The organism is Bradyrhizobium sp. S3.3.6 (assembly GCF_040546905.1).
Taxonomy (GTDB): domain Bacteria; phylum Pseudomonadota; class Alphaproteobacteria; order Rhizobiales; family Xanthobacteraceae; genus Bradyrhizobium; species Bradyrhizobium cytisi.
Genome location: NZ_JBEPOT010000011.1, coordinates 56,179 through 171,521 on the forward strand (window position 1 = coordinate 56,179; position 115,343 = coordinate 171,521).

Sequence of the window (115,343 nt, forward strand, 5' to 3'; positions counted from 1 at the left end):
CCGATATTGTCGTAGGTCACCATTGACGTCTTCGACGTATAGTTGGTCGGACTCGCCGGGGCGGTCAGGTTGGTGGCGCTCGGAGCCAGATTGGCGGCGACGGTTGCCTTCGTCGAAGCCGACGCCTGCAGCGCCATCTGATTGACGTTGATCACCTGAAGGCCGCCGAAGCCGTTGGCGGAAACGTTGGGCGCAGCACCGTTCTGGATGTTGTAGCCCATCAGCTGGAAGCCGGCCGTGTTGACGAGGTTACCTGTGCTGTCGGGCACGAAGGCTCCGGCGCGTGTCAGAAAATTGTTGCCGTTGGTATCCTGCACGACGAAGAAGCCGTTGCCCTGGACCGCGAGGTCCGTCGTCGAGGTCGTGAACTGGAGGTTGCCGGGATCGGTGATGGCGTAGCGGACCGTGGTCTCGACCGCGCCGGAATCGTAATTGCCGGAGCCGCTCTTGAGGATCAGCGAGGAAAATTCCGTCGAAGCCCGCTTGTAGCCGACCGTGTTGACGTTCGCGATGTTGTCCGAGACCGTCGACAGCTTGTTGGATTGCGCGTTCATCCCGGAAACGCCGGTGCGCATAACACCATACAGGCTCATGAAATTGGTCTCCTTTGGCAGATTGTCGTTACAATGGGGGGTCTTGCTTGCGCGGGGCTGATGGTCCGTCACGATGCACAACTTGGTGCGATGCATCGTCATTTCACGTCGTTTCTTCATGTTGTTTTGGGTTGGCATAACGAGCGCGCCTTGTCGGTCCACGCGCCGAAGCCGCTGGAAACGAGATGCGCGACGATGTGGCAGACATAGCGCTTCTGCGCCGGCTGATTGTTGGGGCCGGCATTGTAGCGGGCGACCGCCATGGTCCAGCTTCCCTCGCGTTGCTTCAGCTCCTTGAGGAAGCGTGCGGCGTAGTCGACGTTCCTGGCCGGATCGAACATCGCCCGCACCGACGTGAACTTGTCGCCGTGAAAATAGTGATTGATCTGCATGCAGCCGAGATCGATCAGCTTGATGCCCTTGGCTCGCATCGCTTCGAAATTCGCCATCGCATCATCCATGTCCTTGGCGAACACGGTCTGCCCTTCCGCACCGAGCGCGTAGGGATAGAGTGCACCGCGCCGGCCGGTCTCGGTGAGGCCGACGGCATAGAGAATGCCGAGCGGAATCCCGTGCTGCTGCGAGGCGCGCGCCATCTCGCGCTCGCAGGGGCGCGCAGTGCCGGTCGCGGCCGCCTCGGCGGCGCCGGCGCTACAGATAAACAGGGCCGCGACGAGTATGCGGCGCCACGTCCTGGTCATGGCGTGCCTCCTGGTTGGGCTGCTGATCCTGCCGGGCTTGCCTGGCTCCGCCGTCCGACTGGCCGGACGACGTGCCCGCGCCGCTGAACGCGCCTTGCGACTGGGATGATTGCTGTTGCTGACCCGGGAGCTGTGGCTGCGACTGGCCGGATCCGGCCCTGAATCCGTCGAGTGAGCCGTGCTGTACGGGCGCGACGTCTGCCACGTAGCCCGCCGACTGCATCAGGTCGCGAATCTGGTCACGCTGCTGATCCAGCATCGCGCTGGTGTCCTTGCGTTGCGCGGCAAGCTGAACCGACACCTCGGTGCCGACAAGACGAAGGCGCACGGTGACGTTGCCGAGATCGGGCGGCTCGAGATTGACGGTGAGGATCTTGACCGGCTGATCCGGCGAATTGCTCTGGGCGCCCACGAGATCGGCCGCGGCGGAGGCGGCCGGCGCTGGCGATCCCTTCAGCTCCGACACCACTGCGTTGGCGACCTGCTGGGTCGCGCTGAACTGCGGCACGGGAGGCAGATGCGTCTCCTGCTGAACCACCGTAACCTTGGTCGTTTCCGGCAGGGCGTCGCGGCCCGCGGACTTTGCGGCGCGCTCGACATTCGCCGTGACGGCTTCGAACCCGGATGTGGCAGCGGGCATGGCTTTCGGTTGAACGTCGCTTTCCTCCGGCATCGCCTGTTGGCTCGCCGCGGCCGGATGCGGGTGCGGCCCGAAGGCATCGGCCGTGGAACGCGCGACAGTCGATGGCGCGACGGTCGGTGACGCTGCGGCGGAACGCGCGACATCTGCCGTCCCCGCCCTTGCGTCTGTGATGCTCTGAATCTCGCGCTTCGCTGCGGAAGGCCGTTCGTCGCGGGTCGAATTGTCCTTCTTGTCGTTCGACGGCTGCGGCGTCTGCATCGTCACGGCCTGCGCGGCGGCGAGTTCCTGCCCCGCGATCGTCGGAACGCTCAATCTGCTCGCGACGTCCTCCTTCGCCGTTTGATCGACCGGGTCTTTCTTGGTCGACGATTTGGGCTCCTCGGGGCGCTCGTGCACCGGCTCGTCCTTTGGCGTGTCGGGCTCGGTCAGCTGAGCCAGGCGCGGGCGTACTGAAGCAGCTTTTGCAGTCGCCTCGCTGCCCTGATCGTCCAGCGCCCGCTTGGCCATGTTCGAGACGGTGTGGAGCAGATCGTGAAACGATGAATCGTCTGCCGTTTTCGCGCCCGTCGTCGTCGTCCCCTTCGCCGAACGGGATACCCCACGCGTAAGACTTTCGGCGAGGCCTGCGAAAAGCTGTCCGGAAGTTCCGCTAAGCTTGGTCATGGACGGCGATCCTTAGTGAGACGCTCCAGTTCGCCGAGCTGCGTCTGGGCGCGCGCGAGCATTGCGTTCGACGACGCGAGATCGATCCGCGCCGGCGTGAGCGGCGGCTTGTCGGCCGACATGGCAGCAGTCGGACCTGCAATCGGCTTGCGGACATCGAGCGCGAGCTGGAGGGTTGCATTGAGGAGCAGGACGTCGCGCTCCGCCAGCTTCGTCCTGTCGAGCGCCTTCAGCTCGGCAAAGCCGCCGTCATATTCGTCAGTAAGCGCGCGGGATGCGCCGCGGTAGAAATGGGCGCGCTCGCGATCGGGCGTGGCATCGGCGCTGAGCGTCAGCGCCCGCTCGCCTGCGAGCCGGGTAACGGTGAGTTTGCCGCGAACCAGCGCGCCACGCGCGATCACTAGATAGAGCTTCAGGCGGCTGGCGCGGTCGACCTGTTCCAGCAGCGCCGCGATCCGCGCAAAGCGGCGATCATCCAGCGCAAGGGTCGATTGCGTCAGGCCCGTGGAGAAGCGCTGCCAGAAATCGCTGGCATAGACCGAGTTGCGGTAGTGGCGGATATAGGCGAGCGTCAGGAACTCGAACTTGTCGAAATCCTCCGCCTGCCCGACCAGCAGGATCTCGCGCCGCAGCGCCGCCTCCTCGACCAGCGTGCCGGGCAGTAGCAGGCGCGCGTCGTCGAGACGCTCGATCGCAAGCGAAGCCTCGGAGCGAGCGAACAGCGCGCCCTGGACCAGCGCCACCTGCCCGCCCATGCCGGACGAGATCGTGCGCGGCTTGATGTCCTTGAGCAAGTCCCTCGCCTCGTCCTGCCGGCCTTCGACATAAGCGAGCGCGCCGTCGAACAGCCGCGCATCCACATTGATCTTGTCGCGCGGCAGCTTGCGGACAATCTGCGGAGCGCCGCCGCTGAGCAGATAGATCACGACCGCCTGGCCGTTCTGCGGATTGCTCCACACGCTCGCGTCGGCGGCGAGAAATTTTTCGCCGATCTGCCGGATCAGCGCGATATGGCTGGCATGCGCCGCGGTGTCGCCATTGGCGATACCGTCCTGCACCGCCTGCAGCGCGCGGACGAGCTCAAACGGCTCCCCGGACGGCGCCGTCGGTTCGGCAGATGCGCGTGTCGCCACGAGCGACAGCACCATCAGCATCGCGGCGCGGAGCAGCGGCTTGGTCAAGAGCGCTTCTCCCGGATCAGGATCTCGATCCGTCGATTCTGGGCGGCAGCCGGATCGTTCTGAAGCTTTGGCCGGCGGTCGGCGTAGCCTTCGACATGCTCGATCCGCTGCGCATCGACGCCGGAGCGGACCAGCATGTAGTAAGCCATCTGCGCGCGTGCCGTGGACAGCCGCCAATTGTCGTAATTATCCGACTTGTAGGGCCGATTGTCGGTATGGCCGCGAACGATGATCATGCCGCGGCGCTTCGCGATCAGTGGGCCGATCTTGTCGATGGCGCGAACGAGCTCTGGCCGCGGCTCGGCCGAGCCGACCGCGAACATGCCGAAGCTCGCATCGTCGGTCAGGCTGATCAGCAAGCCCTCGTCGACCTGACGGACCTCGGCCACCGGCCCGGCGCCTGCCTTGATATCCGACAGGGCATCGGCGATCGCAGACTGAAGCTGCTTGACGGTCAGCTGCTGGGCCTGCACCGCGTCACGCTGCTCGGATTCCTTCGGAGCGTCGGTCGGACGTGCCTGCGGCACGACGCTGGCCTGCGTGTTCGGCTGAACGCTGCCGTCGCGCGCCGACGATGATGGCGCCGGTCCTGGCGGCAGCAACGGCGACTGGCTCGTGGACGACGCCTGCGCGTCGAGGGCCACGCTGCCGCCGGCATCATCGGTCCTGCCGCGGCGCGGCTCACCCTGATTTGTGCCGGCCGGAGTGTCGCGCACGGAAGCATTCGGCTTCGGCTCGCCCTCCATGATTCTGTCGGCCTCCTTCGAAGCCTCGGGCGCAAGCTTCCAATAGCCGGGATCGAACGGATCGCGATAGGCATCACCGCCCTTGAGGCCATCCTCTTCGGCCGAGGTCAGCGCACCGGCGCGGCGCTGGCCCGAGGCCTGGTTCGAGCTCGCCGCGATCTCGGCAAGCGTTGCGTAGGGATCGCGGAACAGAACCTTCTCTTCGTAGAAGGGCGGCTTCTCGGCCGTCGGCGAGTCGCCGCGGCGCTCCTCGTTCGGGCCGGACGGCTGGCGCTTGCCATCCTGCCCCTCGAACGTCGTCGGCTCCTTCTTGGTGAGATCCTTCAGTCCCTTCGGCGCGGGCGCGTTCTCCGCGAGCTTGATCGGGTTGAAGTAGCTCGCGACCACCTGTTTCTGGTCCTGGTTGAGGGCATTGAGCAGCCACATCACCAGGAAGAACGCCATCATCGCGGTCATGAAGTCCGCATAGGCGATCTTCCAAACGCCACCGTGCGCCTTCTCGTCTTCGAAAGCGCTCCGCCGACGGATAATGACGAGCTCGTGCTTGACCTCCTCCATGGTGAAACTACCGGTGCGCCTCTTTCAGCCGATCCATCCAGGTCGAGATCTGCGTCTCGATCGTGGTCTGATCGGCGAGGACGCGGACCTCGACGGTGTCAGCGGACTGGTATTCGACGCCAGAGCGGCCGGCCAGATTGAGTTGCGTCCTGACGAGGTCGATGAGCTCGCTGGGTCCGGTTACGCGGAACGCCGGCACCGGGGAATTCGAGGTCAGCGTCGAGATCTGCTCGACCAGGGACCCGATCGCCTTGTCGCGGACCGCCTCGGCGAGGAACGGCAGCAATATCCGCGCGACCGAGCTTGCAATGTTGCTCTCGATCTCGCGGCAGGCCGTGTCAAAACCGTTGACGATCGCGACCGCCTGCTGGTCGGACCATTTGGCCCGCTCCTCGCCGAGCCGGATCGCGCTGCGGACGCGCTCTTCGGCGAGCTTGGATTCGCCTTCCGAAAGGCCTGCGATATGGCCGCGTCGATAGGCGTCTTCGAGCAAATTGACCGGCGCGGCTTCCGGCGCGGGTGCCGGAGGCGGCTGAAGTTGCGGATGCGCCTGCGCCTGACGCTGCGGTTGAGGCTGCGGCTGCGATTGAGGCTCGCGCCGGACGTCCTTTCTCGTCAGGACGTCCTGGATCTTCGGAAGCGGAGGCGGCGGCGACTTGGCCCGGCCGTTCGCGTCGAATTGCGTCAGGAGTTTTCCGATTGCCGCGTTCATGCCGCCTCCTCGCGTCGCATCCAGTCTTTAAGGATTGCTGCCGCCTGCATCTGATCGAGGCGGACGATCTGCTCCAGCCGCTTCTGCGGCGTACGCTGCATCTTGCCTTCGAGGTCCTCGACGAGGTTGAGCTCGGGGTCCTGGCTGTCGGCCAATGCGAGGGCCGAGGCAGCTTCGAGCTCGGCGGCCTCGGCGGCCTCGGTCTGCTCCTGCGCGGCGCGATGAGTCAGAATGCCGTTGACCGCGGGTCGAAGCCCGAACCAGACCAGCATCGAGGCGACAGCCAGGATCGTCACCGCGTTGATGACGCTACCGAGCTGCTTGTTCATCATCTCGACGAAGCTGATCGGCGGCACCGGCGCGAGCTCGCGCGAGCCCTCCACGAAGTCGACCGCAGTCACCTGGATCTGGTCGCCCCGCGCCTTGTCTAGTCCGCCTGCGGTCGCTGCGAGCTGGCTGATTTCGGCGAGCTTGCTGTCGACAATGGCCTGGTTGGTCTTGTCGCCGAGGTCGGCGACGAGCCGCGTGCGGTTGACCAGCACGGCGATGAAGAGTTTCTTGACCGAGTAACCGTCGCTGACGGTCGTCGTGGTCTTGGACGACACCTCGAAATTGGTAACGTCTTCGCGGCGCGTCTTGTCCTCGCTAGAGTTCTTGGTGCCGCCGGCGTTGACCTGCTGGTCCGGAAGGTTCTGCTGGACGGTCGTCGGCGTCGAGCGGTCGGCGTTCGACGACTTTTCGTTTTCGCGAACATTGCGGACCGAACGCTCGGCGCGGGTCTCCGGATCGTAGACCGTCTCGTTGATCTGGCGCTTGTCGGTGGAGAGCTGCGGCGCGACGCTGACCTCGAAATTGTCCAGGCCGAGATAGGGCGTCAGCGCCTTGCGGATGTTTTCCTGCACCATTCCGCCGACCGTCTTCTGGAGGCTCGCCATCTTGGTCGGCGCGGCGCTGACCTCGTCCTCTTCGGCCAGCAGCATCGAGCCGTCGGCATCGAGCACGGTGACCTTGTCGCGTGTCATGCCGGGAATGGCCGCCGCGACGAGATGGCGGATCGACTGCGCGGTGCGCGCCTCGAGCGCACCGTCTGTGCGCAGCACGACCGATGCGGAGGGTGGCTGCTGCGTCGCGCGGAACGAGCCGCGCACCGGCATCACGATGTGCACCCGCGCCGCCTTGACGCCCTTCATCAGCTGGACAGTGCGCGCGATCTCACCTTCAAGCGCGCGAAGCTTCGTGACCTCCTGCATGAAGGAGGTCAGCCCAAGCGATCCGATCTTGTCGAACAGCTCGTAGCCGGAATTGGCGCTGGTCGGCAGCCCCTTTTCGGCCAGCAGCATCCGCGCCTGCGCGGTCTGGCTCGGCCGTACCGAGACGGCATCGCCGGCTGCGCTGATATCGAAGGCAATGTTCTGCTCGCGCAGTGCGGCGCCGATACGCGTCACGTCTTCCCGGTTCAGGCCGGTATAGAGGGACTCGAATTCCGGTCGGCTCAGGTAATAAGCGCCCCCGACCACGGTGACGAGGACGGCGAAGCCGATCAATCCCAAGGCCATCAGACGTCGCGGCCCAAGTTCCAGCAGATTGTTGAGCAGCTGCTGTAGCTGCGCGCGACTGAACATATGACCTCGTACCAATGCGAATGGTGAGGACACTCCGCTGTCAACCTTGCCTGAAGGTTGCGCGAAAACGCGAGTGCGTCGCTTCGCAGGCGAGGCGATGCAATTTTACAAGAACTTCGGACGACGCAGGCAGTCCGACGGCAATGGACTGGCGATCGAACGCGTCACCGCGCGATCGGCTGCAGCCTGCTGCATCAGGTCTGGCGTCAGGAGGTCGATTACGGGCACATCATGTGCCGTCACTTCCGCCGGTGACGGCGGGGGACCGTGCTCCCTTGGGAGCACGGCCGTCTTCGAAGCGGGAGCTTACTTGAACAGCGAGAGGATGCTCTGGCTGTTCTGGTTGGCGATCGAGAGCGCCTGAACACCGAGCTGCTGCTGGGTCTGGAGCGCCTGGAGGCGGGTGGATTCTGCATTCATGTCGGCGTCGACGAGCTGACCGACACCGCGATTCACCGAGTCCATCAAGCTCTTGACGAAGTCCGTGTTGGTCGAGATGCGGTTCTTGACGGCACCGAGGTCGGCGGCCGCCGAAGCCACCGAGTTGATCGCAGCGGTGACCTGCGTGATGTAGCCGCTGAGCGTGGTCTGGTCAGCCGCTGAATCGGTCAGCGTGCTGATGTCGATCGTGTTGACCGACGCGCCACCGCTCACGGTGTCCAGGATACCGGTGGTGGACGAGGTATAGAGCGAGTAGTTGGAGATCGTCAGGGTGATGGAGCCGATGGTCGGCGTGCCACCGACGCGGGAGAACGACGACACCAGGTCGAAGGTCGCCGGCGTAGCCGTCGTCGTGCTCAGCCAGTTCACGCCGTTGAAGGTTGCCGCCGCGGCGGTGCCCTGCATCTGCTGCTGGATCTGAGTGACGTCGGCCTGGATCTTGGTGCGATCAATGCCGGCGGTCTTGGCTTCGACCAGCAGCGCCTGCAGCTTGGTCAGGCCGCCGGTGTTGTCGCCCACAACCGCGGTCAGAGCGGTATATTCGGTGTCGACGGTCGCAGCCGACAGACCGAGCGAGTCGGAGACGGCGGAGAGCGCGGCGTTGTCCGCACGCATCGAGGTCGCGATCGACCAGTAGGCAGCGTTGTCCGAAGCGGTCGCGACGCGCTGGCCGGTCGAGATCCGGTTTTCGGTGGTCTGGAGGCTGGAGCTGACATTGCGCAGCGTCTGCAGCGCGGTCATTGCGGCGGAGTTGGTGAGAAGGCTGGAGCTCATGTTTGACGTCCCCTTGAAAACGAATTGAAATTTTTGGGACATACCGGGCTTGCACCGGTACGACAGGGCGGCATCATGCCTTTGGGCTGCGGAAAAGCGCGCTCAACCTGTCGTAACGGCGGCGATAGCATGCGGAGTTTGTGCGAAGCTTGTGGCTCCGTGACCGGACCGCAATTCGAGGCGCGAAATCGCGCCTTTGACGTTCGAACAACGCAGGCCAAAATGATAAGGGCCGCGCTTCGCGAGAAGCGCGGCCCCCTCAGATGGTTTTCAGGCTTAGCGGAACAGCGAGAGGATGCTCTGGCTGTTCTGGTTGGCGATCGAGAGCGCCTGAACACCGAGCTGCTGCTGGGTCTGGAGCGCCTGGAGGCGGGTGGATTCTGCATTCATGTCGGCGTCGACGAGCTGACCGACACCGCGATTCACCGAGTCCATCAAGCTCTTGACGAAGTCCGTGTTGGTCGAGATGCGGTTCTTGACGGCACCGAGGTCGGCGGCCGCCGAAGCCACCGAGTTGATCGCAGCGGTGACCTGCGTGATGTAGCCGCTGAGCGTGGTCTGGTCAGCCGCTGAATCGGTCAGCGTGCTGATGTCGATCGTGTTGACCGACGCGCCACCGCTCACGGTGTCCAGGATACCGGTGGTGGACGAGGTATAGAGCGAGTAGTTGGAGATCGTCAGGGTGATGGAGCCGATGGTCGGCGTGCCACCGACGCGGGAGAACGACGACACCAGGTCGAAGGTCGCCGGCGTAGCCGTCGTCGTGCTCAGCCAGTTCACGCCGTTGAAGGTTGCCGCCGCGGCGGTGCCCTGCATCTGCTGCTGGATCTGAGTGACGTCGGCCTGGATCTTGGTGCGATCAATGCCGGCGGTCTTGGCTTCGACCAGCAGCGCCTGCAGCTTGGTCAGGCCACCGGTGCTGTCGCCGACAACCGCGGTGAGAGCGGTATATTCGGTGTCGACGGTCGCGGCCGACAGACCGAGCGAGTCGGAGACGGCGGAAAGCGCGGCGTTGTCCGCACGCATCGAGGTTGCGATCGACCAATAGGCGGCGTTGTCCGAAGCGGTGGCCACGCGCTGGCCGGTCGAGATCCGGTTTTCAGTGGTCTGGAGGCTGGAGCTGACGTTGCGCAGCGTCTGCAGCGCGGTCATTGCGGCGGAGTTGGTGAGAAGGCTAGAACCCATTTTGATGTCCCTTTGAAGATAGAGTTGATTTGGGGACATACCGGACTTGCACCGGTACGACAGGGCGGCCTCATGCCTTTGGGCTGCGGAAAAGAAGGCCCAACCTGTCGTAGCAGCGACCGTAGCGCGCGAAGCTTGTGCGGGGCTTGTGGCCCTGTGTCCTGGCCGCAACAGCGCAGCCGAAATTGCGGCGTGCGCGGAACGTCACATCAAACGAGAAGGGCCGCGCTTCGCGAGAAGCGCGGCCCTCCCCCAGATGGTTTTCAGGCTTAGCGGAACAGCGAGAGGATGCTCTGGCTGCTGCTGTTGGCGATCGAAAGCGCCTGAACGCCGAGCTGCTGCTGGACCTGGAGAGCCGACAACCGGGTGGACTCCTGGTTCATATCGGCGTCGACGAGCTGGCCGATACCGCGCGTCACCGAGTCCATCAGCGACTTCACGAAGTCCGTGTTGGTCGAGATACGGTTCTTCACGGCGCCGAGGTTCGCGGCAGCGGAAGCCACCGAGTTGATCGCAGAAGTCACCTTCGCGATGTAGCCATCGAGCGTGGTCTGGTCGGCCGCTGAATCGGTCAGCGTGGAGATGTCGATCGTGTTGACCGATGCACCACCGCTCACCGTGTCCAGGATACCGGTGGTGGACGAGCTATAGAGCGCATAGTTGGCAGTGGTCAGCGTGATCGAGCCGGTGGTCGGCGTGCTGCCGACGCGGGAGTACGACGACACCAGGTCGACCGTCGCCGGCGTGGCCGTCGTCGTGCTCAGCCAGTTCACGCCGTTGAAGGTTGCCGCCGCGGCGGTGCCCTGCATCTGCTGCTGAATCTGGGTGACGTCGGCCTGGATCTTGGTCCGGTCGATACCCGCGGTCTTGGCTTCAACCAGCAGCGACTGCAGCTTGGTCAGGCCGCCGGTGCTGTCGCCGACAACCGAGGTGAGAGCGGTATATTCGGTGTCGACGGTCGCGGCCGACAGACCGAGCGAGTCGGAGACCGCGGAGAGCGCGGCGTTGTCCGCACGCATCGACGTCGCGATGGACCAGTAGGCGGCGTTGTCCGAAGCGGTCGAGACGCGCTGGCCGGTCGAGATGCGGGTCTGCGTGGTGGCGAGTTGGGAGCTCACAGACCGCAGGGTCTGGAGGGCGGTCATGGCAGTCGAGTTCGTAAGCAGGCTTGACATTGCGAATGTCCCTTTGATGTACGCGTTACATTTTCACGAGGGGGACATACCGGGCTTTCACCGGTACGGAGGGGCGGCATCATGCCTTTGGACTGATATGGGTGGGGTCCAACCCGCCGTGCCGCATTGCTAGCACGCCGAATCTTGCTTCCGGATTAAGGCTGGCTTGAATTCCGCAGCAAAATCATATGGTTAATATTACTCTTCGCTAACCATAACCGGCCGCCTGGCGATCACCGTTGTTATGAGAACGACCGCACCAGTCCGGAGGCGAGCAGGTTCCAGCCGTCGATCAGCACGAAGAACAGCACCTTGAACGGCAGCGCGAGGATCGACGGCGGCATCATCATCATGCCCATCGACATAGTCAGCGTCGCCACGATCATGTCGATGACGAGGAACGGCAGGATGATGAGGAAGCCAATCTCGAACGAACGCCGGAGCTCGGAGATCATGAACGCCGGGATGATAACGCGCATGTCGATGCGCTTGTCGTCGAACTTCCTGCGAAAGCTTTCCGCGGCGAGCGATTCGAACGTCTGCAGGTCCTTGTCGCGCACATGCGCCAGCATGAACTCGCGGAACGGATCGCTGATCTTCAGATAAGCCTCTTCCTCCGAGATCTCGTTCTTCATCAGCGGCTGCACGCCGGTTTCCCAGGCGCGATCGAAGGTCGGCGCCATGACGTAGAAGGTCATGAACATGGCGAGGCTGATCAGCACGAGATTCGGAGGCGTCGTCTGAAGGCCGAGGCCGGCGCGTAGGAAGGAGAGCGCGACGGCGAAGCGCGTGAAGCTCGTCACCATGATGAGCAGCCCCGGTGCGACGGACAGCACCGTCAGCAGCGCCATGAGCTGGATGATGCGGCCGCTGGTCGAGCCGTTGCCCGGCGGCAGCAGCGAATTGAGGTCCGGAATCTGGGCGAACGCTACCTCGGGCAGCACGACCAGCAGCGATGCAAGCAGCAGGACTCTCAATTTCACTGGATCACCAACGTCTCAATGATCAATTCGCGGACTTTGCCGGACGAGCGGATGCTGGCGCGTTCGGACAGGTCGTCGCGCAGATGCTGGAGCCCGCGCGTGCCTTCGAACTGCGTGACCGAGGCGGACCGCAAGTAAGTGACGATGTCCTCGCTGATGTGAGCGGCCAGGATGCCGGCATCCTCGTCGCTCATGCTGTCGGTCACCATGGAGGCCTCGACCCGGGCCCAATTGTTGGCCGGCGACGCGAGATTGGTCACGATCGGAGACAACTTCCGGAGCCGCGCGCTGCCGGCGTAGCTCGACGCGACCGGCGGCGGGGTGGCCCCCTTCTTTGCGTCGGCAACGCGCTCGGCAGCGGCAAACAGGTGCAGGCCCGCAAGCGCGCCCGCGCCGATCGCGACCAGGGTCAGCACGACGATGGCGGCAATCAGGCGCATGACGCCCCCTGCTCCCACGACGCGCGAGTCTCAGAACGGTGCCACGGCATCATAGATCCGGTGACCCCATCCAGGTTGCTGCACGTCAGACAGATTTCCGCGACCGCCATAGGCCACGCGTGCCTCGGCGATCTTCTCGTAGGAGATCGTGTTGGTTCGCGAAATATCGCGTGGACGCACGATACCGCCGACGTTGAGCACGCGCATCTCCGTGTTGATACCAAATTCCTGCGACCCGCTGATCATCATATTTCCGTTCGGCAACACGTCGGTGACGACCGCCGCAATGGAAAGCTTGATGTCCTCGGAGCGGTCGATCTGGCCGTTGCCCTTGATCTGGGAATTGGTGTTGAGGTTGGCGTTGGCCTGGCCCTTGTCCTGCCATCCTGCGACGTCCATCAGCCAGTTCAGCCCGAACTGGATCTGCGAATCGCGCGCGCGGTTGGTCTTGTTGTCGAGCTTGGCCTTGTCTTGCATCGAGATGATCACCGTGACCACGTCGCCGACGCGCCGGGCGCGGGGATCGCGGTAGAGGTCGGTGCCGTCATCCCAGGTCGAGCGATAGCTGACGGGCGTGCGCATGCGGGGCGTCACCGGGATCGGTTCGGCCGGCGTCCTCAGGCCGCTGCCCACGGGCGACAGTTTCGGGCCGGTCAGGATTTCTGCCGGATCATGGGAGCATCCGCCAAGAAGCACGAGCGACAGGAGGAGGATCGGCTTCTTCATTACTTGGTCTTCCCGTCATCCGCGCGACGCATTCCACCGAGCAGGTCCGCGAGATGTGCAGCGCGCCCGGTCTCCATCTCGTTGAAGATTGCGCTCGAGCTCCTCGGGCTGAGCTTTGCGAGCACCGCGGCGGCCGTCTCGTCCGCCATGCCGGCGATCTGCGTGGCGGCAGCGTCCGGCTTCATGCGCGAATAGATCTCGACGACGCTCGCTTCCGCTTTCTTCAGGAAGTCGTCGCGCAGCGCCATCCACTTCTCGTATTCGGCGCGCTTGGCCTCGACTTCGACGATCCGCTCCCGCAGCAGGCTCTCAGCCTTCTCCAGCTCTTTCAGCTGCCATGCGAGCCTGGCGTCGACGGCGGGATCGGCCACGTTGCTGCAGAACAGCGCAACTTCGTTGTCCCCAGGCGCGGCAGCTTGAGCCGGCGCCGGCTTCGGCGGCGCCGCGACGCTGCCGGACTTCGCCGGACGCGTCGGCACAGGTGCGGGGGCCGGTGCCGGCGGAGGAGCCTCTGTCGGGACCGCTCCCGTGATGGCGGGACCCGAATCTTCGGCCGCCCAGGCTGTTGCCCTCCAATTATCGCTCTGGACCGGCGTCGCCGGAGCGTGCGACTTCTGCGGGCCGGGCGCGCGAGCACGGGCGAAGGAAAGTAAATTGAGCGGCTTCGACGACTTCGGCTCGTCCAGCGCCAGCGCGGGCGAAGCGCCCGCGAGCGCGAACATCGCGGCCAGGAGAAGAAGTTGCGCTATGTGGTCCAGCTTCAGCATCGGATCGCGTGCGATTCTCGGTCGAGACCAGAGCATTGAGCGACCAAGCTTGCACGACGCTTGTGCATCATTGCACGATGACTTCAGCCTGCAGCGCGCCCGCCGTCTTGATCGCCTGGAGGATTGCGATGATGCCGGACGGCTTCAGTCCGATCTGGTTCAGCCCGCGCACGAGGCGCTGGAGGTCGACACCGCTCAGGATCGCCACCTGCGACCCGGCCTCGTTGGCCTCGACGATGGTCTGGGGCACCACGACCGTCTGGCCTTGCGAGAACGGCGCCGGCTGCGACACCACGGGCAGCTCGGTGACACGGACGGTCAGATTGCCGTGGGTGACGGCGACAGTGGAGATTCGCACGTCGCGACCGATCACCACCGTTCCGGTGCGTTCGTTGATCACTACCCGCGCCGGCGTGTCTGGCTCGACGGTGAGTTCGCCGATCTCGGCGAGGAAGCGGACCGGTCCGACATAGCGTGGCTTGGACAGCACGATGGTCCGGTAGTCGCGCTCGAAGGCGATCTGGGCGCGATAGCGGCCGCCGGCATAGCGATTGACGGCGTCCAGGATTCGCGTCGCAGTGACGAAATCGGGGTTCTTCAGCTCGAGCACCAGGTATTCCATCTCGTGCAGGCTGCCCTGCACCTCGCGCTCGACCAGCGCGCCGTTCGGAATGCGGCCCGCCGTCGGCGTGCCCTGGCTGACGTTCTGGGCCTGGCCTCCGACGCTGTAACCGGCGACCGTGACCGCACCTTGTGCCACTGCGTAGACCGCACCGTCCGCCGCGCGCAGCGAGGTCATCACCAGCGTGCCGCCGAGCAGAGACGTCGCATCTCCCAGCGACGATACCGTCACGTCCATCCGCTCGCCCGGTCCGATCGACGGCTGCAGGTCGGCGGTCACCATCACGGCGGCGACGTTGCGCGTGCGCAGCGTCGTCGGCCGCGACGGATTGTTCGTGCTCGTCGTCTCGTTCCGGACATTGATGCCCATGTTTTCGAGCATCGACTGCAGCGACTGTTCCGTGAACGGCGCGTTGCGCAGGGTGTCGCCGGTGCCGTTAAGGCCGATGACGAGGCCGTAGCCGACGATCTGGTTTTCGCGCAATCCCTTGATGTCCGCGATGTCCTTGATGCGGACGGCAGCCTGGGCGCTGGCGGCGGAAACGATGAGGAGAAGCGCGATCAGGACTCTGGTCATGACCCGTCCGCGACCTTGACCGTGCCGTCCGGCTGGACGATGGCCCTGATCATCACGCCCGTGTCGGTGTTTCGCACGGTAATGAGCGAGCCAGGCGCACCGGATTGCATGGCCGCGCCGTAGGCCACGATCGACAGCCCAGAGTCTTCAACCACGACCTTGACCATGGCACCGCGGGCGATGGTGAAGGGATCCTCCACCGAATTGGTTGGAATCGGCTGGCCCGGCAGCAACGACCGCCGCGCCATGCGGCCGACCAGGACCTGACGCCCTTCGATGAACATGGCGACGCCGAGCACGTTCGGCGCAAAGATGCGCTCAGTGATCATGTCGTCCCTGATCAGCTCACCGGCGCGGATCGCTATCGCCGGCACGGGAAGCCGCCGCTCGTCTGCGGCGGCGGGCCGCGCGGAGACGAGAACCAGCAGCGCGGCGGCCAACCCGCGCGCGATCAGGCCCACCCTGTTCAACATCGACACACCGGAACTAGCGACTGAGATTCTTCGATACCGTCTGCGCCATCTCATCCGACGCCTGGATGACCTTGGCATTCATCTCATAGGCGCGCTGCGCCGAGATCAACTCGGTGATTTCCTTGACGGGATCGACGTTCGAGGCCTCGAGATACTGCTGGTTGATCTTGCCGTAGCCGGCATCGCCGGGGAGACCGACGACCGGCGCACCTGATGCCGTGGTCTCGCGATAGAGATTGCTGCCCAGCGGCTCGAGGCCCGCCTCGTTGGCGAAATTGGCAAGGTTGAGCTGGCCGATCTGCCGCGGATTGACTTCCGCGTCCAGCTTGGCGAACACCTGCCCGGTCTGGTTGACGGTGACCTGCACCGTTCCCTGCGGCACCGTGATGTTGGGATCCAGCAAATAGCCGTCCATCGTCACCAGCTGGCCGGTGGCGTTGGTGTTGAACGAGCCCGCGCGAGTGTACTGCACCTCGTTGTTCGGGCCGAGCACCTGAAACCAGCCGCGACCGTTGATCGCGAGGTCATATGGGTTGCCGGTCTGCGTAAGCGCGCCCTGGATGTGCAGCTTGCGGATCGCGGCCGACTTGACGCCGAGACCGAGATTGGCGCCTTCCGGGATCGGCGAGGCGCCGTTGACGTTCGCAACACCCTGCATGCGGTCCATCTGGTAGAACAGATCGGTGAATTCGGCACGTGCACGCTTGAACGACGTGGTGTTGATGTTGGCGATGTTGTTCGCGATGACCTCGATATTGGTCTGCTGGGCATTCATGCCCGTAGCCGCGATGGCGAGCGATTTCACAGCGTGATTCCTTCAGATCAAATCGACATACGAACGACTTCTTGGTAGGCCTGCACGACCTTGTCGCGGACCGCGACCGCGGTCTGCAAAGCCTGCTCGGCCGACATCAGCGCCTCGACGACTTTCCGCGTCGACTCCTTGCCCTGTATCGCCGAGATCGACGCGCTCTCGCCGGCCTTCAGCGTGCCGATCGCGTCCGTGGTCACCTGCTTCATCACGGAGTCGAAGCCAACGTCGTCGCCGGCCTGAACCGGGGACGTCGCACTGGGCGCAATGGTCTGCGTCTCGGTGATGCGGGATGCCGCCTGCCCCGCGGTGATCGCAGTGGATGAAATCGCCTCTAGCATTGTCAGCTCCTCAGAAGATCGATGGTCATGCCGAGCATCGATCTCACCTGCTTCACGACCTGGAGATTGGCTTCATAGGACCGGTTGACTTCCCGCATGTCCGCCATCTCGATCATCATGTTGACGTTCGGCATCTTGACATAGCCGGCCTTGTCGGCCGCGGGATGTCCCGGATCGTACTCGACACGGTAGGGCGTGGTGTCGACCCCGATCTCCTTGACCTTCGCCAGCTGCGTGCCCGAGGCACGATCCATTGCGGCATCGAAAGTGATCGTCTTGCGCTGATACGGATCTGCACCGGCGGTGCGCCCGGTCGAGCTCGCATTCGCGAGATTTTCCGAGACAACCCGCATGCGCGACGACTGCGCTTCGAGGCCGGAGCTTGCGACCGTCAATGAAGCCTGTAGAGCGTCCAGCATGTCAATTCACCTCAGGTCTTCGCGCTGGTCAGGATCATGCGATTGAACGATCGCACTATCGCCGAGTTCATCGAATAATCGCGATTGACGTCGCTACCCTTGATCATCTCCTGCTCGAGACTGACCGAGTTACCGGAGTGGACGACATCCCAGCTATCCTTCTTCGCGGTTGCTCGCGTGTCGGTTTCGGCCGGGGAAAGCTGCATATGCGTGGGCGACGTCGTCGCGAGCCTGACCGGCATTCCGTCAAGCACCTTGTTGAACGGCTCGACGTCGCGCGCCTTGAAACCCGGCGTATTGGCGTTGGCGACGTTGGTGGCGATGGTCGACTGACGAAGCTCGAGCCAGCGTGCCTGCGACGATGCGAGCTCGAAGAGAAAAAGCGGTCCCACGACAGCCCCATTTATGATTCATTGGAGAGAACCCTAGGGCGTTAAGCTTTCGTCAAGCTGTTGCGCGAAGCACCATCTTCGTCAGTCTACTGAACCTTCTCGGGCCGCGGCGTTTGCTTCGACTGCAGGAAGTAGATGATCTCGGCAACCGGGCGGAAGAACTCGGCCGGGATGACCTGATCGACCTGCACCGCTTCGTAGAGCGCGCGCGCGAGAGCCTTGTTCTCGATCACCGGGATCCCGTTCTGCTCGGCGGCCTCGCGGATCTTCAGCGCGATCACGTCCATGCCCTTGGCCACCACGAGAGGGGCCGGGTTTTCGTCGCGGTTGTAGCGCAATGCGATTGCAAAGTGCGTCGGGTTCGCGATCACCAGCGTCGCGCGCGGCACGGAGGCGATCATGCGTTGGCGCGAGCGGTCGCGCGCGAGCGAGCGCAGGCGCGCCTTGATCAGCGGATCGCCCTCGGCCTGCTTGTGCTCGTCCTTGATCTCCTGCTTGGTCATGCGCAGCTCACGCCGCCAGCGGAAGCGCGCCCAGGCGAGATCGATTGCGACCAGCACGATCGTCGCGATGCAGATCGCCGATACGATCCGCATCGCGATGGTGAGGATCATCTCCGGCAGCGCGACGGGATCGGTATACATCGCCTCGAACGCCCTTGCCTCCGACGATCGCAGCACGAAGCAGACGACGGCGGTCACCGAGGCGAGCTTGAACACCGACTTGGCGAACTCCACGAGGCCCTGCGTTCCGAAAATGCGGCTCCAGCCGCTGGCGGGCGAGATTCGGGAGACGTCGGGCAGGATGCGCTGCAGCACCAGCTGCGGCGCGTTTTGCAGCAGCGACGCGGCGAGCCCGAACACCGCGATGATCACGACCAGCGGCAACAGGAATCGCAGCGCCTCGAGGCCTACCACGGTGAGAAGATTCAGTGCGTCCGCCGCGGTGCTGAGCGGGAAGCCGTCGGGTTCGTCGATAAAGCTCTTCAAGGTCGGCGTCAGTCGCTGCACGCCCTGGCCGATCAGGAACGCCTGAATCACCATCAGCGCCGCCATGGTCGCGAGAATAGACGCCTCCCGAGAGACCGGAATATTGCCCTGTTCGAGCGCATCGCGGACTTTCTTCTCGGTCGGCTCTTCTGTTTTGCTCTCCTGGTCGGATGTCTCTGCCATGCCAGTTCAGCGGTCAGCGGAAGACCAGCTCATCGTCCTGGTCGGGATTGAGCTCGATTTCACCCTTCTCGGCGAGGTCGAGGGCGAGGTCGGTGATGACGCGGCGCGCCTCCAGCACGTCGCGCTGGTTCGACGGCTCGCCGATCGCGAGCTCGTGCTCGACGACGCGACGGACGCGCGAGGCGACCGCGGACAGGATCAGTTCGCGGAAGTGCTTGTCGGTGCCCTTCAGCGCGACGACGATACGATCGGTCGGCACCTGGTCGAAGATCATGGTGCGCGCCTTCGGCGCCAGGTTGACGACGTCGTCGAAGGTGAATAGCAGCTCCTTCAGCACTTCGGCCGACTTCGGCCGCTTCTCCGACAGGCTCTTCAGCATGTCCTCGATATGACCACGCTCCATCTTGTTGATGATGTCGGCGACACGGGCGTAGGTGTCGGCGCCGAGGTTGCGGGCGAAATTGAGCGTCAGGTCTTCGTGCAGCGTCTTCTCGAGGACCTTCATCGCATCGTCGACGATCGGCTTGAGGCTGAGCACGCGCCGCATCAGCTCGTTGCGAAGGCTCGACGGCAACTGGCTCATGACCTTGGCGGCGCAGGACGGCTTGACCTTGGACAGGATCAGCGCCGCGGTCTGCGGATGCTCCTTGGAGAGGTAGGTCGCCAGCGAGTTTTCCGAGACCGACGAGACGCGGTCCCACACCGACCGGCTCGAATTGCCGAGCAGGTCCGACATGATCGCCGAGACCTGGTCGGCGGGAAGCACGTCGCCGAGCACGGCTTCGAGGCCACCGAGGGTGCCGAGAATGTTGGCGCCCATCGAGAACTGCTGGGCGAACTCCTCGACGATCGACTCGAGTTCCTGCGCCGTAATCGGCCGCAGCTCAGCCGCGGCCTTGGTGACGATCCGGATATCCTGCGGCTCGAATTGCGCGAGCACGCTCGCGGCCGCCTGCCGGCCCATGGCCAACAGGAGCGCCGCGACCTTTTCCGTTCCGCCCAGCGTGGCAACGCCTCGCTGCTTGATGGGAGCGATGCCGACCTGTGCCGCCATGGTCAGGAATCACCCTGCCCCAGAGGTCCGACGATCTCGGTCAGCGAGACACCGAAGCGCGAATTGTCCTCTTCGACGACGACCACCTCGCCGCGGGCCACGACGCGGCCGTTGACCACGACGTCGACGGGCTCGCCGACGCGGTGATCCAGCGGAACCACGGCGCCGCGGCCGAGCTTCATCAGATTCGCCACAGGGATGGTCGCCGATCCCAGCACCACCTGCATGGTGACGGGAATGCGCAGGATGGCATCGACATTGGCGAACTTGCCGGCCTCCTCCGCGGTGCGCGCGGCGATCTCCGCCAGCCGCTCCAGCGGAGACGTCTCGGCATCATCGGATGCGGGTGCTGACTCGTAGTCGAAGGATTGCGCCATTTGTTATCGCCTCTTGGTATTTCCGCTCCCGGAGCGCCGCGACGTTCCGATCTGTCCGTTCGGCCCGTCCCGGCCCTAATGCTTGTTGACCTCGGAGCCGTTCGCCGTCGCAGCAGGCTGGAGCCCGGTCCGCGCGTCGAGCGCCGCAATCGCTTCGTGAGCCTGGTCGATCTTCGTGCTCAGCACGCTGGCGAGCCGGCCGAGATTTGCCGTGGAATCATGCGCCGCGGTGATCACAGTATCGAAAGCGCCCGCGGTCTCGTGGACGATGGTCGAGAACTCGCCCTGATAGTTGCGCAGCCGCGCCAGCTCACGGTGCATCCGGGTCACCCGCATGCTGGTGAACGCCAGCGCAATCAGCAGCACGGCATCAACGAGATAGGATATCATCGACGAACTCCCGCTTCTGATCGACGGGATCTGCCACCTGCATGGCGTAGTAGCCGTCAAGCTGGCCGATCTGGCACCAGAACAGCACCTGGTTGTTGCTCTCGAGCCGCGCCAGCGTGCGCGGCGTGGCTTCGAGCTCGAGCACCTGTCCGACCTTGAACTTCACGACGTCCTCGAGGGAGATCATCTTCTCGTCGAGCACCGCGCTCAGCGTCACTTCGGTGCGGTGAACCTCGCTTTCCATCTGCTCGCGCCAGCGAGGGTCGGCCGCGCGACCGTCGCTGACGACGACGTGGGCGAGCTTCTGCCGCAGCGGGTTGAGCGCGGAGTGCGGGACGATCAGGAACATCTGACCGCCGCGGTAGAGCGCCTGCAGCATGATGTTCGCGCAGATCGACATGTTGCCGCTCCGCCCGATCGCCAGCGACGCCATGGCGGTCTCGACCCGCTCGACACGGAAGGTGACGTTGGAGGTGCCGGCGAAGGCGGTTTGCAGCGCCTTGGCGAACCGCTCGAACAGCGCCTGGACCAGGCGAATCTCGATGTTCGAGAACGAACGCTCGACGTCGAGCGGCGGCTCGGCGCCATCGGAGCCGAACATCGCCTCCACCATGGTGAACACGAAATCGCGGTCGAGCACGATGATGACGCGGGAGTCCCACTGCTCGGCGTAGAGCACGGCGGCGACCGCGTTGCCCTCGTAGTCCTTGATGATGTCGCCGACGCGATCGTTGACGATGCCGTTGACCGAGAAATAGCACGGTGTTCCTGCCATCGGCTGCAGGCTGTCCGTGCACGATGCTGCCATGCGATCGAAGATCACATTGAGCATCGGCATGCGTTCGATCGAAATGCCGGCTGCATCCAGCAGGTAGTTCGGCAGCTGCTTCCGCTGATCGATCTCGACGTCCTCCATCGTCATGCGCGTGCAGCCTTGGGTTCAGCTTCGGTCACGACGGCCTTGGGACCTGCGATCGTCTCGTTCTCGACGACGTCGATCGACGGCCGCTCGCTGCTCGCGATCATCTTGCGGCCGTGCTCGACGGCGATCTGCGGCATGGCGCCGTTCATGAACGCCAGCAGCGTCTGCTTGACGATGATGTAGGGCCGGCACTTCTTCTCGCGCGTCATCTTGATCTTCAGCGCGAAGGGCGAAATGATGCCGTAAGACAGGAAGATGCCGGCGAAGGTGCCGACCAGCGCCGCGCCGATGAAGCCGCCAAGCAGCTTCGGCGACTGGTCGAGCGCGCCCATCGCCTTGATGACGCCGAGCACGGCGGCGACGATGCCGAGCGCCGGCAGCGCCTCGGACACCACCACCAGCGCGTGATAGGGCGTCAACTTGCTCTTCACGATGGTGTGGATCTCCTCGTCCATCAGCGCCTCGATCTCATGCGTGCGCGCGTTGCCCATGATGATGAGGCGAACATAGTCGCAGATGAACTGGAGCAGGGACGCGTCGCCGAGCACGCTCGGGAACGCCTTGAAGATCTCCGAGGCCGAAGGATCGTCGATATGCGCCTCAACCTCGTTACGGCCCTTGCCGCGCAGCTCGCGCATCAGCGCATGGAGCGCCCCGAGCAGATCGAGATAATAGCGTTCGCCCGGCACCGCTCCGGTGATGGCCTGCACGCAGGCCACCCCGGTGTCCACGACCGTCTTCCACGGATTGGCCACGATGAAGGTGCCGACCGCGGTGCCCAAGATGATCACGAATTCCCATGGCTGCATCAGCACGGCCAGATGGCCGCCCATGGCGGCAAATCCGCCGAGCAGTGCTGCCACCGTGATGAAAATTCCCACGAAACTGAGCAACGCGCCACTCCATCGCCGATCCCATCGGGAATATCTAGTCGGCGACGCTTGCGCGAAGCTGGCTTCAGCATGGCCAGCCCCACGCAAGCAATTCGCGGCAGCTTGAGGCGATGTCGCAATAGCGGCCAAAGGGGCGCGTGCCATGCTATCCACGATCGCGGATTACACCAGACTGACCAAGGACATGAGCATGTCGCTCACGCAGGTCGCGGATGAACCGGACGTGAGCCGCGACACCGACTACTTTCTGAGCCATATCGGCAATGTGAAGACGATCGACGACTTCCTGGGCGACTATCGGCTCTACTCCTACGCGATGAAGGCCTATGGCCTCAGCGACATGACCTATGCCAAGGCCTTCATGCGCAAGGTGCTGACCGAGGGCGTCTCGGCCAAGGACGCCTTCGCCAACCAGCTCAGCGACAGCCGCTACAAGGAATTCGCCACGGCCTTCAATTTCGCCGCCAATGGCGCCAACGCGACCTCGACGACCGCGGCCACGACCGGCACGGCGACCCAATACGTCACGCAGACGATGGAGCAGAACGCCGGCGACCAGAACGAGGGCCTGCGGCTTGCGCTCTACTTCACGCGCAAGGCCTCCTCGATCACGAGCCCCTACCAGATCCTCGCCGACAAGGCGCTGACCCAGGTGGTGCAGACCGCAATGGGATGGTCGCCGACGATCTCTTCGTCCGATATCGACATGCAGGCCAAGATGATCACGGACAAGATCAATCTCACCGATTTCCAGGACTCGACCAAGGTCACCAAATTCGTGCAGCGCTTCGCCGCGATGTGGGACGCGACCCAGGCCCAGAGCGACACCTCGACCAACCCCGCACTCGTCCTGATCACCGGCGCGTCGACGTCGTCGGCCAGCATGGACGCCGGCTTGCTCACGACACTTCAGAACATCAAGTTCAACAGGTAAACCATGCAATCGGCTCTTTATGTGGGATTGTCGGCGCAGGTCGCGCTCGAGAAGCGCCTCCAGACGATCGCCAACAACGTCGCCAACGTCAACACGTCCGGCTTTCGCACCGACGTGGTGAAATTCGAGACGGTGTTGTCCAAGGCCGCCGCGAATCCGGTCGCGTTCTCCTCGCCCGGCGAGAATATCATCTCGCGCGAGCAAGGCAGCATTACCGAGACCGGCAACCCGCTCGACGTCGCCGTGGTCGGACAGGGCTGGATCGCCTTCGCCGGCCCCAACGGCACGGTCTATACCCGCGACGGCCGACTCCAGATCGCCGCCAACGGCGACCTTCAGACGGTGTCGGGCTTCCCCGTCATCGATTCCGGCGGTGCGCAGATCTCGCTCGACCCGAACGGCGGGCCGGTCTCGATCTCGCGCAGCGGCGCGATCACCCAGGACAACAATGAGATCGGCACCATCGGCCTGTTCAGCATTCCAGCCGATGCCGATCTCGACCGGTACGGCAATTCCGGCGTCACGCCAGACCGTCCCGCGACCGCCATCGGCGATTTCAGCCGGGACGGCTTCAAGCAGGGCTATGTCGAGGGCTCCAGCGCCAACCCCATGATGGAATTGACAAAGCTGATGTCGGCCTCGCGCGCCTTCGACAGCACCAACTCGCTGATCGAGGGCACGGAGAGCACGCTCCGGAACGCAATTCAGACGCTGGGCGATCCCAGCAAGTAGGCTGCGCGTCGCGCGTAATTTGGGTGGACGGTTTCCTTGAACGCTCTTCGTCAACTTGAGTGGGCGCTGCTCGAGCTCCAGCAGAGTACGCCGCTGGCAAGCGTCAGCGGCGCGGTCTCCGAGATCGCGCCGACGCATTTCCGCGTCTCCGGCCTGTCGCGCGCCGTCAAGCTCGGCGAGCTGATCGGTGTCAATTCCGGGGGCAAGCCCCAGATCGGCGAGGTGGTGCGGATCGACAGCGACGGCATCGTCGCAAAGCCGTTCGACCGGCAATTCGCCGGAGGGCTCGGCTCGGTCGCCTACCGCATGCCGGCATTGTCGTTCGCGCCGGATCCGAGCTGGAAGGGCCGCGTTATCAATGCGCTCGGCGCTCCGCTGGACGGAATGGGCCCGCTCACCCCGGGATCGCGGGCGGTCTCGGCGGAGAGGGAAGCGCCGCCGGCGATGAATCGGGCGCGCGTCCACAAGCCGCTGCGCACCGGCGTTCGTGTCATCGACCTGTTTGCGCCGATCTGCGCCGGCCAGCGCGTCGGCATCTTTGCCGGCTCCGGCGTCGGCAAATCGACACTGCTCGCGATGCTCGCCCGCAGCCAGGGTTTTGATACGGTCGTGCTGGCGCTGGTCGGCGAGCGCGGCCGCGAGGTGCGCGAATTCATCGAGGACGTGCTCGGCAACGACCGTAACCGCTCCGTCACCATTGTGTCGACCGGTGATGAAAGCCCGATGATGCGGCGGCTGGCGCCGAAGACGGCGATGGCCGTGGCCGAATACTTCCGCGACCGCGGCGAATCGGTGCTGCTCGTGGTCGATTCGATTACCCGTTTCGCCCACGCCGCCCGCGAGGTCGCGCTTGCGGCCGGCGAGCCCGCGGTGGCCCGCGGCTATGCCCCGACGGTCTTCACCGACCTGCCGCGCCTGCTGGAGCGCGCCGGGCCCGGCGAGGAGGGCTCCGGGACCATCACCGGCATCTTCTCCGTGCTGGTCGACGGCGACGACCATAACGAGCCGATCGCCGACACCATCCGCAGCACACTGGACGGGCACATCGTGCTTTCCAGGCACATTGCGGACCAGGCGCGCTATCCCGCCGTGGATGTGCTGGCCTCGGTCTCTCGTCTCGCCCACAACGTCTGGGACCCCGAGGAGCGCGAATTGGTGAGCAAATTGCGCACCCTGATCGCCAAATACGAGGACACCCGCGACCTTCGCCTGATGGGCGGATACCAATCGGGACGTGATTCGGGGCTAGACCAAGCCGTCGACATGGTTCCGAGGATCTACAACGCGATGCGGCAGGACGCCTCGGCGTCCCCAAGCGGCGATCCGTTCCGCGAGCTCAGGGACATGCTCAAGGGCGATTAATCAGGGGGCGCGCTTCGCGCCCGCGCTCTCGCCCTACTCGTGGTTCTCGGCAGTCGATCGCGCATGGCGCCCCGCTTCCGGCGCATGCGCATGCATCGCCGCCACCGGCCTGGGCATCAACCATCCGGATGAGCAGCGGGCAGCGGCGAAAGCGACCGAACGCATGATTCTGCGATCGCGGCCGAGACAACCGGCGCGTGCATTCCTTCCGAGTTCCCCTGGTGATTCTCCCGGCCCATCGCACAAGCCTGTGGATGAACATGCCGATGCACATCGTCGTCATGCACAAGCTTCGATCAACTTGCATCAACGACGAACAACAACATGCCGTGCAATTAAACCGTCGTATAGTTGCGTGCATGCTGCCTGCGGAGCAACGTATTGTGTTCACTATCATGTGTCCCGAACAGCGAGATTGTCTTGAACGTTACATTCGCCTGCAGCGACATCCGGTCTTCACGAGTGTCTCTACTTGATTTTGTTGATAAGCTCATTCATCGTTTCGGTGGAACATAAGAAACGTCTGCGTGTGACTTGAACTCAGGGGCTTCGGTTGTACAACTCCGATCCATCGTCCGGCAGTGACGGCAGCTCGGGCCTGCGTTCGACGACTCTGCAGTTGGCATGCCGTCGGCAGCAGCGTTTCTCGCGCAGTATCCTGCCGTGCTCATCAGTCCAGGTCATGTGGGACTCTCGCGAGACATTCGTGCGCCATGGTGGAAAGCGGCTTCGGGGCGCCGCACACGCGATTCCCGGGGCGAGGTAGGAATTTATGCCGTTGGCACGCGAGGCCGTCGAGCTGCTGGTTCAGGCGGCCAGAGCCTGGTACTTCGAAGGAAATCAACACGGGTTGCGCGATCGGGAATGGATGGCGCTGCGCTTCCTCGGCCGCGCCAATCGCTTCTCGCGCACGCCATCCGCGCTCGCCGGCTTCATCGGCGCGACCAGGGCGACCGCATCGCAGATCGTGAAGACGCTGGAAAGCAAATCCCTCCTGGTGCGGAAACCGTCGCAGGAAGACAAGCGTTCTGTCGTGCTCCACGTCACCGCGCAGGGCGAGAAATGCCTGAGCCAGCACGATCCGATCAATCACGTCGTCAATGCGGTCAGGGCACTCGAGACCGACGATCGCCTTCACCTGCGCGACTCGCTGCGCGAGGTTCTCAATCATCTCGACGCAGCCCATCAGCGGCTCGATGCCAGCATCTGCCGCGATTGCATGTTCCTGGCCGAGCGCAGCCCCGGCACAGGCAAGGGACGCGCCACCGCCGAGTTCATGTGCCGGCTCTATCGCGCGCCCGTCTCACTCGAGGAGACGGAGCTGCTCTGCACCAGCTTCGAGCGCACCCGTGACCGCCCCAAGATCGAGGAGCATCTCGATCGCGCGCGGGTGGCAAGCCGGAGTTGAGGCAGCCGCGCGCGGCTACACATCGTCATTGCGAGCGCAGCGAAGCGATCCGGAATTCCTCCGCGGAAAGACTCTGGATTGCTTCGCTGCGCTCGCAATGACGGAGTATGAGGCAACGGCTTCGCTCTTCCGGTTCGCATTTTGAATCGTAGATACGCCTTCGCGTCCTCGCGGCTGATTTCGCCCGAGCTTTGCTTCGTCGCGCCCCCTCTTGTCCGAGAGGGCGCAGGGAAGGCCGGGTGCTGACCTCGCACCCGCGGTCTGCTGCGCGAATGTGTAGCGCAGGAAAACCGCACAGCAGCATACAGGTGGCGCCAATCACTCGGCCTTCCCTGCGCAGTGGTTTGACGGCTTATGCCGTGCTCTCCCGGGAGCCGAGTTCGTTCTGGCCTCCCTCGCCTCGCAGATTAGCGATGCGGTTGACCCGGTTGGGCGCTCCACATCTCCGCGAAAGCTTGGCCGTAGCGACGACGGCCAGGACCACACGGTTTTGCCGTACGCACGGCTCGCCATTTCGCCCCAGTTTTCCCGGCCCTGTCGACGGAGCCGGAAACTTACAGACGAGACGAACCTGACAGCGCCGCTCGTCGGCACGCGGTTTCGGGCTCACAGGGACTACCCGCCCTGCCCGCACCTCTCACGCCCAACGCTGCCCGCGTCCACCGCAAGCCCGGCTCGCAACCAAGACGACACGAGATCGCCCCTCAAGGATGAGCCGGGATGCCCAACACATACGCCATTTCCGAATTTCGGTAAAGTGGAATATTTTCGCCAGCGCGGATTGACAGCTCCTGCAGGTGTTTTGCCCGTCGGGCGCCGTTACTGCGCGCCCGATCCGCCCTGCACGATCTTTTCGTTCAGCTTCTGATCGACGGTATCGACCGTGCGGTCGATCTCGGCATTGGGCGCGCCGATCTGATGCGAGATCAGCTTCACCAGAAGGTCGACGCGCTCGATAAATGGCGCACCGCCGGCCACGGCCCGCGCTGCTGACGACGGCTTGAGCAGGCTTTCGGCGGCCTTGGCGTATTTCGCGAACGGCACCTGGTCCTGCGGATCGGCGCCGAGGCGGCGCGCGATGGCGTCGACATGGTCGTAGATCGTCTGCGAGCGCGCGAGGTCGCCGTGCACGGCGTCGCGGATCGACTGCGGCTCGTGCGCGGTGATGCAGCGGTAATTGCCGGTGAGCAGCATCGACCATTTCGCCAGCGGCACGAACAGGGACTCGAACACTTTCAGCTTCACCGGCACGTCATGACCGTCGAGCCTCACCGCGTCGATATCGGCCTCGAGCTCGCGCAGCACCTTGTTGTGCGCCTCGTCGGCGAAGGCCGAGGCCTTGAAATTCGTGGGCAGGCCGACATGCAGCACGTTCGCCGCCTCTTCCGGCGGACGGAAGGCCTGCGGATCGGGCGAGCACAGCGTCACGAGCCCCGGCTCGAACCGCTCCCACACCAGCGCATTGGTGTAGGCCTCCTCGAGATCCATGTCGGCGAGCGCCGGAATGCGCTTGAGATAAGGCAGCGGCGGCATGTTCATGATCGAGAGGCACGGCAGCTTCGCCGCGGCGATCTTGATCATGAGCATGCGGACCGTGTGGTTGGTGTATTGCGGCTCCTGCATCGCCAGGCCGACGAGATCGTAGCGGGAGACGTCGACATTCTGCGGCGTTACCGCGTCGAGCTTGCCGGGCAGGTCGCGCGAGAAGATCGCGCGGTGCATCGCCTCGTCGCGCAGCTTGATACGCACCTCGGTACCGTCGCGGTTGATCAGCTCGGCGGTCTTGGTGCGGCAGACCAGGGTCACGTTGTGCCCGGCCATCAGCAGCTTGGTGCCCAGCAGGGAGCCGTAAGAAGCTCCCAGAATCAGAACGTTACGCGCCATGTTCACCCCTCGAGAACTTGTGCGATTTTTGCGCCCCATTCGCGGGCGAGTTGGCGGCATGTAAGGCAAACCGGCCGGGGATGGCAACTGGGATATTGCATACAAGGACGCGCCGATTATTCCGTCTCCCGGACGAGGCGGCGGCGCGGTTCCTCTGAAGCGACTTTCCGTTTTACCGGAATCAGGAGTCCTCGACGATTCGGCTCCCGCCCCGGACCGCACTTCCACGGCTTTCGAATCCCGACTGAAATCCGACGTGGGCAACGCGGGATGATTCGTCCTGTTTCGCTCGACGCATCCCGATCCGATTGATAAGCCCCTGTCCGCGAATGGAAGGGCCTGAGTCGGGATATGACGGTTGCGATCGAGATGGGGCTGACCACGGCGGGCGCTGTGGCGGCCATGGACCTCGAGGAACTCCTGGCGACCCGTCTCCTGGTGCAGGGCAATTCGGGCTCCGGCAAGTCGCATCTGTTGCGGCGCCTGCTCGAGCAGAGCGCGCCCTGGGTGCAGCAGGCCATCATCGACCCCGAAGGCGATTTCGTCACGCTGGCCGAGCGCTTCGGCCATCTGGTGATCGAGGCCGAGGATCACACCGAGCGCGGCCTTCAGGTCGCGGGCGAACGCGCCCGGCTGCATAGGGTCTCCACCGTGCTCAATCTCGAAGGGCTGGATGCCGAGAACCAGATGCGGCGCGCGGCTGCCTTCCTCGGTGGCCTGTTCGACGTCGAGCGCGACCATTGGTACCCGATGCTGGTAGTGGTCGACGAGGCGCAGCTGTTTGCGCCGGCCGTCGCGGGCGAAGTGTCGGACGAGGCGCGAAAACTCTCGCTTGGCGCCATGACCAATCTGATGTGCCGCGGCCGCAAGCGCGGGCTCGCCGGCATCATCGCCACGCAACGGCTGGCAAAGCTCGCCAAGAATGTCGCGGCCGAAGCCTCGAACTTCCTGATGGGCCGGACCTTCCTCGACATCGACATGGCGCGCGCCGCCGATCTGCTCGGCATGGAGCGGCGGCAGGCTGAAGCCTTCCGCGATCTCGAACGCGGACAATTCATGGCGCTCGGACCTGCGCTGTCGCGCCGTCCGCTACGGCTGAACATCGGCCCGACCGCGACCTCCCCGCGCAATTCGACGCCGCGGCTGCTGCCGATGCCCGAAGCGGCGCTGGAGGATGCCCGCGCCGTGATCCTGGCCGCGCCGCCGCCCGATGCCAGCCGCCCGCAGCGTCGCCCTGCGCCTGATCTGCTCGAGCAGCTCCGCGCGGCGAAGGCCGCAGCGCCCGAAGTCCGCCCCGAGGTGGTTGAGGTCCTGATCAGTGCCGAAGAGCTCGCGGACCGGCGCGAGCGGGTGGATCGGACGCTGCGCGCCGTGCTGGCTGTGCCCGATGCCGGCTTCCGCGCCATCGGCGTGCTCTATCAGGAATTCGTGGTCCGCTGCCGCATCGAGGGCCTCGGCGCATCAGTCCCCGACCTCGGCGAATTCCGCCGCATGCTGACGCATGCGCGCGCAGGCCTCGGCACAGACATTGCCGAGGACGATGCCTGGCAGGAGGTGACGCTGCGCGCCTCGATCCTGCCCGACGACATGCAGGGCGTGTTCATGATGATTGCCCGCGCCGCCAAGGAAGGCTGGCCCTGCCCCGGCGATGCCGCGATCGCGCGGGCTTATGGCTCGCATTCGCTGCGCCGGGCCCAGCGCCTGCTCGGCTACATGGAGGAGCAGGGCCTGATCGTCGTCCAGCTCGACGGCGGCGGACGCAGGTTCGTGACGCTGGTGGAATTGGCCTGGGCGACCGCTCCGGGCGATCCCAATGGCGATGATTTGCCGGTGGAGCCGATGCCGAGCGCGGCTTCGCTCTAAGCCGGCGAATTCAGGGACACCTCGTCACTTACGCCGGCTCGGTCGCATCGGGCAAACGGCGCGCCTGATCCGCGAACATGCGGCGGTAGAGCACGCTTGAGACGAGCCAGGCGAGCGCGAACAGCGCGATCACCGCGAAGCCCACATTCGCGAGCGAGTCGTTGAGGGCATCGACCAGTGCCCACACGCCGCCGTTAAGTCCAAGTCGATCGGCGATCAAACCAAGCGCCTCGATACCGCCGATGAACAGCGCGACCGCGACGGACGCGCCGGTGATGGTGAGGTTGTACCAGAGCTTTCGCATGGGATCGACGAAGGCCCAGCGATAGGCGCTCACCATCAGCGCGGAGTCGGCGGTGTCGACCAGCGCCATGCCCGACGCGAACAGCGCGGGGAAGACCAGGATATCGGCGAGCGACGCGCCGCGCGCGGCTTCGGTGGCGGAGATGCTGAGCAGGCCGATCTCGGTCGCGGTGTCGAAGCCGAGCCCGAACAGCAATCCGAGCGGGAACATGTGCCAGGGTCTTGTCACCAGGCGGAACATCGGGCCGAGCAGGCGCGCGAGAAAGCCGCGGTTCGCCAACAGCGCGTCGAGCTGGCCTGCGTCATGGACGCCATACGCGCGAGCGATCCGAAATGTCCGCCACAGGCCGGCAAAGATGACAAAATTGATGGCTGCGATGACGAGCAGGAACAGCGCCGACACCGAGGTGCCGATCAGGCTGCCGAGATCCCTAAGCAGGCTATCGCCACCGAGGCTGACCACGCCGAGCGCGAGCAGCACGGTCGCGATCACAACAACAGTGGAATGGCCGAGCGCGAAATAGAGGCCAGCGCTGCGCGGCGTATCGCCTGTCTGCATCAGCTTGCGGACGACGTTGTCGATGGCGGCGATGTGGTCGGCGTCAACGGCGTGGCGCAGGCCGAACACCCATGCCAGCAGCGCGGTCGCCATCACCGCGGGCCGGTCCGCGAACAAGGCGAAAGCCCAGGCCCATGCGGCAACGTTGGCGGCGACGAGCCCGCCGAACAGCAGCACGGTGGCGGGCTCGACCGCTCGCAAAGACCATCTCGTCACCGAACTCATCCCGCCGCGCGCCTCATTGCGTCAACGGTATGATCTTTTCATAGAATGATCATACGGACCAATGCAATCCCGTGCGATCGGGCCGATTTTCGTGCATGGCCGCCTTACGCCGCCTCCGACCCGCCGAGATAGGCGTCGCGCACACGGGGGTCGTCCTTGAGTGTCCGCGCTGACCCCGACAGCACGATCTTGCCGGTCTGGAGCACATAGGCCTCGTGGGCAATCTCGAGCGCAAGGCTGGCGTTCTGCTCGACCATGAACACCGAGACGCCTTCCTGGTTGATGGTGCGGATCAGCTCCAGCACGCGGTCGACATAGAGCGGCGACAGGCCCATGGTCGGCTCGTCCATCACGATCATCCTGGGACGGCTCATCAGCGCGCGCGCCATCGCGACCATCTGCTGCTCGCCGCCGGAAAGTGAGCCGGCACGCTGCGACAGCCGCTGCCCAAGCTTCGGGAACAGCGTCAGCATCTTGTCGAGATCCTGCGCGATCGCCTCGCGGTCGTTGCGCACGAAAGCGCCCATCAAGATGTTCTCGCGGACGCTCATATCCGCGAACAACCGCCGCGCCTCCGGCACCGAGGCGATGCCGCGGCGGACGATCTGCGGCGTCGTCAGCCCGATCAGCGAGGCGCCGTCAAACGTCACCTCGCCCGAGCGCGGCTTCACCAGGCCCAGAATGATCTTCATCGTCGTCGATTTGCCGCTGGCATTGCCGCCGAGCAGGCAGACGATGTGGCCGCGGCCAACGGTGATGGACAGGTCGAAATGCACCTGCGCCTGGCCGTAAAACGTGTTGACGTTTGTCAGGGCCAGCAGCGGTTCGGGTGCGCTCATGGTCATGCCGCGCTCTCCTGTTCCGCCGCTCCCGACAGGCCGTGGCCGAGATAGGCCTCGATCACCTTGGGATCCTTGCGCACCTCTTCGCCGGGCCCTTCCGCGATCTTCTTGCCCTCGTCCATGACGATGACGCGGTCGGAGAGACGCATCACCATCTCCAGCTTGTGCTCGATCAGGAGAATGGTCAGGCCTTCAGCCTTCAATTCGGCGACGAGGCCCTGCATCTCCGTGGTCTCGCTCGGGTTCATGCCGGCGGTCGGCTCGTCGAGCAGCAACAGGCGCGGCTTCAGCGCCAGCGCGCGAGCGATCTCGACACGGCGGCGATTGGCGTAGGACAGGCTGTAGGCGGGCTGGTCGATCCGCGGCAGCAGCCGCTCGCCGAAGCGGGCGAGAATGGTTTTGACCTCCTCGCGCAGCCGCTCTTCCTCAGCCTTGACGCTGGAAGGGCGCAACAGCGCCAGCCCCAATTCCAGGAGCGGGCCGATCACCGGCACCGCCGGCTTCACGGCGCGCAAGCGCGTGTGGGCGCCGATCAGGACGTTGTCCATCACGCTGAGATTGCCGAAGACGCGGCCGAGCTGGAAGGTGCGCGCGATGCCGCCGCCAGCCAGCCGTTCCGGCGAGAGGCCGGTGATGTCCTGCCCCTCGAACCGAACCTCGCCCGCATCCGGCCGGTCGAGCCCGGTCACGAGATTGAACAGCGTGGTCTTGCCGGCGCCGTTCGGGCCGATGATGCTAACGAGCCCACCCTTGGCGAGATCGAGATCGATGCCATCGACGGCGGTCAGTCCGCCGAAGCGGCGGGTCAAGCCGCGCAGGGACAACAGCGGTGCATGCGCCTCCGCCATCAGATCGTCCCCAACAGGCCCTGCGGCCTGAACCGCACCAGCAGCAGCAGCACGATGCCGTAGATCAGGATGCGATACTCCGCCGCGATCCGGAATATCTCCGGCAGGCCGACCAACGCCACCGCCCCAACTACGGCGCCCACGACGTTGCCGAGGCCGCCGAGGATGACGACCGTCAGCGCCAGAATGGATTGCTGCGTGTTGAAGGTTTCGTGGTTGATGTAGGAATAGAGATGCGCGGCGATACCGCCGCTGACGCCGGCGGCGAACCCGCCGAAGATGAAGGCGAGCGACTTGTAGCGGTTCAGGCTCAGCCCATAGGCGCGCGCGGCGATGTCGTCGTCGCGGATGGCGCGAAAGCTGCGGCCGAGATGCGACGAGAGCAGGCGCGCCTGGAGCAGCGCCAGCGCGACCATCACGGCAAAGCTGAACCAGTATATGGACGTTGGGCTGATCAGATCGTAGCCGAACAGCGACAGCGGCGGGATGCCGGAGATGCCGATCGGGCCGCGCGTCACGCTCTCCCAGTTCAAGATCACCAGCGACACGATCTCGCCTATGGCGAGCGTTGCGATCGAGACGTAATGCCCGCGCAGGCGGAACGACGGCGAGATCAGGATCGTGCCGAGCGCGGCACTCATCAAGCCGCCGGCGATGATGGCGAGACCGACCGGAACGGAGAGCGTCAGCGACAGCAGCGCGGACGTATAGGCGCCGATCGCGAGCAGCGCCGCGTGCCCCAGCGAGACCTGCCCGATCGTGCCGGCAACCAGCGTAAGACTCAGCGCAAGCATGCCAAGCAGCCAGGCGTTGATCAGGGTCTGGAGCATGTAAAAGGACACCGGAAGCAGCGGCAGGACTGCGAACGCCGCGACCGCGACAGCCAAGGCCCAGCGCGGAATGCGCACCGGCCGGCTCGGCGCGATGAACGTGCCGGTGAGCGGCTCGGGCGGCGCCTGCCGGGCGCTGGCGAACAGGCCGTTCGGCCGCAGCACCAGCACGACGACCAGCAACAGGAAAGCAAACAGATTGCGGTAGCTGGTGCCGAACACGGCAACGCCGTAGCTCTCGACCAGTCCGAGCAGCAGACTGCCGACAACAGCACCCGGCACGTTGCCGGCGCCGCCGACGACTTCCGCGACAACGCCCTTCAGCGTTGCCTGCAGGCTCATCGCGGTGTCGATCTGGTTGTAGTACATGCCGACCAGCAGACCGGAGACGCCGCCGAGCGCAGCCGCAATGCCAAACACCGCCTGATTGACGCGGTTGACATCGACGCCCATCTGCATCGCGGCGTCGCGGTCCTGCGAGGCTGCGCGCACCGCCCAGCCGAGCTTGCTGTAGCGCAGGAACACGAACAGCGAGAGTGCGCTGGAGATGCCGACACCGGCGATGAGGAGATCAAGCGGCCCGATCGTGCCGCCGCCGAGCTGGAAGCGCACGTCCGGCAACTGGCTCGGCAGCGCACGCGGATTGGGCGAGAAGGTCAGCATCACCAGCTGATCGAGCACGAAGCTGATGCCGATCGTCGCCAGCAGCGGCGCGATCCGCACCGAGTTCTGCAGCGGCCGCAGGCCGAACCGCTCGATGATCAGCCCGACCAGCGCCGCCACCACCGCGACGAAGATGATGGTGATCGGCAGCGGCGTGTGCAGCTGCACCACCGCGACCCAGCCGATATAGGCGCCGACGAGATAGATCGACCCTTGCGCAAAGTTGATCAGCCGGCTGACGCCGAAGATCAGCGCGAGCCCGACCGCAACGAGGGCGTAGACATTGCCGACGATCAGCCCGTTGATCGTGTAGTCGAGCCAGGAAGCCACGCGATGGTCCCAATCAGAGAAAAGCGGCCGAAGCTAGCGCCCCGGCCATCGGGTCAGGTCGGTTTGCCGTCCCAAAGCGCGAACTGGCCCTTGCGCACGACGAGCTCGGCATTCATAGCACCCTTGACGCGGCGGCTGGCAACGTCGAACGTCGCAGCGCCAAAGATGACGCTCGGGACGTCCTTCACTTTGGTAAAGGCGTCGCGGATCGCCTTGCGATCGGTGCCGCCGATCTTCACCACGGCGGCGGCCATGTTCATCGCGTCATAGGCGTACGCATTGAACGCGTCGGGCTCGAGCCCATTGTACTTCTTCTTGAAGCCGGCGATGAATTTCTGCACCTCCGGACGCGGATCCTCCGGGAAGTAGCGCGTGCCGACATGGACGTCCTCGACGGCGTCGCCGCCGAGCTCGAGGAATTTGGGCGAGTAGACCGAGCTCGCGGCGCAGATCACCTGCTTCAGCCCGACCTGCCGGGCCTGCCGCGCGATCAGCGCACCGTCGGAATAATAGGAGATCAGGACCAGCCCGTCCGGATTGGCGTCGCGCACCCGGACCAGCGTGGAGCGGAAGTCGCGCTCCTCGGCGATATAGCCTTCGGTGACCACGATCTCCGCGCCATATTCCTTGGCGGCGTTGTTGAAGTAGTCGCGGCTGGTGCGACCCCAATCGGTGTTGAGGTGCAGCACGGCAAGCTTCTTCAAACCAAGCTTCTTCACGGCATAGGCCGCCAGCAGCGGCTGCTCGTCGGCCTGGCTGACCGACGTGCTCCACATGAAGTCACCGCCCTTGGTGAAGTCAGGGTGCGAATTGGTGAAGCCGAACTGCACGAGACCGCCACGCTGATAGATCGGCGAGGCCGCCATCGATGCGGGGCTCGAGAAATCGCCGAGCTCGAGGACGATGCGGGGATCGGAGATGAATTTCTGAGCGATCGCCACCGACTGGCGCGGGTCGCTCTGGCTGTCCTCGAAGCTGTAGGCCAGCTTGCGGCCGTTGATGCCGCCGCCGGCCAAAATCTCGTCGAGCGCGAGATCAAAGCCCTGCTTCCACTGCGTGCCATATTGCGCGTTCGGTCCCGTGAGGGGACCGCTGACGCCGAGCAGGATCGGCTCGGCGCTGTCGGCAAAGGCTGCGCGCGAAAGCGCCGTTCCCGCGATTGCGGCGGCGAGCGAGCCCTTGACCAGGGTTCGGCGATTGATGTTGCTCATGCACGGCTCCATCCAGTCAGGTGTTACAGACAAGCAGCAATTCTTGTGCCGGTGAAATTGCCTATTTCGAGGGCTCGCCGAGCGACAGCATCAGCCGGTTCGCCCAGTTGAAGAACGAGGCGCCGTTGATGACGTCGACGATCTCGGCGTCGTCAAGGCCGGCAATGCGCAGCTCCGCGATATTATCGGGACCGAACGCGATCGGCGTCGCGGCCAGCGCCACGGACGCCCTGACCACGGCGTTCCAGCGCTCGCCGAGATCGGCGTTGACGCCTTCGTCGAGCAGCTTCTGCACGTCCTCGCGGCGCTTGGAATAGGTGCTGGCGAAGCGCGCATGCACCGAGGCGCAATAGATGCAGCCATTGTAGCGCGAGGTCGCGGCCGCCGCGAGCTCACGCTCGGCGCGCGGCAGGCCGTCGGCTGTGTTGTAGAAGATGTCCTTGTCGGTCTTGGTGCGGGCTTCCAGCACCTCGGGATCGCGCACCAGCAAGCGGAAATATTCCGACTTGGCGCGGGCGCGATCGACGAGACCGGCGAAATGCCGCTCGGTGAGCGCGGCCTCGGGCAACGGCTCGATCCACGAGACCCAGCCAAGCTCATCCTGGGTGAAGACCACGGGCGGATTGACAGTGGCGCTCATGATGCGGCCTCCTCTTAGGCGTTCGCTGCGGCGAGCGAGCGCAAGCCGCTGACGACGCGCACCTGAAACGACAGGAATGCGACGAGTTGGGAGAAGGTGACGATGCCGGTGTTGGACCAGCCGCCGGCCAGCAGCGCCTTCATGTCGGTGGATGCCGCATCGCGCGGCCGGAACACCAGGAGGTGCGCATGCTCGAGTGCCGCGACGAGCCTGGTGCCGAGAACGGACTTGCTCGCCGCACTCACGCGATAAATCAGACCGGCCGTGTTCTCGACCGACAGCGGACCTGAAGGAAATGAGCCATACGGTCCCGAGGTCTTGCCCCGCGCGATCTCGGCATCGATCGCTTCAAGCAGGGCCGCCCCACCCGCGGTTGCCGCAAGCTTCTCGCGATAGAAGGTCGCAACGGGGGACTCGCCATGGAGCCCGGTCACGAAGGCTGCGACCGCGGCGCGTTCGAGCAGCGAGACATCGCCGGCGTCGATCGGCTCGAACAGCGAGAGATAGCTCTTCTGCGCGTTGTCGCGCGCCTGCAGGCGCCGTGCGCGAATGGCATCGAGCGCCGATCCCGGCTTGATCCCGGCGAGCGTGTCGATGATGTCAGGCGTACTCATCATAATGCCTCGTGCAATCCAAAAAATCCCAACTAGCCTGCCAGCGCCACGTCGGCAGCCGTCCGGCTCCAGCCCAACGCCGGTGCGACCTTGTCGGCCACGAGCTCGATAGAGCGCAGCACATAAGGGTGCGGCGCATCGACCGAATGAACCTGAAAGACCAGATCAGTCACCCGCTCCAGCGTCGCGTCTGATCGCAGCGAGGCAATGACCTCGTCGGCGCCGCCGACATGGGTGTCGAACGCCGTGATCATCTCCTCCAGCGTCTCGCCGGGGGGAAGGTGACCGCCCTTCATGAACTGCGGCAGCGCGCGGCGCAGCCCGATATCGGCGAGCCGCAGGGCCTCGCGATGATCGTCGGCGACGAACACGCTGCGCGACGCCATGATCCGCGGCTCCGCGCCCGGCGGCAGCGCTGCGAGATAGGCATCGATGATCGGATTCTGGATCTCGGCGAGCGTGGCCTTTGGCGCGTCCTTGGCCCGGGGCTGGGTGCGCGAGAGCAGCAGGCCGTCTCCAGCCTTGCCGGCGCGGGCGCCGCCTGCCACCGAGAATGTCGCCTGCCAGATGCACTTGTCCAGTTGCGGCCGCTGCGGATAAAGCGTGTCGCCGCCGTCGAGCGGCTTGCCGGTCAGCGCCTTGCGGACGATCTCCAGATTGCGCGCAAAGATCTCGTTACGCTCTGTGCCGTCGAGGCCAAAGGCGGCAAAGGCGGACGGATTACCACCGGTGCCGACGCCGAGCTCGAACCGGCCGTTGCAGAGGAGATCAAGCACCGCGGCGTCCTCCGCCACCCGCACCGCGCTCTCCAGCGGCAGCGTGACGATGCCGGTGCCGAGGCGAATGCGCGAGGTCTGGGCTGCGACATAGCCGAGGAAGGTGAAGGGCGACGGCAGGCCGCCCTCGCGCTCGTGAAAATGGTGCTGCGCGATCCATGCGGAATCGAGACCGGCCTTCTCGGCGCACACGATCTGCTCGGCGGCGAAGCGATACCGCTCCGCAGGCGGCGCCTCGTCGAGCAGCCGCGTGAAGAATCCCAGGCGTTTGAGGTTTGCAAAGCGTTTCATACGACCCCTGTCGGGCGAGGATGGCCACGGCCCCCCGATGATGTCGGTTGCCGGAGCCCGAGACAAGCAGGCAATGCGCAAGGCCGCCCGCCGGGATCAGCGTCCTGCGCTGGACCTAGGCAGATTGCCTACCAGCTCGGCAACACGGCGCCCCTAAACTTGGTGAGGATGAACTCCTTCACCTCGGGCGTGTGATAGCTGTCGACCAGGATCTTGACCCAGGGCTTGTCCTTGTCGGCGCTGCGCACCGCGATCAGGTTGACATAGGGGCCCTTGGGGTCCTCGCGCAGGATCGGATCCTTGACGGGATCGAGGCCCGCCTGGGTTGCATAATTGGTGTTGATCGCGGCCGCGTCGACGTCGTCGAGTGCGCGCGGCGCCTGGGCCGCATCGACCTCGATGAACTTCAGCTTCTTGGGATTCTCGGTGACATCGAGCACGGTCGGCTTGAAGCCTGTGCCGTCCTTCAGCTTGATCACGCCTTTGTCGCGCAGCAGCAGTAGCACGCGGCCGCCGTTGGTCGGATCGTTGGGGATCGAGATCTTGCCGCCGTCGGGAATGTCGGCGAAAGCTTTGTGCTTCTTCGAATAGACGCCGATCGGGAAATTCACGGTAAGGCCGACCGACTCGATTCTGTAGCCGCGGTCGGCCTTCTGGTTGTCCAGATAAGGCTGGTTCTGGAACGAATTGGCCTGGATGTCGCCGGCATCGAGCGCCGCGTTCGGCACCACATAGTCGGAGAACTCGATGAGCTGGATGTCGAGCCCCTGCCTGGCGGCAACGGGCTTCACCGCTTCGAAGATCTGCGCGTGCGGGCCCGGCGTCACGCCGATCTTGATGGTCTCGGCTCCAGCTGCAGCCGACCATGCGGCGAGCGCGGTTGCGAGGATCAGGGCGGGACGAAACGACATTGATGATCTCCATAATTCAACGGCAATGATTGGAACCGTATTCGCTTCTCCGCCAGGCGAAATCAATAAAATGGAAATCCATATTTTCTGCCTGCGGCGGACAACGCTTCTCCATTTCGGCGGCAAATGAGAAACGAACGGCCGCGGCGACAAGCGTGAGGCGTATCACGGCGAACGCACGTCGAGAACGCGAGATTGGCAGCACGAACCCGCCTTGCAGCTTCTACCCGCGCGGCTCGGCGCGCCAGGTCGAGGGCGACAGCATGATCAGCACGCAGATCACCGCATAGACGGCGAGCGACACCGTGACCATGGCGGCGAGCCCGGTCATTCCCGCACCGAAATACGCAACCGCTATCCAGCCGCCGCCGGCCGCGATCAGGATGCGCGCGACCGCGGACAGCAGGGGGCCCATCGCCCGGCCCGTGCCTTGCGCGGCGAACGACGTGACGAAGCCAAAACCCAGCGCCGCATAGGCCGGCGCCACGATACGCAGGTACGCTATGCCCTCGTTCACGACGTCCGCGTCGTGGCTGAAAAGATGCAGCCAGGCCGTCGGAAAGATCGCGACCAGCAGGCCGATCGCGCCGGTCATGATCAAGCCCGCGGCGCCACTGACCCAGCCGATCCTTTGCGCCCGCGCGGTTTGGCCTGCGCCCATGTTGACGCCGACCATGGTCAGCGTCGCCGTGCTGATGCCGAACAGCAGCGGGATCATGATGTAGTCGAGCCGCGAGGCGATGCCGTAGCCGGCGAGCGCCGATGTGCCGAACAGGCCGACCGCGCCGGTGACGAGGATCACGGTGAGGTTGGTCAGCACGGCGTTGAACGCGGTGGGGATGCCGACCTTCAACATGTCGCCGAAAATCTTGGCGCGCAGCGGCACGATGTGCAGCCTCAGGCCGGATGCGCCGGAGGACATGTAGCGCAGCAGGAACAGCATGGCCGCGCCGTAATAGAGGCCGAAGGCAATCCCGGCGCCACCGATGCCGAGGCTTGGGACCGGGCCGAAGCCGAAGATCAGCAGCGGCGACACCGGAATCGTCACGATCGCGCCGATCAGCGTCACCAGCGCCGGCACCTTGACGTTGCCGGAGCCGCGCAGCGCGGCAGCCTGGAGGTTGACGATCCATGCGGGAATCGCGCCTGCAAACAGAGAGTTCGAATAAGTGATGGCCGCGTCGAGCGCGCCGTCGCGGCCGCCGAGCGCGCGGAACAGCGCGGGGCCGCCAAGGCGCACGCCCAGCGTAAACAGCGCGCCCGCGATGATCGCAAGCACGATGGCATGGAACAGTGCCGCATCCGCATCGTCGCCGCGACCGGCGCCGACCGCACGCGCCACCGACGAGGCGACGCCGGAGCCGAACCCGCCATTCGACATCATGGTCATCAGCATGAAGATCGGAAACACCAGCGCAGCACCGGCCAGCGCATCGGTGCCGAGATAGCCGACATAATAGGCCTCCGCGATGTTGACTGCGGTCTGTGCCACCAGGACGGTCACGGTCGGCAGCGCGAGCTTGAGCAGCGTCGGCAGGATCGGTGCCGTCAGAAGCACGGCGCGCCGCCGATCGGCGGGTGTCAACACGGTGCGAGGCGCGAGCCCACTGCGGACCGGCGACTCGATCGCGGACAAGGGCGGTGCGGCGACGTCCTCGACTGACATTGGGCACGATCCTGTGGTTTTCCGGGGGGCTACCAGCGGTCCGGCAACCATTGAATTATTATCATAATGCTTTATTATGGTCGTAATGCAATAGACAAATCGCTCACGATCCTGTGGCCGGCACCTTCCGGGCCGGCCACAGGAGGGAGTCAGGCTCCATGCGCTACGAAAAGGGACACAAGGACGAAACCCGCCGGCACATCCTCGATGTCGCCTCGGCGCAGTTCCGCGAGAGTGGAATAGCCGCGGTCGGCCTCGCCGGCATCATGTCGGAGGCGGGCCTCACCAATGGCGCCTTCTACTCGCACTTCGCCTCCAAGGAGGATCTGGTGCGGGAGGTGCTGACCGATGCGCTCACCCGGCGCGAAGAGCGGCACACGGCCAATCTGGAGAACGGCGTCGCGCTCGAGACCACGATCCGCGACTATCTTTCGACGCGGCATCGCGACCACGCCGGGACCGGCTGCCCGATCGCCGCGCTGGTCGCCGAGATCGCGCGGCATCCGAAGGCGACACGCGATGCCTTCACCGGCAAGGTCGCCGACATCGTCGTGCTGATGGCGGAGCAGATCAGACTGGGCACAGCGGAGGAGCGTCGGCGCAAGGCGATCACGATCTACGCGACCATGGTCGGCGCACTTCAGTTGGCGCGCGCGGTCAACGACAAGCCATTGTCCGACGAGATTCTGGAGAATGCGGTGGAAGCGGCGGTTGCCGTTGCCAACGAACGCTGACGCGTTCGAACGTCCGGCCGCCATCTGTGGTGCTTTGGAGGCGGCTGAAATGATTCTCTGGCCGTTGCAATACAGCGAAACTTGATGTCCCGGCAGCGGCCGGTTAGCGTCTGTGCGCGGCCTTACAACTTCCCCAAGTTCGCTGAGTTCGCACTGGACCGTCGCCTGAACCCGCTGTCAAGCGACGGTCCAGTTTCCTGCGCGGCAAAGCTGACCGGTTCGGCTTTCGTGATCGCTACACCGGATCGAACGCCCGGATCGGCGGCAGATTGCCGGTGAACTTTTCCACCTCGACCGTCGTGAGCTGGCCGGTGCAGCCTTGCGCGAAGGACGAGGTGCCGATGTCGCGGGTCAGCACGTTGGGATTGCCGTGGACGCAGAGCGGCGCATCGTCCTCAGGGTCCATCGGGTCGTACCAGGCGCCGGTCGGCAGCTGCACCACGCCGGGTGCGATGCCGTCAGTGACGTTCACCGCGGCCAGGCAGGCGCCGCGTTGGTTGAACAGGCGGATGACGTCGCCGTCGGCAATGCCGCGCGCGTTCGCATCGCGCGGATTCATCCGCGCGACCTCGCGGCCACGATGTTTGGCGGCGAGCGAATGCCCGCCGAAGTCGAGCTGGCTGTGCAGCCGCGTCACCGGCTGGTTGGCGACGAGGAAGCACGGCGCACCGGGTTTCGGCATGTCGCTTTTGTCGAGCCAGACCGGATGTCCCGGACAATCCGCATCGCCATGGCCGGCGATCTTCGCAGAGTAAATCTCGATGCGTCCGCTCGGCGTCGGCAGCGCATGCGCGACCGGGTCCTCGCGAAAACTGCGCAGCCGGCCGCCGTCGTCGGGCTGTTGCGGCACAACCAGGCTGCCGCGCCGCCAGAATTCGTCGAAGCTCGGCGCCTCCAAGCCGCGCTTGGCGAGTGAGGCGCGGGTCGGCTCGTAGAGATGCTCCAGCCACTCTCGCGACGTGCGCCCCTCGGTGAAGGGTTCACGCGCGCCGAGGCGATCGGCGAGGTCGGCAAAGATCTCGTAATCGTCGCGTGCCAAGCCATACGGCTCGGCGATGCGATGCATCGCGACCATCAAGGGATCGTTGGTGGAATAGCCGATGTCCTCGCGCTCCAGCGTCATGGTCGAGGGCAGCACGATGTCGGCGTGCCGCGCCGTCGCGGTCCAGGCGAGCTCGTGCACAACCAGCGTGTCGACCTTCGCAAACGCCTTGCGCAGGCGGTTGATGTCCTGGTGATGATGGAACGGATTGCCGCCGGCCCAATAGACCAGGCGGATATCCGGATAGGTGCGCGTCTCGCCATTGTAGCGATAGGTGCTGCCGGGATTGAGCAGCATATCGGCGATGCGCGCCACCGGAATGAAATCTCGGACGCCGTTGCGGCCCTGCCCGAGCGTCGGCCCCGGCACGTCGTTGACGCGGCGGCCGTAATAGCCAATCGCGCCCAGCGAATAGGCGTAGCCGCCGCCGGGAAGACCGATCTGGCCAAGGGCTGCCGCCAGCACCATGCCCATCCAAACCGGCTGCTCGCCATGCTCGGCGCGCTGCAGCGAATGCGAGACGGTGATGAGCGCGCGCTTGCCGGCAAGGCGCCGTGCCAGCGTGTGTATGGTGTTCGCGTCGACGCCGCAGATCGCGGCCGCCCATGCGGCGTCCTTGGCCTGCCCGTCGCTCTCCCCGGTGAGATAGCGCAAGAACACCGGCCATCCCTCGGTGTAGCGATCGAGGAAGGCCTGGTCATGCAGAGCTTCGCTGACCAGCGTGTGGACGATGCCGAGCATCAGGGCGGTGTCGGTGCCGGGGATGCATGTCATCCATTCCGCGCCGGCCTGGACAGGCAGGTCATCCCGCAGCGGGCTCATCAGGATGAACTCGCAGCCGCGCTTCTGCGCCGCTTCCATCGCACCGCGCTCGACGTGCTTGCTGATCGAGCCGCCGGCGACCATCGAGTTCTTCAGCGCCATGCCGCCGAACGCGAGCACGATCTCGGTCTCGGCCGCGATCTGCTCCCAGGTGACGTTGCGCTTGGTGATGTCCTCGTAGCCCGCCATGATCTGCGGCAGCAGCACCGAGGAAGCGCCCGAGGAATATGAGTTCACCGAGCGGACATAGCCGCCCATCGCGATGTTGAGAAAGCGATGCACCTGGCTCTGCGCGTGATGCAGCCGGCCCGCGCTCGACCAGCCATAGGAACCGCCGAACACGGCGCCGGGGCCGCGCGTGTCGCGGATGCGCATAAGCTCATCGCCGAGCAAATCGAGCGCCTTCTCCCAGCTGACGGAGACGAATTCGTCACGGCCGCGCCTGTTATCGGGACCGGGCCCGCGCTCGAGCCAGCCGCGGCGGATCGCAGGCTGTGCGATGCGCGCCTGGTGGCGCAACGCGCCGGGGAAATTGTCGATGATGCCGTTCGGATCGGGATCGCCCGCATAGGCCCTCACCTCCAACCCGGCTGCGCCATTGCGTGCGGAAAACACGCCCCAATGCGAGGTGTGCGGCTTGAAGCCGTCCGACAAATCGAGGCCGGGGTCGGGGAAGCCAATCGTATCGTCCATCGCGTGGCCCTCGTCGCGGAGCGCCGCGCAGGCGGCTCCGGTCGCAATCATGGACGCAATATAATGAGGCGCGCGCGTGGAGGGCAACGAATTACGGACCCCTGGAACCGCGCGCATGGCCGCATCCCGCAGATCGCACGGCGGCCTGCGGCGCGTTCCCCCTCAACCGCGCATCTCGAGCTGCGCCCCGCTCAGCTCTGGGCGTCAACCTGGCTCGTACGATCGGATGACGCGGCCTGCCGCGCGGCATAGGCGGACGCAGCTGACGATGTCGGTGAATATTGCGCGAGGGATTCGGTGAGCTCCTCGGCAGCCTCGGCGAGCTCCTTCATCACCGCGGCGCTGTCCGTGACCTGATTGCCGGAAGAATGAATGACCTCGAACGACAATCCGTTCGGAAGACCGACGTGGATCTTGTCGATTCCGACGGTGTCAGGGGAGTCGTCATTCTGCGATTGGCCAGTCGCGGAGGACGAATTTCCCGATACCTGCTGACTCGCAAACCGCTGCACGAAATCTTCGATGGATTTGAGCGCGCTGGCGTCCAGGCCGCCGCCACCGAAATGAACGATGCCGACCGACATGCCGTTCGGCAAATTGACCTTGACCTCGTCGTAAGGCGTGCCGTCATGCATGAGCGAGGCGAAGGTCGAGACGTCTCCCTGCGAACCATCGGTCAATTTCGAGGGGCCGGTGGATGACGACGAACCCGTCGCGCTTCCACCACTGATGCTGCTCATGCTGCCGATGCTCATACGCGAACTCCACTGTCATTGCGAACGCACGTTCCGCGTGCAATGGGCATGCCAGACGGGAGATTCATTGCCATCAAGGACTTATCGCGAACGCGAGTCGGCAGATCCATCGCGACGGCAAATCTGTCCCGGCAGAAGCTGCCGACCTGCCGCCACATCGTCTTGCCGAACGCGCGCTCGTCATTTCGCCGCAGGCCTTTCCGACGTTGTCGGCATTGCCGCCTCGTCCCTGATGCAACATGATGGGGTCGGTGACGACTGTTCCTGTGGCAGCTGGAGGTCATCTGATGGACGAAAACGACATCCGCGGCTTCATCGCGGAGGTGAAGCAGGGCACGCTCTCGCGACGCGCGTTCATCCAGACCATGGCTGCGGTCGGGATCGCAGCTCCAGTCGCGAGCCAGATCCTGCTCTGGAACGGCGTGGCGATGGCGGACGCCACGCTGGCCTACAAGCCGACCAAGGCCGGCGGCGGCGGTCCGCTCAAGCTCCTGCTCTGGCAGGCTCCGACGCTGCTCAATCCGCATTTCGCACTCGGCACCAAGGACCAGGTCGCCTCGCGGGTCTTTTTCGAGCCGCTCGCCGGTTGGGACAAGGAAGGCAATCTCATCCCCTGCCTCGCCGCCGAGGTTCCGACCAAGGCGAATGGCGGCCTCTCCGCCGACGGCACCACCGTGATCTGGAAGCTGAAGCAGGGCGTGCGATGGCACGATGGCAAGCCCTTCACCGCCGACGATGTCGTCTTCACCTGGCAATACGCCGCGGATCTCGCCACCGCCGCCTACACCACGGGGTCCTATCAGAACATCACGGTCGAGAAGATCGACGACCACACCGTCAAGCTGACCTTCAAGGCCCCAACCCCGTTCTGGGCCGACCCCTTCGTCGGCTCGGTCGGTCAGATCCTGCCGAAACATCATTTTGTCGACTACGTCGGCGCGAAATCGCGCGACGCGCCGGGCAATCTGAAGCCGGTCGGCACCGGTCCCTACAAGTTCGTCGAGTTCAAGCCGGGCGATCTGCTCCGGGCCGAACGCAATCCCGACTACCACGTCAAGAACCAGCCTTATTTCGACACGTTCGAGATCAAGGGCGGCGGCGACGCGGTCTCCGCGGCGCGCGCCGTGCTGCAGACCGGCGAATATGACTATGCCTGGAATCTGCTGGTCGAGGACGAGATCCTCAAGCGCATGGAGGCCGGTGGCAAAGGCAAGGTGGAGTTCACGATCTCCGGCGGCGTCGAGTTCATCATCCTCAACACGACCGACCCGTGGACCGAGGTCGACAGCGAACGCTCCAGCGCCAAGACGAGACACCCGACGCTGTCCGACCCGGCCGTGCGCCGCGCGCTCAACCTGCTGATCGACCGCGACGGGATTCAGAAATTCATCTACGGCCGCGGCGCCGTCGCAACCGCCAGCTTCGTCAACCAGCCCCGCCAGTTCAAGTCGAGCAAGCTGGTTTACGAGTTCAATGTCGACAAGGCCAACAAGATTCTCGATGATGCCGGCTGGAAGATGGGTGCCGACGGCATCCGCGAGAAGGACGGCAAGAAGCTCAAATACGTATTCCAGACCTCGATCAACGCCCCGCGCCAGAAGACGCAGGCCATCATCAAGCAGGCCTGCCAGAAGGCCGGAATCGAGATCGAGCTCAAATCGGTCACCGCATCGGTGTTCTTCTCCTCCGACGTCGGCAACCCCGACACCTACTCCAAATTCTATTGCGACATGGAGATGTACAACACGACGATGCCGCAGCCCGATCCAGAGCGGTTCCTGAACCAGTGCGTGTCCTGGGAGATCGCCAACAAGGACAACAAATGGCTCGGCCGCAACGTCTCGCGCTGGTCCGATCCGGAGGCCGACAAGGCCTACAAGGCCGCACAACAGGAGCTCGACCCGGTCAAGCGCGCCGCGCTGCTGATCAAGGTCAATGAGATCTTCTGCGCGGCCAACATCTTCCTGCCGTTGCTGTCGCGCTACATCACCGGCGGCGCCGTCAACAACCTCATGACCGACATCTCGGGGTGGGACGTCACGACGTGGAATGTGGCGAGCTGGTATCGGAGCTGAGGGCGGACACATTCCGTAGGATGGGTACAGCACTTGAGAAACCCATCATCCTTCGTCATTCGCCTGGCCTTGATGGGTTTCGCTTCTCCGCTCTACCCACATCGTCATTGCGAGCGCAGCGAGGCAATCCAGAATCCCTCCGCGGAAAGACTCTGGATTGCTTCCACCTTCGCCAAGGCTTCGGCGGACAAGTCGCTGCGCTCGCAATGACGGAGTATGAGGCAACGGCTTCGCTCCGCATTTCGCCCGAGCTTTGCATGATCACTCCAAGCCGAGAGGGCGCAGGGAAGGCCGGGTGCTGATCTCGCACCCGCGGTCTGCTGCGCGAAATGGTAGCGCAGGAAAACCGCACAGCAGCATACCAGGTGGCGCCGATCACTCGGCCTTCCCTGCGCAGTGGTTTGACGGCTTATGCTGTGCTCTCCCGGGAGCCGAGTTCGTTCTGGCCTCCCTCACTTCCAGCGAATTGACGGTGCGGTTGACCCGGTTGGGCGCTCCACACCTCCGCGAAAGCTTGGCCGTAGCGACGACGGCCAGGACCACACGGTTTTACGCACGGCTCGCTGGTTCGCCGCATTATCTTCCAGCGTTGTCGACGTTGCCGGAAGAATGCAGGCGAGACGAACCCTAGATAGTGCCGCTCGTCGGCACGCGGTTTCGGGCTCACAGGGACTACCCGCCCTGCCCGCTCCTCTCGCACCCAACGCTGCCCGCGTCCACCGCAAGCCCGGCTCGCGAACAAGACGACACGAGATCGCCCCTCAAGGATGAGCCGGTATGCCGCAACACATACGCCATTTCCGAATTTCGGCAAAGTGGATATTTTTGTGGGAAGGGGTTGACGGAATGCGAAACAGGACGGGGCTTGAAGACATGCTGAAAAGGAAGACATGCTAGGACCGTCGCCGCAATTCACGGCTCATCCGATGAGCCATCGCCCTTTGTGGATATCGAACTTCACCGAGCCTTCGTCTCGCATTTTCAACAGGAGGGACTGACAAGCTTCCTCGTTCGCGACATTGGCGCGTTTCATGACTTCGTAGACTTTGAGCGGCTTCTCTCGAAGCGCGATCAGGATATTTTCTCGATCATTCAGCACGACGAAACTCCTCCGACCAACAAGCGCGCCAAATCACTGAAAGTACGACAGCTGATCTTCAGTCACGACTCGCTCGACATTCCCCGACTTGCTCTTGATACGGTATCGAAGACGTCCATCTGCCTCGATGGGCATGCATTGTACGATGGTGTAAACCATTGCCGGATCAATGGCTGCACGTCCTTGCGGACCTTGGGGCTGGTGGCGAACGTCTTCATTCAGCTTATAGGCATATGACATGTGCTTACCTCTAAAGTGATCTACGATTGCTCTACTGTAGAGCATGCTGTGACGCAATGTAACCATTGCCCTCCCGCTCAGACCAGCAAAAACAGCGCCGCGCAGTCCGACCGTGTCCAACGATGTCCTCAGGTTTGGGGCCGGTCTGCGTTCGTGTGGCAGCTTCGCCGGTGCGCTAGAACCGTTGGGTGAACGCCCTGCACTTTTGAGGTCGCCGACTGCGCGACAAGCGTCTATTGTTCCCACGACTCATTTGAACAGCTCTGGACAAGTCGCAGGTGCAAGGATCGAGCAATGACCAAACGGACGCGCTCCGCCGAGCAACAGCTCGCGGATGAAGCAGACCGAAAGGCGCAAAATCCAATCGGGGCGCGCCAAACGATCGCGGACAGCCACGCCGATCCGGAGTTCCAGGAAAACCATAAGCGCCTCAGGGCGGAGCGCCTGGCGCGAGATGCCGGGCTGACAAGCAAGAATTGACCCGACTATCGAGCAGCGTCTGGATCGAGAAAAGATGACAAAGACATTTGGTGAGCACCAACCGCCGAAGCCAATCAGCAAAGCGGAGCGTGAAGCACGCAAGGCCTTCCGCCAAGTCGATGCAGTGAAGGCAATGTCCGAGCACGCGCTCGCCGAGCAGGCCTTCGCTCAGAATCGAGAGCGGCTGAAGGCAGAGCGGCTGGCGCGGGAAGCCGCAGCGGGCCCGGCGCCAAAAAAGCAGCCCAAGGCGAAGAGCAAGTGAAGGCGCACAAACAGCTGCACGACTTGAGCTTGCAGGAGCGGCTCTAAAGCACCGCCAAAGCTTCTTCCCAGCTGGAGCGGTGAGCCACTCGGCCCGCCTCGTCATCGCGCGCCAAACATATTCGCGATAGCAGTTAAGTGCACTGTCACCGTAATATCCGGTGCTGTACCTCGAAGGTGCCAACTTCGTGACCGGCGAGATCCTGCACGTGGACGGCGGACAGAGCGCTGGACATTGAGAGAGGATATCGCGCCGTGCTCGAGACATGGCGTGCGTCGTCGCGAAGCACGACTCTGCAGGACAGTAGCGCACCGGTCCCGTCCTCTGTAGAGCACACGTTTGATCTCCTCTGGACGCTCAAGAGGGCACGCGCAACCCGGCTGGTCGCGCCGATGGGGGGCCGGTCCCTACTTCAGGTGCAGTCGCATCAGGATATCGTGATTGTGATTGCCGAAGCCGCGGCCGAAGATGTTGACCCCTCCAGGGTGGGCCGCGTCGTCGTCGATGCCGACGCGCAGCCGGATCGAATGGTGCTCGGCGAGTCGCAACTGGGCCAGGGTCACCGACGACAGCTTCTTCGCTCCCATGTAGGTGCCCTTTGGGGAAATGTGCCACTGGGTCAGCGCGCCGTATTGCGAGCCTTCGAGCTTCCACCATCGCGGGGTGTGGACGCCGCGGCGATCGCCGTAGTCGCCCGGTGAGGTCCAGGTGCCGACCTTGACCTCATTCACCCACAGGCTGATGTCCGAGGGCCAGTCGGCATTGGTGCCCGGCACCTCCGACGATAGCTCCAGCGCGAATTCGAGCGCCTCGACATTGGCATTCAGCACTTTTGCGTTGTTGGGAAACTTGTATTCGACATGACCGCGCCCGAACCAGATCAGGGCGGCCTGCACCCGGCACGGATCGAGAAACAGGTCGGGCACGTCGAGCACGCCCATGATGCCTTTGGTCGAACACAGCCCGCAGGGTGCCGAGACATTATAACTGGTGTACAGCCCGACCGGCATCTCGACCTCGATGATGTCCTTTTGCCGACTGGTCTCCTCACCATCGAGCCGGATCACGATCTCGTCGAACCGAGCGGCGCAGATCTTCTGCTGGCCCTTGCGGGCACGACCGATCTCGGTGTCGATGAGTTCGGACTCCTCCAGGATCTGGATATTGGTCGCGATGGTCGATTGCGGCAGCCCCAGCGCCTCGCTGATCTGGTTGACGTTGAGCGGACCGCGCCGCCGCAGCAGCCGCAGGATGCGCACCCGCACCGGTGAGGCGAGGCCGCGGACGATCTCGAACTGCTGCTCGGGATCGACGTTGAGAAAGCTGCGGATACCGTTCGACTTCGGCACGGCCCGTGCCCGTTCCCGCTTGCCGGCGAGTCTTGGCCGCTTCTTCGGATCCGAATTCCTGTCGAGCATGCTGGAGTCCTCGCTGTCCGAGCCGGCAATACCGCACCGGCTCGGGATCCGCGATGTCAGTTCGCGTACAAATGAATCACATTCCACGACGCCGGCTTCAGCCGAGCCCGAATCTGGCCGCCCTCCACGCTCACGCCCTGCAGTGGAGCCGGCTTGACGCGCTCCACCGCATCCTTGGTGTTGGTCGCCTGGAGGTCGTCATGCCGCAGTTCAAGCGCTTCGCCAACCGCGAGCCGCCCAAAACTCCTGGCTTCGAGACTGATATCTATCTCCTGGCTGAGGTCGCGGTTGAGCAGGAACAGCGAGAGGCCGCCGCTCTCGCCGGCGACCGCCGCCAGCTTCAGGTACGGCACATTGCTGACCGGGAAGGTCTGCTCGTCGGTACCGCGCGGATCGTAATAGGCCGAATCGTAGGTCTCGGACTCGACCTGGGCGCGCAGCACCTTGCCGCGGCCGAGCCGGCTCATATGCGCGAACGGGAAAAAGATGGTCTGCCGCCACGCCGGTCCGCCGGTCTCGGTCATGATCGGCGCGATCACGTTGACCAATTGGGCGAGGCAGGCGGACTTGATCCGGTCGGCATGGTTGAGCAGCGAGATGCAGGCGCCGCCGAACGCCAACGCGTCCTCCATGGTGTAGATCTCCTCCAGGATCGGCGGCGCCACCGGCCAGCCTTCCTTGACCCGGTCGGCGCGCTTGCGCCGGGTGCGATACCACACGTTCCATTCGTCAAAGCTCAGCATCATCCGCTTGGTCGAGCGGCGCTTCGCCGCTACCGAATCGGCGATCGCGACGACCTCGTCGATAAACCTGTCCATCAGGTCGGGGGCGGCCAGGAAGGCGGCGGTGTCCTGCTTGTAGTTGTTGAGGTAAGTGTGCAGCGAAATGTATTCGGCGTGATCGAAGGTGTGCTCGATCACGGTGTCTTCCCAATGCCCGAACGTCGGCATGTTGCGCGCCGACGAGCCGCAGGCGGCGAGCTCGATGGTCGGATCGACCCAGCGCATCATCTTGGCGGCTTCCCGCGCCACGGCGCCGTAGGCGGCCGCGGTCTTGTATTCCATCTGCCAGGGACCATCCATTTCATTGCCCAGGCACCAGAACTTGACGCCGTGCGGCTTCTCCCAGCCATGGGCGCGGCGCAGGTCAGACCAATAGGTGCCGCCGGGATGGTTGCAATATTCGACGAGGTTGCGCGTGGCGTCGCCGCCGCGGGTACCGAGGTTCACCGCCATCATCGGCTCGACGCCGGCGACCTTGCACCAGTCCATGAACTCGTTGGTGCCGAACGTATTCGGCTCGGTGGTAAACCAGGCAAGGTCGAGCCGCGCCGGCCGCTTGTCGACCGGGCCGACACCATCCTCCCAATTGTAGCCGGAAACAAAATTGCCGCCGGGATAGCGCATGATGGTGGGACCGAGCTCCTTCACCAGATCGAGCACGTCCTTCCGGAATCCCTTCTCGTCGGCGGTCTTGTGGCCTGGCTCGTAGATGCCGCCGTAGACGCAACGTCCGAGGTGCTCGACGAAGGCACCGAACAGGCGCGGATCGGTCTGGCCGATGACAAAATCGCGGTCCATCAGAACTTTTGCTTTTCTCACTTTTCTCTCCGATGCGGTGCCTGGTGTTACGTTGACGGCGAATTGGCCGGCGCTGTCCCGCCGGCAACTTCGGGCAGGAGCACGGCGGCGCGCAGCTGTTGCGAATAGGGGTGTTGCGGGGCGTTCAGCACGGTTCTGGCGTCGCCGCTTTCGACCACGCGGCCGTTCTGCATAATCATGATGCGGTCGCTGATGTAATAGGCGGTGGCAAGATCGTGGGTGACGTAGATGATCGAGATGCCGAGATCATCGCGCAGCGCCCTGAACAGGTTGACGATCGACATGCGCAGCGAGGCATCGACCATTGACACCGGCTCGTCGGCGACGATCAGTTTCGGGCTTGAGAGCAGCGCGCGCGCGATGGCGACGCGCTGCAGTTGCCCGCCGGACATCTCGTGGGGGTAGCGATGACGCACTTCCTTCAGCGACAACCCGACCTTGCGCAGCGCCTCGTCGACGGCGGCTTCGAGCGCGTCCTGGCCGACGGCCGCGGAAAATCGCCGCCGCGTCATGAACAGGTAGCGGTCGAGCTGTTTCAGCGGATTGAACGCCTCGAACGGGTTCTGGAAGATCGGCTGCACCTTGTGCATGAACGCCAGGCGGTCCCGGTTGCTGCGGACGGTGGAAAGATCGGTGCCGTCGAACACCAGCGATCCGGCACTGGGCTGCTCGATGTTCAGGATCATCCGCGACAGCGTGGTTTTGCCGCTGCCGGACTCGCCGATGATGGTGAATATCTCCGGCCGTGCTGCCTCGATCCGGAAGCTGACGTCATTGACGGCGACAATGCGCCGGCTCGACAGCAGCCCGCCGCGGCTGAACACCTTGGTGGCGTGCGAAACCTCGAGCAGCGCGTCGCTCATGAAGCCTGGTCCCCGTTGACGGCAAAGCAGGCGACGCGATGGCCGGGCTCGGTTTCGACCATGTCGGGCACGCGCCGGCTGCAAACCTCCATGGCCAGCGGGCAGCGCGGATGGAAACGGCAGCCGGGCGGCGGGTCGGCGAGGCTGGGCGGCGAGCCTTCAAGGCCCTTGCGCTGGATTTCGTCGCCGATCCGGGGCAGGCTCGATATCAGGTGGCTCGTATAGGGATGCAGCGGCCGGCGGAAGATCTCCGCCGTCGCGGCTTCCTCGACCAGGCGGCCCGCATACATGATGCCGAGCCGGTCGGTGAGATGGGCATGCACGCCCATGTCGTGGGTGACGAACAGCACCGAGGAGCCGATCTCGCGCTGGATGCCGCGGATCATGCCGAGCACGTCCTTCTGCACCACGACGTCGAGTGCGGTGGTCGGCTCGTCGGCGATGATGAAATCGGGGCGGCAGATGGTGGCGAGCGCGATGGTGGCGCGCTGGCGCATGCCGCCGGAGAGTTCATGCGGATAGGCTGCCAGCACCGAGGCATCAAGCTTGACCCGCGCCAGATGATCGACCACGGCCCGCTCGAACTGGCTGTCGCTGCCATCGATATGCGAGCGGGCGAAATCGGCAAAGGTCGCGCGCAGCCGGCGCACCGGGTTGAGCACGTTCATCGAGCCCTGCATGATGTAGGACAGATGCCGCCAGCGGATCCGCGCCACTTCGGCCGGCGGCGCCCGGTGCAATCCGCCGTAGCCCGGCAGGAATGCGAAATCGACGGTGCCCCCGACCACCTCCAGCGGCGGTTTGATGGCCCCGGCGATGGTCTTGATCAGCGTGGTCTTGCCGGAGCTGGATTCTCCGGCGAAACCGTAGATCTCGCCGCGGCGCACGTCGAAGCTGATGCCGTCGACCGCCTTGACGTAGCGCTTGACGCCGAAATGATTGGTGCGGAAATGCGCCTTGAGGTCACGCACCGCCAGGATCGGCGCAGCCGCATCGGGACGAGCCGGCAGGGCGGGCGAGGCCGTCATGAGGCGCCTCCCATCCGGCTCAGACGGCTGCGCGGATCGATGTATTCATTCATCGACACCGCCAGCAGGAACAGGCCGATGAAGGTCATGACGACGACGGCCGTCGGAAAGGCGATCCACCACCAGATGCCGGCGACCATCGCCGTATGCTGGTTGGCCCAGTAGATCATTCCGCCAATCGTCGGGGTGTTGATGTCGGTGAAGCCGAGCACCGACAGCGTCACTTCAAGCCCGATCGACCACACCATGTTGTTCATCGTGGTTGAGAACACGATCGGCATCACGTAAGGCAGGTGCTCCTGCACCAGGATCTCGCGAGTGCTCATGCCGGAGAACACGCTGCTCTGGGTGAACTCCCGGGTCTTGAGACTCATAGCCACCGAGCGGATCAGGCGGGCGTCATAGGCCCAGCCAAGGCAGGCCATGATCAGTGCGAGAATCAGCCACGACATCGAATCGCGCATAACGAAATAGAACAGCACCAGGATCGGCAGCAGCGGGATCACGATGAAGGTGTCGTTGATCGACATCAGCACGCGGTCGATCCAGCCGCCCTTGTAGCCGCTGACAAGCCCGATCACGAGCGCCAGCACCCGACTGATCAGCGCCACGGTACCTCCGAACAGCAAGGTGTTGCGGATCGCGAAGGTCAGTTGCCAGAACACGTCCTGGCCGCGCGAGGTGGTGCCGAACCAGTAGGTCGGCGACGGCGGCACGTCCGGCGGAACCACGTACACCTGATCGGGCGGATAGGGCGAGAAGCTCGCCAACACCGACAGGATCAGAACAAAACCCACCAGCACGATACCGATGCGGAATTCGGGGTTGTAGCGCAGCAGGTCGCGCAGGATCCGCAGCATCAACGCACCTTCACCCTGGGATCGAGCAGCGGATACAGGAGATCGATGGCGAGCACGCCGATCGACACGCCGACGATGGAAATGGTGGTGACGCCGAGCACCAAGCCGTAGTCCCCGGCATATACCGCATCGACCAGCAGCGAGCCGATGCCGGGATAGCCGAACACCTTTTCGGTGATGACCGCGCCGTTGAAGATGCCGCCGAGCGAGATCGCCAGCCCGGTGACCTGTGGCACCAGCGCGTTGCGCATCACATAGGAGGTCAGGATGCGGTGGCGGTCGACGCCGCCGAGTTCGGCGTAGACCACATAATCCTCGGTCACCACGTTTGAGACCAGCGAACGCATGCCGAGAAACCAGCTGCCGATGCCGATCAGGATCAGTGACAGCGCTGGCAGGATGGCATGCATCAGCACGCTGGAGATGAAGTCCCAGGTCCAGGTCTGCGGCAGGTTCATCGCCGAGCCGCCGGCGATCGGCAGCACCGGCCACAGAAAGCCGAACACGATCAGGAGCAGCAGCGCCAGGATGTAATAGGGGATCGGATGCAGCCCCATCGCGATCACGCCCATCAGCTTCAGGCCGCGGCTCTTCTGGTAGTAGCCGGCGAGCCCGCCGAGCAGGTTGCCGAGCACCCAGGTGATGATGGTGGAGATCATCAATAAACCCGCGGTCCATGGCAGCGCGCGACCGATCAGCGTCGAGACCGGCGTCGGGAACGCCGACATCGACGGCCCGAAATCCGCCCGCAGGATGCGCCTCCAGAACACCAGATACTGCTCGACCGGCGAGCCGCCGAGCCCGTAGAGCTCCCGCAGTGACGTGCGCATCTGCTCGATGGCATCCGGCGCGGTGTTGCCGAACGAGGTCGCCGCCGAGATCGACTGCTCGACCGGGTCGATCGGCGTGGCATGGGTGATCACATAAGCGAGATTGATGCCGATGAACACCACCAGCACGAATTGCCCCAGCCGCCGCACGATGTAGATGAGATATCCGTTCATGAGTTCATTGCTTGAGCGGTGAGCGGCTTGCGATCCCTCCCCTTGCGAGGAGGGATAAGAAAACGGCGCTGCCGGATTAATGCGCCGGCTTCAGCTTCACGAACATGTAGCGGGAGTTGCCCCAGTTCGGCACCGGATCGGTGTAGGGATCTTCCGCGGTCGGGTAGCCGGTCCAGTAGGTCTGGTCCATTGCCGTGAACACATTGTAGGCCATCAGCGGAATGGTCGGCATCTCCTTGACCGCGAGCTTGACGTATTCCTTCCCGAGCTCGATCGACTTCGGATCGTCGAAGCCGACGCTGCGGGTCTGTTCGATGATCTTGTCGAGCTCGGGGTTGGACCAGCGCTGCCAGTTGCGCTGCGGCTGCGACTTGCCGGGCTCGGCAACGAACTGCGAGTGCCAGCTGTCGAGGAAATACGACAGGTCCTGATGGCCGCCCCAGGTCTCGACACTCCAGCCGATGAAGCTGTCGAAATCGCCGGCGGCGCGGCGGGTCGGCAGCGTGCCTTGCGCAACGTCGATCTTGGCATCGATGCCGGCCTGCTTCCACTGCTGCACGATCATGGTGCCGGCGCGGGTCATCACTGGCCGCAGATCGCCCTCAACCATTACGCGCACCGTGAACGGCTTGCCGTCCGGCGTCGACCAGGCGCCGCCGCGCTTGGTGAAGCCGGCCTTCTCGAGGAGTTCGGCGGCGGCCTGCGGATCGGTCTTCCACCAGCCCATGCCGAAGGCGCGGGCGATCTCCTTCGGATCCGACGGGATCTGCTCGCCCATCGAGGGCCGCAGCATGTCGGCCATCTGCTTGCCGATGGTCGGATCGTAGGGCTTGATCGTGCGCTTGCCGGTATCGATCTCGAAGCTCTTCAGCCATTCCTCCATCGGCTGATGGTAGGTGGCCGGATGCGTCCCGGTCGGCGGCACGCCGATCGCCGAGATGGTGGCGGCGCCGCGATAGGACGCCATCGACACCGCCTTGATGTCGATCAGCAGCGCCAGCGCCCAGCGGACGTCGCGGTTTTTGAACAGCTCGTTCTGGTCATTGAAAATCACCGCCGGCAGCGTCGGGTCCGGATGGCCGTAGGGGAACCCCTTGAACCAGGCGCGGGTGCTCTTGCTTTGCTTGGCGAGGGCGAACATCCCTTCCGGCGCGATGTCATGGATGACGTCGAGTTCGTGGTTGAGCTGCGCGATCACGCGCTTGTCGGGCGGTCCGGGATCGACATAGGCAAGATATTTCGGACCCGGCTTGCCGAAGCGCCCCAGCGTGGTGCGCTGCCAGTCGTCACGCAATTGCCAGATGTACCATTTGCCGTCGGGGTCAAAGCTGTGCAGCACATAGGCGCCAAGCGAAATCGGCTTGTTGAAGTCGAACTTGGCCGGATCCGGCACTTTCTCGAACACGTGCTTGGGCAGGATCCAGACCGCACCCCAGCGCACCGTGAAGTTGGCGTGGAAGCGCGAATTCGGCTTCTTGAGCTTGAACACCACCGTATACGGATCCGGCGCCTCGACCGAGGCGACGTTGCTGGCCATCACCGCGCTGTAGCGCATCCCCGGATTCTTGATCTGCAGCATCACCGTCGCCAGCACGTCCTCTGCAGTAAATTCGACGCCGTCGCTCCAGAAGATGCCCTTGCTCAGCTTCACCGTCATTTCGGTGAAATCGGCATTGTATTGCGGCTTGTCGGCGGCGAGCGCGTTCTCCCAGACGCCGTTGATGCCGCTTTCCGGATCGATGTACCACAGCGTATCGAGCGCGGCCTGCTGCAAGCCGTTGGATTGCGCGCCGGCATTGATCGCCCAGATGTTGAACCAGCCGGCGTTCTTGATGGTGCCTTCCGGGTTCTCCAGGATCAGCAGTTCCTTGCGGGGAATGTTCTGCGGAATGCCCTGCGCGTGACCGGAACTTATCGGCAGGAAAAGCTGCAGCGCCAATGCGCACACCGCCGGCACCAACGCACGAATGCGGTTCATCGTTTTCTCCCTCATCGTGCGAGGCTTCAGGGCTCGCGCTTGTTGTGCGCGCGATCCTAGATGGGGGAAAACTGGTGAACAACCAAAATCGTGATCTATATCCGAAGTTCGGGTTTAGTGCTCGGGCTAGCCTGATGCGTGGCTCGGGGCGTCCGGTGGCGCCGACCTCGAGCACGAATGTTTGGCCGTGAAGCGGATCGGCGGCCCTGACCGTCGAGGCCGCGGGTCTGGCCGCGGTGATAGCAGAGCGTCTGCGGCTCGCCGGTCGGCGGCGCGGTCAAGGGATCGATCGCGACGCGCCGCAGCAGCGCCGCCCTTGCGTCGCTGAGAATGTGCCGAACCGCTTCCTCGATGATGAGCCGCTGTGATGGTTGGCATAGAACTCATGATCACCTCCGGCAGGCCCGACGCATGATGAATAGCGGCCGTTCAGGACACCATCAGCGAGCTTGGCGGCGCGGCCGAACCCAAAGTGGCCCACTTCATCGCCGCCAAATTTCGGCAAGACAGCTTAGGTACGCGCAGCAAACAATCGTTGCGGACGATGCTGATATGCCGACGCTGGGGCGTTAAATCTAGGGTAAGAAAACGTACAAGATCGTAGATCTTCGTGAAAAATCGCAGCCTTGGTAGCGGGAGACCGCTACACGGCTAAACGCACTACTGTGGAGGCGCTGTTCTCTTACCGGAGGGCAGCTTAACTCCCGACCTCGCGCCTTGATAGCCCGCCAGAACCCGCCGTTCTCACGTGGTCCACGCACGCCCGTGCGCCGACGTAAAATTCACGATTCCCACGGAGCCGCTGATTGAGCGGCATATGATTCGCCAGGAACGCCAATGTCCATTCCGACAATTGAGCCGCGAGAGCTGCATTGAACTCTCGATGTATTTTTCTCTCGGTGGGAACGACGAGGCTCAGTTTCGCGGGAGCGGAGTCGATAAGTCATTGTTTGCGGTCAAAACCAAGCCGCGAGCTGAGATCAGACGCCCCACCGCAGAGCTGCGGTCTGCACCGGCGCATCCCATAATTTCGTCGACTTGCTATCGAGCACAGATACGGTGATCGAGACACCGGCCATGTCGAGGGATGTGACGTAGGAACCGGTCAGGAAGCGCGCCACTGCCACCCCCGCGCCGTCCAGAATCCGCTTTGCGGCATTGACCATCAGATAGAGTTCGATCAGAGGCGTTGCACCAAACCCGTTGACGAGAAGCAGCACTTCACTCCCCTTGCCGGGCGCAAGATCCTTCAGGATCGCATCGAGCAGCTCGGCGGCGATTGCATCGGCGGACGCCAACGGCACCCTGCGCCGGCCGGGCTCGCCATGAATGCCGACGCCCATTTCCATTTCATTGTCGGCCAATGCGAAGTTTGGCCGCCCTGCCGCCGGCACGGTGCATGGCAACAGCGCCACCCCCATCGAGCGGGTGCGCCGGTTGACCTCTTCGCCGAGCGCCGCGAGAGCGGCAAGCGGCATTCCGGTCTCGGCTGCAGCGCCGACCATTTTTTCCACGATCAATGTCCCCGCGACGCCGCGACGACCGGTCGTATAGGTCGATTTCTCCACCGCCACGTCGTCGTTGGTCACCACGCTCGCAACTTCCCGCCCGGCCATCTCGGCTGCCATGGTGAAATTCATCACATCACCTTCGTAGTTCTTGACGATGAAGAGCACGCCTGCGCCCGTGTCGACGGCCTCCGCGGCCTCGATCATCTGGTCCGGTGTCGGCGAGGTGAAGACTTGACCGGGGCAAGCGGCATCGAGCATGCCGAGGCCGACAAAGCCCGCATGCAGCGGCTCATGTCCGGAGCCGCCGCCCGAAATCAGCGCGACCTTGCCTGGCTTCAACGTGCGGCGCCGGACGAATTTGCGCTCGGCACCAAGAAGCAGGATACCCGCATGGGCTGCCGCGAAACCGTCCAGACTTTCTTCGAGTATCGTATCGGTGCTGTTGATCAGCTTTTTCATGAACGTCCTCCCCATCTCGTCTGAAGTTCAAATCAATGGCTCAACCCACACTTTCGGCATAGCGCGCGAGTTGCGCAGCGAAATCCACGATCAGCTGTTCGAGCGCGCGGTTCTTCTTGTCGTCACCGAGGTCGGGTACGGTCACCGAGACGGTGCGGGTGTGCGCTTCGCGGTGGGGTGCACGCAGCCGGCCGGGATGCGCGCGTCCATAGGCTTGGAGGAATGCCGCGCGCTCGGCGCCGGACAGATGGCACACTTCGAAGATGATCGCGACATGCTTCACCGGAATCGGCACCAGATACGCCGGATTGGTGATCTGGGTCACGAAGGAGCGATTCTTGCCCAGCGCCGCCGCCAGCTTCAGCCGCGTCCCCGAGGGCCGATTGTCGAGCACCCGTCGCAGGATGGCCTTGTAATCCGCCACATTGCTGTCACCAGGCGCGCGGGTATCCTCGCCTGCTTCATCCGTCATGAACGCACCTTTGCGATTGCGGCCTTGAGCCGCGCGACGGCAATCGGCGACACGGAGAGAGTTGTCAACCCGGTGGCGATCAGCGCCGTGGTCAGGCGCGTATCGGCCGCGGCGTCACCGCAGAGCGAGACCTCCACGCCACGCTTTCGTCCGGCCTCGACAGTCCGGGAGATCAGCGCCAGCACCGCCGGATTGCCGGTGTCGTTGAGGTCCGCGACGGCACCGATGTCGCGCGCCGCCGCCATCGTGTACTGGGTCAGGTCGTTCGAGCCGATGGAATAGAACGCCGCGCCGAAAGCCTCGGCGCGGAGCGCCGCCGCCGGGACCTCGACCATGATGCCGAGCGGCGGTCGGGCGCAGGCGATCCCTTCCGCCCTGAGCGCCGTGAACTCCGCATCCAGCAGGGCACTGGCACGGTCGAGCTCCGAAGGGACCGCGATCATCGGCAGCATCACCTTCAGCGCCCCGTGCACAGCCGCACGGCACAGTGCCCGCAGTTGCACCCGAAACACGTCCGGCCGCGCGAGCGAGAGACGGATGCCGCGCAGGCCGAGGAACGGATTGCGCTCGCTATCGATCGTCAAGCCGGCGATCGGCTTGTCGCCGCCGGCATCGAGGGTGCGGATCGTCACCGGTCTTCCCTCGGCCCAGTCGAGAATGCGCCGATAGACTGCATATTGCGCATCCTCGTCCGGCAGGCCTTGAGACGCCTCGAACAGAAATTCCGTACGCACGAGGCCGATGCCGTCGCAGATTGCAGGATCGAGGCCAACGAGGTCTTCGGGCGCGGCGATATTGAGAAGGACCGCGATCCGCTGGCCGTCGGCCGTGCGTGCCGAGTCGAGGCGGCCGGCATCGACGGCGGCTTGCGCAGCATTCGCAACCGCCATGCGGTGCTCGAACAGGCGGCGCGTTTCCGGCTCGGGATCGAAGATCACGGTGCCGGCATCGCCGTCGACGAGCGCCAACGCCGGTGGCTGTCCGTTCCACGACAGTGGGCCGAGCCCAACGACCATGGGCGCCCCGCGCGCCCGCGCCAACATCGCAACATGCGAGGAAGGTGAGCCCGCAGCCAGCGCGATGGCGCCGCCGTGCGACCAGTCAGCGGCAAGAAAAGCGGAAGGCGTGATGTCGTCAGCCGCTACGATCGAGCCGCTGGTAATCCTGGCGACCGTATCCACGCCGCTCAGATGCGCGAGCACGCGGTCGCGGATGTCGACGATATCAGCCGCCCGGGCACGGAAATATTCATCTTCAGCAGCGCGATAGCCAGCTATCTCCACATCGAGTGCCAAGCGCCAGGCGTGGTCGGCAGTGATCCCCTCCGAGATGACCCCATATGCAGGATCCGCCAGCGCGTCATCCTCGAGCATGGCGACCTGGAATTCCAGGATGTCGGCCACCTCGCCCTGAATCGTCTTGATCTGCTCGGCGATCTCCGCCCTCGCGCCTTCAATCGCAGCCCGCAGTGCCGCGGCCTCCTGCGCGGGATCGTCGCTTGCCGTTCGCCTGGCCACAGCCGCAGTCAGCATGGTGACCGGTCCGATCGCGAGGCCAGGCGAGGCAGTACGGCCGATGAGATGAATCTCTGCCACCGCGATCAGGCCTCGCCGAAACCATCATGCACAAGCGCCAGTACGGCAGCCAGCGCTGCCTTGCCATCGGGCCCGGTAACGCGGAAATGCAGCGTTGCGCCCTGCGGCGCCTTCACGCGCATCACCTTCACCGGGCTCTTTGCGTCCGTCCAGGGCCCGTCCACCGCGAGGGCAAGCTCGATCTTCGCGGCAAAACCCTTCGCGCACTGCGTGAGCTTGACCGACGGCCGCGCGTGAAGTCCGACTTTGTTGACGAGAACCGCCGAGGCTGTCAGCGGCACCGGCGTTTCGCTCGGCCGGCTGGCGTGAGCATCATGCATAGAATTCCTCCGCGCTACGCTTGACGGCGGCAAGCGGCGAGCCACCCGAAGACTCGGTTGCCGCGATCACAGCTCCCTCGACCACCGGGGCATTGCAGACGACGACGCGCGCCCGTCGATCTTCAGGCAGCATTTCTACGGCCATTTCGGAATTTGTCTCCGCGCCGCCGAGATCAACCAGCACCGCCACGCCTGCGGGCGACCAGGCCGTCTCGATCGCCTCGAGGATTCCGGCGACATTCGTGCCGAGCCCTCCATCGATGTCGCCTCCTGTCCAGGCAAGCGGCACGGCGCTGCCTACCATCTGGCGCACCATATCCGCCGCGCCTTCCGCGATCTTGGGCGAATGTGAAACGATAACGATCCCGACATTGCCGGAATTTGAACTGTTCATGAACTTGCCTCGAATTCCAGTACCTTGACTGCCGCGCCGATCAAAAGGGACGCCGAACGCGAACCAGGGTCCATATGACCGATAGAACGTTCGCCGAGAAAGGACGCACGGCCGCGGATCGCAAGCATGGGCGTGGTACGATCGGCCGCTTGCGCCGCTTCCGCAGCTATCGCCTTGGCATCGCCGCCCCCGGCCAACACGACCTGCACCGGCACCAGCACATCCAGCAAGGTTTTCTGCCCCGCCTCCGAGCGCCCGCGCGCTTTGACGGCATCAATCGCCTTCGCCGTCGCCGCGACGAGATCCGCTCGGATCGACTGCTCCGGAAGCGCCTTACCTAGTTCCATGAAGAAAGTGCCAACCAGCGGCCCGGAAGCGCCGCCGACCTTCATGACCAACGTCATTCCGATCGCCTTCAGCATTTCCGGTAGCGATTTGTCAGCAAGGCCGGGCAGTGTCGCGAGCACAGCCTCGAAGCCGCGCTTCATGTTCAGCCCGTGATCGCCGTCGCCGATCGCCTGATCGAGGCTGGTCAATTCGTCGGCGTGCTGGATCACGGATTCCGCTAATGCCCGCACCAGCTTTTCCCTGGCAGCCCGATCGAGACTCATGCCGCCACCCTCCCGCCGGCCGCATCGAATAACAGCGGCTTGTTGAGTCGGAGCGACACCATGTCTCCCGGGCCCAACCTCGCCTCGGGGTCGGCCAACGTCACGACCGGCCGGCCGCCGAGGTCGAGATGGAGATGGCTCTGGTCGCCGAGATGTTCGACTCGCGTGACGGTTGCCGACACGTCTCCGCCGCTGCGTGCGATCATCAGGTGCTCGGTGCGCGCGCCAATGGTCTTGGCGCCGGGCGGAATGCCGGCAAATAGAGCCGCCGGCAGCAGGTTGATCATCGGCTGGCCAAGCCGCGCGGCGACATGGGCGTTGATCGGATTCTCGTAAATCTCGCGCGGCGTACCGATCTGCATCAGCCGGCCCGCCTCGATTACGCCGATGCGCGAAGCCATGGTCATCGCTTCCGTCTGATCATGGGTGACATAGAGGATCGTGGCGCCGAGATCGGTCTGGATGCGCTTGAGTTCGAGGCGCATTTCGCCGCGCAGCTTGGCGTCCAGCGAGGAGAGTGGCTCGTCCATCAGATAGATCGAGGGCGAGCGCACCAAGGCCCGGCCGATCGCGACGCGCTGCATCTGCCCGCCCGACAACTGCGTCGCCTTGTTGTGCAGCTTGGTTTCGATGTGGAGAAGACGCGCGACCTCCTGCACCTTCGCGCGAATCTCGGCCTCGGGTACGCGGCGGATCGGCGCGCGTAACGCGAAGGCCATGTTCTCGAACACGCTAAGATGCGGATACAAGGAATATTGCTGGAAGACGAAGGCGACGTCGCGATCGGCCGGCGCATCGCCGGTCACATCACGTCCACCGATCCGGATCGAACCGCTGTCTGGCGTCTCCAGTCCGGCGACAAGTCGCAGCGCCGTCGTCTTGCCGGCACCCGTCGGCCCCAGCAACGCAACGAATTCGCCGTCTCCAACCGAGAGCGACAGGTCGACGACGGCGTGAGTCCGGCCGAACGCCTTGGAGACCGCCCTGATCTCAACTTCAGCCATGCGCACCTCCTTCATACAACGCAGTGCGGATGGCCCGGCCCGACGCCTTGTCGAAGACCGAGAGCGTATCCGGCCGGAAGTCCAGCCCGACACTTTCCCCAGTCCGAAAGCATATGCTGCTGGGCGAACGGGCCTTGAGCGCGCCGTAACGCGTCGTAACGGTCACGATCTGCGTCGTGCCGAGATATTCCGACCCATAAACCTCACCCCGCACCATGCCGCGATCGGTGAACCGCACATGCTCAGGCCGGACCCCGAGGACGAGGTCGCTTTCCACCAGCGCCTCGCGTGCAGCAGGAATTGCAACTTCGCGCTCGCCGAGCCAGATCGCCTGCGCGCCGACTTCAAGTCGACCGCGGAACGGCAGGAAATTCATAGGCGGTGAACCGATGAAGTCTGCGACGAAGAGCGAAGCAGGCCGGTCGTAGATGTCGCGCGGGCTCGCGACCTGCTCAACGATGCCATTATTCATCACCGCGATCATGTCGGCCATCGCCATCGCCTCGAGCTGATCATGCGTGACATACACGGTCGTCGCGCCCAGCCGGTCATGCAGCCCGCGCAATTCATGAATCATCGCCTCGCGCATTTCGGTATCGAGCGCACCGAGCGGCTCGTCCATCAGGAAGCATTTTGGCTGGCGGACTATGGCTCGCCCAAGTGCGACGCGCTGCCGGTCGCCGCCGGCGAGGCCCGACACCGACCGGTCGAGGAGATGGGAGATACGCAAAATACGCGCGGCCTCCACCACCCGCCGATCGTGCTCCGCCGCTCCGATGCCCTCGCATTTCAGGGGAAAGCCGATATTGCGCCGGACATTCATGTGCGGATAGAGCGCAAACAGCTGGAACACGAAGGCGATATCGCGCGCCGAGGCGCGGTTCATCGTCACGTCCTCGCCATCGAGCCGGATGGTGCCGGATGTCGGCAGCTCCAGGCCCGCAATCATGCGGAGCGTTGTGGTCTTGCCGCAGCCGGACGGTCCGAGCAGGCAGAGGAACTGGCCGTCCTCCACCGTGAAGCTGGCGGACTTGACCGCATGGAACGTCCCGAAGGATTTGTCGAGCGCCTCGACCCTGATCTGTGCCATCGCGCCCTACTCCCGAACCTTCGAGACGATGGTGAACATCACCGTGCCGAACAGGGTCGTCGCAAACGACCAGGAATACAGTGTCAGCGAGACTGGCTGCATCAGCATGACCACGCCCGCGGCGATGATCGCGGTCGCTGCGGCCTCTAACGGAGCACGGCGCAGAACCCGATCTGCAAGACCGCGACGCGCGACGGATGTGTTCGCATCGAGGCTCATTTGCGGACGGCTCCAAAGGTGATGCCGCGCAGAAGATGCTTGCGCAACAGCACCGTGAACACGACGATGGGCACCAGGAAGAGCGTCGTACCGGCGGCTACTGCTGGCCAGTCCTGCCCGCCCTCGCCGATGATGATCGGAATGAAAGGCGGCGCCGTCTGCGCGTTGCCGGAGGTCAGAAGTACCGCAAAGGCGTATTCGTTCCACGCAAAAATCAGGCAGAAGATGGCCGTCGCTGCGATTCCTGTTGTCGCCTGCGGCAGCACTACTTTCACGAAGGCCTGAAACCGCGTGTAGCCGTCGATCATCGCTGCCTCCTCGTATTCCCGCGGGATTTCGTCGATGAAGCCCTTCAGAAGCCAGACGGCGAGCGAAACGTTGACGGACGTGTAGAGCAGGATCATCCCGAGCCGGGTATCCGACAGTCCGACGGTGCGGTACATCAGGTAGATCGGGATCGCGACCGCGATCGGCGGCATCATCCTCGTCGACAGAATGAAAAACAGCAGGTCGTCCTTCAGCGGCACGCGGAACCGCGAGAACCCATAGGCTGATAATGTGCCTAGTGCGACGGCGAGCATCGTCGAACCGAACGCGATGATCAGCGAATTGACGAAACGCGGGACATAGTTCGACGGCCCGGCCACAACCATATTGCGGCTGCGGGCGATGCTGTCGCAAAGCCCGTGCGGCTGGCCCAGCGTCTGGATGAATTCCGGCGTCTGGCGCGAGCGGGTTGTGAATAGATTACAGTAGCCTTCGAGCGACGGCTTGAACAGTATCTTTGGAGGATAGGAGATCGCATCGTCGGGCGACTTGAACGAGGTGAGCACGATCCATACCAGGGGAATCATCGTGATGATGGCATAGAGTATGACGAACAGGCCGGCGAAGCGGCGCGTGCCGGCCGATGGTTCGACGACTGAATGGGCTGCATTTGCGACACTCATCGGTTTTTCACCCGGTTCAGCGCCTTGACGTAGATGTTGGCGAGGCCGAACACCGTCACGAACAGAATAATTGCGAAGGCAGAAGAATAACCGGTTCGCCAACTCTCAAAGGCTGCCCGCTTAAGCGTGATCGAGGCAACTTCCGTGGTCGAGCCCGGCCCACCGCCGGTCAGCAGGTTGACCATGTCGAACATCTTGAAGTTCTCGATACCGCGAAAGAGCACCGCGAGCATGATGAACGGCAGCGCCATCGGCAGCGTGATCGACCAGAACTGCCGCCAATTCGACGCGCGGTCGACCTCCGCCGCCTCATAGATGTAATCAGGGATTGAGCGCAGGCCTGCGAGGCAAATCAGCATCACATAGGGCGTCCACATCCAGGCATCGACGACGACGATGGCCCAGGGGCTCAGCGTGACGTCGCCCAGCATCTGGAACGACGAGGCCGCGCGTCCCGTGAAGAAGGCGACGACGTAGTTGAACAATCCGATCTGCGGCTGATAGAGAAAGGTCCAGAAATTGCCGACGACGGCCGGCGAGAGCATCATCGGCAGCAGAATGATCGTGGTCCACATGCCATGGCCGCGGAATTTCTTGTCGATGAGGAGGGCAAGACCAAATCCGAGCACGGTCTCGATGAGCACGGTCCAGATCACGAAATGCGCCGTCACCTGCATCGCCGCCCAGATATCCGGATCGGTCAGGATCGACTGGTACCAGTCGGTGCCCAGCCATATCGTCGGCGCGTTCGCCCGATTGGCGCGGTAGTTGGTGAACGAGAGATAGATCGTCCACACCAGCGGGAAGATATTGATCGCCAGCAGCAGCACGATTGTCGGCGTGATGAAGAGCCAGGCGAGCGCCTGGTCCGACAGGCCCCGGATACGACGCGCCACGGCTGGCCGGACCGGAACGGCCCGATAGGTGATCTGCGACGAAGCGCTCAAATCGTTCATGGCTTTGGTCGATCCTCGCGCCGGGACCATCAGCTATGCGACAGCTGCCGACGTGGCCGAAGAGAGCCTGGAGCGCGCTCGCGTGCGCTCCAGGCGGTTGCCCTAGAACTTCTTGCCTTCTTCCTTGAAGATGGCCTTCCAGTCCTTCACCAGACCGTCGAGCGCTTCCTGCGCGGTGCCCTTGTCCGCCACCACGTAGTCATGCACGCGCTTCTGCTCGGCTTGCAGGAGTTGCGCATAGGAGGGCTCGGCCCAGAAGTCGACGACCATTCCCATCGACTGCAGGAACTCCTTGGCGAACGGCGCGCTGGTCGAGAAGCTCGGATCGTTCAGCACGGACTTGGCGCAGGAATAGCCGCCGAGCGCCCACCACTTCTTCTGCACGTCGCCGCCGGAGAACCACTTGATGTATTGCAGCGCCTCGGGCTGGTTCTTGGAGTAGGAGACCACCGAGATGCCCTGGCCGCCGAGCTGAGTTGCCTGCGCGGCGGGACCGGCCGGATTGACGAAGAAGCCGATCTTGTCGCCGCCGACATTCGGGTCCTTGTGGAGGCCCGGGAAGAAGGCGAAGAAGTTCATCTGCAGCGCGACCTGGCCGGACTTGAAGGCGTCAAGCCCTTCGGACATGTAGGAGTTGGAAGCGCCGGGGGGCGTGCAGCACTTGTAGAGCTCCTTGTAGGCCTCGAGCCCCTTCACCGCGCTGGCCGAGTTCACCAACCCGTCCATCGCATAGGGCTTCTTCGGATCGTCGTATTTGAAGCCGTAGTCGTAGAGGTAGTTCGAGACCCCCATGGTGATGCCTTCGGAGCCACGCTCGGTATAGATCGAGGCGCCATAGACCTTCTTGCCGTCGATGTCGCGGCCCTGGAAGAATTGCGCGATGTCGCGGAGCTCATCGAGCGTCTTCGGCACGCCGATGTCGCGGCCGTATTTGGCCTTGAAGTCCTTCTGCACGTCCGGCCGCGCGAACCAGTCCTTGCGATAGGTCCAGCCCACCGCATCGCCCATCGCCGGCAGCGCCCAGTAGTTCGGCGTGTTCTTCGGCCATTCGGAATAGCCGATCACCGTGGCCGGCATGTAGTCGTCCATGCTGATTCCTTCCTTCTTGAAGAAATCGTTGAGCTTGACGTACTGGCCGTTCTCCGCAGCGCCGCCGATCCATTGTGAATCGCCGATGATGAGATCGCACAGCGAGCCGTGCGAATTGAGTTCGTTCAGGAAGCGATCGGCATAATTGGTCCACGGCACGAACTCGAACTTCATGCCGATGCCCGACTTCGCGGTGAAGTCCTTCGACAATTCGACCAGCGCGTTGGCGGGGTCCCATGCGGCCCAGCACAGCGTGATGGTCTTGCCTTGCGCCTGCGCGGGCGTGGTGCCCGCTCCGACGCCGAATGCGGCGGCAACAGCCCCGCATGCCACAACAAGCGTCTTCATTGTCCGTTGCATTGCACGTTCCCTCCGAGTGGGCCGGCCATCGACGTGGCGCGGCTTTCCTGTCCGCCCGAATGCTTCGAGCAGAGCGACACAGTCCGTGACGAGCTGAATAACTAAACTAGCGTTTCCTCGCGCCACCCGGATTCTAGAGGCCCGGCAGGCTCGATTTGTTTAGTGAACCACCATTTACTAAACATTGCAAGCGGAGTTGGCGTCTTGTTGGACGCGCAGCATCCGACGCGGGCATGCGATCGGTGTTGATGATGTTGTGAGGGGCTCGCGCGCAAGGCGCGTCAGTTCGAATGCGGCAGCGCGGTTTCGGCTGCGGCAGCATGAGCCGGCGGAGCCAGTGAGCTCTCTCCACTCGTCATTGCGAGCGAAGCGTCCGGGGAATCGAACCCCTGTTTCAGCCTTGAGAGGGGCAGGTCGATCCGCTCGACTTATCCCGAAGAGCGTTCGTCGGGACCTCTATCCACCACGCACTCCGCACCATCGACAACATAGGCTGCGTGACGAAAATCCCTGATGGTGGCGAGCTTGCCGGCGGACCAGTCGAGGAGCATGAAATATTTCGCCCGCCCGCCCGGCTCATTCGGATCGAACACCAGGATCGCGGGACGTCCCTCGACCTGCCCCGTCACCAGGTGCCAGTCGCTGACCTTCGAGTAATTGCCGAAGTAGTTCGACACCTCGGCCTTGCCTTTCAGCCTGGTGCGGTTGACGAGTTCGAGCCTGACGTCGTCGGCGATCATGGCGCGGATCGCGTCGAAGTCGCGGGCATTGAAATGGCCGACATAGGCGTTGAGCCGCGCCCGATCGGCGTCCGACAGGCCCGGCTGCGGCACATCGTCCGGCTCTCCGGCGAACTCACGCAGTTGCGTGCGTCCGCGATGCAGCGCGGCCTTCACCGCCGGCAGGCTGAAATCCATGATGTCGCAGACCTCAGCCAGTGAGCAGCCGAGCACGTCCATCAGGATCACGCTGGACCGTTGCGTCACCGGCAGTCGCATGAAGGTGCGCAGGCCGGTCGCGGCGATCTGGCGGCTTTCCACATCATCGAGCTGGTCGGCAATCATCTCCACCTCCTCAGCCGAATGCAGCGCCTCCTGCCGGTTGCGGCGACGCAGGAAATCCAGCGCGGTGTTGTGCGCGACGCGGAACAGCCAGCCCTCAGTGTTGACGACGGGCGTGACCGATCGCAGCGCCTCCATCGCCTTGATCAGCGCATCCTGCAGCACATCCTCACCATCGATGACCGAGCCGACCATGCGGGCGCAGTAGCGATGCAGTTTCGGTCGCATCCGCGCCAGCAGGGCCTCGATATCGATGGTAGTCAGCGGGTCTGACGCCATTGCTCCTCCGCCTCGCCTGTCAGGACTCGTCCAGCATACGGTAGTTGCCGACGATCCTCACATCACGAACCAGCGGCGGCTCCGCGCAGCGGTCGCGGATCCCGTCCTGGAACGTCTGAAACGCCTTGAGCTTCGGGATCGGGCTCGAGCCGTCCTCGGTCGCGGCCTCGACAAAATGGATGAAGGTGTCGTCCTCCAGCCGCAGCGTCAGATAGCGCACGCCGTCGGGCCCGGCCGCCTTCAACTCCGCAAATACGGCCGCAACCAGCTCGGCGTTCCTGTCGGCCAGCTCCGGCTTGGCCTTGTACCTGATCAACGTCCTTCTCATCGCGCGCTCCTTGCTGATGTCGCGACCTGGCTCGCTCATCGCGCTCCATCTTTCCATTCTAGCATGACCCTTGTCGGAAAACCGGTGCTGCGCTCCTCCGGATCAAGGTCGCGTAAATGGCCGCGTCCCCCTAAGACGTTTGCCGGCCGGCGAAGGATGCGGCCCCAGGAGAAATTATTTACGGGCGCATCCTTTGCCACTCCGGCCTCGTCTAGCCCGCAGAACGCGCCGCGAAAGGGCGGCGCGACACACGGAGACAGGGCGATGCAGACCCCGACCAATCGCGCCGCGCAAAACTGGGTGCTTGGCATCACCGCGCTGGCATCCTTCATGATGGCGCTGGACGCCATGATCATCACGACGGCATTCGCGGCCATTCGCGCCGAATTCGGCAGCCCGGTCGAGACGCTGCAATGGACCGTCAACGCCTTCAACCTGAGCTTCGCCGTGCTGCTCCTGACCGGCGCCGCGCTCGGCGACCGCTTCGGTCGCCGCCGCATGTTCGCCGCCGGGATCGCCCTGTTCGTCGTTGCATCGGCGGCCTGTGCGCTCGCAGGCAGTGCCACCGCGCTGATCGCCGCCCGCGCACTGCAGGGCGCCGGCGCCGCGCTGGTGATGCCGCTGGCGATGGCGATCCTGAGCGGCACGTTCGGCCGCGAGGAGCGCGCCCGCGCGCTCGGCATTTTCAGCAGCATCACCGGCTGCGCGCTGATCATCGGCCCCGCCATCGGCGGCTTCATCACCGAACATTTCGGCTGGCGCTGGGTGTTCTGGATCAACCTGCCGATCGGCCTGATCGCGATCGCCCTGGTGCTGGCACGGTTGCGCGAAAGCTTCGGACCGGCTGCCGCATTGGACATCCCAGGACTGGCGCTCGTCGCCCTCGCAGCGCTGGCGTGGGTGTGGAGCCTGTTGCGCGGCAATGCTGTGGGGTGGACGAACGCCGAGGTCATGGGTACGCTGATGTCAGGCTTGGTGTTCACCGCCGGCTTCGTGCTCCGGGAATTGCGCGCGGCCGCGCCGATGGTGCCGATGCGGCTGTTTGCATCGCGCGCCCTCGCCTCCGGCATGTCCGCAAGCGTCCTGTTCTACGCCGCGATGTATGGCGTATTGTTCCTGCTGCCGCAGTTCCTGCAAACCACGCTGGGCTTCGACGCCTTCGGCGCCGGACTTCGCCTGCTCCCCTGGACAGCGACGCTGTTCGTCACCGCCCCGGTCGCCGGCGCCGTCGTCAACAGGCTCGGCGAGCGGCCGCTGGTGGTGACGGGATTGCTGATGCAGGCGATCGGCCTTGGCTGGATCGCCGAGATCGTCAGCCCCGCGGTGGCCTACTCCGCCCTGGTCGCGCCGCTGGTGCTGGCCGGTGTCGGCGTCTCGATGGCGATGCCGGCCGCGCAGAACGCCATCCTGAGCTCGGTCGCGGTGGCCGAAATGGGCAAGGCGTCCGGCATCTTCAACATGGGCCGCTTCCTCGGCGGCATGTTCGGCATCGCCGCGCTGGTGGCGAACTTCTCGGCCCATGGCGGGGCCTACTCGGCCGCGCATTTCGAGCGCGGATTTGCTGCCGCGATGAGCCTCGCCGCAACGCTGTCGCTGGCCGGCGCGATTGCCGGGTTTTTCCTGCCGGCACGGCGACGGACCGCCGGCGCAGCCGTGCCGCAAGATGCGTGAAGCTCGCGACGATAAAGCTTCGTTATTGGCACGGCGCCTTATGTCGCCATCCTTCTTTCTGATAATGAAACGTCGTTCTAAAAATGACTTCTGGTGGAAGGGATCGCAGTCCTCTGACAGGCATTGCAACCCGCGGGACACGCTTTTGCGTCCTCGCGGCGCAAATCGCCCGAGCTTTGCCTGGTCACTCCACCCTCTAAGCCAAGAGGGCGCAGGGAAGACCGGGTGCTGACCTCGCACCCGCGGTCCGCTGCGCGAAATGGTAGCGCAGGAAAACCGCACAGCAGCATACAGGTGGTGCCAATCACTCGGCCTTCCCTGCGCAGTGGGTTGACGGCTTATGCCGTGCTCTCCCGGGAGCCGAGTTCGTTCTGGCCTCCCTCACTTCCAGCGAATTGACGATGCGGATGACCCGGTTGGGCGCCCCACACCTCCGCGAAAGCTTGACCGTAGCGACGACGGCCAGGACCACACGGTTTTGCCGTACGCACGGCTCGCCATTTCGCCGCAGTTTTCCCGGCCCTGTCGACGGAGCCGGAAACTTACAGACGAGACGAACCTGACAGCGCCGCTCGTCCGCACGTGGCCGCGGACTCACAGGGACTACCCGCCCTGCCCGCACCTCTCATGCCGACGCTGCCGCGTCCACCGCAAGCCCGGCTCGCAATCAAGACGACAACGAGATCGCCCCTCAAGGATGAGCCGGGATGCCGCAACACATACGCCATTTCCGAATTTCGGTAAAGTGGAATATTTTTGCGGAGAGGGGTTGACGGGGTGGCGAAACAGGCCGGCGGCTCAATCGAGCGGACAATTTGGACTACCGCCTGGGAAGTTTTCAGAACGTTGGCGCGTCCGCGTGCCATCGCATAAGCGTGTCGATGTCCACCAACACGATTTTCTCAGAAAGCCTGGCCGACTGAATTGCTTCGTCGGTAAATGTGGCGGTTGTGACTACGTATCCACGAAGAGCGTTTTGCTCCTCAATCACGCCCTTGAATTGTTGGATAGCCGGCCGACCAACCTTGTTGTCTGCTGTGTTTCGCTTGCATTGGACGATGATCAATCCATCAGGATGAACGGCAAAACCGTCAACGCCGAAGTCGTTCGATTTTCGCGTCGCCCAAGCTTCCAAACCCGCCGCATCGAAGAAGCTCATGGTGTGGCGCTCGAACTGGAAAGGGTCCATGCCGAGCAGATGCTTCCGAAGGGCTAACTCCTCAACCGGCACGGCGAACCGGGTCGGGTCCATCGGCTGCTCCTTCATCGCAGCCTTCATTTGCGCGCTAGCGCGGCGCAACCGCTCGTCCTCTATTATGAGCTCTATGATCTCGGCGATATGAGGCCGTGTCTCAGGGCTTGTGACGACAGCTTCGATGATCGACGTGATGCCCGCCGTGCCGAGAAAAATCAGCAACAGCACCGGGACTCCGAGCGCACCACCGAACGCTGCGATACCCGCTGCATGTCCGCCGACCAACGGGACGGCAGCCAATGTCGCGGGCAGAGCGATCTTCATCGACAACGGAAGATCGGATTTCCGGTAGTTTGAAACGGCTTCAGAAACACTCTTCGCAATCGCAACAATAGCCGTTCGAGAACTGATCAGCGCGTTCAGCTCCTTAAATTTTTCGACCGGTCGGAGATCACTGGCGACGATAGCGCGCGACTCGCTGAGCCATTGGATGGCGAGCGCCCGATCCTCAGCCCGCGTCGTATGCTTGATAGCCGAAGCAAACCGGCCAACGAGCCACTTTCTGATGCCCTCTGTGATTGTATCGAACATCATTGCTTCCTAAAACTGTAGAGATTTCTATAGTGTCTGCAAACGATTTAGCCAAGGAAAATTGAGATGCGAGCAATATTGATACTCGTGTTGTTAGCTATCGCAACTTGCAGCGCGCAGTGTGAGGAAACTTCCACTCCAAGCCGGATCGACGGAATAACCAAGTCCGCGCGTGACATGATACCCGCCATGCCTTCAATGCCGTCCGTCTCCCTTCCGTCGATGCCTGACCTCTCGCTACCAGACCTTTCCGACGCGACCGGCAGGATCATGACAGAGTTCAACACATTCACGCAGCAGGTCGGCGACGCGCTGCCTATCCTCGAACAGATGGGTTATGACGTGACCACATTCAAAATCACCTGGGGTCTGCCGCCGAAGGCCCGATTGCGGTTGAAATCAACCGGCAATCCCGACGTTCAAAAAGTGAATGCAATCGCGGCCAAGGCAACGAGCGGCGGCGTGCTGGTTTCCGCCCTGATTACAAGCGCGGCGACAGCAAAGCGCATCCAGAGCACTATGCGTTTGGGAACGGCGTATCTGGACGTGGATTTTGCTGTGCCTCCTCGGGTAAACATGAAGTTCGTCAGCCTGAAGGCCAGCGACAAGGATGAGTCACTTCGCGATGCGGACGAACTGGAAATAGCTTGCAAGTGACCCTGTATGGTTTCGATCGCCCGTAGCATGGGCTGCGAAGCGAAACCCATCAGGATTTGATGGACGATGAAACGTGATGGGTTTCGCAAGCGCTCTACCCATCCTACGTACTACTCCGATGTAAGCTGCGAGAATCCCAGTTCGTCCTTCATAAGGTCGGGGAGTCTGGCATAAAGGTCGACGAGGATCTTCAGAGCGTCTGTCATTTTGTCAGCGGCCTTGAAACGCTCTACTTGATCGTCTTCAGCGTGATTTCTTTCCACTTCGCCTACGAGATAATCGACTGTCATTTTTTCAATAGTTGTGAAAACCGCCGTTTCTCTAGGAGGAAAGAAAAACTTTGCCTCATCGAGCTTGAGACGCATTTCGCGAAGCCTTCCGTCGTGTACTCCGTCAAACTTGTCGCCACTGACATGCTCGATCAGCGCTCGCGCGGTCGTGTAGATCTCGTATCGTTTGTCAAACAAATCGTGCTTGAGTTTATCGAAGGCAATATCGCGCTGTGACTGCGCAATTGCCTTCGCAGCCTCCGCCGTTCTTGCTTGTGACTGTGCGATGCCTGCTTGGATTTTCCCGAACCGATAGGTAACGGTTACTGCGACGGCGGCCGCAATCACCGTTGCCGCCGGTCCCGCGAAGGTTTTTGATACCTCCCACCAATCGATCGCCAACATATCCGATTCGGCCTATCCGAATTCCGACCCCCCTTCGCCTCCACCAGCGACGGAAGGTCAGACTTGCTTTGGATCTAAGAAGAGACGGTATCCTAAATGGAATTTGGTAGCGGGAGACCGCTACCGCCTCTCCCCACACGACACAAATCTGCGATATTCCCTCCGATCGTCCGCCTAAACTCAGGAGCCTGTTGAACGGCAGGTTCAAATCGGGGATGGGATTTGAACCTATGACCTTCAGGTTATGGGCCAGACAATTACCAAAGGGCTATTCGACACGCTGGCCCGCGCGCCAGCCCATCTCCCAGAAGTCTGCCTCGAGTCGGGTGGCTTCCTTGAAGATCGCAATCAACTCTGCCTCGCGGGCCGGCGTGGCGTAGAGATCGGCGAGACGTTCCAAGTGTGCTGCCGCTTTCGCCGCGACGTCTTGGTATGGCGCGCCGGCGTACTCGGCGATCCAAACGCGATAGGGGTTCGTCGCAGCGTCCGCATTGGGTCGCGCAGCAAGCCGCTTCGCGATCTCCGCGTACCCGATCACGCAAGGGGCCAGCGCCACCTTGAGCGCCAGCAGGTCGCCGCGCATTCCAGCATCCAGCACGTAGCGAGTATAGGCTAGCATCTCGACCGCCGGAGGGGCCTGTTCAAGGTCGCTCGGAGACAGACCCCAACCGGCACAGAGCCTCACATGAAGGTTCATCTCGACATCAAGGATGGCCGAAAGACCGGCCGCTGCTTCACGCATGTCGGCAAGCTTGGGCGATTTGTAGACCGAGAGCGCGTAGGCGCGCGCGAACTCGATGAGGAACAGGTAATCCTGGGCGAGATAGTAACGAAACGCCGCTTCGGCGAGCGAGCCGTCGGCTAATCCGTTCGTGAAGGGATGCTCAGTGTAGGCCCGCCACTCAGCAGATGCCTCTGTCTTTAGGCGCTCCAAGAAACTCACGTTATGCTCCGCCTGGCTTGCCATGAACCGCTTTTGCTTACTTCCCATATGCGTGCAACCTTGGCAGGCCGCGGCGATCAGCCGGCACGATGCCGTATGGAGGTCGCTTGCCGTCGGTCACGGGTCTGAGTTGCGTTCTCACGTTATCACCAACAGAACGCAAGGCCCTAGTCCAAGATTCGACTACAGACGATCCGCACCAGTTTCGCACCAATGACAATCCGCACGAAGCGCGGCGAACGTGGTCGAATTCGACGAAAAGGGCAGGAAACTTAACGGCGGCGACGAGTCCCACCGCTCATAACGGTCTGGGTGCAGGTTCGAGTCCTGCCGGCCGACCAAGACTATCAGTATCCTGCTTGGTCTTCGTTACCTTCAGCGATCCCTCAACGCGCGCCAGTATTGGAAGTCGTTCCGGGGACCCGATTCTCGCAGCTTGCGCCTGCTGTGCGTCCGATCCTCGATGGCAACATCAATGGGATTGGCTCACTCAGTCATACTGAGGCGTGTGCGAGCTGCCTCGGCTCACCGCACTTTCTGCAACCGCGGGCCGTGATGCGGGCGCGGCCTCGGCTGCTTGCGGGAGTGTCAGCGTCTCGGTCAGCTCACCGCGCGCCATCGTCACCTCGCGGCGATGCACCGAGCGAAGTCGCCAGCCCTGATAATCTCCGTCGAGCTTCAGGCGCAGCGTGGCCTTGGTCGTCTGGTCGACGAAAATCCCGACGCTCTGATCGCTGCCGACGACGGTTCCGACCAGCACAAGCCGCAGCTCGGCCGGCAGCGGGCTCGGCGGCATTGGCGGCGCTTTCGAGGCATCCATCGAAACCACGGGTGGTGGCGGCCGCCGCCGCGAGGCCGAGAAGATCGGCCGTTCGTTCGTATCCGACAGCACTGCGAGCGGAACTGCCCAGAGCGGATTGCCGCGCATCGCCTGCCGCTTGACGGGAGACCGCGATGGCACCGCAGGATCGTCTGCCGATATCGACGTCGCGAGAGGCTCCCAGAACGGGCGGCCGGCCGCGGGCTCCGTGAAGCCTGGTGCGTCGACATCCGAAAAGTCCGCCGGCAGCGCCGAAGTCGAGGCGGAAACACCGAGCAAAGGCGCCAGCACGAGTGCGAGCCGTACTGATATCCGCCGCGTCGCCTTATACGGCCCTCTCATGTCCCTCGTCATCGGCCAGTTGACAGCAACGCGCAAGAATCTCAGTCGAGGAAAGCCGGCGGGCCCGCCTATTCAAGCCAAGCTGGGCTTGTCAGGCAGCGGTCGCCTAGGCGAGCAAGCTTATCGGTTGCCGATGTGACACCTGTGCGAAGCGACGATCACCTCCTTGATGTTTCCACGGCCTGTTGCGATCCCGGCACTCTGCGACCCGCGATCGCCGTCAGGTGCCAGTATGATATTGTTGCCACATCGTCATACTCACCTGCTATAGTGTGGCCTTGCTGGACAGGTTGGTGGTGCGGAGACGCGGTGGTGCGTGAGGTCTTGTTGCGGATGTTTTCCGCCGCCGCATCGTCCGCCCTGTGCGCGCTTCCGGCCGTAGCCCATGAGCGCAGTACGGGCGCGCCCGCCGAGCTTCCGCCGGTCACCGTTGCGGCACCAGACGAACAGCATCCGAAACGCAAACGTCCGCCGAAAAACGGGAATTCGCGCAACCTGACTACCGCTCGCACGGACAACCCGACCGAAGGTGGCGGTACGAGCGGTGCGGCACCTGTCGGCCCGCCCGCCTTGCAGCCCACCGCCGCGAGCGCCGTTCGCATCAGCGGCCGCGAGGTAAACGCGATTCCGTTCTCGCGGCCCGGCGAGGCGCTGGAAGTGGTGCCAGGGCTGATCGTCACGCAGCACTCCGGCGAAGGCAAAGCCAACCAGTACTTTCTGCGCGGCTTCAATCTCGATCACGGTACCGATCTCGCAATCAGCGTCGACGGCATGCCCGTCAACATGCCGACGCACGGGCATGGGCAAGGCTACGCCGACATCAATTTCCTGATCCCTGAGCTGATCCAGTCGGTCAATGTCCGCAAGGGACCGTATTTCGCCGACCAGGGCGACTTCGCCTCCGCCGGCGCCGTGGCGATCGACTACGTCAACAAGCTGCCGCACAACATCGCGGAGACCACCTTCGGCAGCTTCGGCTATCGCCGCGCAGTGGCGGCGGGATCGAGCCGTGTTGGCGACGGCACGCTGCTGGCGGCGGTCGAGGCGGCCAAATATGACGGCCCGTGGGACGTGCCGGACGATGTCCGCAAGCTGAACGGCGTCCTGCGCTACAGCCAGGGCACCGCGACCGACGGCCTGACGCTGACGGCGATGGCCTACTCCAATGGCTGGAATTCGACCGACCAGGTCGCCCAACGCGCGATCGACCAGGGCCTGATCAATCGCCTCGGCACGCTCGATCCGACCGATGGCGGCACGACCAACCGATTCAGCCTGTCCAGCAATTGGGCGCAGTCGGGCGACTACGGACAGACCAATGTCAGCGCCTATGTCGTACGCTCGGACCTGCGGCTCTTCAACGACTTCACCTACTTTCTCGACAACCCCGTCAATGGCGACCAGTTCAGCCAGCTCGACAGTCGTACTCTCGGCGGCGTCGATGCCCGGCACACTTTCGATTGGCGCTTTGCCGGCGTCGAGGCGCAAACTCGTATTGGCGTGCAGAGCCGCTACGACGATATCCATGTCGGCCTGTTCAAGACGGAGCAGCGTTCATGGCTCTCGACCGTGCGCGACGACCGCGTGCAGGAGGGCAATGTCAGCCTCTGGACCGATACGACCACGCGCTGGACCGACTGGCTGCGCACCACGGTCGGTATCCGCGAGGATTTCTTCGCCGGGCATGTCTTCAGCGATACGCCGCAGAATTCGGGCAACGCGCAGGCCTCGATGGCCAGCCCGAAGGCCGGTCTCGTGCTCGGGCCCTGGTACAAGACCGAGTTTTACGGCAATGCCGGCTACGGCCTGCACAGCAACGACATCCGCGGTGCGACCATCACCGTCGATCCCAACGACAAGGTGACCCCGCTCGACCGCGTGCCGCTGCTCGTGCGCTCGCGCGGCGCCGAACTCGGCATTCGCACCAGGGTGATCGACGGTCTCACCAGCTCGCTGGCAGTCTTCGTGCTCGACTTCGACTCGGAGCTGTTGTTCGTCGGGGACGCCGGCACGACGGAGCCGAGCCGGCCGAGCCGCCGCGTCGGCATTGAATGGACGAACCAGTACAAGCCGTTGCCGTGGATGACGGTCGATCTCGACGTGACCCAGACCCACGCGCGCTTCACCGATTTCGACCCCGCCGGTGCACGCATTCCCGGCGCACCGGCGTGGGTGGCCAGCACTGCGATCACACTCGGCGGCGACGCCGGCTGGTTCGGCGCGCTGAAGGCACGCTATTTTGGTCCGCGTCCCCTGATCGAGGACGACAGCGTGCGTTCGCGGTCGTCCCTGATCTTCAATGCGCGCGCCGGCTACCGATTCGACAACGGCCTGCGGGTGCAACTCGACGTGCTCAACCTCTTCAACGCGCAGACCGACCAGATCGAATATTATTATCTGTCGCGCCTGCCGGGAGAGCCCATCGAAGGCGTCGCAGATCGCCACGTCCATGCGGCCGAGCCGCTGGCGGTGCGGCTGACGGTGGCGGCGAGATTCTGATCGCACCGGGCCTGCGGCGTCAGGGGCCACGCCGACCGGCGTGCAAGCAACTGGCACCGATCAACCGTCACAAATCCTGAAAAAATCTGACATGAAGCGGATGCTTCTGTCTGCCGAGAACGCGCCCAGCCCAACCGGAACGGCTGGTCGCGTTCGAGACAGGAGTGAGGGGAATGCAATCTGAGCCGGACAGCACCGCGATCGCTTCGGCAGACCGGTTCACGCCCGCGGTGCAGGACGAAGCCGCATCGGCGCCCGCCCGTCAGGCTGCAAGCTACCGTTGGGCGCTGGTCCCGATCGTGACAGCATCGGGCTTTGCGGGCCTCGGCTACGAGATCGTGTGGACGCGCCAGTTGAGCCTTGCGCTGGGCACCGAGATGATGGCGGTGCTGGGTGTCATTGCCGGATTTTTCGGCGGCCTGGCTCTTGGTGCGTTCGCGCTTGATCGGCCGATCCGCCGCTCGAAATCGCCATGGCGGGTCTATGCGGTCCTGGAAGCCATCATTGCCGTCTGGGGCCTGATCAGCGTCTGGCTTCTGCCCGCGGCCGGTCGGGCCTTGTCACCTCTGCTCGGCACCGAACCTGCTCCTGCCCTGCTTTGGGCCGGCAGCCTGGCGCTGCCGACCCTCGTGCTGCTGCCGGCAACGATGGCCATGGGCGGAACCCTGGCCGCCCTGGAACGGATGATGCGCCAAGCGCGCGGCGAAGCGCGCGTCACGGCAGGCGTGTATGGGGCGAATACGGCCGGGGCTCTGGCTGGCACGCTCGCCTCCACATTCCTTCTAATCCCCGCGCTGGGATTTTCGGGAACGCTGATCAGCCTCGCCGGTGTCAACACGTTCTGCGCCCTGGCCGCGCTTGCGTTCGGATTTGCGGCGGACAAAGCCGATGCCGGGGACCAGCGACCGCAACGAATCCAAGTCTTGCGGCTCACGATCACCTTGTTTGCCACCGGCCTCCTCGGAATCACGTTCGAGGTCCTGGTGGTCCGGCTCGCCGCGCAGGTGATGGAGGATACTGTCTACACGTTCGCCGGCCTGCTGGCTGCATATCTGCTCGGCACCGCAGCGGGGAGCCTGCTCTGGCAGCGGACCGGGCGAGATGCGCAGGATGAAAATCTCCGCGGCCTGCTTGCTGCGACGGCGCTCGCCTGCATCGCGACCGCGGCACTTGCGCCCTATGCCGGCCGCCTGGTCGAGACCACAGCCTTCGCGGATGTATTCGGCGAACTGGCGGTGGCGATCGCACTGTTCCTGGTACCCGCGACCGCAATGGGCGCACTGTTCGGCCTGCTAGCGCAACGGGTCAGCGATCAGCGCGGCTCGGTCGGTACGGCGGTCGGCATCAACAGTCTCGGCGCCTGCATCGCGCCGCTGGTCGCAGCGCAAGTCCTGATTCCGGCCTTTGGCGCCTGGACGGCGCTGCTTGCCGTTGCGCTCGGCTATCTGCTGCTGCTGCCGGCGGGCCGATCGGCACTGCTGTGGTCCGCTGCACCGGCGCTCTCCGCGCTCATCCTGTGGCTCGATCCCGCGCCATCGTTGACGCGCGCACCGCCAGGCGGAGCGCTGCTTGCGGTCCGTGAAGGGCCGATGGCGACGGCGAGCGTCGTCGACGACGCCGCAGGCACGCGCTACCTCGAGGTCAACGGGCACTTCCGCATGGGCGGAACGAGTTCAACGCGCTCCGACTACCGGCAGGCGATGTTGCCGCTGTTGCTTCACGAGGCTCCGCATCGGGCCTTGTTTCTCGGTATCGGCACCGGCGCCACCATGGTCGGCGGCGCGCAGATGCCTGGAGTCAGCGTGCGCGGCGTCGAGCTCTCCCGGGAAGTGGTGGAGCTGCTGCCCTGGTTCGTCAATCCACCTCCGGCTTCTGCGCCGCGCGTGACCGTCGCGGACGCCCGCCGTTACGTCGCTGCGGATACGGGCCAGCACGACGTTATCATCGCCGACCTGTTTCATCCCGCGCTCGATGGCAGCGGCGCGCTCTATACGGTGGAGCATTTCACGGCCGTGAAACGCCGCCTGGCGGCCGGAGGGATCTTCTGCCAATGGCTGCCGCTGTACCAGCTCGACCTGCCTTCCTTGCGCGCCATCGTCCGCGGCTTTCTCGAGGTCTATCCCGACGGCTCGGCCTGGCTCAATCACTACAGTGTCCGCACACCGATGCTCGCACTTATCGGAACCCGGGATGGCGGCCATCTCGATACCGATGCGCTCGCTGCCCGGCTGCACGATCCCGCGACCGCGCGAGTCATACGGCCGCTGGGGTTCGAGGCACCGATCGATTTGCTCGGCCAATACCTCGGAGGTCCGCGCAGCCTTTCCGCATTCGCAGGTCAAGGACCGCGCAATACGGATGATTATCCGTTTGTGACCTTTGATGCGCGGCGAAACGTCCGCGCACTCAGGGCAGCACCCTGGTCGCTTCTGCTGACCGTCACGAAAGACATCCGACCGGATTCGAATGAACTGCTGGCTGGCGCATCCGAGCGCGAGGCGTTGGGTGCGCGCCTCGACGCCTATTGGGCCGCGCGCAACCGCTTTCTGGAAGCCGGCGCGTCTCTGCCGGGCGATCCGCGCGGTGCCGCCTTGATCGAAGCGGCTTCACCGGGCCTGATCGACGCGCTTCGCCTGAGTTCCGAATTCGATCCAGCCTACGGACCGCTGATCGGCATGGCGAAATCCCTGATCGGCTCCGATCGCGCGGCGGCCGCGCGCCTGCTGCGCCAGATCGACCAGGCTGCACCATCGCGCAGGGAGGCGCGGGAGCTTCTGCTGCGCGAGTTTGGCGAGTGATGAAGAGCAATCGGCTCGCCGCACTCAGGGCGCGAAGTTGATGCGATAGCCCCAGCAATCGAGATGATCGGGAATGGCGTTGAAGGCGATCGTAATTCTCTGCCCGCCCTGATTCCTCGGCACCTCGTGGTAGAGGTAGCTCGGAAACAGCACGAGATCGCCGGGCTCGGCTTCCGGCAGGACGTACTTGCCCGCGTTGAAGGGACCAATGGCGGCGCTTCGCGTGTGGTGCCGGAAGGAGAAGTCGGAGCCGCCGGGCGGCCGCACGAACACTGTCTTGCAGGCTGGATGCGAGGGCGTCAGATAAATGATGCCCGAGACGAAACTGTTGGCATGGGAATGCAGCGTCTGATTCCCGCCGGTCTCGAGCATGTTGGTCCACATCTCCTTGACGGTCCAGCGCAGCTCTTCGCCGAACAGAAGGACGCCGAAATCGACCAGCTTCGGGACGGCAAGCTCGGCGATCTGACGGAACAGCTCGTTCTCGCGGGGATCGGCAACCTCGGTGTGGAATAGCTGGCCCGAGCGCAGATTGGTTTCAATCCGAGTGCTCCGGATCGCGGCCACAGCGGCTTCGTTCAGCGAGGGCGGAAGCAGCCCGGGCGAGCGCAGCAGGGGAATCGGGAAAAGTGGCTCGATCTGATCCATGTCGCAACGTCTACCTGTTCTTGAAACGCGGGCAGACAATGCGCGGGCAAGGATGACACTGCGATGACACCGTGCAGGATCTCCAAAACTCCCAGATCCTGCTACTCGTCGGGCCGCAGCACTTTCAGTTTCTCACCCGGCCGCAGCTCATGGCGCCGTTCGCGCACCTCGTCAGAAGCACGCGCGGCCATTTCCAGGCATTCGTCGAATTCGCCGTTGCCGGCTTCAGCCATGGCCTGGTGGAGGTGCCGCTCGGCAAAGTAGCGGGAGAGATGGTCCGGCGGCAAACTCGCAGCCAATGCGCGCGCCTCCGCGACCGCAGCGTTGCACTCTTCCCGCGTGGGTTCGTCCGCGGCGGCACCAGGTGCGGCCACACCGCAGCCGAGACCGGCGAAGAGGCCCAATGCGCAAACGGTGATTCGAAACAGATACATCGAGGGTGTGCTGGCGGGATCAATCGTTTCCAGACAATTACGGCGGGACACATCGCACGATGCGTCCCGCCGGATGGCCTCACATCACGTCAGTGGTGGTCGTGATGATGATCGTCGTGATCGTGATGATCGTGGTCGTTGTCAGCCCGCTGCCCAAGTCGCCGTGCCAATTCGGCGTTGGTCTCGACCAGGAGCTTCGGCGAGCCTTCCAGCCTCACGAAGATCGGGTTGGCGTGGAACCAGACGTTCGAGTAGGCCTGAACATCGTGGGTCACCTTCTTGACGCCATTCACCGTTTCCAGATGCGTCGGGCACGCCGGATCGGTACAGGTGACCTGCGCGTTGTTGGCATCGAGCAGCGGATTTCCAGCGGTATCGGAGACGTTCGGAGTGCCATTCGGAATGTTCGTTCCGCGCGCGCGGATGTAGAACGGCTTGGTGCCTGCGGTGAACGTCGTCGTGAACCGCAGCCGCACGCCGTCACGGTCTCCCCTATGCTCACGCTTCATCTGCGTTGCGGGGATCTGCCGGGCAATGATTGCCGACGGATTGTACACGATCGCCGCGCCGGCCGTGCCCGCGGCATTCGCCACCGCATAGTTGGGCGCGTCAGGCGCAACGACGCCCGTGATCTGGCCAGTGATCAGATCGACGTGGTCGAGCGTCGGCTTGTTGAGCGGCTGCTTGATCCCCACCGGCAACAGCAGCGGATTGTTGAAGCTGTAGGGGCTGTTGTTCTCGTTCGGAACGGTCAGTTCCATCTCGACCGTGATCTTTTCGCCGGGCCTCACGGCCAGCGTCTCGCCCATGGTCTTCCAGTCGTCGCCGCGCGCCTTGGCGCGGAACACCATATCCGGGCCGATCAGGTCCGCGTTGACCGAGTACGAGTTGCCCGAACGCATGCCGTCGATGACGTGCTGCGACGAGAACCGTCCGGCATTCGGAACATACAGCTTGGTGTACTCGCCGGGAATGAAATCGGCCGTGGTGAAGGAGTCACGCGCGCCGCCCGCACCGCGGCTGTGCCAGTCGGAACTTACGAAGATGAAGGAATTACGGCCTTCGGCAAGCAGCCCGTCCCACAGGCCGCCGACTTTTGCGGTGTAAATGCCGCTCATGCCGTAGGTGCCGCCGCCGACTGCGGCGGCGGTGTATGAGCCGGAGCCGCCACTGGCTCCGCCTTCGGCGAAGTGACCGGGCGATTCGATACCGAACGCAACCGTCGGGCCCGCGTTGTTGAAGTCGCGGAAGTGCTCGATGTTGTAGCCCTTGTTGGCGGTCGCACTGAACGGCCCCTGGCGTTCGGTGTGAGTCGGGATCACGTAGGACTGCAGCGGATAGTTCGTCTGCAACCACTTGATGCCCGTGAGCGCTTTCTGGTGGCCTGCCGTGCCCGTGTTGTGGACGTTGTCCTTGCCCGGCCAGAGCTGATTGCCGCCGGCGTCGATGACGGGGCCGATCGCATCAGTATCTGCGCGGTCGAAGCGATACTCGAATTCCGCCATCTTGTCGGCGTTGCCGGTCCCCTTCCGGTTCCGCGGGTGCTGCCCCGTGATGACGGCGACGTCGACGTGTTCATGGCCAGGCGCGATCCACTCGAGACCCTCGATCAGCACCTTTTCGTACTTCGCCGAGCGGTCGACGATGGTCGGATACTCGATCTCGCGGATCGACTGCCAGCGCCACATCTGCGCGCCGGTGCCGGTACCGTTCGGGGTGCCCTTCAGGCTGCTGATCGTGATCCCGTCGATGGTCTGGCCGAGCGTCTGGCTCCAGGTCGTCGTGGTTTGTCCCGGAAGATTGGCGCTGGTGTCGCTGAAGCGGCAGTCGCGGTTGCCGGAGCCGCCGTGGTTGCCGAGCGTGAACCAGTCCAAATCGAAGTTGTTGCCACCTGCGGACGCGGTGCCCCGCCCGACCGCGCGGTCGATCGTGTAGCCAGCGGCAACCGAACCATCCGTGCAAGTGTTGTGGTTGTGCATGTCACCGGCAACATAGGGGTTGCCGCGGCGCTCGCCGCGATCGAACTCCTCGGCTGCAGCGCTCTGAGTCAGCGCCAAGGATGCCGATGCGGCGGTCAACAGGATCGTCTTGCCAGATGGAAACATCTATCGCCCCTCGTTCAGTTCACATATCGAGAAAATTCGGCAGAGGTGCGGGGACTTGAAACCCGATTGGCCCAACCGCGTGAGCGGCTCCCTGCACGTCGCGATAGTGACCAAAGTTCCGATACAGCTTCGTGAAAGATTTGTGTTCGGCCCGACGCAGGTGCGCACTGCATGTGCGGCATCTTGTCTCCTGCGTTTGCCCATTGCATTTTTCCTCGTCGCATGAGCGATTGAAGATGACAGATGAAATGCGCGGCCGCATAAAGCGCAAAGACGCGTGCTACGAGAGTTTGTGACAACCGCATGTCAGTGCCAGCGACACCAGTTGAAGTGCAGTCCTTTCCGATATCGCACGCCGAAGGTTTGAACCCGAACGCCGATGTTGCCCAGGGAGGAACGGCGCCCTCGCGCTCTTTTACCTCTGCACTTGTGCGACTCGTGCGCGAACCTTTGCTGCACTTCACCTTGCTCGGAGCGACCATCTTCGGCATCGATGCCTTGCTGCATCCACCTGCCAAGGACGAAAAGATCATCACGGTGACCAAGGTGATGCGCCAGTCCTTCATCGACAATTTCGACGAGGACAAGGAACGCGCCCCTTCCAGCGACCAACTCCAGAAGATGATCGACAGCTGGGTCGCGAGCGAGATCCTCTACCGCGAAGGCAAGACGCTTGGCGTGGACCGCGGCGACGAGACGATCCGCGATCGGATCGCCTACAAGATGCAATTGCTGATCTTCGACCAGATCCGCGTCCCGCGCCCCTCGGATGAGCAGCTGCAAGCGTGGTTTGCAGAGAACCACGTCCGCTTCGACGAGCCGGAGCGCGTGTCGTTCTACATCACCCCGCCGACGGACCAGTCCACGGCACAGCGCCAGCTCGAGGACATCGCACAGCAGCGCGAATCCGAGGAGCTACAGCATCTCACGCGCGCCATCCTCGCCCGGCCGATCCCGAGTCTCGCGGCATCCTTCGGCGAAGATTTCCGTGATCGACTGCTGACGATGCCAGAGGGGGAATGGAGGCTGCTGCAATCCAGGGAAGGCTGGCATGTCGCTCGGCTGGATTCCCGGCGGCCGGGGAATCTTGCCAATCTCGACAAGGTTCGGGATGAGGCCGCCCGGATCTGGCATACGGAGGAGACCCGCAGATTGGCCTGGGAAGCGGTCGAGCGGCTCAAGGCGTCGTACCAAGTGCGGTACGAGCCGTGAGGGCGATCCACTATCTGCGATTGGCGCTGCTGGCCCTGACCCTGGCCCTTGCTGCGCTCATCCGGCCTTCGGCGCTCAGTGCGCATGAAGCGGCGATGGGCGTGCTGGAATTCCGCGAGGTCCGTCCCGGCGCGTTCGTCGGCCGCTGGAGCATCGAGCCATCGATCGGCGCATCGCGAGTCGATCTGCGGATGCCGTCCCACTGCTTTCTCCGCCTGCCCGAGATGAACTGCGGCCAGAAGGGGCTGGTCGGTCCGATCACCATCTCCAATCTCGGCTCCAATATGTCGATCGTCCTGATCAAGCTGATCCCGATCGAGGGCGAGCCGCGCAGCTACACGATCTCGACGGCCAATCCCGTCGTCTCCGTCCTTGGCACCGGCGCCCCGACGCTCGAGGCGTGGATCGAACTGGCCAAGACGTATGTGAACTACGGAATCGATCACATTCTGCTCGGCGCCGATCACCTGCTGTTCGTGCTCGGCCTGATCTGGATTGTCGGCGGCGGCTGGCGTCTGGTGAAGACGATCACGGCCTTCACGATCGGACACAGCGCCTCGCTTGCCGCGGCAGCTTTCGGCCTGATCGGCGTGCCGGAACGCCCGCTCAACGCCTGCATCGCATTGAGCATTGCGTTCATCGGGGTGGAAATCGTCAAGCAGCAGCGCGGCGAGATCGGACTCACCGCCCGCTATCCCTGGATCGTGGCGTTCACCTTCGGCCTGGTCCACGGCATCGGCTTCGCAAGCGCCTTGGCGGGACTTGGGCTCGAACGCCGGCTCCTTCCCGCAGCGCTGCTGTTCTTCAACGTCGGCGTGGAGATTGGACAGCTTGCCTTCGTGCTGCTCGTGCTCGCATTGATCTGGGCGCACCGACGGCTTGATGCCGTCGTGCCGCGCTGGGGCGAGGCCCTTCCGGCCTATCTCATCGGGTCGGTGTCGATGTTCTGGTTCATCGGCCGTCTGGCGCGCGTGTTCGCCGCGATCTAAGCGAGAGTCGCACACAATGTCTTTACGCGTCCCCCGAGCCCTCACGACCGCGATCTTTTCGTTCGCACTGACGCAACCGGCTCTCGCGCACGAGCAGGCCGGCGTGGCGGGCGGCCTCGTCAGCGGCCTGCTCCATCCGATCACGGGCATCGATCATCTGATCGCAATGGTGGCCGTCGGGATCTGGGGCGCGCAACTTGGCGCCCCCGCAATCTGGATCCTGCCGATCACATTCCCGCTTGTCATGGCGGTCGGCGGGGTTCTGGGCGTGCTGCATGTTCCGCTTCCGATGCCGGAGGTGATGATTGCCGTCTCGGCCGTGATCCTGGGGGTCGCCGTTGCGGCCCGACTACGCCTGCCCTTTCCCGCGGCCGCCGTCGTCGTTGCGATCTTCGCGGTCTTTCACGGTCATGCGCACGGAGCCGAGCTTCCACGCGCGGCGAATGCGCTGGCCTACGGCGTCGGCTTCGTCACCGCCACCGGCCTCCTGCACCTGTGCGGCATCGCGATCGGTACGTTGACGCGCTGGCCCGCCGGCGAGCGCATCATTCAGGGACTGGGCGCCGGCATCGCGGGAATTGGCTGCTACTTCCTCGCCCAGGGCGTCGGAGCCCTCGCATGAAGCTGAAATCCGCACGGGCCTTGATGAGCGCTGCGATGATGCTCGCCGGCGCGAATGCCGCCGAGGCGCATATCGTGGCGGCCCGCCTCGGCGATTTCTATATGGGTGCGGTGCACCCCCTCACCGATCTTCAGGATGTCGTTCTCTGGACTGCGACCGGCGTGCTGGCTGGTACGCTCGGGGTCGCCAAGGGGCGCTGGCTCATCCTGGTGTTTCCGCTTGGACTGCTGGTCGGGTTGTCTCTTGGAAACGTTTTCGGCGCGGCTTCCGCACAGCTTGCGGACGCGACAATGATGCTCGCAATCGGCATGCTGCTCGCGGCAGCGGCGCAAGTCCCCACGCTCGCGCTGTGCGCGATTGCCTTCGCAGTCGCCGTGATACGGGGAGCAGCGAACGGCGCCGACCTCGGGCCCGAAACCGACCGGCTACTGTTTGCGGCAGGATTGGCTTGTGTGGGCTACGGAGCCATCACGCTGACGATGGCGCTGACCGCGGTATTCAAACGAACGAATTCGGACAGCGCAACATCTTGGCGAGCCATCGCCGTTCGTGCACTTGGCGGCTGGATCGCGGCCATCGGCCTGATGATGGCGAGCCTTGTACTGGCATCATGAGGGGCCGCGAAGAACCTCGTCAGGAGCCCCCGGAAACGGCCATAATGCTTCTATGTACGAATCCCCTGCATGAGCAGTCTCGCGTGCTACCTGGATCGCAGGAATCCCCTCCTGCAGACCCATTTCCCGGCAAATCCACTCACGACAAAATCCCGCTTCTGGATTCCAAATCAATGGCTTGGGGAATTCTTCACGGTCGACTACATCTGACCGAACGGCTCGTCGAGGTGGTCGGGGGCCGCCCTGAGGGCTGTACCTTGAACGCCCAGGACCTGCGCGACGATCTAGAACTGTCTGCCGGCCGCCCCCCGCCAGGAGCTGGGAGAGCCGGCTGAAAAAGACGCGGTCCGTTCGGCCGACTGCAGACCTTACTGATTGTAGACGGTATGCGGCTCGCATGACTCAGGATCTCGTCGTCGGGGGCTCCCGTGCATGAGTATTCCCCCTCTGCAATTTGACGTTGGTCAGATTCCTGGTCGTCCTCCCACGTATGCTGCGCTTATCTGGACGGTAAGACGCGCTCTAGCAGTGTGACGCGAAGGCGGCCCTTGCCGCGCTCGTTGCCTATAGAAGCAGGTAGCCCGTAACGCATTGCTCAACCGAGATTGATCGCCATGCCGCTTCGGTCAGACCCTTCGACGGGGATTGTAGTGGACCACTGGGGCATACGGTTCGCCTTGCTTGACGGTGACAAACCAATTCTCTGCGCAATCGATTGGGCGGCACTGGCCCGCCGCGCAACAGCGGACGGCGACGATGAGGGGGACGTGTGCGCGACCTACTTAAGGCACCGCGAAACCATTCGGGCCATAGCCAGCCAGAACTATGATGCCGGGCAGGAACAGCCGATTGTTACGACTTACCAACTCACGCCGCTTCACTAGTATCGCGGCATTCTCACGTTGGCCACCCACCCGAAGGGAGTGTGACATTGCTAACACTGCCCGCTTCGAAGCGTCCAATTGCTCCACCGTGGAGTAATGACGAAATCGAGCAGTTGCGGTCCCTGATCCTGCAAGGCAAGAGTGTGCATACGGTCTCGAGACGTTTGCGGAGAACGCCACAAGCCATAAGAAAATTGCCAGCAGGCTAAAGCTCCCGCTCCGAATTATCTGATCTTCTGATTTGGGCGCGGGCGCCGCTCTGAGAAAGCAAGTGGTTATCCCTCACTTGAGCTCAGTCAAATTGTTCATCGTCCGGTCGACGTAAGCTTGCTTGAAGTGGACCGGAAAACTCAAGCTATTCGCGTTCTTCAACGTGACGTTAGTGGGCCCGCTCCCGGCGTTCGGAGCGGAGCGGCGTGCAGCGGACAGGATCAAGCTCTCCGCAAACGCAGGATTCGGTCATGAGCCTAACGATCTTCCGATTGGCGCTTTCGGCTCAGGAGCTGGCTCCCCCGAACAACCCCTATGCTCATCGAACTGTCACTTTCTGCCGTCCTCCCATTCGCAGCCACATCGGCGCTTCCATCGCCTTTGGGCACCCCGCCAGCCCGGCGGCGCGGGCTTAGTTCTTCTTCGAGGAGTGCCTTGATGCAGCACAGCACTTGCCCTCCCGTAGCATACGCGGCAGGTCTTGCTGCGGCAAAAATGGTCGACGCTTCCTTGAAACCGACCGGTCCCGTAGACATTATCTATTGCGTGGGGTTGGCGAAGAAAGCATCTGCTGGGGCGGCCAGCACTTAACGCGCGAGAAAGGCAATCAAGAATTCGCCATGCTGCTGCGTATTTGCGAAGCAAATGCCTACTTTATTTGCAAGTCGAGAACGCATATTTCGGGGATGGTTGCTGCGACAGATGCTCGCGGCTCTGAACCGAGCCTGACTGGAGCGAGACGGATTAACTGAGAAAGACGACCGGGGTTCACAACTATAGGCCCCGATAGCTACGCGCGATTGCAATTTACGTTACGCGCGATTTGAGGTCCTGAGTCCGACATCCGGGAACAGGACATGAGGAATATTCGTGGAGGTACTTTGGCGACCGGATTTGTAGTTTGGTTTCACAAATTCAAAGGTTATGGATTTATCCGGCCCGACGGTGGAGGCAAAGACGTATTCGTCCATGTGTCAGCCGTTGAGGAAGCCGGGCTTTCCGCGTTGACCGAAGGGCAAAGGTTGAGCTACGAGCTCGTTTCAGTCTCCGGCAAGGTGACTGCCCGTCATTTGCAGGTCAGCACGAAACAGTCCTCGGATTGATAAGTTTGAATTCAGGTTCTCGGCGCAACACCATCGCTGACCTGCATAACTTGAATCGCGCAATTTCCCGGTTCTCCCACAGCCCCCCTCTGTGACCTTCATATCATATCCCGCGATGCAGCCGTTCTAAAGTTCCTGATCATATCGTGGTAACGTCCGACCAGATCTACTAGTTCGCCGCCGTGATCCGACAGAAAGCCGACGATGCCGGAAGACATTGTCTGCATGGTTGCATCAATCTGGCTTAATAGGTCGCACCGAGCTGCACCGTAGTAATCCGCGAAAGGAGGGGCGCTGTCGGACCATTCGCTCGCCATCCTCATGGTGTCAAAGATTGGCGGCTCCGGTTGTGGCGCAACCTCATACCAACGATCCGCACGCGTGTCCCGGTCGATCGCCCCCATTCGAAGGGCGCCTCCGCTAGCCGCGCAACCAATCGCTCGGTCGACATCGACAGAAAGGATCTCCAGCGTTTCGCTGTGAAGGCGATCAATCTCCTTCATGATTTCATCGAACAGGTCGCTCAGCCGCATGAGCTGCGACCAAGCAAGCCTCAAATGCTGGTAGTGTGACAATTCACCGAGAATCCATGGATATTCACCGGCAACAATCCGGCACGTAATCATATCGCCATATATAGTCCGTAGCTGCAGAAGCGCTTTCAGCTCCGCTTTCAAGCGCAGATGAATGGCCGAGATTCCTTCTCTCATTTTGTCCGGCACAAAGTCGAACGAGGGGTCGGGTAGGCTCATCAGGTTTTCGCCGGCCAATTCGACGATCGGCACGATCAGCCGGTCAATTGCGCTTGACGTGTCCACCCTGCTCATCCGTATAAAATCCACCAACGCTTAGCCGCTTCGGCGTCCGACCCGACGCTTCGTCGCCTTGCGAATCCCCGGTCCGCAGCCTCTCAGGGTTGAGCCGGTTTCGGAAGCCCAATTTGTGCTCAGAATCAAGGCAAGAGTGCAATAGTGAACTCGTGGCACTGGCAGCCGAGACGCGCCCGCAGGGTCTGACCGCGGCTTGCTGATGCCCAGGTGAACGTGTGGAGGTTTGCCTTGGCTTTCCCAAGGGCGCGCGCAGGTGGGTTGAGGCGTGGCCAGTCTCTACGAACTGCTAGACGATAGCCAAAGGCCACGCCCAGGCAGGAGTGTGGAACAGCGCTATGGATCGGTGGCCGCAAACGGCGGAAGCGTGAAGACCAAAAAGATCGTCGTGCGCCTTTGCCAGAGGCCGCCGACCCGATCTCATTATTTCAGTTCGACTTCTGCCGACGATGAACCAACGAGCGGCTTCGCAAGATTGTCGTTGACGCTCCGGGCGAGGTCGTAGCGGCCTGTTCTCAATTGTTGCGTTCTTCGGTTTGCGGTCCCACTCGACCGCGCGACATTGCCTTGCCATTTCCGGCCAAGCAGGTCGTCGTATACTTCCAACGTTCGCTGTGCGATGTCGGACCAATCGTAACGCAATGCACTCTCACGACGCACGGCTTCGCGCTCCTCCGCGCTCAGGCGTGCGGCAGTCAACGCCGATAGCTTTGCGCGCATCTCCTCGCAATTTCCGACCTGGAAAACGTGTGCGGGATCTTCCACGACTTCGAGGTTTGGAGCGATATTGCTCACCAGCACCGGCAATCCATAGCTTAGCGCTTCAAGCAGCACTATGGGCAGGCCCTCATGTGATGACGGCAACACGAAAAGCGCAGCGTGAGCGTAGAGTTGTCGCAACGCGTCGCCGGTCTGAAAGCCCGCCATGATCACGTTTGGGCAGCCTGCCGCCTCTCTGACCAGTTGATCTGCATATTCGTTCTGGTGATCGATCTTGCCAACAATCGCCAACTTCCATCCTGGTAGTGCTGCAGCCGCAAAGGCACGCAGAAGATCGAGTTGTCGTTTCTCGGGAACCAGACGACCGACCGTCAATACGTATCGCCCTGGCTCTAATCCCAATTCGGCGACCCTCTCGCTCAGTTGCGGCATGTCCGAAAATGCGACCCCATTCGGTATAACTTCACAGGGTTGTCCATACTTGGACGCAATGAGGTCACCAATGCTGCGACTGACAGCGATGCGCTTGTTGGCGTAGCGCATCCCCATGGCTTCACCGGTTCGCAGCACCGCGCGTGCCGCCCAGCCCCACTTCTCGCGATTGTAGTCCTCGCCGTGATGGGTGACAACGACCCGCAGACCGATGGCCCGCAGCAATGGAGTTACGATTGCGGGCCCTATGCCGTGAATATGAACCAAACCAGGTCTCCGGACCGCCGCTACGGCCGCACAAATCACGGAATGAAGCAGCGTCTCGAAGTACTTATTCGGTATCGTCCACAGCTGCAGTATTCGAACCCCTTTCCATATTTTCGCGGCGTTCGGCTCGACATAGGGAGACCGCATGCACACGGTAACTCTTCTGCCGAGCTCGACCACCCGCGGTGCGAGATTCTCTGCGTGCGTCTCGATACCACCCTGAACCTGCGGGAAGCCGCGGAAGCCGAACATATAGATCTCGCGCCTGCTCATCAGACGTTCCTCCACAACTTCAATTGTTCATGAATGTTCGCAACGGGTAATGCTCGTCGGGCGTAATGCGTCCCTTGACCAGCCGGCCCTTGACGTTCTTGTTCAGAAACGAGATCCGCTCGACGTGCGGGGACGGCCTCACGTCGGAATAATTGATGTAGCTGTCAAAACAGATGCTCTTGCCGATCGATACCTTGAGCTTGTTCTTCAAGACCCAGAGCAACGGCACGGTTTTCGGCAGCTGAGGGACCAGGTTGGACCGCATGGCCGTTCGCGCCGTGGTCACCATCCAGCAATTCTGGCCGCAGCCTGCAACCTTCTTCCGCGTCTGCTGCGCGACCTCGCTGTTCATGATCTCGTCCCATGATTGCCGGGCAAGATTGCCCATGGGAAGATCGGAGCGGACGTTGCATGCCCATACGTCCGACCAGGGGTCGATAAACGCGAAGTCCTTCCCTGCGCTGCAAGGTATCAGCCGATCATGGCCAAGGATCTTCTCGATCAAACCAAGGTTCAGGTAAGCCCGAAACCAGTTCTTTGGCTTCGGACTGCGCAACATCGACGAGATCAGTCCTTCGACCTTTCGCGCGACCGCCTTCCGATCGTAGAAATAGTTGTCGTTCTTGTAGAACTGCCAAGCGTTATGGAGCGTTGAAGTCGCCAGTTCGAATCCTTCCTTCCGGGCAAACTCGTAGACGTTGACGAGCTGATCGACGTTTTCATCTTGAATGACCATCGCAAAACCGAGATCGGTGCCACCCGCTTCACGAAGCATGCGCAGCCCCGCAATCTTGGTGCTGTAGCCGTCCTTCTCGCCACGAATTCTGTCGTTGGTTTCCGGATCGCCCTCCAAGGAAAAACGCACCTTGATATTCGGGTACTTCTTGATAATCGGAATCAGACGCTCGGGGTGAAGGCCGTTCGACGATATCTCCGTCACCCTTGCCTTGGGGTAGACGATGTCGATTACTTCCGCGAGATCTTTGCGAAGCGTCGGTTCTCCGCCTGAAACATTCAGATTGTCAAACCCGGAAGGAAGTTTCGACAACGTCGCGAGGGACACCTCTTCCTTCGGTTCGGTCGGGTTTTGCCAGATGTAGCACATTTGGCACTTCGAGTTGCAGCGGAACGTCGAAATGACAGTGAGGTCCATTTTATGATCCAATTCTCTTATGCAAACCGGCCAGTTCGATTAGGCCCTCGTACAGCGAGAACAACGCGGCTCCATGCGACTCAAGTGAATAATCGGTCTCTACGACCCTCCGCGCACAGCGCCCGAATTTATCACGACAATCGCGATCAGCGAGAAGCCTTCTGATATTTTCAGACAGCTGCGAAACGTCGCCGGGGTCAGACAACAGACCCGTCACTCCATCCCTGACGAGCTCGGGGATGCCACCGATCCGTGACGCCACTATCGGCTTTCCGTTTGCCATCGCTTCAAGGATCGATAGCGGACTATTTTCGTGCCACCCGGAAGGGACCGCAATCAAGGCCGCTTCCTTGATCGTCCTTTCCAGGCTGGGTCCTGTCAAATGCCCTTTGAACTCCGCCGCCGGATACTTGCGCTGAAATTCCTCCAGCAACGGTCCCGTGCCAGCGACGACCAGTCGCCAGGCCGCCTGGTCCGCCGCATGAGCGCGAAGGAGAGTCTCGACGCCTTTCTCAGGTGCCAGGCGTCCAAAATACAATACGTAACCTTCATCGCTCGCAGACATCTCGACACGCGACGTGTCTATCCCATTCGGGATGTGCACCACCTTGTCCGTACCAAACCGGCGGACGATGGCCTCGTACATGAATTTGCTCGGTGCAATGAATTTGTCGACGCGGCGGTAGCTTCCCGCCAATGCATGATACCGCGCTTCCGCCCAGAGCAAAGCGCTGCGACCGAACGACCCGTCGGCACAACGTTGCGCGAGAAGCGCCTCAAAACCACCATCCGCGCATCTCGTGCATACCTTTCCATTGCTCAGCTGCGTATAGACCGGACATACTGGTTTGTAGTCGTGGAGCGTTAGAACGACGGGAATTCCCCGTTTCGCCGCAGCGGTGATGATAGAGGGAGTGAGTTGGTGGTAGATGTTGTGGCAATGCAGGATGTTCGGTCTCTCATCCTCGATCAAGCGCGCAATGCTCGAGACTGCTTCAGGCGAGTGAATAAGGGAAAGTGCGGATCTCAGTTTGCCGCTTCGCGAGGGGGTTCGGTACGATTTTTGCGATACGAAGTACGGCTGAAATCGCGATGGAATGTTTCGGTCGTCATTCATTGAGAATTCAACTACGCCAACGTTCCGGCTCCGCATCAACTCCATCTCGTCAAACATGACGACTTCGGAGCCACCGTTGCGAAAGAAGAACTTGTTCGCGAACAGCACTTTCAGAGTGTGGCGAGCCGACTCGTCGAACTTGTCGCGGCCGGCGTGTTGGGCATCTAGCTCCGAACGCGCTCTCGCACGTTTGGCCGAACCCTCGACTACCGGCCCCTCGCCGAAATCGAACGAAGTTTCCATCATTGCCGCGTTCCTGACCGATGAGTCGGAACAAGGCCCGCGCGACCGCCAATTCCAGTTTGCTGCCATTCGATCAGGCGGCACGCGGCTGCTCTCGTTACAATTTCAACCATCTATTGGACAGTAGGCGACCTGTTTCCGCCGATATTGACGGCCGTCAACTTGCTTTCGCGGCCTGGCCTAATATGCCGCGGTGGCCCATTCTTGTGTCGGATTGCTGCCTCAATCGGTGGATACCGGGTTGTGTCTTGAGCGACAACAACACCGGAGCGACATACCTTTCATGGTCGATCTGCACTGCTACAGAGATTGCCGGGCCGCAACTGCGTGAGGCAGCGCGGAGCGCAAATGCACAAGGAACTCGGGCCAATTGGCACGATCCCCGATCAGGGATTGATCGCATTGGTTATGATGCTCCGATTTCACGGAGTCGCGGTAGATCCAGAACGACTCCGGCATCGGTTTGGAGCGGTTATCAAGGTTGCCGAGATACTCGGCTGCGCCAAGGAGCTGGGGCTGAGGGCGCGCGTCGTCAAAACAAATTGGTCTCGACTTTCCGGCCTGCCCATGCCGGCACTCGCCATCCTGCGAGACGGCAAATTCTTGATCTTCGGAAAGGCCGGTGAGGACAAGGTTATCGCTCTCGAACCTGGTCGCTCTCAGCCGGTCTTGATGTCGCAGATCGAGCTTGAAGCCGCTTGGGACGGATCGGTGATCCTGATGAGGCGCCGCGCGTCTCTTTCCGGTCTTGCACGCCGCTTCGACATCACCTGGTTTCTGGGCGCGATTCACAAGTACCGCCGACTGCTGATCGAAGTACTGGCTGCCTCATTCTTTCTTCAGATCCTTGCGCTGGCGTCACCCCTTTTCTTTCAGGTCGTCATCGACAAGGTCCTGGTTCACCGAAGTATGAGCACGCTGGACGTGCTAGCCCTTGGCCTTGTCGCGATCGCAGTATTTGAATCGGTGCTTGGCATCCTTCGCACCTATCTGTTTTCCCACACCACCAATCGGATCGATGTGGAGCTCGGAGCACAGCTATTTCGGCACCTATTGGCGCTGCCGATCGGCTATTTCCAGGCTCGTCGGGTCGGCGACTCCGTTGCGAGAGTGCGGGAACTGGAGAATATTCGAAATTTCCTCACGAGCTCAGCCTTGACGCTGATTATCGATCTGTTTTTCGCTATTATGTTCATTGCAGTGCTGTTCATATACTCGCCGGCACTGACCTGGGTCGTTCTCTTCTCGCTTCCAGTCTACGTTGGAATTTCCGCCGGCGTCACGCCGCTGTTTCAGCGACGACTTGATGAAAAGTTTCAACGTGGCGCAGAAAACCAGGCCTTCCTGGTCGAGAGTGTCACTGGAATAGAGACGCTAAAGGCAATGGCGGTCGAGCCGCAGATCCAGCGCCGTTGGGAGCAGCAATTGGCCGAATACGTCGCCGCGAGTTTCGGGGTGACAAGCCTGGCGAACGTGGCAAGTCAATCGGTTCAACTCGTCAGCAAACTGGTCAGCGCGGCCATCCTCTACTTGGGCGCGCGACTTGTCATGAGTGGCGATTTGACCGTCGGAGAGCTTGTTGCTTTCAATTTGATCGCTGGGCGCGTAAGCGCACCGGTGCTTCGATTGGCTCAAACTTGGCAGGATTTCCACCAAGCCAGACTTTCGATCGCACGCCTTGGCGATATTCTGAACACAGAGCCCGAGCCGGCATACAGTGCCAGCAAGATGGCGCTGGCTGCGATCAAAGGCCATATTACCTTCGAGCATGCGACCTTTCGCTACCGCATCGATGGACCTGAAATCCTTCGAGATGTGCACCTCCATGTTCCGGCGAACCAAATCATCGGAATTGTGGGCGCCTCGGGATCCGGCAAGAGCACCCTGGCCAAGCTCGTGCAGCGGCTCTATATACCCGAGCGTGGCCGGGTCCTGATCGACGGAATCGATGTGGCGCAGGTGGATCCTGCTTGGTTGCGCCGACAGATCGGTGTCGTTCTTCAAGATAGCGTCCTCTTCAACTGTTCGATGAGGGACAATATCGCGTTCGGCGATCCGGCGACGTCGACAGAACGCGTGATCGAGGCGGCGATGATGGCCGGCGCAAATGACTTCATTCTGCGACTGCCGCAAGGTTATGACACTATCGTGGGGGAACGTGGGAGCAGTTTATCCGGTGGACAACGTCAACGCATAGCGATCGCACGCGCACTAGTAACCGATCCCCGGATCTTGATTTTTGACGAAGCTACCAGCGCACTCGACTACGAGAGCGAGCATATCGTCCAACAGAATATGGCGGCGATTGCAAAGGGCCGCACTGTGCTGATCATTGCCCATCGGCTGTCAGCTTTGCGAATGGCCGACCGCATCATCACGATTGAAGATGGCCGAGTAATCGAGGACGGGTCCCATCAAGATTTGGTCAAAAGCGGTGGACGATACTCGAAGCTCTATCGATTGCAGGCAGGCTTCCATGAGATTCGCTAGTGCATCTCTCTCTTGTGATTCTGCCGCGACGCGACGAAACTTCGCCTATTCATCACCCCCAATCCTGTCTTGGGGCCGATGAGCCTAATGGAGCCGATCGCTACACAGGTCGTCGATGACCCGGGACTCTTCGTCCTGGATGTCCTGCTTCGTTTCCGCGGTATTGAAAGTAATCCCGACCGCATTCGCCGGTGGTCGGGCAATGCTGCGATCAATGTTTCAGAAATGCTCGCATATGCGAGCGAGATGGACCTCTTTGCGCGCTGTTTGAGAACCGACTGGGACGGACTCTCAGCGCATCCCCTGCCGGGCATTATTCCGCTTCGAGGCGGAAGCTTCCTGTTGCTCGGAAAAGTGCATGGCCACGAGGCGGTTATCCTGGCACCCGGTGCCGAGCGACCGGCCATCATCTCCAGATCTGAACTCGAGGCCACCTGGGATGGGCGGCTGGTTTTCATCATCCGACGCCGCGCCAGCGCCACTCGGGTCCTGCGCCTGGCTCGGGATGGCCTACGCGTAGCTCAAGCTTCGAAGGCTCGTTCGCTAGTCGTCTTTTCGCGCCTGGTCGATAAGTTCGCCAGCCTCGCTGGCCACATGCGGTCAACGGATAAGCCGCGGTCCCCCAAACCTCAGGGGCCAGCACAGAGTAGCAACTCGGGGAACGCCGTCATTGTCTTCGCGGATCACGCCCGCAAGCTCGGACGTGCGGTCGCGAGGCTAAGGCCCACCGATGGAGCCCGTCCGAGCGACGAACTCGCCTTCTTGCCTGCCGCACTCGAGATCGTTGAGACACCTCCCTCCCCCGTGGGGCGCGCTATCGTCGTCAGCATGATGGCGGGGCTCGCCATCGCACTGGCATGGGCCTGTCTTGGAACGGTCGATATTGTTGCTGTTGCTCCCGGCAAGGTCATTCCAAGCGGCCGCACCAAAACCATTCAACCCTTCGAAACCAGCGTTGTCCGCACAATATACGTCCGCGACGGGCAGGCCGTCACAGCCGGTGAGCACCTGATTGATTTGGACGCGACAATTTCAGCAGCCGAACTCAATCACCTGAAGAGCGACCTAATGAGCGCCCAGCTTGACGCTGCGCGTTTCAAGGCGTTGCTGTCAAACAACGCAAATCCTGCCTCAGCCTTCGAACCGCCACCCGGTGCGCTTCCTTCGCTCGTCGAGATGCATCGTCGCTTTCTTGGCAGTCAGACCTCCGAGCAGAGGGCAAAACTGGCCGCAATTGACCGGCAGATCGTACAGAAGGAAGCCGAACGAACTACCTCCAAGGCGTCGATCGAGAAGCTGAAGTCAACGATCGTTCCGCTTCAGCAGCGCGTTGAGATACGCGAGCAGCTGTACCAGAAGGAACTGGGATCGAAGCTGCAATATTTGACAGAATACCAAGAACTGCTCGGCCAGCGCCAGGAGATACTGGTTCAACAAAGCCGCTTCGGTGAGGCCGACGCCGCGATTGGCGTTCTCGTGGAGACCCGAAACAAGACAATCGCCGAGTACGAACGCACTTTGTTCGAGGAGCTCGCCAAGGCGGAACAGAAGTCCGCCGGACTAACCCAGGACGTGATCAAGGCCGAGCGGCACACGGGTCTGCAAAACCTGATCGCTCCGATCGACGGTGTCGTGCAGCAGCTCGACGTTCACACAGTTGGCGGTGTCGTCACGCCGGCTCAACAACTCATGGCGATCGTACCAACCGACAGCAATCTCGAGGTCGAAGCCATGATCTCAAATCAGGACATCGGATTTGTCGAAGCAGGCCAGGAAGCCGCTATCAAGATTGACACCTTCAATTTCACCCGGTACGGGCTGTTGCATGGCAAGATTACGAGCATCTCCCAGGATGCCATCGCTCGTAACAAGCCGCCAGAGAACGGCACCGCCAAATCTTTGGGTGCAGAGACGACCAGTAGCGAACCGAAGGGGCAGGAGCTTCTGTACGCCGCACGGGTATCGCTCGACCGCAACTACATGGACATCGACAACAGGCGTGTCAGCCTTTCGGCCGGGATGGCTGCCACTGTCGAAATCAAATCCGGCTCTCGTAGCGTTATCAGCTACCTCCTGTCACCGATCATGAGGTACAAGCAGGAAAGTCTGCGTGAAAGATGAGATAGTTGCTCCGCGCAGATCCGAGCACCGCAACCGACCGGCTCCGGTCGCGAGTACCGCGCTAGCTAGTAACGAGATTTCGCCGGCAACGCGAGCCGGATTTCGATCCGAGATAACCAGCTCGCGATCACTTGGCCGATACCGACCCCGCAAACTCCCCCCGTCGCCTTCACAAAGGCATCGACGATTCGGCCATGCCTGTCCGCTGTCAGCAACTGCAGGCTCTCGAGTACGACGGCGCTGGCGACCATCGTCGCTGCGATGACGATCGGGCGGCGCGGGCTGCCCACGGCAAACGCCAGGCCCATGGCGGCAAAAGCCGCGAAGTGCTCAAGGTGCAAATTTGCTACCATCGGCCGGTCCTGGATCGGGGCAAGCGTTGCAAAAGCAATGAAGGCCAGCGCTAGCCAGCCGGCAATCAAGCACGACCGCCGAATCATGACTTGTCTGGCTTCTGCCCAAGTCGAACACCAAGTTCCGTCTACCACCGGAGCTCCTCTCAACAAATCGAAGATCCGAACCGTCCAGCCCTCGGCCCTTTAACGTCCAGACGACTCTATCGTGCTAACCTTCAGGTCCAACTCAGCTGCATTTATGAGACCTGCCCGGCTCAGTGCCGCCGCAGCTTGTTTGATCGTTTCCCAGGGAAGTTTGGCCCGTTCGGCAATATCAAGAAGCGAGCTTTCTCCATCTGACATGTTCAGGACCCATAACAGCCCCATCTGGAAGTCCCCGGCTGTAAGGCCGCCAAGTCCATTGTAAAGGCCATAATTGCCCAGCCTTGGCTCACAGAACGGCTTTTGCGTCCGGTAGTATGCGTTGTTCTCGATGACATCGATGACGGCAATTGTTTTCGCCAACGTGTCGCGCAAGGCAGCAGGACAAACAAAATCCAGATTGTCAGCTGAGCTGTGATACTCCGCGAACTTTCCGTACGGTGTTCGCATGATGGCCCCAATCGGAAGATTGAAGCCGGGCGAGCAATACTGCCGTTCGTCGTAGCCGTAGGGTGAGAACTCCTGGATCTCGTAGGGTTCGCCACTCTTCTCGAGAACATAGGACCAGGCCCTGTCGATCTCCGTATTACCACGACGGCTCCTTTTGTAGGTCATCGGGCCGGCATCACCTGCGCAGGTTATTACACATCCGTGCTTTACTCGTTTGACATGTGCCTCATTGAGCGCCAACCACGTGATCGAGCCGATCGTCCCTGGTACAAAGACGAACCGGTAAGTGTATCGAAGATCCATCTTTCGAAGATGCTGGGCAAGCGCGGTGGCAATCGCTATTCCAGACAAGTTGTCGTTGCACAGCGACGGATGACAAATATGGCAAGAGATCAACACTTCATCTGAAGTATGACCAAGTAGCCTTAGATCTCCATATGTTAGATGACCTGGTTCGAGGCTGCAGTCGACGCAGACCTCGTAATCGTCCTCAGGCATGGTGAGAAGTTGATTGTGCGGTAAACAGAAGCCCCAGGTTGCTTCATAATAGCTGGTGCGATAGGGCGTCCAATCAGGTCTCTCTGGATCCGAATAAAGATGCGGCTTGAGTTCGTCGAGCGTCATACGCGCCCGCATCGGTACGCTGTAACCCAGAAGGTGCAGATTCGATTTCTTAAAATCGACCACACGGTCTCCGGCGCTATTCTTTATGTATGCATCTCGAACATTCCACTCTGGAGGAACTGTCCAATCAAACACCTGGAGACCGGACGGGACCTCACAGGTTGTGAGCGGGATGTAATTTCTGATCAAGTCGATAGTTTTTCTAACCCCATCCCCGGTGATGCTGCGGCAAATCGGGTACATCTCCGCGATGAACTCGTGGATCGCCTTCCCGCTCTCGTCACTCGACAGATCGACCGCAGACTCGCTCTCCACGAGGCTCGCAAGATCGACGTGTCGCGCGATGTCATCCATGGCACACCTATCCAAACAAAGCCTATCAGGATCAATCTACGAGCCTTGGCTCCGGGATAGGCACCACAAATTGAGCTCCCCAGCTCCGGGCGAACGACAGTTGATTGACGATCTCTCGTTTCAAATTCCAAGGCAGAATGAGTATGTAATCCGGCTTCGTCACATTAATCCGCTCGGGCTCGAAGATCGGGATATGAGTCCCAGGCAGTAGGCAGCCCTGCTTATGTGGGTTTCGATCAACCGTATATTCGATAAGATCGGGAGTGACGCCGCAGTAATTCAGCAAGGTATTGCCCTTGGCGGGGGCACCGTAGCCCACGACGCGCTTACCTTGGCGTTTCGCCTCCTCAAGGAACGCGAGCAGCTTGAGTTTTGTTTGCGTCGCGCGTTCCTCAAACGCATCGTAGTGATCGATATCGGCATACCCAGCGCTGATTTCACGTGCCCTGAGATCGTATACGCGATGTGAGATCGGATGCCATTCCGTGTTGCTGTGCTGCGCAAAAATCCGAAGCGACCCACCATGTGTCGGCAGCTCCTCGACGTCAAACAAGGTCAATCCGTGCGCGGCAAAGATCTTCTCGACCGCGATGAACGAGAAATACGAAAAGTGTTCGTGATAAATTGTGTCGATCTGACATTCGTCGACCAATCGCATCAAATGTGGAAACTCCATCGTGATCACACCTTGATCATCAAGGAGGATGCTCATCCCTTTGACAAAGTCGTTCAGATTGGGGACGTGGGCAAGAACGTTATTCCCGATCAGAAGATTGGCGCGCAGCCCCTCACGTCTCAACGTTCGGGCGGCGCGTTCACCAAAAAACTCTACACGGGTCGGGATGCCCTTTGCGCGCGCGACAGCGGCGACATTTTGAGCTGGCTCGATCCCTAGAACCGGCACATCCTCCGCGACGAAGTATTGCAACAAATACCCGTCGTTGCTTGCAATCTCCACGACCCTGCTGTGAGCACCGATTCCGAATCTTTCTATCATTCGAGCGACGTACGACTTCGCATGTTGCAGCCATGACTCACTATAGGATGAAAAGTAGGCATAGTCCCCGAAGATATTTTCCGGCGCTTCCCATTCCTCGAGTTGGACAAGGAAGCACTCACTGCAGACGTATGCGCGCAGCGGAAAGAACTGCTCATCCTGCCTCGCTTTCTCATCCCGCAGATACGAATTGGCCAGCGGCGACAGTCCAAGATCGATGAAAACCCGTTCGAGCGGCGTGTTGCAGAAACGACAGCAACTCGGCTCTGATGCCCGCGCAGATCGAGCCATGGAGTCGACGGGGGAAGTGACCTCTTTCAACATTTGGTAGCTCCTGCGGGGGAAAGCAACGAAGGCTAAGGGCACGCTAGCTTTTGTCGCCGTGGAGCTATTGACAGTTGTCAAGTCACGTTCCGCTTTTTAGCGCGGCGGTCGCGAAATGACGGCGTCTCGCCCTTGCAAGATCGCTGCGCCGCTTGACCTAGGTGTCTTGCCGCAGAGCAGGACTCATTCGCGCCTTCAATTCAGCGCCGATCTCGCTGTAGGGCTTCCATGCCCTGTCCCGTTCCGAGATCACGCGCACCTCGACCGGCCAAATTATTGCAAGGGCGGGATCGTCGTGCGACAGCCCGCCTTCAGCGCCTGGACTGTAGTAGTTGCTAATCAGATATATCAACTCGGTGTCGTCGGCGAGCGTGACGAAGCCGTGGGCGAAGCGTTCCGGTATGTAAAGCCCGCGGCCGTTGTCTGCAGACAGATTGACAGTGACGTAGCCCAAATACGTCGGCGACTCCGGCCTTAGATCGACGATCACGTCGATCACCGCGCCTCTTGTGCATCGCACGTACTTAGTTTCTGCTGCCGGTGGATACTGAAAGTGCAAGCCGCGTAGGGTGCCGCCTTTCGCATTATAGCTGATGCTCCCCTGCGCGACGACCGGCTTGAGCCCATGTGCGAGGAACGTATCGGCGCAGAATACCCGCGCAAACGACCCTCGGTTGTCCCGATGTCTGTCGATGTCGACGGTATAAGCACCAGCGAGAATTGTTTCAGAGAAGATCATGCGGCATGATGGATGGTTATGGTCCTGGTTTCTAAAAGAACACGGTTCGACAGAGTCGAGCGACAAACCAGAGCAGAGCAATGTCCCATACGACGACGCAAATCAGCGCAAACGCGACACCGAACACCGGCCAGCCGATGACCCGTGTCGTCGCCTTCGCGACACTTATTTCGACTCTCGCGTCTCTGAACTGATCAGACATGCTTCGCATTCGACCTGAGGCCCGGCGTTCTTCAGCCTAGCTGCTTCTGCATTTGGTCAATCTGACAAAGCTCAATAACGACGACGTGTAGACGGTGACCTCCAGAGCGATTTGCCGGGCCCCTGCAATACGGGAGCCCTCCTTGCCTCGCGCCCCGGCAGAGCGATTCGAAGCGACTTTCTGAGGTGCTCGCCACGACGGGCACATACTTGAGGACCATCAAGTATGTGCCATTTGGCCTTATAAAATGAGGTCGGCTCGCAACAGATTGGCGGGAGACGGCTGATCCGTCGAAAGCAGAGGAGAGAGGGTTCGGTTATGAGGATGGGGTCTTCTTATTGCTCAGGGAAGAGGGCGACGCGGGCGGGTCTCGAAAAATTCAGTGCGTCAGACGAATTACGGCTACGGGCACGCGCCGCGATCCCTGGAGGAGCACACACCTATGCGAAGGGAGACGATCAATATCCGCTCTTGGCGCCCGGTTTCATCTCAAGGGGGTTCGGCAGCCACGTCTGGGATGTCGACGGCAATGAGTTCATCGAATACGGGATGGGACTGCGCGCTGTGTCGCTCGGCCATGGCTTTGCCCCGGTGGTCAAAGCAGCCACCGAACAACTAGCGCGAGGAACAAATTTCATGCGACCTTCGCCGCTGGAGGCCGAGTGCGCGGAACGGCTAATCGAACTGGTGCCCGGAGCCGAGATGGCAAAATTCACCAAAGATGGGTCGACGGCTACGACTGCCGCGATCCGGCTTGCTCGCGCATACACCGGCCGCGACATGGTCGCGTTATGCTCCAACCACCCGTTCTTCTCCTACGACGATTGGGCAATCTGCAGAACACCGATGGACGCTGGCATTCCCGTGGATGCGATGCAGCTGACGCTCGGATTCCGGTACAACGACCTGTCCTCGGCAGAATCGCTCTTTGCGCGATACCCAGGCCGAATTGCGGCGTTTATTCTCGAGGCCGAAAGGGAGGAGCCACCTGCGGCCGATTTTCTGGCCAAGTTGCGAGAACTTTGTCATCGGCACGGCGCCCTCTTGAATCATCGACGAGATGATCACTGGCTTTCGCTGGCCGAAATGCTCTGCCCAGCAGCACTACGGAATCGAAGCAGACCTATCGACATTTGGCAAGGCGCTTGGTAACGGCATCGCGATTTCCGCGCTGGTCGGCAAGCGCAGCATCATGAAACTCGGCGGCCTAGACCATAATCTTGATCGTGTCTTCCTACTTTCGAGCACGCACGGCGCCGAGACCCATGCCTTAGCCGCGGCATTGGCTGTCATGGACACCTATCGAGACCAACCGGTCGTCGAGACGCTGCATCGCCAGGGAGATCGCCTGAAAGCCGGTATCGAAGCTTCTGCACGCCATCGCGGGCTCACCGAACATTTCAAGCTCGCCGGCCGGGCGTCAAATTTGGTCTATGCATGTTGTGATGTTACCGGAGCGTCATCGCAGATCTTTCGCACGCTGTTTCTGCAGGAAACTATCCGCCGCGGCTTGCTGCTCCCCTCGCTCGTCGTGAGCTATTCCCATTCCGACGATGATATCGATCGGACGATTGACGCCATCGATGACGTATTCGACGTATACAGGAACGCGCTGGAGAGCGGACCTGAATCTTATCTAACCGGTCGACCGGTTCAACCGGTATTCCGTCGACAGGCCAGTCCTACCGTCCGGTCGGAATCTCGGAAACAGAAGCTCGTGCGTTGAACAACGCACGAGCGAATGACCGCTAAACTGCAAAGCACCCGGTAGCCCCGGCTTCGGGATATTTTCGATTTCTGTGCGCAGTGCGTTGCAGCCAGGGGACGCGCCCGACGACTGGGCGCGCCCCAAGTGCCGGCATACCAAGCGTTGGCCCGCAGCGAAATCAACGAAAACACTCAATTAAAGATTCAATTCAATCGACGACGCGTCCGTTTGAAATCCTCGCTAAACCTTCAAGGTCAGTGAACCTGATGGTCTTGCGATTAGGAAGATCGATGAGGTTTTTCGCTTTGAATTCCGCGAGCGTGCGGCAAACCGTCTCAAGTGACGTTCCTACGTGATCGGCAATGTCAGCCCGGGGTAACTGTAGCCGGAGCGCGTCCGGACGCTTGAGATCGGCACGAAGGTGCGGTCGGATGCGCAACAACAGCCACGCAATGCGCGCCACACAATTTTTCTGGCTCATAGTCATCACCAATGTCAGGGTGTCTGCCAAAACTTGGTGTGCACCACAGGGCTGATCGCTGCGACACACTCCTGAGATTTTTGATCGTACAACACGACAATCGGTTACAGCCTCTGCGGTAAACTGCTGGTGCGTTGAATGGGTTGGCATAACCACATCACCGGGCCAGTAGAAGGCCAGGATTTGGCGGTATCCGTTTTCCTGGAGTCGGACCGCCCGGACGACGCCTTCAACAATTTCGATCTTTTGGGCCTCTTCTTCTCCTTCCCAAAAAAGAGCCCTGCCACGAGCTATGAAGGATGCGGAAGGCCGTCGGAAGTCAGAAATATCTTTGAGGGGGCGCTTATAGATTGAGGTTAACGATTGACCGTTTTCGAGCGAAGCCGATTCTGTAAGCATTTGTATCACCTCAGCACGTAACCCGACGCGTTGAAGTGTAAGCGTTCTTGATACGAAGGATATTCGGGCTAACGCGTTAGGATTTTGCCGGTTCTGGCTAAGCCGATCGGTCTAGTCCGTCTGGCGAGAAAACTATTCGCTGCCTACGTCGCGTTCAATCCATCGGAAAATTCGTACAAGCTGAGGGCAGCACGCTCAAATCTACCGCAAACGCATCCCACCTTGCTCGTCGCTCAGGTCTCGTCGATAAGGACAAATGGCAAGGATCGATTTTCACTGGTGCGGCTTCCACCAGACCTCAGGACGATCCTGCTCGGTCGCGAACACGTTTTTTTGAAGCTGACGGCCCTGGCGCTTGAAATATCTCCAGAGCGTGTCGCAGGATACCATGACGCCACGTTCGCTAAGCTCTGCCAACAGCGCGTATAAGGTCAGAACAGGCTTGTCAGCGAGCCGCGCCAGTAGCCGCTCTCCTCAAGCAGATAAAGTCGCCTGCCGCCCATCGGCTTGGCCGCGCGCTAGCCTATCGCGCGCGACCACTGCGACCATCTCACGACACTCGCAACGCTGAAGTCGTGCAGCTCCACCACGGCTTGGTACGTTTCGTCACTCGCAAGCCCCCCCGACAACATGCTCACGCAGATCCAGTGAGTCTGCTCGCGCCATCCCTGCTGACCTCCACCTCAAGGAGGAGGCTTGAAACAGGGCCCAGATGATTTGGGAATCCTCGATTCAGACAAAATCGGAAAGACTTTAAACAGTCAGCACCGATGAGATCAGCGAGCCCAGAGCGCACGCTTCCGAAATCTCGCTTCAAAGGTTAACTTTGCCCGGGTTTGTGCTGAAGTGATTCCAGGAAACGACATGCCGCACCTGGAGAGATGGCAATCATTCAGCCAATCGTCGAAAAAAGCGTGGTTCCCACCGCTGCGCCCGCCAGTTGTTATCGAGCATCGGATCTGGCCTCGAACCGGCGTGGTTGCCTCTGTCGATCGCGAACCTTTTACTCTTCACTCTAGCCGTCGACCGGTCCTTTGGTCCAACCAACTTTGCGGCGATAAACGCCGCCTCAGTACGATTGCGAGCACCAAGCGCGCGAAGAAGCGCGGCCGTATGAATTTTGCTTGTCCCTTCCGCAATGCTAAGTTCCCGAGCGATCTCCTTGTTCGACATTCCTTGGGCCAGCAGCGGGAGAATTTCGTTCTGCCGGCGCGTCAATCGGAGGGCGTCAAGGTCAAAGTTGATGATCGGAGCAGGTTCCGGCTGAGCAACGTCATCCCCAGCCAACCACCGAGGTACATAGATGCGTCCTGACAACAAATCTCCGATAGCGGACAGCAATTCCTCATCCGACTGCAGCTTGGGCACGAACCCGTGGAAACCAGCAGAAAGACACTTAAAGACATCCGCACGGGTGTTCGAAGTCGACATTACCGCAACCCGAGTTGCAGGCCTTATGTCGAACAACTCGCAAAGGACACCAAGCGCCCCCTGAGTGAGGCAGCCGAGGTCGATCAAAATCAAATCGACACTTGTCTCTAGATCAAAATGTTCCAAGCATGAGACATCTACTACGCGAGATTTCCTGAAACGACATTCAATCACGTCCCGGAGACCGTTACGGTAAACGCTATGGTCATCGACTATTAAAATAACAGACACTGCTCAATCCTCAAGCAATCCCGTACTCTTACCCGGGATTCTCACATCCTGGCAGTTGGGCTGACAAAAAAACTAGCAGAGATAGCCCCAGCAACGTCCCAATCTACATCCTCCTATGTGACCGTTGTACGAAACGGCCATGCGGACAACCAATTGAAATTACCGCAATGCAAAAATTGTAAGCTGACTTAAATAAAAGTCAACAGGGCGACGTGAGGACGACGTGCAGGTTCCTAGATGTTCCCGCACGGCGCGTGAGCGCCTTGAATGCCTCGCCGGTAGGTCGGCCGCTATGCGACCACTTGTCCGGCTGCCGTCAACGATCGCGCGTTCGCCGTCACCGGAACGAACTCGCGAATTGGCGTCCAGCGCAAATGCGAATCCAGCTGCTCCGTATGCTGCAAGTGGCGAAGCTCGGAAAGCCGAGTAAAGGGAGCGGCATTGAAGGTGGCCTCATCCAGCCGAATACGTTCGAACACGCTTCTCAATTGCCCTGCGCCGCGCTGCGCATTCCATTCACAGCGGAAGCCCGGCATGTGAGCCTTGATCTTCGCAAAAGACACGCGATAGCTACGGTTGTCCGGGCCGCTCGGGCCGAATGACAGCTCACAATCGGGGAACGTATCGTTCACAATTTCCGCAATCCCACGCACTGTATAGTTCTGAGTTTCATCGCCGACGTTGAATGCCTCGGCGCAAACAGCCTCGCGTGGCGCCTTGAGGGCACACAAGATCGCTTGGCAGATGTCCTCGACGTGAACCAGCGGACGGCAGGGGGTACCGTCGCTCAAGACCCGAATCTTTTTCTCCGTAAACGCCCAGCCGGAAAGATTATTCAGGACCAAGTCAAAACGCTGCCGCGGAGACGCCCCGAACGCCGTTGCGTTGCGCAAAAACACCGGTGTGAATAGGCTATCCGTCAACTCGACCAGATCATGTTCGACCAGCACCTTGCATCGCGCGTAGGCTGTTTGAGGATCGCAGGTCGATGTTTCAGATTTCAGTTCGGCACCGGCCGCGCCGTAGATGCTGCACGAGGACGCATAAACAAATCGTCCAATGCCCACTTCCCTGCATTTACGCGCAAACTCCACCGACCCACGATGGTTGATCTCCATTGTCACGCCGGGATCATTCTCCCCAAGCGGATCATTTGACAGCTCCGCGAGGTGAACCACAGCATCGAAACCCGCCAGGTCGGACAGCGACAATTGCCGCGTATCACGCGACATTACCATCGGGCGTGTCCTGCCGTCGTCGAATAGCCAGCCGCGGCGATACAAACCCGTGTCAATGCCGGTCGCATCATGACCATGTTCAAGCAGCTTCGGACCGAGCACCGCACCGATATATCCGTCAGCTCCAGTGAAGAGAACGCGCATGTGATCAACTCCTCAAAGAGTAACTTGATCGGCGATGACCGACTGAGACACCTTGACGCCTGCGCCTTGCACAACACCATCCCTATCCCATACGCACCAGGGCGGCTGCCCCCTATCCCAGAGATCCTGCAGCACCGTCTTATCGCGCAAGGTGTCCATGTTCTGCCAGTAACCGCGATGCCTGTAGACGGCGAGTTGGTCCTGCTCAGTCAGCCGCGCGAGCGGCTCGTTCTCCCAGCTCGTGCTGTCACCGTCGATGAGATCGAGAGCCTGCCGCTCGACAACGAAAAAGCCTCCATTGATGATCTGGCCGTCGCCCGTGTTCTTTTCGCGGAACTGCGCCGCGCGTGGGCGATCCGAGGAGAGATTGATTGCACCGAAGCGACCGGGCAATTGCACCGCTGTCACCGTCGCGAGCGCGCCCTGCTGATGATGAAATTTGATCAGTTCGCGTATATTAACGTCGCTGACGCCGTCGCCATACGTCATACAAAAAGTCGAATCCCCCAGATGCTCGCGTACGCGCTTGAGCCGCCCACCGGTCATCGTCTTCTCGCCGGTGTCGACCAGGGTTACCTTCCAGGGTTCGCAACCACTTCGATGCATCTCAATGCGGTTGCGTTGAAGATCGAGTGTAAAATCTCCCTGATGGGACAGGTAGCTCATGAAATAGTCTTTGATCACCGCACCCTTGTAGCCACAGCAGATAACGAACTCGTTCATGCCGTGATGGGAATAGAGCTTCATGATGTGCCAAAGGATCGGGCGGCCACCGATTTCAACCAACGGCTTCGGAACCACTGAGGTATGTTCGCTCAATCTCGTGCCATAACCGCCGGCGAGAATGACAACCTTCATCGGGATCTCCTCTATTTGAGTCGCCGCCCGACGCATTCACACGCGCAATTATTGGATCGGACGATGAGATTGGAGAGTAGGTCACCGCCGCAAGACCGAGTTGATAACCGTCAACTCGACTGAACACCATTGACCCGAGTCAAATCGAGCAACACGCCAGTCGCCTTGTCGATGAAGCGTCCGATTGCATTTTCGCCAGCACTCCCGATTCGACGCCGTCCCTGTATATCCGCGCTCGCACGGCGTGTTCGCGCAACCGATTTGACGCTCGTCAACTTGCAGATCAAAACCGAGAATAATCAAAACTCAGAGCGACCACGCGTTGCTCTCGGCGGAACCGAGCGATGACATTAATCAACGACAAGTGGGAAGCGGCGAAGGGAAGACCCGCGGGTTTTGATTTCCTGCGCATCACATTGGCCATCGCAGTCATCCTCTGGCATTCCGTTGCTGTCTCCTATGGTCCGGCCGCCGAGCAGTGGTTTTACGGCGGCCCCCTAAAACCACTGGTGTGGTTCGTCATTCCAGCCTTCTTTGCGCTGAGCGGGTTCCTCGTCGCCGGAAGCCTTGAGCGCAACGATCTCCCGTCGTTCGTCACACTCCGAGTGATCAGAATCTTTCCCGCCTTGACCGCGGAAGTCCTGATCTCGGCAATACTGATCGGCCCAATATTTACAGATCTAGCGCTGGCGCAATACTTCACGGACCCGGACTTCTTCCGCTATTTCCTTAATATGATAGGCTATATCCACTTCCACCTGCCCGGCGTCTTCTCCGAACTGCCCGTGCCAAACGTGGTGAATAGTCAGCTCTGGACTGTTCCACACGAGCTCGAATGCTACCTAGCGATCAGCGCCGCGGCATTGATCGGCCTAACCAAGCGCCATCGGCTATTCCTCCTCGCCGTATTGTTCGTCATTGCTGCGTTGACGCTGCGCGACGTGCTCAGCGGCAAGCCGGGTTCGCCGGCTGCGCCCCCAGGACGAATGCTGGTGTTAGCTTTTCTGTGCGGGGTGGCGCTCTTTCTGAACCGAATCCGGATCGCGAGTTCCCATTGGCTTTTTCTGGTCAGCGCAGTCGGCTTCGTCGTTTGCGTGCTCGCATCAACCCGCGCTGGTGAGACTCTCGCTGCTTTCTTCATCGCTTACGTCACGGTGTATCTCGGGCTGCTCAATTTCAGCACCGGACCGATCACAAAAATCGCCGACTATTCGTACGGCGTCTATCTCTATGGATTTCCCGTGCAGCAGAGCGTGGCTCAGCTGATGCCGGACCACCGCATATGGTACATCAATTTTTGGCTCAGCCTCGCCTTGACGTTTGTGTTCGCGGTGACCTCGTGGCATCTGCTTGAATCCAAGGTGATGGCCAGGAAAAAGCAAGTCTTGGCGTTAGTCTCGACATTTGTGGACCGCACACGAAGTCTTGTTGTGTTCGCTTGGGGCTGGCTCGTTCGTCGCCCGGCGGAAGCGCGCACGACGGCTCCGAAGCGAACAGCGCCCACGAACTGACGGGGTGTATCCGCGCAGGTTGGCGAAACTAGAGGGACGCGCTTGTCGATCCCTCGTCTCGGCCGAACTATGCGCGGACGAATGAGCTTCTTGCCGGCGCAGCGCCAGTCAGGCGGGCAAGAAGCGGCGAGTCAGCCGATGCAGAAATCGCATTTGTCCATAGACCGCCGGATCGGGACCGATCCGCCCGTCAGTCCGGTCCAGACCGGCAATGACTGCGTGGTCGTTGCTGGTCAACTCGAAGTGGAATAGATCAATATTCTCGGCCATGCCCGCCGCTCTTGCCGATTTCGGTATGGCGATAAAACCATTCTCAAGGTGCCAGCGGAGGACGATTTGTGAGGTCGTACAGCCGCAACGCTCGGCGATGGCCTGGATCCTCGGATCGTCGAGAGCCCTCCCCTGCCCGAGCGGGCTCCAGGCCTGGGTCTCGATCCCGTAGCGCTCGTGGATATTCCGCAACGATTGCTGCTGGAACGCAGGATGCAATTCGATCTGATTCAGAGCCGGTATGACGCCCGTCTCGCCGACGATCCGCTGCAAATGATCAGCCAAAAAATTGGACACCCCGATCGACCTGACGCGTCCCTGCTTCTGGAGCTCAACGAGCGCGCGCCAGGTTTCGACGTAGGCCGCACGTTGCGGACATGGCCAGTGGATCAAGTAGAGATCGATCACGTCTAGTTGCAACCTTGCTGCGCTGGCGTCAAAAGCGCGCATCGTTCGATCATATCCGTGATCTTCGTTGCGAACTTTCGTCGCAACGTACAGCTCGCTTCTCGGGAGATTCACTCGCTTCAAGGCCGCGCCAACTCCGGCCTCGTTTCCATAGCTGGCAGCAGTGTCAATCAAGCGATAGCCCGCATCGATCGCGGTGGCGACGACTTTGGGTGCGCTTGCACTGGCGATCTGCCAGACACCAAATCCAAGCCGGGGTAGCGCATGGCCGTCATTGAGCAACACCATCGGAACGCTGGCTGTGGCCGAGGCGGGTCGTCCTTGAAGGTCCGCTGGCAGTGGCGAGGGGCTCGATCCGAACGATTGCAAGGGCCGCTCTGCCTTCGCACTTGGGATGGTCATCGTACGATCCGCTGCGAGCGCGTAGTGCGCACTGGCAGTGTCGATTATCGCAGCTGGACCGATCGCACTGTGGCTGCCAGCCACAGTTCTCAGCATGATACCCTTCAGCCAATCACGGACCGTCGGCGTACGGCTTTCGAACATGAAATAGAAGACGCAGGCGGCAAGCACGCAGGCCACGATGAAGCTCGCGTCAAGTCCGACTGATGCGAACGTAAAATCCTGACGGCCGCTTGCGACTGTGACGTTCAAAAGCAACAGGATCGGATAGTGAATTGCATACAGTGAAAAGCTGATTTTTGCGAGCTCTCCGCCGATGCGAAGCGATGAAGGCAGTGATACCTTCAGATAGTCAATGCCCACAATGAATGCGGTAGTACCCAGCCCCACAGCGAGGCTGAACGCCGCCCATTGAGGGACAAGGCCTTTCGACGCGAGAACATATAAACCAACCGTACTGACGACAAAGCTGCAGCACCAAACCCATATCGGTACCACGACGGCATAGGCGATGACACCAAGAGA

The 115,343-nt window shown here is 62.3% G+C and carries 104 protein-coding genes, 1 tRNA gene and 3 pseudogenes (2 of these 108 only partly in view); 26 read left to right on the forward strand and 82 right to left on the reverse strand.

What is annotated here, in order from left to right; all coding sequences use genetic code 11:
- The 26 genes from ABID59_RS27270 to motA form a co-directional block, all read right to left on the reverse strand.
- Positions 1–593 carry the 5' end (the start) of a flagellar hook protein FlgE gene (locus ABID59_RS27270; protein ID WP_354085446.1) on the reverse strand. The gene continues 646 nt to the left of window position 1, outside the view, so only the first 593 of its 1,239 coding nucleotides appear in the window; it begins with the start codon at positions 591–593; its stop codon lies beyond the left edge, outside the window.
- 116 nt (positions 594–709) lie between these two features.
- Positions 710–1,294 carry a transglycosylase SLT domain-containing protein gene (locus ABID59_RS27275; protein ID WP_354085447.1) on the reverse strand — a complete coding sequence of 195 codons (585 nt, stop codon included), beginning with the start codon at positions 1,292–1,294 and terminating at the stop codon, positions 710–712.
- A complete protein-coding gene (gene fliK / locus ABID59_RS27280; RefSeq protein ID WP_354085448.1) occupies positions 1,245–2,600 on the reverse strand; it encodes a flagellar hook-length control protein FliK in 1,356 nt (451 codons plus the stop codon). The genes ABID59_RS27275 and fliK overlap by 50 nt, the downstream gene beginning before the upstream one ends.
- Positions 2,597–3,781, reverse strand: a complete 1,185-nt coding sequence (locus ABID59_RS27285; RefSeq protein WP_354085449.1) for a chemotaxis protein — start codon at positions 3,779–3,781, stop codon at positions 2,597–2,599. The genes fliK and ABID59_RS27285 overlap by 4 nt, the downstream gene beginning before the upstream one ends.
- Entirely contained in the window at positions 3,778–5,085 is a 1,308-nt protein-coding gene (locus ABID59_RS27290) for a MotB family protein (protein ID WP_354085450.1), read from the reverse strand. The genes ABID59_RS27285 and ABID59_RS27290 overlap by 4 nt, the downstream gene beginning before the upstream one ends.
- Before the next feature lie 7 nt (positions 5,086–5,092).
- The gene (locus ABID59_RS27295) at positions 5,093–5,797 is read right to left on the reverse strand and encodes a hypothetical protein (protein ID WP_354033110.1); all 705 of its coding nucleotides are present in this window, start codon (positions 5,795–5,797) and stop codon (positions 5,093–5,095) included.
- Complete coding sequence (fliF, locus tag ABID59_RS27300; RefSeq protein ID WP_354033111.1) at positions 5,794–7,419, reverse strand: flagellar basal-body MS-ring/collar protein FliF; 1,626 nt, start codon at positions 7,417–7,419, stop codon at positions 5,794–5,796. Before fliF ends, ABID59_RS27295 begins: the two co-directional genes overlap by 4 nt.
- A 306-nt stretch (positions 7,420–7,725) precedes the next feature.
- Positions 7,726–8,634 carry a flagellin N-terminal helical domain-containing protein gene (locus ABID59_RS27305; RefSeq protein WP_354085451.1) on the reverse strand — a complete coding sequence of 303 codons (909 nt, stop codon included), beginning with the start codon at positions 8,632–8,634 and terminating at the stop codon, positions 7,726–7,728.
- A 276-nt stretch (positions 8,635–8,910) separates the two neighbouring features.
- Positions 8,911–9,819, reverse strand: a complete 909-nt coding sequence (locus ABID59_RS27310) for a flagellin N-terminal helical domain-containing protein (RefSeq protein WP_148749538.1) — start codon at positions 9,817–9,819, stop codon at positions 8,911–8,913.
- Between the two features lie 269 nt (positions 9,820–10,088).
- On the reverse strand, positions 10,089–10,994 hold the full coding sequence (locus ABID59_RS27315) for a flagellin N-terminal helical domain-containing protein (protein WP_148749539.1): 906 nt from the start codon (positions 10,992–10,994) through the stop codon (positions 10,089–10,091).
- 242 nt (positions 10,995–11,236) lie between these two features.
- Positions 11,237–11,977, reverse strand: coding sequence for a flagellar type III secretion system pore protein FliP (gene fliP, locus ABID59_RS27320; protein ID WP_148749540.1), 741 nt, complete (start codon positions 11,975–11,977; stop codon positions 11,237–11,239).
- A complete protein-coding gene (locus tag ABID59_RS27325) occupies positions 11,974–12,417 on the reverse strand; it encodes a flagellar basal body-associated FliL family protein (RefSeq protein WP_148749541.1) in 444 nt (147 codons plus the stop codon). Before ABID59_RS27325 ends, fliP begins: the two co-directional genes overlap by 4 nt.
- A gap of 30 nt (positions 12,418–12,447) precedes the next feature.
- On the reverse strand, positions 12,448–13,143 hold the full coding sequence (gene flgH, locus ABID59_RS27330; protein WP_148749542.1) for a flagellar basal body L-ring protein FlgH: 696 nt from the start codon (positions 13,141–13,143) through the stop codon (positions 12,448–12,450).
- Positions 13,143–13,910: a MotE family protein gene (locus ABID59_RS27335; protein WP_354085452.1), complete on the reverse strand. Its 768-nt coding sequence runs from the start codon at positions 13,908–13,910 to the stop codon at positions 13,143–13,145. Before ABID59_RS27335 ends, flgH begins: the two co-directional genes overlap by 1 nt.
- A gap of 67 nt (positions 13,911–13,977) precedes the next feature.
- Positions 13,978–15,108 carry a flagellar basal body P-ring protein FlgI gene (gene flgI / locus ABID59_RS27340; protein WP_148749544.1) on the reverse strand — a complete coding sequence of 377 codons (1,131 nt, stop codon included), beginning with the start codon at positions 15,106–15,108 and terminating at the stop codon, positions 13,978–13,980.
- Entirely contained in the window at positions 15,105–15,581 is a 477-nt protein-coding gene (gene flgA, locus ABID59_RS27345; RefSeq protein WP_354085453.1) for a flagellar basal body P-ring formation chaperone FlgA, read from the reverse strand. Before flgA ends, flgI begins: the two co-directional genes overlap by 4 nt.
- Positions 15,582–15,594: 13 nt before the next feature.
- The gene (flgG, locus tag ABID59_RS27350; RefSeq protein WP_148749546.1) at positions 15,595–16,386 is read right to left on the reverse strand and encodes a flagellar basal-body rod protein FlgG; all 792 of its coding nucleotides are present in this window, start codon (positions 16,384–16,386) and stop codon (positions 15,595–15,597) included.
- A 17-nt stretch (positions 16,387–16,403) separates the two neighbouring features.
- Positions 16,404–16,733 (reverse strand): flagellar hook-basal body complex protein FliE, encoded by a 330-nt coding sequence (gene fliE / locus ABID59_RS27355; protein ID WP_148749547.1) that lies wholly within the window; start codon positions 16,731–16,733, stop codon positions 16,404–16,406.
- A gap of 2 nt (positions 16,734–16,735) precedes the next feature.
- Positions 16,736–17,152, reverse strand: a complete 417-nt coding sequence (gene flgC, locus ABID59_RS27360) for a flagellar basal body rod protein FlgC (protein ID WP_148749548.1) — start codon at positions 17,150–17,152, stop codon at positions 16,736–16,738.
- Positions 17,153–17,163: 11 nt separating this feature from the next.
- Positions 17,164–17,544: a flagellar basal body rod protein FlgB gene (gene flgB / locus ABID59_RS27365; protein ID WP_148749549.1), complete on the reverse strand. Its 381-nt coding sequence runs from the start codon at positions 17,542–17,544 to the stop codon at positions 17,164–17,166.
- 86 nt (positions 17,545–17,630) lie between these two features.
- Positions 17,631–18,716 carry a flagellar biosynthesis protein FlhB gene (gene flhB, locus ABID59_RS27370; protein WP_354085454.1) on the reverse strand — a complete coding sequence of 362 codons (1,086 nt, stop codon included), beginning with the start codon at positions 18,714–18,716 and terminating at the stop codon, positions 17,631–17,633.
- Between the two features lie 13 nt (positions 18,717–18,729).
- Positions 18,730–19,770, reverse strand: a complete 1,041-nt coding sequence (locus tag ABID59_RS27375) for a flagellar motor switch protein FliG (RefSeq protein WP_148749551.1) — start codon at positions 19,768–19,770, stop codon at positions 18,730–18,732.
- Positions 19,771–19,772: 2 nt separating this feature from the next.
- Positions 19,773–20,147, reverse strand: coding sequence for a flagellar motor switch protein FliN (gene fliN / locus ABID59_RS27380; protein WP_354033115.1), 375 nt, complete (start codon positions 20,145–20,147; stop codon positions 19,773–19,775).
- 75 nt (positions 20,148–20,222) lie between these two features.
- Entirely contained in the window at positions 20,223–20,537 is a 315-nt protein-coding gene (locus ABID59_RS27385; RefSeq protein WP_148749553.1) for a hypothetical protein, read from the reverse strand.
- Positions 20,518–21,459: a flagellar motor switch protein FliM gene (locus ABID59_RS27390; RefSeq protein WP_148749554.1), complete on the reverse strand. Its 942-nt coding sequence runs from the start codon at positions 21,457–21,459 to the stop codon at positions 20,518–20,520. Before ABID59_RS27390 ends, ABID59_RS27385 begins: the two co-directional genes overlap by 20 nt.
- A complete protein-coding gene (gene motA / locus ABID59_RS27395) occupies positions 21,456–22,352 on the reverse strand; it encodes a flagellar motor stator protein MotA (RefSeq protein ID WP_354085455.1) in 897 nt (298 codons plus the stop codon). Before motA ends, ABID59_RS27390 begins: the two co-directional genes overlap by 4 nt.
- A 142-nt stretch (positions 22,353–22,494) precedes the next feature.
- Here motA and ABID59_RS27400 point away from each other — a divergent pair, with 142 nt between their 5' ends.
- The 4 genes from ABID59_RS27400 to ABID59_RS27415 all read left to right on the forward strand — a co-directional run bounded on the left by ABID59_RS27400 (position 22,495) and on the right by ABID59_RS27415 (position 26,788).
- Positions 22,495–23,286 carry a DUF1217 domain-containing protein gene (locus ABID59_RS27400; RefSeq protein WP_354085456.1) on the forward strand — a complete coding sequence of 264 codons (792 nt, stop codon included), beginning with the start codon at positions 22,495–22,497 and terminating at the stop codon, positions 23,284–23,286.
- Positions 23,287–23,289: 3 nt separating this feature from the next.
- Positions 23,290–24,018 carry a flagellar basal-body rod protein FlgF gene (flgF, locus tag ABID59_RS27405; protein WP_148749557.1) on the forward strand — a complete coding sequence of 243 codons (729 nt, stop codon included), beginning with the start codon at positions 23,290–23,292 and terminating at the stop codon, positions 24,016–24,018.
- A 36-nt stretch (positions 24,019–24,054) separates the two neighbouring features.
- Positions 24,055–25,380, forward strand: coding sequence for a flagellar protein export ATPase FliI (gene fliI, locus ABID59_RS27410; protein WP_148749558.1), 1,326 nt, complete (start codon positions 24,055–24,057; stop codon positions 25,378–25,380).
- 772 nt (positions 25,381–26,152) lie between these two features.
- On the forward strand, positions 26,153–26,788 hold the full coding sequence (locus ABID59_RS27415) for a MarR family winged helix-turn-helix transcriptional regulator (protein WP_148749559.1): 636 nt from the start codon (positions 26,153–26,155) through the stop codon (positions 26,786–26,788).
- Positions 26,789–27,607: 819 nt separating this feature from the next.
- On the opposite strand, the gene ABID59_RS27420 is transcribed toward ABID59_RS27415, so the two are convergent.
- Positions 27,608–28,672, reverse strand: a complete 1,065-nt coding sequence (locus ABID59_RS27420; RefSeq protein ID WP_354085457.1) for a ketopantoate reductase family protein — start codon at positions 28,670–28,672, stop codon at positions 27,608–27,610.
- Positions 28,673–29,023: 351 nt separating this feature from the next.
- On the opposite strand from ABID59_RS27420, the gene ABID59_RS27425 reads away from it, so the two are divergent.
- Positions 29,024–30,535 (forward strand): helicase HerA domain-containing protein, encoded by a 1,512-nt coding sequence (locus ABID59_RS27425; RefSeq protein WP_354033118.1) that lies wholly within the window; start codon positions 29,024–29,026, stop codon positions 30,533–30,535.
- Positions 30,536–30,563: 28 nt separating this feature from the next.
- Here ABID59_RS27425 and ABID59_RS27430 read toward each other — a convergent pair whose 3' ends face one another.
- From ABID59_RS27430 to ABID59_RS27475, 10 genes are all read right to left on the reverse strand, one after another.
- Positions 30,564–31,622 (reverse strand): HoxN/HupN/NixA family nickel/cobalt transporter, encoded by a 1,059-nt coding sequence (locus tag ABID59_RS27430; RefSeq protein WP_354085458.1) that lies wholly within the window; start codon positions 31,620–31,622, stop codon positions 30,564–30,566.
- A 104-nt stretch (positions 31,623–31,726) separates the two neighbouring features.
- Complete coding sequence (locus ABID59_RS27435) at positions 31,727–32,467, reverse strand: ABC transporter ATP-binding protein (protein ID WP_354033120.1); 741 nt, start codon at positions 32,465–32,467, stop codon at positions 31,727–31,729.
- Positions 32,464–33,312, reverse strand: a complete 849-nt coding sequence (locus tag ABID59_RS27440; protein WP_354085459.1) for an ABC transporter ATP-binding protein — start codon at positions 33,310–33,312, stop codon at positions 32,464–32,466. Before ABID59_RS27440 ends, ABID59_RS27435 begins: the two co-directional genes overlap by 4 nt.
- Positions 33,312–35,135: an ABC transporter permease gene (locus ABID59_RS27445; protein WP_354085460.1), complete on the reverse strand. Its 1,824-nt coding sequence runs from the start codon at positions 35,133–35,135 to the stop codon at positions 33,312–33,314. Before ABID59_RS27445 ends, ABID59_RS27440 begins: the two co-directional genes overlap by 1 nt.
- Positions 35,136–35,188: 53 nt before the next feature.
- A complete protein-coding gene (locus tag ABID59_RS27450) occupies positions 35,189–36,346 on the reverse strand; it encodes an ABC transporter substrate-binding protein (RefSeq protein ID WP_148750879.1) in 1,158 nt (385 codons plus the stop codon).
- Between the two features lie 61 nt (positions 36,347–36,407).
- Positions 36,408–36,986 (reverse strand): alkylhydroperoxidase domain protein, encoded by a 579-nt coding sequence (locus ABID59_RS27455; protein WP_354085461.1) that lies wholly within the window; start codon positions 36,984–36,986, stop codon positions 36,408–36,410.
- Between the two features lie 14 nt (positions 36,987–37,000).
- Positions 37,001–37,600: a CMD domain protein gene (locus ABID59_RS27460; RefSeq protein ID WP_354085550.1), complete on the reverse strand. Its 600-nt coding sequence runs from the start codon at positions 37,598–37,600 to the stop codon at positions 37,001–37,003.
- Between the two features lie 32 nt (positions 37,601–37,632).
- The gene (locus ABID59_RS27465; protein ID WP_354085462.1) at positions 37,633–38,667 is read right to left on the reverse strand and encodes a putative FMN-dependent luciferase-like monooxygenase; all 1,035 of its coding nucleotides are present in this window, start codon (positions 38,665–38,667) and stop codon (positions 37,633–37,635) included.
- Between the two features lie 128 nt (positions 38,668–38,795).
- Positions 38,796–39,578, reverse strand: coding sequence for a MetQ/NlpA family ABC transporter substrate-binding protein (locus tag ABID59_RS27470; protein WP_354085463.1), 783 nt, complete (start codon positions 39,576–39,578; stop codon positions 38,796–38,798).
- Positions 39,579–39,801: 223 nt separating this feature from the next.
- Positions 39,802–41,244, reverse strand: coding sequence for an MATE family efflux transporter (locus ABID59_RS27475; protein WP_354085464.1), 1,443 nt, complete (start codon positions 41,242–41,244; stop codon positions 39,802–39,804).
- Positions 41,245–41,402: 158 nt separating this feature from the next.
- Here ABID59_RS27475 and ABID59_RS27480 point away from each other — a divergent pair, with 158 nt between their 5' ends.
- Positions 41,403–41,978, forward strand: a complete 576-nt coding sequence (locus ABID59_RS27480; protein WP_354085465.1) for a TetR/AcrR family transcriptional regulator — start codon at positions 41,403–41,405, stop codon at positions 41,976–41,978.
- Positions 41,979–42,213: 235 nt separating this feature from the next.
- On the opposite strand, the gene ABID59_RS27485 is transcribed toward ABID59_RS27480, so the two are convergent.
- On the reverse strand, positions 42,214–44,535 hold the full coding sequence (locus tag ABID59_RS27485) for a molybdopterin guanine dinucleotide-containing S/N-oxide reductase (protein WP_354085466.1): 2,322 nt from the start codon (positions 44,533–44,535) through the stop codon (positions 42,214–42,216).
- A 191-nt stretch (positions 44,536–44,726) separates the two neighbouring features.
- Entirely contained in the window at positions 44,727–45,290 is a 564-nt protein-coding gene (locus tag ABID59_RS27490; protein ID WP_354085467.1) for a hypothetical protein, read from the reverse strand.
- 287 nt (positions 45,291–45,577) lie between these two features.
- Between ABID59_RS27490 and ABID59_RS27495 the strand changes: the two genes are divergently transcribed.
- The 5 genes and pseudogenes from ABID59_RS27495 to ABID59_RS27515 all read left to right on the forward strand — a co-directional run.
- Complete coding sequence (locus ABID59_RS27495) at positions 45,578–47,365, forward strand: peptide ABC transporter substrate-binding protein (RefSeq protein ID WP_354085468.1); 1,788 nt, start codon at positions 45,578–45,580, stop codon at positions 47,363–47,365.
- A gap of 943 nt (positions 47,366–48,308) precedes the next feature.
- A complete protein-coding gene (locus tag ABID59_RS27500) occupies positions 48,309–48,701 on the forward strand; it encodes a hypothetical protein (protein ID WP_187434797.1) in 393 nt (130 codons plus the stop codon).
- Positions 48,702–48,998: 297 nt separating this feature from the next.
- Complete coding sequence (locus tag ABID59_RS27505; protein ID WP_148750867.1) at positions 48,999–49,184, forward strand: hypothetical protein; 186 nt, start codon at positions 48,999–49,001, stop codon at positions 49,182–49,184.
- A 34-nt stretch (positions 49,185–49,218) separates the two neighbouring features.
- Positions 49,219–49,446, forward strand: coding sequence for a hypothetical protein (locus ABID59_RS27510; protein ID WP_354085469.1), 228 nt, complete (start codon positions 49,219–49,221; stop codon positions 49,444–49,446).
- A 160-nt stretch (positions 49,447–49,606) separates the two neighbouring features.
- Positions 49,607–49,684: pseudogene (locus ABID59_RS27515) on the forward strand (3-oxoacyl-ACP reductase); the annotation flags it as partial.
- 169 nt (positions 49,685–49,853) lie between these two features.
- On the opposite strand, the gene ABID59_RS27520 reads toward ABID59_RS27515, so the two are convergent.
- The 21 genes from ABID59_RS27520 to ABID59_RS27620 form a co-directional block, all read right to left on the reverse strand.
- Positions 49,854–50,864 carry an ArsR/SmtB family transcription factor gene (locus tag ABID59_RS27520; protein WP_354085470.1) on the reverse strand — a complete coding sequence of 337 codons (1,011 nt, stop codon included), beginning with the start codon at positions 50,862–50,864 and terminating at the stop codon, positions 49,854–49,856.
- Positions 50,865–50,920: 56 nt separating this feature from the next.
- The gene (arfA, locus tag ABID59_RS27525) at positions 50,921–52,465 is read right to left on the reverse strand and encodes an arabinosylfuranosidase ArfA (protein ID WP_502916832.1); all 1,545 of its coding nucleotides are present in this window, start codon (positions 52,463–52,465) and stop codon (positions 50,921–50,923) included.
- Positions 52,466–52,491: 26 nt separating this feature from the next.
- Positions 52,492–53,328, reverse strand: a complete 837-nt coding sequence (locus ABID59_RS27530) for an ABC transporter ATP-binding protein (protein ID WP_354085471.1) — start codon at positions 53,326–53,328, stop codon at positions 52,492–52,494.
- Entirely contained in the window at positions 53,325–54,356 is a 1,032-nt protein-coding gene (locus tag ABID59_RS27535; RefSeq protein WP_354085472.1) for an ABC transporter ATP-binding protein, read from the reverse strand. Before ABID59_RS27535 ends, ABID59_RS27530 begins: the two co-directional genes overlap by 4 nt.
- On the reverse strand, positions 54,353–55,216 hold the full coding sequence (locus ABID59_RS27540; RefSeq protein WP_354085473.1) for an ABC transporter permease: 864 nt from the start codon (positions 55,214–55,216) through the stop codon (positions 54,353–54,355). The genes ABID59_RS27535 and ABID59_RS27540 overlap by 4 nt, the downstream gene beginning before the upstream one ends.
- Positions 55,216–56,220: an ABC transporter permease gene (locus ABID59_RS27545; RefSeq protein WP_148750860.1), complete on the reverse strand. Its 1,005-nt coding sequence runs from the start codon at positions 56,218–56,220 to the stop codon at positions 55,216–55,218. The genes ABID59_RS27540 and ABID59_RS27545 overlap by 1 nt, the downstream gene beginning before the upstream one ends.
- Positions 56,221–56,296: 76 nt before the next feature.
- The gene (locus ABID59_RS27550) at positions 56,297–58,198 is read right to left on the reverse strand and encodes an ABC transporter substrate-binding protein (RefSeq protein WP_354085474.1); all 1,902 of its coding nucleotides are present in this window, start codon (positions 58,196–58,198) and stop codon (positions 56,297–56,299) included.
- Between the two features lie 980 nt (positions 58,199–59,178).
- A complete protein-coding gene (gene dhaK / locus ABID59_RS27555) occupies positions 59,179–60,168 on the reverse strand; it encodes a dihydroxyacetone kinase subunit DhaK (protein WP_354085475.1) in 990 nt (329 codons plus the stop codon).
- Positions 60,169–60,208: 40 nt separating this feature from the next.
- Positions 60,209–60,640, reverse strand: a complete 432-nt coding sequence (locus tag ABID59_RS27560; protein WP_354033138.1) for a hypothetical protein — start codon at positions 60,638–60,640, stop codon at positions 60,209–60,211.
- Positions 60,637–62,235 (reverse strand): phosphoenolpyruvate--protein phosphotransferase, encoded by a 1,599-nt coding sequence (gene ptsP / locus ABID59_RS27565; RefSeq protein WP_354085476.1) that lies wholly within the window; start codon positions 62,233–62,235, stop codon positions 60,637–60,639. Before ptsP ends, ABID59_RS27560 begins: the two co-directional genes overlap by 4 nt.
- A gap of 5 nt (positions 62,236–62,240) precedes the next feature.
- A complete protein-coding gene (locus tag ABID59_RS27570; RefSeq protein ID WP_148750854.1) occupies positions 62,241–62,555 on the reverse strand; it encodes an HPr family phosphocarrier protein in 315 nt (104 codons plus the stop codon).
- Positions 62,548–62,949 (reverse strand): dihydroxyacetone kinase phosphoryl donor subunit DhaM, encoded by a 402-nt coding sequence (gene dhaM / locus ABID59_RS27575; protein WP_148737929.1) that lies wholly within the window; start codon positions 62,947–62,949, stop codon positions 62,548–62,550. The genes ABID59_RS27570 and dhaM overlap by 8 nt, the downstream gene beginning before the upstream one ends.
- A complete protein-coding gene (gene dhaL / locus ABID59_RS27580) occupies positions 62,946–63,560 on the reverse strand; it encodes a dihydroxyacetone kinase subunit DhaL (RefSeq protein ID WP_148750852.1) in 615 nt (204 codons plus the stop codon). Before dhaL ends, dhaM begins: the two co-directional genes overlap by 4 nt.
- Positions 63,557–64,564 (reverse strand): ABC transporter ATP-binding protein, encoded by a 1,008-nt coding sequence (locus tag ABID59_RS27585; RefSeq protein ID WP_354085477.1) that lies wholly within the window; start codon positions 64,562–64,564, stop codon positions 63,557–63,559. The genes dhaL and ABID59_RS27585 overlap by 4 nt, the downstream gene beginning before the upstream one ends.
- Positions 64,557–65,654, reverse strand: a complete 1,098-nt coding sequence (locus tag ABID59_RS27590) for an ABC transporter ATP-binding protein (RefSeq protein WP_354085478.1) — start codon at positions 65,652–65,654, stop codon at positions 64,557–64,559. The genes ABID59_RS27585 and ABID59_RS27590 overlap by 8 nt, the downstream gene beginning before the upstream one ends.
- Before the next feature lie 6 nt (positions 65,655–65,660).
- On the reverse strand, positions 65,661–65,873 hold the full coding sequence (locus ABID59_RS27595; protein ID WP_354085479.1) for a hypothetical protein: 213 nt from the start codon (positions 65,871–65,873) through the stop codon (positions 65,661–65,663).
- Positions 65,870–66,823, reverse strand: coding sequence for a carbohydrate ABC transporter permease (locus tag ABID59_RS27600; protein ID WP_354033143.1), 954 nt, complete (start codon positions 66,821–66,823; stop codon positions 65,870–65,872). The genes ABID59_RS27595 and ABID59_RS27600 overlap by 4 nt, the downstream gene beginning before the upstream one ends.
- Positions 66,820–67,779, reverse strand: a complete 960-nt coding sequence (locus ABID59_RS27605; RefSeq protein WP_354085480.1) for a carbohydrate ABC transporter permease — start codon at positions 67,777–67,779, stop codon at positions 66,820–66,822. Before ABID59_RS27605 ends, ABID59_RS27600 begins: the two co-directional genes overlap by 4 nt.
- A 102-nt stretch (positions 67,780–67,881) precedes the next feature.
- On the reverse strand, positions 67,882–69,228 hold the full coding sequence (locus ABID59_RS27610; RefSeq protein ID WP_354085481.1) for an ABC transporter substrate-binding protein: 1,347 nt from the start codon (positions 69,226–69,228) through the stop codon (positions 67,882–67,884).
- A 428-nt stretch (positions 69,229–69,656) separates the two neighbouring features.
- Positions 69,657–70,568, reverse strand: coding sequence for a sigma-70 family RNA polymerase sigma factor (locus tag ABID59_RS27615; RefSeq protein ID WP_354085482.1), 912 nt, complete (start codon positions 70,566–70,568; stop codon positions 69,657–69,659).
- A gap of 19 nt (positions 70,569–70,587) precedes the next feature.
- Complete coding sequence (locus tag ABID59_RS27620) at positions 70,588–70,896, reverse strand: hypothetical protein (protein ID WP_148750844.1); 309 nt, start codon at positions 70,894–70,896, stop codon at positions 70,588–70,590.
- Positions 70,897–71,160: 264 nt separating this feature from the next.
- On the opposite strand from ABID59_RS27620, the gene ABID59_RS27625 reads away from it, so the two are divergent.
- A complete protein-coding gene (locus tag ABID59_RS27625; RefSeq protein WP_354085483.1) occupies positions 71,161–72,567 on the forward strand; it encodes a DHA2 family efflux MFS transporter permease subunit in 1,407 nt (468 codons plus the stop codon).
- Between the two features lie 838 nt (positions 72,568–73,405).
- Here the strand turns inward: ABID59_RS27625 and ABID59_RS27630 are convergent.
- Together ABID59_RS27630 and ABID59_RS27635 are read right to left on the reverse strand one after the other, a co-directional pair.
- Positions 73,406–74,353 carry a restriction endonuclease gene (locus ABID59_RS27630; RefSeq protein WP_354085484.1) on the reverse strand — a complete coding sequence of 316 codons (948 nt, stop codon included), beginning with the start codon at positions 74,351–74,353 and terminating at the stop codon, positions 73,406–73,408.
- A gap of 47 nt (positions 74,354–74,400) precedes the next feature.
- Positions 74,401–74,625, reverse strand: a complete 225-nt coding sequence (locus ABID59_RS27635) for a hypothetical protein (protein WP_354033148.1) — start codon at positions 74,623–74,625, stop codon at positions 74,401–74,403.
- Between ABID59_RS27635 and ABID59_RS27640 the strand changes: the two genes are divergently transcribed.
- Positions 74,624–75,010, forward strand: coding sequence for a hypothetical protein (locus ABID59_RS27640; protein ID WP_354033149.1), 387 nt, complete (start codon positions 74,624–74,626; stop codon positions 75,008–75,010). The two genes, ABID59_RS27635 and ABID59_RS27640, sit on opposite strands and share 2 nt — an antisense overlap.
- 110 nt (positions 75,011–75,120) lie before the next feature.
- On the opposite strand, the gene ABID59_RS27645 is transcribed toward ABID59_RS27640, so the two are convergent.
- Both ABID59_RS27645 and tenA read right to left on the reverse strand, forming a co-directional pair.
- Positions 75,121–75,684: a hypothetical protein gene (locus ABID59_RS27645; protein ID WP_354085485.1), complete on the reverse strand. Its 564-nt coding sequence runs from the start codon at positions 75,682–75,684 to the stop codon at positions 75,121–75,123.
- Positions 75,685–75,952: 268 nt separating this feature from the next.
- Positions 75,953–76,627, reverse strand: coding sequence for a thiaminase II (gene tenA, locus ABID59_RS27650; RefSeq protein ID WP_354085552.1), 675 nt, complete (start codon positions 76,625–76,627; stop codon positions 75,953–75,955).
- A 261-nt stretch (positions 76,628–76,888) separates the two neighbouring features.
- Here tenA and ABID59_RS27655 point away from each other — a divergent pair.
- Positions 76,889–76,964, forward strand: a tRNA-Met gene (locus ABID59_RS27655).
- A gap of 153 nt (positions 76,965–77,117) precedes the next feature.
- On the opposite strand, the gene ABID59_RS27660 is transcribed toward ABID59_RS27655, so the two are convergent.
- Complete coding sequence (locus tag ABID59_RS27660; RefSeq protein ID WP_354085486.1) at positions 77,118–77,789, reverse strand: hypothetical protein; 672 nt, start codon at positions 77,787–77,789, stop codon at positions 77,118–77,120.
- Between the two features lie 333 nt (positions 77,790–78,122).
- Here ABID59_RS27660 and ABID59_RS27665 point away from each other — a divergent pair, with 333 nt between their 5' ends.
- Positions 78,123–80,288 (forward strand): TonB-dependent receptor, encoded by a 2,166-nt coding sequence (locus ABID59_RS27665; protein WP_354085553.1) that lies wholly within the window; start codon positions 78,123–78,125, stop codon positions 80,286–80,288.
- A gap of 173 nt (positions 80,289–80,461) precedes the next feature.
- Positions 80,462–83,086, forward strand: a complete 2,625-nt coding sequence (locus tag ABID59_RS27670; protein WP_354085487.1) for a spermidine synthase — start codon at positions 80,462–80,464, stop codon at positions 83,084–83,086.
- A 24-nt stretch (positions 83,087–83,110) separates the two neighbouring features.
- Here ABID59_RS27670 and ABID59_RS27675 read toward each other — a convergent pair whose 3' ends face one another.
- The 3 genes from ABID59_RS27675 to ABID59_RS27685 form a co-directional block, all read right to left on the reverse strand.
- Positions 83,111–83,734, reverse strand: a complete 624-nt coding sequence (locus ABID59_RS27675; protein WP_354085488.1) for a putative 2OG-Fe(II) oxygenase — start codon at positions 83,732–83,734, stop codon at positions 83,111–83,113.
- Between the two features lie 101 nt (positions 83,735–83,835).
- A complete protein-coding gene (locus ABID59_RS27680; RefSeq protein ID WP_354085489.1) occupies positions 83,836–84,168 on the reverse strand; it encodes a hypothetical protein in 333 nt (110 codons plus the stop codon).
- 89 nt (positions 84,169–84,257) lie between these two features.
- A complete protein-coding gene (locus tag ABID59_RS27685; RefSeq protein ID WP_354085490.1) occupies positions 84,258–86,273 on the reverse strand; it encodes a hypothetical protein in 2,016 nt (671 codons plus the stop codon).
- A 363-nt stretch (positions 86,274–86,636) separates the two neighbouring features.
- On the opposite strand from ABID59_RS27685, the gene ABID59_RS27690 reads away from it, so the two are divergent.
- From ABID59_RS27690 to ABID59_RS27715, 6 genes are all read left to right on the forward strand, one after another.
- Positions 86,637–87,485, forward strand: coding sequence for a peptidylprolyl isomerase (locus ABID59_RS27690; RefSeq protein WP_354085491.1), 849 nt, complete (start codon positions 86,637–86,639; stop codon positions 87,483–87,485).
- Positions 87,482–88,474 carry a HupE/UreJ family protein gene (locus ABID59_RS27695; RefSeq protein ID WP_354085492.1) on the forward strand — a complete coding sequence of 331 codons (993 nt, stop codon included), beginning with the start codon at positions 87,482–87,484 and terminating at the stop codon, positions 88,472–88,474. The genes ABID59_RS27690 and ABID59_RS27695 overlap by 4 nt, the downstream gene beginning before the upstream one ends.
- A 16-nt stretch (positions 88,475–88,490) precedes the next feature.
- Positions 88,491–89,096, forward strand: a complete 606-nt coding sequence (locus tag ABID59_RS27700; RefSeq protein WP_354085493.1) for a HupE/UreJ family protein — start codon at positions 88,491–88,493, stop codon at positions 89,094–89,096.
- Between the two features lie 35 nt (positions 89,097–89,131).
- A complete protein-coding gene (locus ABID59_RS27705; RefSeq protein ID WP_354085494.1) occupies positions 89,132–89,710 on the forward strand; it encodes a HupE/UreJ family protein in 579 nt (192 codons plus the stop codon).
- Between the two features lie 614 nt (positions 89,711–90,324).
- Entirely contained in the window at positions 90,325–90,594 is a 270-nt protein-coding gene (locus ABID59_RS27710; protein ID WP_354085495.1) for a DUF1488 family protein, read from the forward strand.
- A 1,091-nt stretch (positions 90,595–91,685) separates the two neighbouring features.
- Positions 91,686–91,907 (forward strand): cold-shock protein, encoded by a 222-nt coding sequence (locus ABID59_RS27715; protein ID WP_354085554.1) that lies wholly within the window; start codon positions 91,686–91,688, stop codon positions 91,905–91,907.
- Positions 91,908–92,005: 98 nt separating this feature from the next.
- On the opposite strand, the gene ABID59_RS27720 is transcribed toward ABID59_RS27715, so the two are convergent.
- The 4 genes from ABID59_RS27720 to ABID59_RS27735 form a co-directional block, all read right to left on the reverse strand.
- On the reverse strand, positions 92,006–92,734 hold the full coding sequence (locus ABID59_RS27720) for a hypothetical protein (RefSeq protein WP_354085496.1): 729 nt from the start codon (positions 92,732–92,734) through the stop codon (positions 92,006–92,008).
- A gap of 423 nt (positions 92,735–93,157) precedes the next feature.
- Positions 93,158–94,426, reverse strand: a complete 1,269-nt coding sequence (locus tag ABID59_RS27725; protein WP_354085497.1) for a glycosyltransferase family 4 protein — start codon at positions 94,424–94,426, stop codon at positions 93,158–93,160.
- A gap of 19 nt (positions 94,427–94,445) precedes the next feature.
- Entirely contained in the window at positions 94,446–95,579 is a 1,134-nt protein-coding gene (locus ABID59_RS27730) for a radical SAM protein (RefSeq protein ID WP_354085498.1), read from the reverse strand.
- Between the two features lies 1 nt (position 95,580).
- Positions 95,581–96,942: a glycosyltransferase family 4 protein gene (locus ABID59_RS27735; protein WP_354085499.1), complete on the reverse strand. Its 1,362-nt coding sequence runs from the start codon at positions 96,940–96,942 to the stop codon at positions 95,581–95,583.
- Positions 96,943–97,287: 345 nt separating this feature from the next.
- Here ABID59_RS27735 and ABID59_RS27740 point away from each other — a divergent pair, with 345 nt between their 5' ends.
- Together ABID59_RS27740 and ABID59_RS27745 are read left to right on the forward strand one after the other, a co-directional pair.
- Positions 97,288–99,429, forward strand: a complete 2,142-nt coding sequence (locus tag ABID59_RS27740; RefSeq protein WP_354085500.1) for a type I secretion system permease/ATPase — start codon at positions 97,288–97,290, stop codon at positions 99,427–99,429.
- An 87-nt stretch (positions 99,430–99,516) separates the two neighbouring features.
- The gene (locus tag ABID59_RS27745) at positions 99,517–101,550 is read left to right on the forward strand and encodes an HlyD family type I secretion periplasmic adaptor subunit (protein ID WP_354085501.1); all 2,034 of its coding nucleotides are present in this window, start codon (positions 99,517–99,519) and stop codon (positions 101,548–101,550) included.
- 65 nt (positions 101,551–101,615) lie between these two features.
- Here ABID59_RS27745 and ABID59_RS27750 read toward each other — a convergent pair whose 3' ends face one another.
- The 4 genes from ABID59_RS27750 to ABID59_RS27765 form a co-directional block, all read right to left on the reverse strand.
- On the reverse strand, positions 101,616–101,972 hold the full coding sequence (locus tag ABID59_RS27750) for a VanZ family protein (RefSeq protein ID WP_354085502.1): 357 nt from the start codon (positions 101,970–101,972) through the stop codon (positions 101,616–101,618).
- Positions 101,973–102,089: 117 nt separating this feature from the next.
- Positions 102,090–103,475 (reverse strand): DUF4910 domain-containing protein, encoded by a 1,386-nt coding sequence (locus ABID59_RS27755; protein ID WP_354085503.1) that lies wholly within the window; start codon positions 103,473–103,475, stop codon positions 102,090–102,092.
- A 31-nt stretch (positions 103,476–103,506) separates the two neighbouring features.
- The gene (locus ABID59_RS27760) at positions 103,507–104,763 is read right to left on the reverse strand and encodes a methyltransferase domain-containing protein (RefSeq protein WP_354085555.1); all 1,257 of its coding nucleotides are present in this window, start codon (positions 104,761–104,763) and stop codon (positions 103,507–103,509) included.
- Positions 104,764–104,953: 190 nt separating this feature from the next.
- Positions 104,954–105,535, reverse strand: coding sequence for a dTDP-4-dehydrorhamnose 3,5-epimerase family protein (locus ABID59_RS27765; protein ID WP_354085504.1), 582 nt, complete (start codon positions 105,533–105,535; stop codon positions 104,954–104,956).
- A gap of 526 nt (positions 105,536–106,061) precedes the next feature.
- On the opposite strand from ABID59_RS27765, the pseudogene ABID59_RS27770 reads away from it, so the two are divergent.
- Positions 106,062–107,463, forward strand: a pseudogene (locus ABID59_RS27770) (glutamate-1-semialdehyde 2,1-aminomutase).
- 190 nt (positions 107,464–107,653) lie between these two features.
- Here the strand turns inward: ABID59_RS27770 and ABID59_RS27775 are convergent.
- The 4 genes from ABID59_RS27775 to rfbF form a co-directional block, all read right to left on the reverse strand.
- Entirely contained in the window at positions 107,654–108,325 is a 672-nt protein-coding gene (locus ABID59_RS27775) for a Crp/Fnr family transcriptional regulator (protein ID WP_354085505.1), read from the reverse strand.
- Between the two features lie 888 nt (positions 108,326–109,213).
- A complete protein-coding gene (locus ABID59_RS27780; protein WP_354085506.1) occupies positions 109,214–109,987 on the reverse strand; it encodes a LuxR C-terminal-related transcriptional regulator in 774 nt (257 codons plus the stop codon).
- 290 nt (positions 109,988–110,277) lie between these two features.
- Positions 110,278–111,369 carry an NAD-dependent epimerase/dehydratase family protein gene (locus ABID59_RS27785; RefSeq protein WP_354085507.1) on the reverse strand — a complete coding sequence of 364 codons (1,092 nt, stop codon included), beginning with the start codon at positions 111,367–111,369 and terminating at the stop codon, positions 110,278–110,280.
- 12 nt (positions 111,370–111,381) lie between these two features.
- On the reverse strand, positions 111,382–112,227 hold the full coding sequence (gene rfbF / locus ABID59_RS27790) for a glucose-1-phosphate cytidylyltransferase (RefSeq protein ID WP_354085508.1): 846 nt from the start codon (positions 112,225–112,227) through the stop codon (positions 111,382–111,384).
- A gap of 344 nt (positions 112,228–112,571) precedes the next feature.
- Here rfbF and ABID59_RS27795 point away from each other — a divergent pair, with 344 nt between their 5' ends.
- Positions 112,572–113,738 (forward strand): acyltransferase family protein, encoded by a 1,167-nt coding sequence (locus tag ABID59_RS27795; RefSeq protein WP_354085509.1) that lies wholly within the window; start codon positions 112,572–112,574, stop codon positions 113,736–113,738.
- Positions 113,739–113,846: 108 nt separating this feature from the next.
- On the opposite strand, the gene ABID59_RS27800 is transcribed toward ABID59_RS27795, so the two are convergent.
- Positions 113,847–114,704, reverse strand: coding sequence for an aldo/keto reductase (locus ABID59_RS27800; protein ID WP_354085556.1), 858 nt, complete (start codon positions 114,702–114,704; stop codon positions 113,847–113,849).
- Positions 114,705–114,989: 285 nt separating this feature from the next.
- Positions 114,990–115,343, reverse strand: a pseudogene (locus ABID59_RS27805) (acyltransferase family protein); its annotated part runs 729 nt beyond the window's last position; the annotation flags it as partial.

Bases quoted from the DNA above. Each gene is read 5' to 3' on its own strand.
- ABID59_RS27275 (WP_354085447.1), bottom strand. From the start codon at position 1,294: ATGACCAGGACGTGGCGCCGCATACTCGTCGCGGCCCTGTTTATCTGT.
- fliK (WP_354085448.1), bottom strand. From the start codon at position 2,600: ATGACCAAGCTTAGCGGAACTTCCGGACAGCTTTTCGCAGGCCTCGCC.
- ABID59_RS27290 (WP_354085450.1), bottom strand. From the start codon at position 5,085: ATGGAGGAGGTCAAGCACGAGCTCGTCATTATCCGTCGGCGGAGCGCT.
- ABID59_RS27295 (WP_354033110.1), bottom strand. From the start codon at position 5,797: ATGAACGCGGCAATCGGAAAACTCCTGACGCAATTCGACGCGAACGGC.
- fliF (WP_354033111.1), bottom strand. From the start codon at position 7,419: ATGTTCAGTCGCGCGCAGCTACAGCAGCTGCTCAACAATCTGCTGGAA.
- ABID59_RS27305 (WP_354085451.1), bottom strand. From the start codon at position 8,634: ATGAGCTCCAGCCTTCTCACCAACTCCGCCGCAATGACCGCGCTGCAG.
- ABID59_RS27310 (WP_148749538.1), bottom strand. From the start codon at position 9,819: ATGGGTTCTAGCCTTCTCACCAACTCCGCCGCAATGACCGCGCTGCAG.
- ABID59_RS27315 (WP_148749539.1), bottom strand. From the start codon at position 10,994: ATGTCAAGCCTGCTTACGAACTCGACTGCCATGACCGCCCTCCAGACC.
- ABID59_RS27325 (WP_148749541.1), bottom strand. From the start codon at position 12,417: ATGCGCCTGATTGCCGCCATCGTCGTGCTGACCCTGGTCGCGATCGGC.
- flgH (WP_148749542.1), bottom strand. From the start codon at position 13,143: ATGAAGAAGCCGATCCTCCTCCTGTCGCTCGTGCTTCTTGGCGGATGC.
- ABID59_RS27335 (WP_354085452.1), bottom strand. From the start codon at position 13,910: ATGCTGAAGCTGGACCACATAGCGCAACTTCTTCTCCTGGCCGCGATG.
- flgI (WP_148749544.1), bottom strand. From the start codon at position 15,108: ATGACCAGAGTCCTGATCGCGCTTCTCCTCATCGTTTCCGCCGCCAGC.
- flgA (WP_354085453.1), bottom strand. From the start codon at position 15,581: ATGTTGAACAGGGTGGGCCTGATCGCGCGCGGGTTGGCCGCCGCGCTG.
- fliE (WP_148749547.1), bottom strand. From the start codon at position 16,733: ATGCTAGAGGCGATTTCATCCACTGCGATCACCGCGGGGCAGGCGGCA.
- flgC (WP_148749548.1), bottom strand. From the start codon at position 17,152: ATGCTGGACGCTCTACAGGCTTCATTGACGGTCGCAAGCTCCGGCCTC.
- flhB (WP_354085454.1), bottom strand. From the start codon at position 18,716: ATGGCAGAGACATCCGACCAGGAGAGCAAAACAGAAGAGCCGACCGAG.
- ABID59_RS27375 (WP_148749551.1), bottom strand. From the start codon at position 19,770: ATGGCGGCACAGGTCGGCATCGCTCCCATCAAGCAGCGAGGCGTTGCC.
- fliN (WP_354033115.1), bottom strand. From the start codon at position 20,147: ATGGCGCAATCCTTCGACTACGAGTCAGCACCCGCATCCGATGATGCC.
- ABID59_RS27385 (WP_148749553.1), bottom strand. From the start codon at position 20,537: ATGATATCCTATCTCGTTGATGCCGTGCTGCTGATTGCGCTGGCGTTC.
- ABID59_RS27390 (WP_148749554.1), bottom strand. From the start codon at position 21,459: ATGACGATGGAGGACGTCGAGATCGATCAGCGGAAGCAGCTGCCGAAC.
- ABID59_RS27400 (WP_354085456.1), top strand. From the start codon at position 22,495: ATGCTATCCACGATCGCGGATTACACCAGACTGACCAAGGACATGAGC.
- flgF (WP_148749557.1), top strand. From the start codon at position 23,290: ATGCAATCGGCTCTTTATGTGGGATTGTCGGCGCAGGTCGCGCTCGAG.
- ABID59_RS27415 (WP_148749559.1), top strand. From the start codon at position 26,153: ATGCCGTTGGCACGCGAGGCCGTCGAGCTGCTGGTTCAGGCGGCCAGA.
- ABID59_RS27420 (WP_354085457.1), bottom strand. From the start codon at position 28,672: ATGGCGCGTAACGTTCTGATTCTGGGAGCTTCTTACGGCTCCCTGCTG.
- ABID59_RS27425 (WP_354033118.1), top strand. From the start codon at position 29,024: ATGACGGTTGCGATCGAGATGGGGCTGACCACGGCGGGCGCTGTGGCG.
- ABID59_RS27430 (WP_354085458.1), bottom strand. From the start codon at position 31,622: ATGAGTTCGGTGACGAGATGGTCTTTGCGAGCGGTCGAGCCCGCCACC.
- ABID59_RS27435 (WP_354033120.1), bottom strand. From the start codon at position 32,467: ATGACCATGAGCGCACCCGAACCGCTGCTGGCCCTGACAAACGTCAAC.
- ABID59_RS27440 (WP_354085459.1), bottom strand. From the start codon at position 33,312: ATGGCGGAGGCGCATGCACCGCTGTTGTCCCTGCGCGGCTTGACCCGC.
- ABID59_RS27450 (WP_148750879.1), bottom strand. From the start codon at position 36,346: ATGAGCAACATCAATCGCCGAACCCTGGTCAAGGGCTCGCTCGCCGCC.
- ABID59_RS27455 (WP_354085461.1), bottom strand. From the start codon at position 36,986: ATGAGCGCCACTGTCAATCCGCCCGTGGTCTTCACCCAGGATGAGCTT.
- ABID59_RS27460 (WP_354085550.1), bottom strand. From the start codon at position 37,600: ATGAGTACGCCTGACATCATCGACACGCTCGCCGGGATCAAGCCGGGA.
- ABID59_RS27465 (WP_354085462.1), bottom strand. From the start codon at position 38,667: ATGAAACGCTTTGCAAACCTCAAACGCCTGGGATTCTTCACGCGGCTG.
- ABID59_RS27470 (WP_354085463.1), bottom strand. From the start codon at position 39,578: ATGTCGTTTCGTCCCGCCCTGATCCTCGCAACCGCGCTCGCCGCATGG.
- ABID59_RS27475 (WP_354085464.1), bottom strand. From the start codon at position 41,244: ATGTCAGTCGAGGACGTCGCCGCACCGCCCTTGTCCGCGATCGAGTCG.
- ABID59_RS27480 (WP_354085465.1), top strand. From the start codon at position 41,403: ATGCGCTACGAAAAGGGACACAAGGACGAAACCCGCCGGCACATCCTC.
- ABID59_RS27485 (WP_354085466.1), bottom strand. From the start codon at position 44,535: ATGGACGATACGATTGGCTTCCCCGACCCCGGCCTCGATTTGTCGGAC.
- ABID59_RS27490 (WP_354085467.1), bottom strand. From the start codon at position 45,290: ATGAGCATCGGCAGCATGAGCAGCATCAGTGGTGGAAGCGCGACGGGT.
- ABID59_RS27495 (WP_354085468.1), top strand. From the start codon at position 45,578: ATGGACGAAAACGACATCCGCGGCTTCATCGCGGAGGTGAAGCAGGGC.
- ABID59_RS27505 (WP_148750867.1), top strand. From the start codon at position 48,999: ATGACCAAACGGACGCGCTCCGCCGAGCAACAGCTCGCGGATGAAGCA.
- ABID59_RS27510 (WP_354085469.1), top strand. From the start codon at position 49,219: ATGACAAAGACATTTGGTGAGCACCAACCGCCGAAGCCAATCAGCAAA.
- ABID59_RS27520 (WP_354085470.1), bottom strand. From the start codon at position 50,864: ATGCTCGACAGGAATTCGGATCCGAAGAAGCGGCCAAGACTCGCCGGC.
- ABID59_RS27530 (WP_354085471.1), bottom strand. From the start codon at position 53,328: ATGAGCGACGCGCTGCTCGAGGTTTCGCACGCCACCAAGGTGTTCAGC.
- ABID59_RS27535 (WP_354085472.1), bottom strand. From the start codon at position 54,356: ATGACGGCCTCGCCCGCCCTGCCGGCTCGTCCCGATGCGGCTGCGCCG.
- ABID59_RS27540 (WP_354085473.1), bottom strand. From the start codon at position 55,216: ATGCTGCGGATCCTGCGCGACCTGCTGCGCTACAACCCCGAATTCCGC.
- ABID59_RS27545 (WP_148750860.1), bottom strand. From the start codon at position 56,220: ATGAACGGATATCTCATCTACATCGTGCGGCGGCTGGGGCAATTCGTG.
- ABID59_RS27550 (WP_354085474.1), bottom strand. From the start codon at position 58,198: ATGAACCGCATTCGTGCGTTGGTGCCGGCGGTGTGCGCATTGGCGCTG.
- dhaK (WP_354085475.1), bottom strand. From the start codon at position 60,168: ATGAAAAAGCTGATCAACAGCACCGATACGATACTCGAAGAAAGTCTG.
- ABID59_RS27560 (WP_354033138.1), bottom strand. From the start codon at position 60,640: ATGACGGATGAAGCAGGCGAGGATACCCGCGCGCCTGGTGACAGCAAT.
- ABID59_RS27570 (WP_148750854.1), bottom strand. From the start codon at position 62,555: ATGCATGATGCTCACGCCAGCCGGCCGAGCGAAACGCCGGTGCCGCTG.
- dhaM (WP_148737929.1), bottom strand. From the start codon at position 62,949: ATGAACAGTTCAAATTCCGGCAATGTCGGGATCGTTATCGTTTCACAT.
- dhaL (WP_148750852.1), bottom strand. From the start codon at position 63,560: ATGAGTCTCGATCGGGCTGCCAGGGAAAAGCTGGTGCGGGCATTAGCG.
- ABID59_RS27585 (WP_354085477.1), bottom strand. From the start codon at position 64,564: ATGGCTGAAGTTGAGATCAGGGCGGTCTCCAAGGCGTTCGGCCGGACT.
- ABID59_RS27590 (WP_354085478.1), bottom strand. From the start codon at position 65,654: ATGGCACAGATCAGGGTCGAGGCGCTCGACAAATCCTTCGGGACGTTC.
- ABID59_RS27595 (WP_354085479.1), bottom strand. From the start codon at position 65,873: ATGAGCCTCGATGCGAACACATCCGTCGCGCGTCGCGGTCTTGCAGAT.
- ABID59_RS27600 (WP_354033143.1), bottom strand. From the start codon at position 66,823: ATGAGTGTCGCAAATGCAGCCCATTCAGTCGTCGAACCATCGGCCGGC.
- ABID59_RS27605 (WP_354085480.1), bottom strand. From the start codon at position 67,779: ATGAACGATTTGAGCGCTTCGTCGCAGATCACCTATCGGGCCGTTCCG.
- ABID59_RS27610 (WP_354085481.1), bottom strand. From the start codon at position 69,228: ATGCAACGGACAATGAAGACGCTTGTTGTGGCATGCGGGGCTGTTGCC.
- ABID59_RS27615 (WP_354085482.1), bottom strand. From the start codon at position 70,568: ATGGCGTCAGACCCGCTGACTACCATCGATATCGAGGCCCTGCTGGCG.
- ABID59_RS27620 (WP_148750844.1), bottom strand. From the start codon at position 70,896: ATGAGAAGGACGTTGATCAGGTACAAGGCCAAGCCGGAGCTGGCCGAC.
- ABID59_RS27625 (WP_354085483.1), top strand. From the start codon at position 71,161: ATGCAGACCCCGACCAATCGCGCCGCGCAAAACTGGGTGCTTGGCATC.
- ABID59_RS27630 (WP_354085484.1), bottom strand. From the start codon at position 74,353: ATGTTCGATACAATCACAGAGGGCATCAGAAAGTGGCTCGTTGGCCGG.
- ABID59_RS27640 (WP_354033149.1), top strand. From the start codon at position 74,624: ATGACAGAGTTCAACACATTCACGCAGCAGGTCGGCGACGCGCTGCCT.
- ABID59_RS27635 (WP_354033148.1), bottom strand. From the start codon at position 74,625: ATGATCCTGCCGGTCGCGTCGGAAAGGTCTGGTAGCGAGAGGTCAGGC.
- ABID59_RS27645 (WP_354085485.1), bottom strand. From the start codon at position 75,684: ATGTTGGCGATCGATTGGTGGGAGGTATCAAAAACCTTCGCGGGACCG.
- ABID59_RS27660 (WP_354085486.1), bottom strand. From the start codon at position 77,789: ATGAGAGGGCCGTATAAGGCGACGCGGCGGATATCAGTACGGCTCGCA.
- ABID59_RS27665 (WP_354085553.1), top strand. From the start codon at position 78,123: ATGTTTTCCGCCGCCGCATCGTCCGCCCTGTGCGCGCTTCCGGCCGTA.
- ABID59_RS27670 (WP_354085487.1), top strand. From the start codon at position 80,462: ATGCAATCTGAGCCGGACAGCACCGCGATCGCTTCGGCAGACCGGTTC.
- ABID59_RS27675 (WP_354085488.1), bottom strand. From the start codon at position 83,734: ATGGATCAGATCGAGCCACTTTTCCCGATTCCCCTGCTGCGCTCGCCC.
- ABID59_RS27680 (WP_354085489.1), bottom strand. From the start codon at position 84,168: ATGTATCTGTTTCGAATCACCGTTTGCGCATTGGGCCTCTTCGCCGGT.
- ABID59_RS27685 (WP_354085490.1), bottom strand. From the start codon at position 86,273: ATGTTTCCATCTGGCAAGACGATCCTGTTGACCGCCGCATCGGCATCC.
- ABID59_RS27700 (WP_354085493.1), top strand. From the start codon at position 88,491: ATGTCTTTACGCGTCCCCCGAGCCCTCACGACCGCGATCTTTTCGTTC.
- ABID59_RS27705 (WP_354085494.1), top strand. From the start codon at position 89,132: ATGATGCTCGCCGGCGCGAATGCCGCCGAGGCGCATATCGTGGCGGCC.
- ABID59_RS27710 (WP_354085495.1), top strand. From the start codon at position 90,325: ATGCCGCTTCGGTCAGACCCTTCGACGGGGATTGTAGTGGACCACTGG.
- ABID59_RS27720 (WP_354085496.1), bottom strand. From the start codon at position 92,734: ATGAGCAGGGTGGACACGTCAAGCGCAATTGACCGGCTGATCGTGCCG.
- ABID59_RS27725 (WP_354085497.1), bottom strand. From the start codon at position 94,426: ATGAGCAGGCGCGAGATCTATATGTTCGGCTTCCGCGGCTTCCCGCAG.
- ABID59_RS27730 (WP_354085498.1), bottom strand. From the start codon at position 95,579: ATGGACCTCACTGTCATTTCGACGTTCCGCTGCAACTCGAAGTGCCAA.
- ABID59_RS27735 (WP_354085499.1), bottom strand. From the start codon at position 96,942: ATGATGGAAACTTCGTTCGATTTCGGCGAGGGGCCGGTAGTCGAGGGT.
- ABID59_RS27740 (WP_354085500.1), top strand. From the start codon at position 97,288: ATGCACAAGGAACTCGGGCCAATTGGCACGATCCCCGATCAGGGATTG.
- ABID59_RS27745 (WP_354085501.1), top strand. From the start codon at position 99,517: ATGGAGCCGATCGCTACACAGGTCGTCGATGACCCGGGACTCTTCGTC.
- ABID59_RS27755 (WP_354085503.1), bottom strand. From the start codon at position 103,475: ATGGATGACATCGCGCGACACGTCGATCTTGCGAGCCTCGTGGAGAGC.
- ABID59_RS27760 (WP_354085555.1), bottom strand. From the start codon at position 104,763: ATGGCTCGATCTGCGCGGGCATCAGAGCCGAGTTGCTGTCGTTTCTGC.
- ABID59_RS27765 (WP_354085504.1), bottom strand. From the start codon at position 105,535: ATGATCTTCTCTGAAACAATTCTCGCTGGTGCTTATACCGTCGACATC.
- ABID59_RS27775 (WP_354085505.1), bottom strand. From the start codon at position 108,325: ATGCTTACAGAATCGGCTTCGCTCGAAAACGGTCAATCGTTAACCTCA.
- ABID59_RS27785 (WP_354085507.1), bottom strand. From the start codon at position 111,369: ATGCGCGTTCTCTTCACTGGAGCTGACGGATATATCGGTGCGGTGCTC.
- rfbF (WP_354085508.1), bottom strand. From the start codon at position 112,227: ATGAAGGTTGTCATTCTCGCCGGCGGTTATGGCACGAGATTGAGCGAA.
- ABID59_RS27795 (WP_354085509.1), top strand. From the start codon at position 112,572: ATGACATTAATCAACGACAAGTGGGAAGCGGCGAAGGGAAGACCCGCG.
- ABID59_RS27800 (WP_354085556.1), bottom strand. From the start codon at position 114,704: ATGGTGTTGCTCAATGACGGCCATGCGCTACCCCGGCTTGGATTTGGT.